This is a genomic window from Breznakibacter xylanolyticus (genome assembly GCF_003254275.1).
GTDB lineage: Bacteria > Bacteroidota > Bacteroidia > Bacteroidales > Marinilabiliaceae > Breznakibacter > Breznakibacter xylanolyticus.
In genome coordinates this window covers 887-88,971 of sequence record NZ_QKZK01000013.1, presented here as the reverse complement: position 1 = coordinate 88,971, position 88,085 = coordinate 887, and the positions used below count along the sequence as shown (strand labels likewise).

General features: G+C 48.4%; 68 protein-coding genes. 26 read left to right on the top strand and 42 right to left on the bottom strand.

Annotation, left to right across the window (positions count from 1 at the left end):
• Positions 1-373 precede the first annotated feature (373 nt).
• Together LX69_RS09435 and LX69_RS09430 are read right to left on the bottom strand one after the other, a co-directional pair.
• Positions 374-1,696 carry a DUF389 domain-containing protein gene (locus tag LX69_RS09435; protein WP_111445774.1) on the bottom strand — a complete coding sequence of 441 codons (1,323 nt, stop codon included), beginning with the start codon at positions 1,694-1,696 and terminating at the stop codon, positions 374-376.
• A gap of 137 nt (positions 1,697-1,833) precedes the next feature.
• A complete protein-coding gene (locus LX69_RS09430; protein ID WP_111445773.1) occupies positions 1,834-3,009 on the bottom strand; it encodes a PP2C family protein-serine/threonine phosphatase in 1,176 nt (391 codons plus the stop codon).
• A gap of 221 nt (positions 3,010-3,230) precedes the next feature.
• Here LX69_RS09430 and LX69_RS09425 point away from each other — a divergent pair, with 221 nt between their 5' ends.
• The 3 genes from LX69_RS09425 to ndk all read left to right on the top strand — a co-directional run bounded on the left by LX69_RS09425 (position 3,231) and on the right by ndk (position 5,556).
• Positions 3,231-4,421, top strand: a complete 1,191-nt coding sequence (locus LX69_RS09425; RefSeq protein ID WP_146260701.1) for a THUMP domain-containing class I SAM-dependent RNA methyltransferase — start codon at positions 3,231-3,233, stop codon at positions 4,419-4,421.
• 61 nt (positions 4,422-4,482) lie between these two features.
• Positions 4,483-4,947: a MaoC family dehydratase gene (locus tag LX69_RS09420; RefSeq protein ID WP_111445771.1), complete on the top strand. Its 465-nt coding sequence runs from the start codon at positions 4,483-4,485 to the stop codon at positions 4,945-4,947.
• A 192-nt stretch (positions 4,948-5,139) separates the two neighbouring features.
• Positions 5,140-5,556, top strand: a complete 417-nt coding sequence (ndk, locus tag LX69_RS09415; RefSeq protein ID WP_221621327.1) for a nucleoside-diphosphate kinase — start codon at positions 5,140-5,142, stop codon at positions 5,554-5,556.
• A 79-nt stretch (positions 5,557-5,635) separates the two neighbouring features.
• Here ndk and LX69_RS09410 read toward each other — a convergent pair whose 3' ends face one another.
• Both LX69_RS09410 and LX69_RS09405 read right to left on the bottom strand, forming a co-directional pair.
• Positions 5,636-6,124, bottom strand: a complete 489-nt coding sequence (locus LX69_RS09410) for a hypothetical protein (RefSeq protein WP_111445770.1) — start codon at positions 6,122-6,124, stop codon at positions 5,636-5,638.
• Between the two features lie 159 nt (positions 6,125-6,283).
• The gene (locus LX69_RS09405) at positions 6,284-6,838 is read right to left on the bottom strand and encodes a DJ-1 family glyoxalase III (RefSeq protein WP_111445769.1); all 555 of its coding nucleotides are present in this window, start codon (positions 6,836-6,838) and stop codon (positions 6,284-6,286) included.
• Positions 6,839-7,256: 418 nt separating this feature from the next.
• Between LX69_RS09405 and LX69_RS09400 the strand changes: the two genes are divergently transcribed.
• Entirely contained in the window at positions 7,257-7,529 is a 273-nt protein-coding gene (locus tag LX69_RS09400) for a hypothetical protein (protein ID WP_111445803.1), read from the top strand.
• A gap of 2 nt (positions 7,530-7,531) precedes the next feature.
• Here LX69_RS09400 and LX69_RS09395 read toward each other — a convergent pair whose 3' ends face one another.
• Positions 7,532-10,984 carry a two-component regulator propeller domain-containing protein gene (locus LX69_RS09395; protein WP_111445768.1) on the bottom strand — a complete coding sequence of 1,151 codons (3,453 nt, stop codon included), beginning with the start codon at positions 10,982-10,984 and terminating at the stop codon, positions 7,532-7,534.
• Positions 10,985-11,239: 255 nt separating this feature from the next.
• On the opposite strand from LX69_RS09395, the gene trpB reads away from it, so the two are divergent.
• The 3 genes from trpB (at position 11,240) to LX69_RS09380 (ending at position 15,369) form a co-directional block, all read left to right on the top strand.
• Complete coding sequence (trpB, locus tag LX69_RS09390) at positions 11,240-12,442, top strand: tryptophan synthase subunit beta (RefSeq protein WP_111445767.1); 1,203 nt, start codon at positions 11,240-11,242, stop codon at positions 12,440-12,442.
• A 559-nt stretch (positions 12,443-13,001) separates the two neighbouring features.
• Positions 13,002-13,583 carry a hypothetical protein gene (locus tag LX69_RS09385; protein ID WP_111445766.1) on the top strand — a complete coding sequence of 194 codons (582 nt, stop codon included), beginning with the start codon at positions 13,002-13,004 and terminating at the stop codon, positions 13,581-13,583.
• Positions 13,584-13,626: 43 nt separating this feature from the next.
• Positions 13,627-15,369 carry a methyl-accepting chemotaxis protein gene (locus LX69_RS09380; protein ID WP_111445765.1) on the top strand — a complete coding sequence of 581 codons (1,743 nt, stop codon included), beginning with the start codon at positions 13,627-13,629 and terminating at the stop codon, positions 15,367-15,369.
• A 217-nt stretch (positions 15,370-15,586) separates the two neighbouring features.
• Here the strand turns inward: LX69_RS09380 and LX69_RS09375 are convergent, their stop codons facing one another.
• Both LX69_RS09375 and mscL read right to left on the bottom strand, forming a co-directional pair.
• Complete coding sequence (locus tag LX69_RS09375; protein WP_245934989.1) at positions 15,587-18,112, bottom strand: AMP-binding protein; 2,526 nt, start codon at positions 18,110-18,112, stop codon at positions 15,587-15,589.
• Positions 18,113-18,390: 278 nt separating this feature from the next.
• Positions 18,391-18,822: a large-conductance mechanosensitive channel protein MscL gene (gene mscL, locus LX69_RS09370; protein WP_111445802.1), complete on the bottom strand. Its 432-nt coding sequence runs from the start codon at positions 18,820-18,822 to the stop codon at positions 18,391-18,393.
• Between the two features lie 498 nt (positions 18,823-19,320).
• Between mscL and LX69_RS09365 the strand changes: the two genes are divergently transcribed.
• Together LX69_RS09365 and LX69_RS09360 are read left to right on the top strand one after the other, a co-directional pair.
• The gene (locus LX69_RS09365; protein ID WP_111445763.1) at positions 19,321-20,619 is read left to right on the top strand and encodes a carboxypeptidase-like regulatory domain-containing protein; all 1,299 of its coding nucleotides are present in this window, start codon (positions 19,321-19,323) and stop codon (positions 20,617-20,619) included.
• Between the two features lie 313 nt (positions 20,620-20,932).
• On the top strand, positions 20,933-21,571 hold the full coding sequence (locus LX69_RS09360; RefSeq protein WP_111445762.1) for a cation diffusion facilitator family transporter: 639 nt from the start codon (positions 20,933-20,935) through the stop codon (positions 21,569-21,571).
• Positions 21,572-21,577: 6 nt separating this feature from the next.
• Here the strand turns inward: LX69_RS09360 and LX69_RS09355 are convergent, their stop codons facing one another.
• On the bottom strand, positions 21,578-22,843 hold the full coding sequence (locus LX69_RS09355; protein ID WP_170124317.1) for a DASH family cryptochrome: 1,266 nt from the start codon (positions 22,841-22,843) through the stop codon (positions 21,578-21,580).
• Between the two features lie 261 nt (positions 22,844-23,104).
• Between LX69_RS09355 and LX69_RS09350 the strand changes: the two genes are divergently transcribed.
• Entirely contained in the window at positions 23,105-24,232 is a 1,128-nt protein-coding gene (locus tag LX69_RS09350) for an AraC family transcriptional regulator (protein WP_111445760.1), read from the top strand.
• Here LX69_RS09350 and LX69_RS09345 read toward each other — a convergent pair.
• Positions 24,229-24,522 (bottom strand): DUF721 domain-containing protein, encoded by a 294-nt coding sequence (locus tag LX69_RS09345; RefSeq protein ID WP_111445759.1) that lies wholly within the window; start codon positions 24,520-24,522, stop codon positions 24,229-24,231. The genes LX69_RS09350 and LX69_RS09345 overlap by 4 nt on opposite strands.
• Positions 24,512-25,630, bottom strand: a complete 1,119-nt coding sequence (recF, locus tag LX69_RS09340) for a DNA replication/repair protein RecF (protein WP_111445758.1) — start codon at positions 25,628-25,630, stop codon at positions 24,512-24,514. The genes LX69_RS09345 and recF overlap by 11 nt, the downstream gene beginning before the upstream one ends.
• A gap of 161 nt (positions 25,631-25,791) precedes the next feature.
• On the opposite strand from recF, the gene LX69_RS09335 reads away from it, so the two are divergent.
• Together LX69_RS09335 and ribH are read left to right on the top strand one after the other, a co-directional pair.
• A complete protein-coding gene (locus tag LX69_RS09335; protein ID WP_111445757.1) occupies positions 25,792-26,487 on the top strand; it encodes a tetratricopeptide repeat protein in 696 nt (231 codons plus the stop codon).
• 81 nt (positions 26,488-26,568) lie between these two features.
• Positions 26,569-27,063 carry a 6,7-dimethyl-8-ribityllumazine synthase gene (gene ribH / locus LX69_RS09330; protein WP_111445801.1) on the top strand — a complete coding sequence of 165 codons (495 nt, stop codon included), beginning with the start codon at positions 26,569-26,571 and terminating at the stop codon, positions 27,061-27,063.
• An 85-nt stretch (positions 27,064-27,148) separates the two neighbouring features.
• Here the strand turns inward: ribH and LX69_RS09325 are convergent, their stop codons facing one another.
• Positions 27,149-29,356, bottom strand: coding sequence for a PAS domain-containing sensor histidine kinase (locus LX69_RS09325; RefSeq protein ID WP_111445756.1), 2,208 nt, complete (start codon positions 29,354-29,356; stop codon positions 27,149-27,151).
• Between the two features lie 54 nt (positions 29,357-29,410).
• Positions 29,411-30,178 carry a peroxide stress protein YaaA gene (yaaA, locus tag LX69_RS09320; RefSeq protein ID WP_146260700.1) on the bottom strand — a complete coding sequence of 256 codons (768 nt, stop codon included), beginning with the start codon at positions 30,176-30,178 and terminating at the stop codon, positions 29,411-29,413.
• 197 nt (positions 30,179-30,375) lie between these two features.
• Between yaaA and LX69_RS09315 the strand changes: the two genes are divergently transcribed.
• On the top strand, positions 30,376-32,457 hold the full coding sequence (locus LX69_RS09315; protein ID WP_111445800.1) for a beta-galactosidase: 2,082 nt from the start codon (positions 30,376-30,378) through the stop codon (positions 32,455-32,457).
• Between the two features lie 71 nt (positions 32,458-32,528).
• On the opposite strand, the gene LX69_RS09310 is transcribed toward LX69_RS09315, so the two are convergent.
• Both LX69_RS09310 and LX69_RS09305 read right to left on the bottom strand, forming a co-directional pair.
• Complete coding sequence (locus LX69_RS09310) at positions 32,529-33,731, bottom strand: glycoside hydrolase family 27 protein (protein ID WP_111445754.1); 1,203 nt, start codon at positions 33,729-33,731, stop codon at positions 32,529-32,531.
• 178 nt (positions 33,732-33,909) lie between these two features.
• Positions 33,910-35,886, bottom strand: coding sequence for a glycoside hydrolase family 97 protein (locus tag LX69_RS09305; RefSeq protein WP_111445753.1), 1,977 nt, complete (start codon positions 35,884-35,886; stop codon positions 33,910-33,912).
• A 348-nt stretch (positions 35,887-36,234) separates the two neighbouring features.
• On the opposite strand from LX69_RS09305, the gene LX69_RS09300 reads away from it, so the two are divergent.
• A complete protein-coding gene (locus tag LX69_RS09300) occupies positions 36,235-36,906 on the top strand; it encodes an OmpA family protein (RefSeq protein ID WP_111445752.1) in 672 nt (223 codons plus the stop codon).
• Between the two features lie 151 nt (positions 36,907-37,057).
• Positions 37,058-37,687 carry a porin family protein gene (locus LX69_RS09295; RefSeq protein WP_111445751.1) on the top strand — a complete coding sequence of 210 codons (630 nt, stop codon included), beginning with the start codon at positions 37,058-37,060 and terminating at the stop codon, positions 37,685-37,687.
• Between the two features lie 57 nt (positions 37,688-37,744).
• Here LX69_RS09295 and LX69_RS09290 read toward each other — a convergent pair whose 3' ends face one another.
• The 10 genes from LX69_RS09290 to LX69_RS09245 all read right to left on the bottom strand — a co-directional run bounded on the left by LX69_RS09290 (position 37,745) and on the right by LX69_RS09245 (position 61,124).
• The gene (locus tag LX69_RS09290; RefSeq protein WP_185741711.1) at positions 37,745-39,898 is read right to left on the bottom strand and encodes a glycoside hydrolase family 3 C-terminal domain-containing protein; all 2,154 of its coding nucleotides are present in this window, start codon (positions 39,896-39,898) and stop codon (positions 37,745-37,747) included.
• Between the two features lie 143 nt (positions 39,899-40,041).
• Complete coding sequence (locus tag LX69_RS09285; RefSeq protein ID WP_245934988.1) at positions 40,042-42,420, bottom strand: glycoside hydrolase family 31 protein; 2,379 nt, start codon at positions 42,418-42,420, stop codon at positions 40,042-40,044.
• Positions 42,421-42,737: 317 nt separating this feature from the next.
• Positions 42,738-44,936: a glycoside hydrolase family 3 C-terminal domain-containing protein gene (locus LX69_RS09280; protein WP_111445749.1), complete on the bottom strand. Its 2,199-nt coding sequence runs from the start codon at positions 44,934-44,936 to the stop codon at positions 42,738-42,740.
• A 602-nt stretch (positions 44,937-45,538) separates the two neighbouring features.
• Positions 45,539-48,406 carry a beta-galactosidase GalA gene (gene galA, locus LX69_RS09275; protein WP_111445748.1) on the bottom strand — a complete coding sequence of 956 codons (2,868 nt, stop codon included), beginning with the start codon at positions 48,404-48,406 and terminating at the stop codon, positions 45,539-45,541.
• 245 nt (positions 48,407-48,651) lie between these two features.
• Positions 48,652-51,063 (bottom strand): glycoside hydrolase family 95 protein, encoded by a 2,412-nt coding sequence (locus LX69_RS09270; protein ID WP_245934987.1) that lies wholly within the window; start codon positions 51,061-51,063, stop codon positions 48,652-48,654.
• A gap of 115 nt (positions 51,064-51,178) precedes the next feature.
• Positions 51,179-54,013, bottom strand: coding sequence for a glycoside hydrolase family 31 protein (locus LX69_RS09265; protein ID WP_111445747.1), 2,835 nt, complete (start codon positions 54,011-54,013; stop codon positions 51,179-51,181).
• 401 nt (positions 54,014-54,414) lie between these two features.
• Positions 54,415-55,722, bottom strand: a complete 1,308-nt coding sequence (gene creD, locus LX69_RS09260; RefSeq protein ID WP_170124316.1) for a cell envelope integrity protein CreD — start codon at positions 55,720-55,722, stop codon at positions 54,415-54,417.
• A 198-nt stretch (positions 55,723-55,920) separates the two neighbouring features.
• Positions 55,921-56,226, bottom strand: coding sequence for a winged helix-turn-helix domain-containing protein (locus LX69_RS09255; RefSeq protein WP_111445745.1), 306 nt, complete (start codon positions 56,224-56,226; stop codon positions 55,921-55,923).
• Between the two features lie 21 nt (positions 56,227-56,247).
• A complete protein-coding gene (locus LX69_RS09250) occupies positions 56,248-56,886 on the bottom strand; it encodes a hypothetical protein (protein ID WP_111445797.1) in 639 nt (212 codons plus the stop codon).
• A 152-nt stretch (positions 56,887-57,038) separates the two neighbouring features.
• Entirely contained in the window at positions 57,039-61,124 is a 4,086-nt protein-coding gene (locus LX69_RS09245; RefSeq protein WP_245934986.1) for a hybrid sensor histidine kinase/response regulator transcription factor, read from the bottom strand.
• Between the two features lie 208 nt (positions 61,125-61,332).
• Between LX69_RS09245 and folP the strand changes: the two genes are divergently transcribed.
• Genes folP through LX69_RS09230 form a run of 3 tightly spaced genes read left to right on the top strand, consistent with a single transcriptional unit; the run spans position 61,333 to position 63,830 of the window.
• Positions 61,333-62,193 carry a dihydropteroate synthase gene (gene folP / locus LX69_RS09240; RefSeq protein WP_111445743.1) on the top strand — a complete coding sequence of 287 codons (861 nt, stop codon included), beginning with the start codon at positions 61,333-61,335 and terminating at the stop codon, positions 62,191-62,193.
• Positions 62,194-62,195: 2 nt separating this feature from the next.
• Positions 62,196-62,936, top strand: coding sequence for a diadenylate cyclase CdaA (gene cdaA / locus LX69_RS09235; RefSeq protein ID WP_111445742.1), 741 nt, complete (start codon positions 62,196-62,198; stop codon positions 62,934-62,936).
• A gap of 6 nt (positions 62,937-62,942) precedes the next feature.
• Entirely contained in the window at positions 62,943-63,830 is an 888-nt protein-coding gene (locus LX69_RS09230) for a TIGR01777 family oxidoreductase (RefSeq protein ID WP_111445741.1), read from the top strand.
• A 10-nt stretch (positions 63,831-63,840) separates the two neighbouring features.
• Here the strand turns inward: LX69_RS09230 and LX69_RS09225 are convergent, their stop codons facing one another.
• The 8 genes from LX69_RS09225 to LX69_RS09190 all read right to left on the bottom strand — a co-directional run bounded on the left by LX69_RS09225 (position 63,841) and on the right by LX69_RS09190 (position 72,068).
• Entirely contained in the window at positions 63,841-65,862 is a 2,022-nt protein-coding gene (locus LX69_RS09225) for a M3 family metallopeptidase (protein ID WP_111445740.1), read from the bottom strand.
• Positions 65,863-65,885: 23 nt separating this feature from the next.
• Positions 65,886-66,404 (bottom strand): nitroreductase family protein, encoded by a 519-nt coding sequence (locus LX69_RS09220; protein WP_111445739.1) that lies wholly within the window; start codon positions 66,402-66,404, stop codon positions 65,886-65,888.
• A 67-nt stretch (positions 66,405-66,471) separates the two neighbouring features.
• A complete protein-coding gene (locus tag LX69_RS09215; protein WP_111445738.1) occupies positions 66,472-67,971 on the bottom strand; it encodes a phytoene desaturase family protein in 1,500 nt (499 codons plus the stop codon).
• Between the two features lie 108 nt (positions 67,972-68,079).
• Positions 68,080-68,679, bottom strand: a complete 600-nt coding sequence (locus tag LX69_RS09210; RefSeq protein WP_146260699.1) for a tetratricopeptide repeat protein — start codon at positions 68,677-68,679, stop codon at positions 68,080-68,082.
• Between the two features lie 107 nt (positions 68,680-68,786).
• Entirely contained in the window at positions 68,787-69,878 is a 1,092-nt protein-coding gene (locus LX69_RS09205; protein WP_170124315.1) for a glycosyltransferase family 2 protein, read from the bottom strand.
• Entirely contained in the window at positions 69,875-70,498 is a 624-nt protein-coding gene (locus LX69_RS09200; protein WP_111445735.1) for a lysophospholipid acyltransferase family protein, read from the bottom strand. The genes LX69_RS09205 and LX69_RS09200 overlap by 4 nt, the downstream gene beginning before the upstream one ends.
• Positions 70,495-71,166, bottom strand: coding sequence for a carotenoid biosynthesis protein (locus LX69_RS09195; RefSeq protein ID WP_111445734.1), 672 nt, complete (start codon positions 71,164-71,166; stop codon positions 70,495-70,497). Before LX69_RS09195 ends, LX69_RS09200 begins: the two co-directional genes overlap by 4 nt.
• Before the next feature lie 62 nt (positions 71,167-71,228).
• Complete coding sequence (locus LX69_RS09190) at positions 71,229-72,068, bottom strand: phytoene/squalene synthase family protein (RefSeq protein WP_111445733.1); 840 nt, start codon at positions 72,066-72,068, stop codon at positions 71,229-71,231.
• Between the two features lie 207 nt (positions 72,069-72,275).
• On the opposite strand from LX69_RS09190, the gene LX69_RS17770 reads away from it, so the two are divergent.
• Together LX69_RS17770 and LX69_RS09180 are read left to right on the top strand one after the other, a co-directional pair.
• The gene (locus tag LX69_RS17770) at positions 72,276-73,034 is read left to right on the top strand and encodes a YdcF family protein (protein ID WP_221621325.1); all 759 of its coding nucleotides are present in this window, start codon (positions 72,276-72,278) and stop codon (positions 73,032-73,034) included.
• A gap of 189 nt (positions 73,035-73,223) precedes the next feature.
• Positions 73,224-73,469 (top strand): hypothetical protein, encoded by a 246-nt coding sequence (locus tag LX69_RS09180; protein WP_111445731.1) that lies wholly within the window; start codon positions 73,224-73,226, stop codon positions 73,467-73,469.
• A gap of 163 nt (positions 73,470-73,632) precedes the next feature.
• On the opposite strand, the gene LX69_RS09175 is transcribed toward LX69_RS09180, so the two are convergent.
• A complete protein-coding gene (locus tag LX69_RS09175; protein WP_245934985.1) occupies positions 73,633-73,881 on the bottom strand; it encodes a hypothetical protein in 249 nt (82 codons plus the stop codon).
• Between the two features lie 86 nt (positions 73,882-73,967).
• Entirely contained in the window at positions 73,968-74,273 is a 306-nt protein-coding gene (gene trxA, locus LX69_RS09170) for a thioredoxin (protein ID WP_111445730.1), read from the bottom strand.
• A 462-nt stretch (positions 74,274-74,735) separates the two neighbouring features.
• On the opposite strand from trxA, the gene LX69_RS09160 reads away from it, so the two are divergent.
• Complete coding sequence (locus tag LX69_RS09160; protein WP_111445728.1) at positions 74,736-75,431, top strand: Crp/Fnr family transcriptional regulator; 696 nt, start codon at positions 74,736-74,738, stop codon at positions 75,429-75,431.
• Here LX69_RS09160 and LX69_RS09155 read toward each other — a convergent pair.
• A complete protein-coding gene (locus tag LX69_RS09155) occupies positions 75,428-75,967 on the bottom strand; it encodes a methylated-DNA--[protein]-cysteine S-methyltransferase (RefSeq protein WP_221621324.1) in 540 nt (179 codons plus the stop codon). The two genes, LX69_RS09160 and LX69_RS09155, sit on opposite strands and share 4 nt — an antisense overlap.
• 170 nt (positions 75,968-76,137) lie before the next feature.
• Here LX69_RS09155 and LX69_RS09150 point away from each other — a divergent pair, with 170 nt between their 5' ends.
• A complete protein-coding gene (locus tag LX69_RS09150) occupies positions 76,138-76,953 on the top strand; it encodes a hypothetical protein (RefSeq protein ID WP_146260697.1) in 816 nt (271 codons plus the stop codon).
• 19 nt (positions 76,954-76,972) lie between these two features.
• Complete coding sequence (locus LX69_RS09145) at positions 76,973-77,212, top strand: hypothetical protein (protein ID WP_146260696.1); 240 nt, start codon at positions 76,973-76,975, stop codon at positions 77,210-77,212.
• A gap of 46 nt (positions 77,213-77,258) precedes the next feature.
• Here the strand turns inward: LX69_RS09145 and LX69_RS09140 are convergent, their stop codons facing one another.
• From LX69_RS09140 to LX69_RS09130, 3 genes are all read right to left on the bottom strand, one after another.
• Positions 77,259-77,933: an SOS response-associated peptidase gene (locus LX69_RS09140; RefSeq protein WP_111445721.1), complete on the bottom strand. Its 675-nt coding sequence runs from the start codon at positions 77,931-77,933 to the stop codon at positions 77,259-77,261.
• Between the two features lie 137 nt (positions 77,934-78,070).
• Positions 78,071-79,330, bottom strand: a complete 1,260-nt coding sequence (locus LX69_RS09135; protein ID WP_111445719.1) for a Y-family DNA polymerase — start codon at positions 79,328-79,330, stop codon at positions 78,071-78,073.
• Positions 79,327-79,797, bottom strand: a complete 471-nt coding sequence (locus LX69_RS09130; protein ID WP_221621323.1) for a LexA family protein — start codon at positions 79,795-79,797, stop codon at positions 79,327-79,329. Before LX69_RS09130 ends, LX69_RS09135 begins: the two co-directional genes overlap by 4 nt.
• 243 nt (positions 79,798-80,040) lie before the next feature.
• On the opposite strand from LX69_RS09130, the gene LX69_RS09125 reads away from it, so the two are divergent.
• Positions 80,041-80,994 (top strand): calcium/sodium antiporter, encoded by a 954-nt coding sequence (locus LX69_RS09125; RefSeq protein WP_111445717.1) that lies wholly within the window; start codon positions 80,041-80,043, stop codon positions 80,992-80,994.
• Between the two features lie 33 nt (positions 80,995-81,027).
• On the opposite strand, the gene LX69_RS09120 is transcribed toward LX69_RS09125, so the two are convergent.
• From LX69_RS09120 to LX69_RS09105, 4 genes are all read right to left on the bottom strand, one after another.
• Positions 81,028-81,291, bottom strand: coding sequence for a hypothetical protein (locus LX69_RS09120; protein ID WP_111445715.1), 264 nt, complete (start codon positions 81,289-81,291; stop codon positions 81,028-81,030).
• 472 nt (positions 81,292-81,763) lie between these two features.
• On the bottom strand, positions 81,764-83,467 hold the full coding sequence (locus tag LX69_RS09115) for an RluA family pseudouridine synthase (protein WP_111445713.1): 1,704 nt from the start codon (positions 83,465-83,467) through the stop codon (positions 81,764-81,766).
• A gap of 114 nt (positions 83,468-83,581) precedes the next feature.
• The gene (locus tag LX69_RS09110) at positions 83,582-84,055 is read right to left on the bottom strand and encodes a hypothetical protein (RefSeq protein WP_111445711.1); all 474 of its coding nucleotides are present in this window, start codon (positions 84,053-84,055) and stop codon (positions 83,582-83,584) included.
• Positions 84,056-84,162: 107 nt separating this feature from the next.
• Positions 84,163-84,501 carry a hypothetical protein gene (locus LX69_RS09105; protein ID WP_111445709.1) on the bottom strand — a complete coding sequence of 113 codons (339 nt, stop codon included), beginning with the start codon at positions 84,499-84,501 and terminating at the stop codon, positions 84,163-84,165.
• 474 nt (positions 84,502-84,975) lie between these two features.
• Here LX69_RS09105 and LX69_RS09100 point away from each other — a divergent pair, with 474 nt between their 5' ends.
• Both LX69_RS09100 and LX69_RS17765 read left to right on the top strand, forming a co-directional pair.
• Positions 84,976-86,184: an IgGFc-binding protein gene (locus LX69_RS09100; RefSeq protein ID WP_111445708.1), complete on the top strand. Its 1,209-nt coding sequence runs from the start codon at positions 84,976-84,978 to the stop codon at positions 86,182-86,184.
• 51 nt (positions 86,185-86,235) lie between these two features.
• Positions 86,236-88,085, top strand: a 1,850-nt coding sequence (locus tag LX69_RS17765; protein WP_170124313.1) for a hypothetical protein, incomplete at its 3' end; no start/stop codon positions are given.

Genomic DNA, 88,085 nt, shown 5'->3' with positions numbered 1-88,085 from the left:
TCAAAATAAACGCAAAGGCGCGAAGGCGCTGAGTTGGTTTGAATATGTAGATTGCGTTTAAATATGAAAGCAGATAACTCAGTATTTAATCATCGTCCTCAACTTAACGAACTAAGAACTGACGCTGAGTTGCAGTGAGATAAGATGAGAACCAGTGAGGAGAAAAAGCCACAGTGCCACTCGGTAAAAGAGTTATATAGTAGGCTCTTAGAGGTACAGAGTTTTTTGAAGTTGTGTTTTGAGTTTGAGATACGATTAAGCCTGTATTCAAGTAAAAAAACAGATAACTCAAAAGAGTTATATAGAGGATTCACGGCTCACCCAAACAAATCTATCCAAGCATCAACAAAGATGGCATCACAATCAAACCACATCAGTCAAAAATGACACGAAGACGTTCATTTTGGAGGCGCGATTGAAGCCATTTTTTCACCTTATCCCGTTCCAATGCAGACAAGCCTTGATGGTTGACTTCAAAAATAACAAGCATCATGGGCTTTTCCCCCTCTTTATCTTTCCGGTAAAGCACCGACTCGGCAAAGGTACACCCCACAATGGCCGGATAAAGAGGATGTATCTCATTCAACAACATCTGACCGGTTTGTGGCCGTGCCACCAGGCTGTCGCAACGAGCCTCCATTTGATGAGCTGAATTTTTAGCATGCAGCAACTCCTCTTTCAGTCGACTAATTTCCAACACCTTTTCATCAACCCCCGTTAATGCAAAGCCCTGACGAATATCGATGGCCACATCGCTAAGGTTGAACTGCCCGGCCTTTTCAATAATCTCGGACTTTTGCCCCGATCCCAATGTCACCCCACCGTAGACCAGCGTGATGGTTCGCTGATTGGGATCGACCTCATGTTTGAGCAAATAATTGCCTTCAAACGAACTCACATTGGAGATGTAACGATTGGCATTTTCAACAAATCGTTCATTTTGCACCAGTCCGTACCCGAAGTAAATGCTGGGCAACAACACCCCGATCATCACCAAAGTAATCCATCGATTGACCTGTTTTTTACGGCCGGCATCGACCAGCGTTCGAATGGGAAAATTGAACACCTGCGAAATGATGACCGAAGCCAATGCAATAAAAACAGTATTGATGGTAAACAAATAAAACGCACCGAAAAAGAATTCGTACTGGCCGGTGGCCAAGCCATAGCCGGCCGTACACAAAGGAGGCATCAAAGCGGTAGCAATGGCCACACCGGGAATGACATTGCCCTTTTGGCGGCTGCTAATGGCCACAATACCGGCCAATCCGCCAAACAAAGCAATCATCACATCGTAAATAGAAGGAGACGTTCGAGCTAACAATTCCGAATGTGCCGTTGAAATGGGACTGATGGCAAAATAGGTTGTAGAAGCCACCAAACTGACAGCCACAGCGAAGGAGAAATTCTTAAGAGATTGACGAAACAGGTCAAAGTTATAAGTCGCGATGCTGTATCCCATCCCATTGATAGGGCCCATCAACGGAGATATTAACATGGCGCCAATGATCACCGCCGTTGAGTTCATGTTTAACCCAACCGAAGCAACCAGAATGGCAAAAAAGAGAATCCACAAGTTTGTTCCCTTAAAAACAATGCCTTTCCGAATTTCGTCGTGAATGGCATCGTGATCCTCCATTTCGCTCTCGATATTGAGATAATGCAACAGTTTACGCAAAAAGAGTAAAGTCTTCATAAACAAAAGAATAAGATAACAAATAAAGGAAACAATGGCGATACAAAAATATCAGAATATTCCACGCGATAAGAACTAAAACAAAGAAAGCAACGAAACAAGAAACCACGCATGGAGAATGAGTGCACACAGAAACCTCAAAGCCGCATTCCAATCAACAACACATCGTCAATTTGCTCACGATCTCCTTTCCATCGTTCAAAAAACTGCTCATAGATCTCTTTTTGGTGACTCATGGGCAATGCATAATTATCAAGAATCATTTGCCGAAAACCTTTCTGTTTAAGTTTTTTATCATTTTCGCCACCAAACTGACTTGCAAAACCATCGGAAAACAGGTACAGACAATCGCCATGCTGATAATTGACCACATGATTGGTAAATGCCTTGTCGACTTCACCAATGGAAACGGGCATGGTATCAGCATGAATGATTTGCAATTGTCCCTGATGAATCAAATAAGCAGGATTGAAGGCACCGGCATACTCAAACGAGCCATTTTGGGTATCCACACACACCACACTCATATCCATGCCGTCTTTTACCTCACTGGCTTGGGACTGTTGAAGCGCATCGATGATGACCTTACGCAACTCGTCCAAAATGCGAGACGGCGTAAGAATTTTATTGGTCTCGACAATTTGATGCAAATAGGCCACCCCAAACATGCTCATGATGGCGCCTGGAACGCCATGGCCGGTGCAATCGGCCGCCACCACAATGAGTTTATTGTCGCAACGTGACACCCAATAAAAATCGCCACTAACAATATCGCGAGGTTTGAGCAAGATAAAATGCTCGGGCATGATTTTTTTTAAGTACTCGGATTTGGGAAGGCTGGCCGTTTGAATTTTCAGGGCATAATTAATGCTATCGGTAAGCTTTGTGTTGATGTCTTCAATTTGACGAATCAACAACTCGTTTTCGTCGCGGGAACGTTTGATGGTCAGTTGGGTTTTAATGCGGGCGCGAAGCTCAGGAATATTGAAAGGCTTTCCAATGTAATCGACCCCACCGGCATCAAACCCTTTGATGATACTGTCAGAATCTGTTTGCCCCGTAATGAACACGACCGGAATATCGTGCGTTTCCTCCATTTTTTTCAAGGCTTGGCACACCTCATAACCATCCATACCCGGCATCACCACATCGAGCAGGATTAAATCGGGGCGCGGATCGCCCGTCGCTAAACGAATGGCATCCTGCCCATTATAAGCCCACAACAGATGATAACGCCGCAAAATATCTTTGAGAAGTTCGACATTCACGGGCGAATCATCAACCAACAACAGAGTAGGCACGGTTCGAATCATGGCTTAGAGGGATAATTCAACTCCCAATTTAAACAAAAAAGCAATGGAGCCAACGATGAACATCAACAATTATCGAAATCAAGATGGGTGAGGGCATTGCCCACATACGGCGAAATATTAAATTTGCAACCGCAAATACCGCAACGCCATCCATTTTCAAACATCCCCAATTGGGTTGAAAATGAAGCGCCAAACAATTGTCACAATCAGGAGGAACAGCATTGAAGTTAGTCGCAAAAACCTTTTACGGGCTCGAAACCGTTTTAGCCAAGGAATTGGCAGCCTTAGGGGCACAAGAAATCACCACACTCAAGCGAGCAGTGTCATTTGAAGCCGACATGGCGCTTCTGTACAAAAGCAACCTGCATTTGCGCACCGCCATCCGAATCCTGATGCCCATTGCCACCTTCAATGCCACCAGTGATATTGAACTCTACAAGAAGATTAAGGAGATGGATTGGTCAAAATATCTGCGCGCCGACCAGACACTGGCCGTGGATGCCATTACCTACTCAAAAATTTTCACGCACTCCAAGTACGTCTCGCTGAAAACCAAGGATGCCATTTGCGACCGTTTCAGAGACGAAACAGGCCAACGCCCATCGGTAGATATTGAATCACCAACAGTACTGATTAACATCCACATTGCCGAAGATCAGGTGACCGTCTCACTCGACAGCTCGGCCGAGCCGCTCAACCGACGCGGCTACCGAACCAACGAGCACGAAGCGCCCATCAACGAAGTATTGGCAGCCGGCATGGTGTTACTGAGCGAGTGGGATACCAAAAGCACGTTTATTGATCCCATGTGCGGATCGGGAACCATTGTAATGGAAGCCGCCATGATTGCAGCCAACATTGCCCCCAACATCAAACGAAAAGATTTTGGGTTCACCCGTTGGAACAACTTTGATGCCCCGTTGTGGGAAAAAATACGCCACGAAGCCATTGAGGCGCAAACCACACCCACGGCGCGCATCTGTGGCAGCGACATTTCGTTGCGAGCCATCGACACCGCACGTCAGTCGGCATTGGACTTTGGGTTGAAACAATTCATTGACTTTAGCTGCGCGCCACTCGAAGAAGTGAATCCAATCTCAAAAAAAGGAGTGGTGATCATGAACCCGCCTTATGGCGAACGCCTCAAGACCCGCGACATCGTACAGATGTACATTGGCATTGGCAACCACCTCAAGCGCAACTTTCAAGGGTTCGATGCCTGGGTAATCAGCTCGAACCTCGAAGCCATGAAACTCATCGGATTAAAGCCATCGGCAAAAATTACACTTTATAACGGAGCTTTAGAATGTCGATTTGAGAAATTCAGTCTTTACGAAGGTTCACATGCCGACATGGTACGCAAGCGTCGCATCATCCCCCGCGATGACAGCGCTCCCCGTCAGAAAATTTAAAACGGCACAGGATATAGACACATCAAAAAAAAGAAATCCAAATTAAACCCCATCAAAAAAAATGAGCAAAGTGATTATCAAGAGCTTTGAAGAGCTCGAGAAACTGATTGGACAAGAACTGGGAATCTCAGAATACCATGAATTTACACAGGCACAAATCAACCTGTTTGCCGACGCCACCCTGGATCACCAATGGATACACGTGGATGAGGCCAAGGCCAAAAGCGAATCGCCTTTTGGCAACACCATTGCCCATGGCTACCTCACCCTATCCATTCTTCCTCACTTGTGGGAACAAATCGTTGAAGTACAAAACCTCAAGCTCCAGGTAAACTATGGTATTGAGAAATTCAAATTCAACCAGCCGGTGTTGGTTAACAGCCGAGTGCGCCTCAAAGCCAAAGTTATCAACGCCGTAAACCTTCGCGGGGTCACCAAGGCCAATATTGGCGTGACCCTTGAAATTGAAGGCAACAAAAAGCCGGCTTACGAAGGCGAAATTGTATTTTTGTATCACTTTATTTGATACAGGCAAGTCAGGAATAGCAGCCTGATTCACACACACGCATAAAAATCCACCCCAAAAGGTGGAAACAACCGATAAAAAAAGAGGATCCCCATGCAGGGGCATCCTCTTTTTTTGTTACCATAATCAAGTTTTGCGCAAACGAGAACAAATATTAAATAATTGTGTAAATTGAAAACAAATTTTACAACTATGATTCAACAGACCTTAGCAATCATCAAGCCCGACTCGGTGCGCAATAATTATGCAGGAAAAATACTGTCGCTGATTGTCGATCACGGATTTTCAATTAAGGCCATCAAAGGCGTGCACATGGACACGCGCGATGCCCAACGCTTTTACGGCATCCACACGGGCAAACCCTTTTTTGACAAACTGGTGGACTTTATCACCTCCGGTCCCTGCATTGCCATGATATTGGAAAAAGAAAATGCAGTGGACGACTTCCGTAAATTGATGGGAGCCACCGATCCCAACGAAGCCGAGGGCGGTACCATCCGCAGCCTGTTTGCCGAAAACAAAACGGCCAACGCCATACACGGAAGCGACAGTTCCGATAATGCGTTTATTGAATGCAACTTCTTTTTCAGCATTCAGGAACGGTTTTAATCATATTTCATCAACAATAAAAAAGGCGGTCTGCTTGAATTCAATTCAAACAGACCGCCTTCACATTATGTACATTTTATCAGAAGCAGTAGCGGATACTCAAGGCAACATCCCAGTTGCCCAGTTCACTATTGCTGTTGACCACCCCAATATTGGGGCGGGCATCGATGCCAATTTGTAAAGGCACTTCGCTAAATTGGTACTCAATACCAATTTGACCGGCAATTGCAATCCACATGCCGTCATCGTCATTGCCATTGTAGTATTTATCGTCCCATGACCAGCTTCCGAATTGACCACCGACCCCGACAAACCATTGGAAACCACTCTCAATAGGAAACACCCATTGATGCACACCCGTCAGGCAAAAAGCATCGTAATATTTACTATTGCGCCAGCCCAAATCGGCCTCGAAACGTGTTTTACGCGACAATCCGTGCTGATAGCTAATTTCAGAACCACCGGCATCGCCACCGCCAAGGCGTAAACCCAACGCATGTGGATTAATTTGAGCTTCGGCAGCAAAGCCGATCATCAAAGCAAACAATAAAATTCCAAGTTTTTTCATGTGTCTATAATTAGTTTTAAATGGTCACATGGAACTCACCCAAAGTCATTGACTGCGTCGATCTTCGATTCTCAGGAGAGTCGAAGCAGTGGACATGGCTCGTTTCATGTGTTATAAAAATTGGTAAATAAAAAATTGACGTTATCAAAAATCAGGCCATCAATGGTTCACCACCATTCGGGCAGCCTGTTGAGCAGCCACATCGGCACCAAATAACAGAGTCACCAACTGCAAGGCGAAGTCCATTGCAGCCCCCACCCCCCGAGCCGTAATAAAAGGGAGAGACACTTCAACGGGATTAGAGGTAACGGTGGCGCCTGAGAGACGTTTTTCGTTGCCGGGATAACAAGTGGCAACATGCCCATTGAGCAACCCCATGTCGCCCAAAATGATGGGAGCCGCGCAAATGGCACCAACGGGCAAACCGGCCGCCACATGCTTCCGAATCATTTGCTTGAGCCCTTCATGGTCATTGAGATGATTGGTTCCGGGCATTCCGCCAGGTAAAACCATAATATCGGGCTGAGCCTGAGGCAAATGCTCAAACAGCACATCAGCTTTGATGGCAATCTCATGGGCACCGGTCACCATGAGATCACCCGTGATTGAGACCACCGTCACCGCAGCTCCGGCACGACGGAGCACATCGATGGGCGTGAGCGCCTCGATTTCCTCAAATCCTTGAGCCAAAAACAGCCATACCTGCTTTGTCATTTGTGTCATTTTAGGGATTCCTCTCTGAAATGTGCCCAATTTAAGGGCGTCGATGCAAATATACAGCTTTCAGTTTCTCAAAAAACAAATCGGTCAAATACCTTTACGGACAGAATTGGGATTGGAAAAAAAATATCACTCCCTTTCATGGTCATCAACACACAAAAAAACCAGCGGGGCACTTAGGGGCAGAAAACATGCATAAAAACTGTTCTCCCCCATTGAAAGCCATCATGGCAAATAAAAAAAGGTAGAATATGCATTTACGACCAGACCGACATGCAAAAAAAAAATTTCAAGCACCGAGCAAGCCGTCACGGCACACAAAAACGTTTTTCGAGGCTCAATTCAGCCCGGGAACGTCTACTGCCGCTCCAAAATATTGACACAAATGGTTAGTTTTGCAAAAAAACGAATCATGGAAACCGACACAACCGAAGAACGACTAACGCGCCTGTTAGAGAATCAGCAATGGCCATTGCGTTACATGTTCAAGTTTATTGTTCCCAATCGCGACGGGAATGTTGACAAAGTCAACCAGCTAATGCCGTCAAATGGCAAACTAAGTTACAAGCACACGCCCAATTTACAGTATGTCTCCATCACATGCGTGGCACAAATGCATTCGGCCGAAGAAATTGTAGGCATTACCTCACGCGTAGTGGCCATCCCGGGTGCCATGGCACTATAAATTCAATTTGCAGGATGATTTTTAAGAGGCAGTGCAAAATAAAAGGTGCTCCCCTTGTTGAGTTCCGACTCGAACCAAATACGTCCGCCCAACAACTCCACCAACCGCTTTGAAATAGAGAGCCCGATGCCGGTTCCGGGATGAAACCGCGACACATCCGAATCGATTTTCCGGAAGTGATTAAACAGTTTTTCTCGATCCTTTTCGTTGATTCCCAAGCCTGAATCGGCCACAAACACCACCACTTCATCGCCCTGCACGTGGTATCCCATGCGAATGAATCCGGCGGAGGTGAACTTAAACGAGTTAGTCAGCAAATTGGTCATCACCTGCCGCACCCGCAAGGCATCAGAATCGACTTCGAGCGTGGGGTGCGTTTCGGGAATAAAGAGGTCAAAGGCGAGCTTTTTATCGTTGGTATATGAGAAATAAAGAAAAAGTTCGTTCATGAGTTCATCGAGCCGAAACACCGAAAAATTAAGCACCAATTGATTGGATTCGAGCATCGACACATCCAGAATATCGTTGATGATATTGAGCAGGGCATCGCCATTGGCCTTAATCATCGACACATATTCGCGACGTTCGTCAACGGCCATCTCGTCATCGTCGAGCAGCGACGAAAAACCAATGATGGCATTCATGGGTGTACGGATTTCGTGGGACATATTGGCCAAAAAGGACGTCTTTAACCGATCGGCTTCTTCGGCCTTTTCCTTGGCCTGCCGCAACTCAATGGTGCGCTCGTCGACCAAATGCTCCAGGTTGTCACGATGCAGTTTCAACTCTTCGTTTTGGCTGGTGATTTCTTCCTGCCGCTCTTCAAGCAAAATGTTCATCTCGGAAAGTTCTTCGGTACGAAGTGCCACCATTTGGGTCAGCAAGTTTTTTTGTTTCTTTAAAGATCGCAACCGATATTGAAACACCCCCACAATCCCCACACCGATCAATATCAACACCAACAAGCGAAACGACAAGGTTTTCCACCAAGGCGGAATGACCACCACACGCAGCACAGCCGGTTCGATGCTCCACACCCCATCGCTGTTGGCAGCTTTCACCAAAAGCCGGTATTTACCGGGAGGCAAATTGGTATAAGTGGCCAGATGCAGATTGCCCACTTCATTCCAACGGCTATCGAACCCTTCCAAGAAATATGCATACCGGTTAAAGTCGGGAGAGCTGAAATGAAGGGCGGCAAACTCAAAACTCACCACCGATTCCTCGTGTGTCAACTCTAATTGAGGCAGATGCGACAAAGCCACCGGCAGAATGACACGATCATGGACACGTTCCCCTATTTGAACCTGCCGATTGAACAGCCGCACCCCATAGATGACCACCTTCGGAGGAACGGAATTACGCCCCAGCTCATTGGCATGAATGACCGTTAACCCATTGATGCTCCCCAAATACAATTCATGATCACGGGCATTGAACCAAACCGAATTGGCCATGTACTCGCGACTGCGGATATTGTAACGCAACTCTATCTTTTTAAACGTCTCATTAACGGGATTAAATCGACTGATTCCCTTATTGGTCGACACCCACACATAGCCCTGATCATCTTCACTCAGGGCACCAATTTGATTGGATATCAACCCGTGCTCCTCTTTAAACGACCGGAACGAGACAACATTGCCACCCGGCTCACGCACCACTTTGTTGAGACCACTAAGCGTGCCGGCCCAGATGGTTCCATCGCGGGTAACAATCACCGACATCACTTTATTGGAACTGATGGAGAGCGAGTCATTGGGGATAGACAAATAACTCCTCATCACTCCGGTAGAAGGGTCGTAACTGCAAAGCCCCATGTTTTCGGTTCCAATCCACAGCAAACCGTCATTATCCCTGGCAATGCTCCATACATTGGTACGGCGCAGGTCGGCTTGCAAGCGTTCGTCGGCCACATGAACCGGATGCGAACGCCCCGTTATCTTATCAAAATAGTAGAGCCCCCCACTGTAAGTCCCGACCCAAAACCCCTCATCGTGCTCCGTGCGACACAACGCCTGTACCTGGGTGTACTCCAATCCCTGCCGATAACGGGTAAAATGCCCGGAAGCCTCATCGAATCTGTTGAGCCCTTCGGTGGTTCCGACCCACAACACCCCATTCGCGTCTTTAATAAGCGCCCGCACATCATTGGAATTTAAAGTATGCACATCATTGGGCTGATGAAAAAAATGTTGAAAGCGACCGGTTTCACGATCCCACAGATTCAACCCATTGAGCGTCCCCACCCAAAAACGCTTGCCACGATGCTCGCAAATGGCGTAAACCACGTTATCGCTCAGGGTCGATTCGTTGAGCGGATTTTTGTACAAGTGATAGATGTGCGCATCACTGCGATCATATTTATTGACGCCGCGCCAATCGGTTCCCACCCAAACAATTCCGGCATAATCCTCAAAAAAAGAATAGATATTGTCCCCACTCATGCTATTGGCTCCCATGGCTTCGGACCGATAAACCTCCACAGGCAGCTTATTGTAAAGCTCCTGAAACGATACATCAGCGTCAAACAGATCGGCATTCACCACATAAGCCCCATCGCCCCATGTGCCAACCCACACATTATCATGTGAATCGCGAAACAGAGACATGACAAATTGATTGCCTACACTTTTGGAGACATCGACGGGGTGATCAATGATGATGTCCGTGGTTGGATTTAAAACCCTTAGCCCACCCCCCCAGGCAGCAATCCATATATTTCCCAAGGGGTCTTCGACAAGGCCACTGATGTTATTGATGCTTGCAGCCAAAGGATCAGAAATGGGATGTAAATAATGTTGCCAGATGCCGGTGTTCCCGATTCGACGAAACAGTCCCTGCGTGGTAGCCAGCCAAACATCGCCCGAGCGGGAATGAATGATGTCGGCCACTAAACGCACTTCTACCTGAGGCGAAACCTGAATGGTCAAAGGTTCAAACCAATAATTCATTGTTGACGGTGATTGCTGATGACGAATCATAAATGCGCCACCGCTCAAGGTTCCGCCATAAATCACACCAAGTGAATCGACCGAGAGACAAAACACCGAATTAGCCGGCAGCGAGCCTTGATGCCCGGGCTGATGATAATAGCGCACAAAGGTTTCGGATTCGGGGACATAGCGATTCAACCCGTCGTTAGTTCCCACCCAAATATTGCCTTGCCCATCCTGAGCAATGGTGCGCACAAAGTTGTTACTGATAGAAGAGGCGTCATCGGCATTGTGGATGAATTGCTTAAACTCATACCCGTCGTAGCGGTTCAAACCGGCATAGGTTCCAAACCACATATACCCCTGACGATCCTGAAACACGCACAACACCGAGTTTTGCGAAAGGCCATCGTCGGTATTCAACGACTCAAATCGCTTCACCCGTCCGTTTGACATGGCCATCATCCCACCCCACACGGCACTCAATAACAGGAACACGATCCATCGTCGACTCGACATAAGCTTTCAAATTATATCATCATAAAAATGAGAAGCTGAGAGAGATACCTTTTCACAAAGACACACGCTGAGACAAAAAAATATCAACCAATAATTTAAACATCACAACTTAGAAAAACAACATAAAAAACGCAGCCCCACAAACCATATACACGGACGTTAGAAAAAAAGAGATTCTGTGATTTTTTCATAAAAAAAATCTGACCGTTTCATAAAAAGAGTTGTAAATTCATCACACTAAAAAAATCACAAAAAATGGCAGATAACTATTTCAAAAAATATCCCGATAAGGACGGATTTTATGGGAATTACGGCGGTGCCTTTATTCCCCCGGTTTTAGAAGCCGAGATGAAAAAAATTAACGACGCGTATTATGCCGTCAGCAAATCACACAGTTTTATATCGGAGCTGCGCAGCATCCGCAAACACTATCAGGGTCGTCCCACGCCGGTGTATTATTGCAACCGCCTGTCGGAGAAATACGGCGGTCGCATTTACCTAAAACGCGAGGATTTGAACCACACCGGCGCGCACAAGCTAAACCACTGCATGGGCGAAGCACTGTTGGCCAAATATTTGGGCAAGAAGAAACTGATTGCCGAAACCGGTGCCGGTCAGCACGGAGTGGCACTGGCAACGGCTGCTGCTTACTTTGGGCTGGAATGTGAGATTCACATGGGCGAAGTTGACATTGCCAAAGAACACCCCAACGTGGTGCGCATGAAGATTTTGGGAGCCACCGTGGTGCCGGTTACGCACGGGTTAAAGACCCTCAAAGAAGCTGTTGACTCAGCCTTTGAAGCTTACTTGAAAGACCCCGTTAACTCGATTTATTGCATTGGTTCCGTGGTAGGGCCACACCCCTTTCCCATGATGGTGCGCGATTTTCAGCGCGTGGTGGGAATTGAAGCCCGCGAACAGTTTTTCGAGATGACAGGCGAACTGCCCGACAACGTGGTGGCCTGCGTGGGTGGTGGCAGCAATGCCATGGGCATGTTTAGTGCTTTTATTGAAGATGAAGAATGTGCATTGTACGGTATCGAGCCGGGCGGACGCTCGATGAACCTTGGCGACCATGCCGCGACCATGTCGCTTGGAACCCCGGGCATGATTCACGGCTTCAAGTGCTACGTATTGCAGGACGCACAAGGCAACCCCAGCCCTGTGTACTCAGTGGCCAGCGGGCTCGACTATCCCGGTGTGGGTCCCGAGCACAGCATGCTTAAAGACCTGAAACGCGTTAATTACGACGTCATCAACGACACCGAAGCCATCGACGCCTTTTACGAACTGAGCCGACTCGAAGGGATCATCCCTGCCCTTGAAAGCTCGCACGCAGTGGCCTACGCCCTGAAGCTGGCTAAAAAGAACCCACAACAATCCATTTTAGTAAACCTGAGCGGACGCGGTGACAAAGACATCGATTTCATCATTGAAAAATATGGATTGCCGAAATAATTAAGATTTGAGGTTTTTATTGTTAATGAGAATGATGAGGGGGTGCCATACGCGGTTACTCCCTCTTTTTTTTAGGAGATGAGTCGTCACGCCTAACTCTCGGAGGCGATCAATACTTTTTACAAAACATTAAGCTCCTGTCAATAATTCATACAAAAGAATCAGGTATTTTTGCAAATCTAAAAACCAAATTGCTATTCCCCTATATTGTGATGAGTTAAAAGGATTTTCCCACAAACTACACGAATTCCACGAATTGCTTTTCAATTCGACTAATAATTGTTAATCGATGAAGTCGCTTTGCGCAGCAAAGAATTCGTCGATTCATTCATTATCAAGGATTTCATTTCATGTGCGTCATCACAACATTCGGGTATAGCGTGAAAAACAAGCGTCCATCAAATCACGACATGAGGTATTCACACACATGCCGAGACGCCCCTTCCTTACCACCCCCATATTCATCTTGCAAAAAAACAAATTGACCAACGCCTCTTTGTAACCCTAAATTTGTTATCAAGTATAACCAACGTCGATAAAAAAAACAAACAGAGCACACATGAATATCAAATTATTGTCCATACTGGCGGGATGCCTCATCACATGGTCGTCGTGCCAACAAACACAAGGAGGATACGAGAAGGCCACCGGGCCACTGGGCGAGTTTCTGAACCACAGCAACCACCTTACCACCGTTCAACACCAGCTTGACCAACAAAACAGCCTGTACACCACCGCCGTTGGCAAAAACGATGAAGCAGCCAAAGAAAAAATTCTGGCGGACATTGCTCAACACCATGCCGCCATCATCAAAGAAATGGAGGCCAAATACCCTCTCGGGAGCATCGCCCTGCCTTACGAACAAACCAATGCCGATCTGGTATCCATCGACAAAGTGGTATTGGCCAAATATCAGTTTCCATGGAACACCGCCACACGCCTGTCGTACATCATCCGCTTTGAATGTGGCGTAAAACACGACAAACCACTGACAATGTTACGGTTCGAATTCATCGACAAAGACAAGGACATCTTTATGTCGTCGAACATGGCCGTATATCAGAGTGGCAGCTATGAATTTGAAATTCGCCCCGAAGTGGAGTTTTTTCACTTTGAGAAGATTCTCATTTCAGTGCTATAAGCGCCCCTAAGCCTTCATATATCAAAAACAAACGAACAACATCATGCGCAAATATATCCGCATCAAATTCACCCTGGCCACCAAATCCATCCTAGTTCTATCGTTTTTTCTAATGATGGCGCTGGCCGTGGTAATGGTGAGCCGTAACACCCTGAACGGGCTCTCCAGCGAAGTGGAAACCATGGCCACCATGAATTATTACGAGAGCTTTATCACCAATGCCCACATTGGTGAACTCAGTTTTATGGTCACGGGCATCACCTCCGACCAACCAAACCGTTGGTATCATCAGGAATTTGAGTTTCAAAACATGTTTGGCTATCACTGTTTGAAGGAACTCAAAAAAAGCACCACCAACAAAGCCTATGTGTTTGATCACCAAATGGCCTTTGACAACCAAATCAACTTCGATCGTCAGGGAAGCCGACTCATTGGCAGCGTGATCGCCGCCAACCATTACCGCACGCAATTTCAAAACAGCATCATCGCCATCATGGACAACCCCAAGGTGAGCCGAGACATGAAGAACCGCCTGTCGGAAGTGGTGACCATGGCCTACATCCTACAGACCAACAAACATGGCGATTCGTACCAACGCCTTGACAAGGCCATGAATCACTTTAGAGACGGAATACATCAGGTGTATTGGGAAGATCAAAAACAGTTTTGGGATTTGAGTGATCAATACTACCGTTGGCGCGAAATTGACGATCAACTCACCAGCAACATGTACGCCGTGCAGGAGAAATGGAACAACGCCCGCAACTACCCATCCGAAATGAAACGCGTGGTTCACAACACCATCAACCAAACGCGCGATCGCATCAACCTGTGGTTCAACTACCTCATCATTGGCCTGTTTGTGCTGGCCATCCTATTCTCATACTACTACATTCGCGACATTCGCAAGGGAATGAAGGCGAACCTGAAAGCCATGGAGGAGGTGAGCAACGGCAACCTCGAGGTACAATTTGAAGATCACATCATGAAGCGGGGTGATGAATTCCTGAGCCTGGCCAACGCTCAAACACAAATGACCCACAAACTGAAAGAAACCATACTACATCTGCGCAACAGCGTGAATGCCATATTCCAGAGCTCAGACAAATTGGAGGTCGTTTCCACCAACATTGCCAACTCGGCGTCGCATCAAGCCTCGTCGCTCGAAGAGATCTCAACATCCATGGAGGAGATGCTGTCCAACATTGAGCAAAACAGTGCCAACGCAGTGAACGTGCAAGAAGTATCGCGCCGCTCGGCCGAAGAGATTCAACGCGTGATGGAAACCTCACGCCAAAGCGTAGAGGCCATTGAAAAAATCATTGGCAAAATCAGCATCATCAACGACATTGCCCTGCAAACCAACCTGCTTTCGCTCAACGCAGCCGTAGAGGCAGCCCGTGCCGGCGAAGCCGGACGCGGCTTTGCCGTGGTGGCCGGCGAAGTGAAAAAACTAGCCGAACGCAGTCGCATGGCCGCCGCCGAAATCAGCTCACTATCGCAACACAGCGTGTCGGTGACCAACGAGTCGGCACAGCAGCTCAACCTGCTCATCCCCGACATACAACGCTCAAAAGAAATGATGGAAGAAGTGGCCGCCGCCAACAGGGAACTAACCACCGGTGCCCGACAGATTAACGACGCCATTGCCAACCTCAATCAACTGAGCCAACAAAGCGCCATCACATCGCAAAACCTCTCCGACGAATCGGAGGAACTCAAAGAAATGGCAGGCTCACTCAATCAACAGGTGGGATACTTTAAGATGAATGAAACTGAAGCTTGATAAACCTCGCAATGCAACAATCGCACAGGAGTGATAAGTGTACACCTCACAAAAGAAGTATAATCTCAGATTCATCTACCGCCTATTTGCGGAAACATTGCAAACATCCATCGCGATAAATTGAAGTAAAAAAGTCGGCAAACAGCACCTTAGGGTGATGATTTGCCGACTTTATTGAAATGCGCTTAAAGAACCGGTATAACCCACAATCATCAGCTCAGGCACGATTGGCGCGATTCATCTGTTGACGAATGCGTTCCTGCACCAGCTCGGCCAGCGAATCGTAAGTGTGATTGTCGGGATAAACGGGTTGCAAATACTCGATGGTAATTTTCTTGAATGGCCGAGGAAAATGACTTCCCTTAGGCAAAGCATCCACAGCACCATTAATGAGCACCGGCACAATGGGAATGTTGAGTTCGCGGCTCAGTATGGCAAAGGTCTTTTTAAAGTCGCCCAGGCTGCCGTTGACTGAACGTGTGCCCTCGGGAAAAATCACCAGTTTCTTTTTTCGGCGCAACACTTCGGCCATCTTTTGGATAGACTCTTTTAGATCCTTATTCAAATCCATGACAATGATATTGTTGCGGTTGGCAAAAAACTTCAACAAACGTCCTTTCACGTGCTTCTCCTTGGCATAAAAATAGGTCTGTCCCACCTGCCGAATGCCCAGGTTGGAGGTTACAAATAAGCCATCGAAAAAACTCTGGTGATTGGGGGCAATGATGCAAGCCCCTTCGGGCAGATGCTCCTGTCCCTTGCTGCGGTATTGAAAATAAACCGAAAAGAAAAACTTGGATAGTTTGGTAAACAGATGCGCCGTCACCCAGGTTTTGGGCATCGACAGATGCACCTTTTCGCGAATGATGGAGGGCCAGTCGACCTTTTCGGCCTTCATGCGACTGCGGTTTTCGGCCACATAGCGGCTCAACTCATCGATGGAAGCAAAGCGCACCAGCTCTTCGGGCTGAAGAGCCACGCCAAAAGTATTGTCGATGAACACCTGAAGGCCAATTTTATCGAGCGAATCGAGCCCCAAATCCATTTCGATGTGATGCGAAGGACGCACCACGCACTGTTTCTCGTCGGCCAAATATTTAGTAATGAGCTGGCACTCGGCACTCATTTGCGAGGGCTGCTGCTCGGTGATTTCATCAACAATTAGTTTCACCATCAGCTCGGGCAACTCAAAACGCTTGACCTTCCCCAGCTTTGTTTTGGGCAATTCGCCATCAATCAGGGTAAAATTGAGCACCCGCCTGTAAGGAGGCACCTGCAGGTTGTAGGGTTTAAACAGATGTTCTTTCAAATAAGCATGCACATCCTCCAAGCCTTGGGGCAGAGGAGCCGCATCGGGCACCACCACGGCATGCAGGGCATCGGCATGCTGAAACACACCCACCTCTTTGATGCCCGGCATTGCGGCCATCAGTTGATCCTCGATGACAGCAGGGTTGATGTTTTTTCCATTGGAGAGCACAATGATCTCCTTCTTGCGACCGGTCACAAACAAATAGTTACGCTCATCAACAAAACCCAGATCGCCGGTGTAAAGCCAGCCATCGCGCAGCACTTGTTGAGTTTCGTCAGGGCGGTTCCAATAGCCCTGCATCACATTGGGGCCTTTCACAGCAATTTCCCCATTTCGAATCTCCACCTGAGCAAAAGGCACCACCTGCCCGGGCGACCCCGGAACCAACTGCCGGGGACGAGTAAATGTAATCATGGGCGCAGCTTCGGTCATGCCATACCCCTCGAGCAAGTCGAAGCCCAGCGTGCGGAAATCGCCGGCCACATCGGCAGGTAACGCAGCGCCACCACTTACCAAAAAATGCAAATGGCCGCCAAATTTACGATGCACGGCACCAAAGACAACTTTTGAAAAACGAGGTTGGTTGATGCGCCGAGCCAGCCTAAACAACAAACGCGCCATGGCACTTTGATTGACTTTGTCCATCACCCCTTTGCGGATGGCAGCATACAGACGAGGCACCCCAATGATGACGGTGACTTTGCAGCGTTGCAGAGTGGCAATGATGTCGTCGCTCACCATCGACGGGGCAATGGCAATGGTGGCTCCCGAATAAAACGATGCGATAAGCGTGCCCAACAGCGGAAAGATGTGATGGAGCGGCAACAGCATCAGGATGGTTTGCTCACGGGTGAGGATGGGAATTTCGTCGACCACCGCGCGCAGATTGGTAAATATATTTCGGTACGACAGCATCACCCCTTTGGGACTGCCGGTGGTACCGGAGGTATAGATGAGCACCGCTGTTTGGTTAAGATCGGGGCGCAGGTCAATCCATTCAGAAGGAGCAGACTGAGCATCTGCCATGTCATCCATCATCAACACAGGAATTGTCCCCCCTGACAGCGCCAAGGCTTCATGGACCAAAGCAATGGATTGATCCGACGCAAATATCAGCGACGGACGACAATCAGTGAGCACATGCACCACATCGTGCGCCGATGACTGATAATCGACCGGCACGGCAATGCCACGGTGCATCCACACGGAATAAAAAGCATAAGCCCATGCGGGGCGGTTTTCGCCAATCACCACCACCCGCTCACCGGGCTGAAGCGAAAAACGCTGCGCCGTATGACGGATATTGGCATGTACCTGCGAATATGAAACATGAAGGTTGCCATGAATGATGGCCGTTTTCTCGGTTGCTGAAAGAATCAAATCCTGCATCACAAATCTCCTCTTCTTGAGCGGCAAATATACAAAGAGCATCTGCCAATGATACATTGTAACGGATAAAACTCAATGACGTTACATTTAGGTGAAAACTCCCATCGCAGAAACAAAACGAGGCGGAAAGATTCCCGCCTCGTAAAATTTGCTTCGCCAAACATACTCCAGAATCTCTGTGATCCCATCGTTTACAGTGGTTACACAGAGTCAAAATAAACGCTGAGGCGCAAAGGCGCTGAGTTAATTTTAACGCATTGTGTTTAAATAACAAAGCAGATAACTTAAAAGAGTTATATAGTAGCATCAATGGAGATGTATCATTTGTTTTTAAGAATGTCGCGAATCTCAGCCAGCAGCAATTCCTCTTTAGACGGAGCAGGAGGTGCGGGCGCAGGAGCAGGTGCAGCTTCCTCTGCTTTTTTCATCTTATTCATGCCCTTAATGATCATAAAAATAGCAAAGGCCACAATGATGAAATCGAAGGTGGTTTGAATAAAATTACCATAGGCCAACACCGGGGCACCGGCCTCGCGGGCTGCCGCAATGGACGCGTACGACTCCCCATTGAGCGCTACAAACAAATCGCTGAAGTTCACCTTGCCAATAAGCAATCCCAGGGGTGGCATAATGACATCATTCACCAGCGAGGTGACAATTTTTCCAAAGGCGGCACCAATGATGATACCCACGGCCATGTCGGTTACATTACCCCGCATGGCAAAACTCTTGAATTCTTTTAAAAGACTCATAATCATTAAGTTTTTTAAATCGACATCGTTTTTTTAAATCTCAATCAGAAGAGAGACAAAGAAGAGTTGAGGATTTCAGACAGATAAAAAAGACGAAAAGAACAGATCTAAAAAAATTTGTCATCATCTCATCATTTGTCTGGTCGTCTAACATCTTCCTTATCTAAACTAAAACGACATGGATTATTGATTGGTAAATATTTTCAAATATAAGACTTTCATCCATTTGCTACCTAAAACATTTTAGGACGATAGGGGTTTTTTAAAGAACAAATGTCTTCCTATCAAACAACCGCTTTTGAGCAGCCGCTTATCCGGATATGTGGCACCGCCCCAAAGCACAGCACACAAAATACTATGAACCAAGCTTTATAAAGCCACATTCAAACATGTGGAATTAAGTTGAAAAAAGTAAAGAGCAAATTCATCTCCAAAATGATTAACTAAACAAACCCAAAGTCCTCCGTCGGGGGATTGAGGGAGTTAAATAACAAAACCATGAAAGCAACAAATAACCACAACAGCAACATTGGACGTATGGTTTTCCTATTCGTCGCCATGATGTTTTTTACAGCAACAGCATCGGCCACCAAAAAAATAGGCAAGAGTGCGCAGGCCGACACCGTATCGTACGTGCAATACGCAGGCAGCGTGGTCGACAGCCAATCCAATGATCCACTGACCTTTGCCACCCTCACCATTCCCGGCACCAACATTGCCACCGTGTGTAACTCCGACGGAGAGTTTTTACTGAAAGTGCCCAAAGAGATGGCCGACAAATCGGTTGCGATCTCGTTCATCGGCTACAAGGCACAAACGTTACCATTGAGTGAGCTCAAGGAAACGAAAAACAAAATCGGGCTGGAGATGATTAACGTCTCATTGGCCGAAATCAACGTCTTCCCCAAAGACCCCAACTATCTCATTCGTGCCGTGATGAGCAAACGCGACGACAACTACATGAATGCTCCCGCCCTGATGACCGCCTTTTACCGCGAGACCATCAAAAAAGGTCGCACCTACGTGTCGCTCTCCGAAGCAGTGGTGGAAGTGCTCAAACAGCCATACACCAATTCACGCCCCGACATGGTACGCCTGTTTAAATCGCGTAAGAGTGCCGACTACAGCAAGCTGGACACCCTCACCTTCAAGCTCATGGGAGGCCCCTACACCACCCTGCTCATGGACGTAATGAAGAATCCCTACCTGGTGTTTACCGACGACATGATTGCATATTACGACTTCAGTTTGAATAACATCACCCGCATCGACAACCGCATTATTTACATTCTCGATTTCAAACAAAAGTCGTCGGCCAAAGAGCCCCTCTTTTTCGGCAAACTGTACATCGACAGCGAGAGCTTGGCCATCACCAGCGCTGCCTTTAGCCTGAATACCGACTACAAACAAGAGGTGTCGGAGATGTTCATCAAACGCAAACCCGCGGGTGCCGATGTTTATCCCACCGAAGCCACTTACCTGGTAAACTATCGCGAGAAAGACGGGAAATGGTTTTACGGTTACTCACGAGGTCAAATCAACTTTAAGGTGGACTGGACGAAAAAATGGTTCCACACCTACTACTCCACCACCATTGAGATGGCCGTGACCGACTGGAAAATGAGCGACGAAAAGAGCATCAAACCCTCAGACCGACTCAAAACGCAGGTCATCATGCAGGATGCTGCATCGGGCTTTGCCGACAAGAGTTTTTGGGGCGAATACAACGTCATCGAACCGGAACAATCGATCGAATCAGCCATTAAGAAAATTCAACGCAAACTCCCCAAAGAGTAATGGTTAAAAGCCCCCAAAGGCGCCGGTACACCAGCATCGAACAACTGCCCTACAGATAGATTTTGGATTTTGAATAATTGTAGATCACTCCCCGCCATTGAACAGAAATGGCGGGGAGTTGTTTTTATGATGACATGAACTGCATGATGTTCTGCCGCTTTAAAATTGCAACGAGGATTGCAAATCCCCAATCATGGCGATTGTATCGTCAGAAAGAATCAGATACTTTTGAAAAATCAAACACGCACACCAACATGCATGCAGGAGTCTATCATCTGATGGCATCAAGAGACACCATAATAATTCTCACTTCATGAATCATCACGAAACCTTTGAAAAGAAAACCCTTTACGTGGTGCTGCTGACGGCCGTCACCATGGTGGTTGAAATAATTTTTGGCCTCACCACGCGTTCCATGGCTCTGCTGGCCGATGGCATTCACATGGGTTCGCACGTGTTGGCCATTGGGCTGAGCTGGATTGCTTACGTGGCCGTTCGCCGATTGAGCCAAAGCCGTCAATACAGTGCCGACACTGAGCGGATACTGTCGCTATCGGGTTACACCAGCGGCCTGATGCTGCTGATTTTTGCTGTTTTCATCCTCATTGAAGCCGTGCAACGGTTGTTTCATCCCATGGACATTCACTTTAACGAAGCCATTGTCATTGCCATCATCGGTTTATTAATCAACCTGGTGAGCGCCGCCATTTTACATCACGAGCACGACCATGGCGACCACAACATCCGCGCAGCTTACATTCACGTGTTGGCCGATGCCCTCACCAGCATTGGTGCCATTGCCGGACTACTGGCCGCCAAATATTTCGGATGGTTGTTTGTCGATGCCCTGGCCGCCATTGCCAGTTCGGCAGTCATCATCAAATGGTCGATTGGGTTAATTAAACAATCGGGGCAGTCGCTCATCGGGTTAAAGAAAGAAACACAAAATTAAAGTGTATCAAACCCACTTGCTGACATACATGCGTTGCGCATCAAACTTGAGCATCTGCTTGTCGAGATTGAAACGGCGGTTGATGCGGCTGTCGGTGCCTGTACCCGACTGATAAGCCCAGTTGCCATAGTTGTTGCACACATCATAGTCGATAAGCTGCGACTCAAACCACTGCGCCCCCCAAAGCCAATTGACCTTCAACTCTTTTGACAGATAATAAGCGGCAATCATGCGTCCACGGTTGCTCATCCATCCGGTGGCGGCCAGTTCGTTCATCAGGGCATTGATGAGAGGATGGGTCGTGTGCCCATTACGCCACATCTCAAAAGCCTCTAAATCATCAAACATGGGCGGAACCACCTTGCGCAACCCCGTGCGCCGGAAAATGGTTTTGCCATAACGCAAAAACAACCATCGGTAATAGTCACGCCAAATGAGCTGCTCTGTGAGTTTACTGACCGACAGTTGCATCTCATCCCCCAATATGGGCTGAGCCGAAATCACGTTCAGCACCCGAATGGGCGACAAAGCCCCAATGGCCAGGTAGGGCGACAAAGCGGTAGAATGCCCTTGCCCCTCGAACCACTCACGCGTTTCGGCATAAGCGGCCATCCGCGGCGATGTGGCATAATGATCGAGCAACTGCAAGGCAGCCTCCTCTCCTACCGGGAAACGATCAATGGTAACAGGCCAACCGGACACGTCAGCACCGGACAGGGGCAAATTGTCGGCATCCACCGCGAGCCATCTCACGCTATCGGGCCATGGAGACTCCACAAAATTGCGCTTCATGGCAGTGACCTTGTTTTTAAAGGCGGTGTAATAAAAAGGCGAAGCCGCCACATCAAGAGGGATGGTGCCCGGAGCAAACAACATATTGCCCCAAACCAACTGCAAGGGCACCCATTGCGACAATCGCTGCTCGGCAACCAACTCATCGTGCGCATACTCATGATGAGCCACCACTGTAGCCCCCGAATAATAAGCCGACAAACGGGAAAGAACCTCCACTGGGTCACCCTCAAAAACATGCAACTCCCCTCCCCTGTCGCGCAACTGCCGGCGAAAAGCCAGTACCGAAGCTTTCAAAAAATTCAAACGATGCGCACCTGCACGGGTAAAGCCCAAAGCAGAGGGCTTCATCAGTTGGTCATCCAACACATAAACCGCTAACACAGGGCGTCCCAAAGCCATGGCAACCGCCAGAGCCGCGTTGTCGTGAAGCCGTAAGTCGTTACGGAACCAAAAAATGAGCGGTATGGAGGTGTTCATGACATGATTGTTTAATAAGTGATAACAACCTATCATAAAAATGGTTCGACCGAAAACAGAAATCGGCCAAGGCGATTGCTCACCTTGGCCGACTTGGGTCATCAACATTCTTCTTTAAAGAGGTATTAAAATCGATTAGAAATCGATTATCATGAAGGTCAAAAGGGAATTGAATTCAAGATTGCAAAGAAACGGTTTGCACAAATTTCTACCTTTGCAAATGGTAAAAAACAATGTGCAAAACGTACAAAACCACCCCGCGTGACACTCGACATCTTTCTTATTAACAGCATCATTCCCCTGATGCTGGCCTTTGTGCTATGGGTAAACAGCAGCAAAACCACCGTTGCCAAACGATTTTTAAGTTGGGCCATGGTCAATGCCGGGGTGTCGTTTTTCATCACCCATCAATACATGAACGGGAACTATGAATTGTACGTGATTTTACACCCACTGGGCGTTGCCACCATCCTGTTCATCTACCCGTCGTTCTATCAATATGTGAGCCATCTCACCGGAGCCCACCAGCTAAAACGCCGGCTGTTTGTACCAGGCATGGTGTTCGGGTTGGTTTCGTTGGTGGTATTTTTGGGGTTATTGAGCCATGAAGAACAAATATATTTTCTGAGTGATTACCGCACCCAACCGGGTACCGATCATTGGCGCTTACAGGTCAATCAATGGTTTCGCTTGCTGAACGTGGCGCTCATTTTCTTCCAAATCGGATGGTTTTTCTTTAAGACGAACGCGTTACTCAAAAAGTACCATGCCGAAATTGCCAACGTGTTTTCGGATGTGAGTCAGCTAAAACTCAGTCGCGTAAAAATTCTCAACACCAGTTTTATTGTCGCGGCCATCGCCTGCATTTCGTTTTACGTCATCAACCCGGTGAAAGTGTTCGGCACCACACAGGCCTTAGAGTACCCGTTTTTTTTGCTGGCGTTGATATTATCGATGCTCGGAGCCATCGGGGTATCGCAAAACGAAGCGCCCGACCTCATCCTTCAACCTCAACCAGCACCCTCAAGCAGTGAAGCAACCAGCGAAACAACCGTCGATGACTTTTTCGCAAAAATTGACCTTTACATGAACCGGGAACGCCCTTATCTCGAACCGGCATTCAACATCGTGCAAATGGCAGCAGCCATAGGGAGCAACCGCACTTACATCTCTAACTGTATCAACCGCAACAAAGGGATGAATTTTTCGCAATATGTCAATGCTTATCGGTTGGCACAGGCCAAACAACTGCTCATCGAAAAACGCCAATTGCCCGTTGCAGACATAGCGCTGCATTCGGGTTTCGGCTCTGTTTCGGCCTTTTCGAGATGTTTTAAAGAGAGTGAAAAAATGACGCCCACCGAATACCGCGACCAAGGAAAATCTTAGCGCAACACAATTTCCTTCACCACATCGCTGCCCACCGATTGGTTGAGAGACTTCACAATGCGATCGCGCAACATCATCAGCTCGTTGCGCACCACGCTCGAATTGAGCTCCACAAACAACTTTCCCTCATACAAATACACCCGTCGGGTGGCACGTGCCACCGAAGGTCCTAATACCTGCGCCCAGTTTTGCACCACACGGGCTTCGAGCAGGCCACTCGACAGTCGGGTGTCGGCGCCAATAATTTCCTGAATCACATCGCGGATGTTCTGAACGTTTTTACGACGCATGATGGTTTTGATTATCGAGTTTTATTTCACCGTTAGCCACATCAAAAAAAAGCACCTCTTTGCCGATACCCGACAAAATGGCCTCCAGATGGTCACGGTTGGTGTGACTCACAAATATCTGACTAAAATGATCCTCTCCCACCAACTCTAACAGCCGTTTACTTCTCAAGCTGTCAAGTTTATCGAAAATATCATCGAGCAACAACAAGGGTTTCACTCCCTGATGACGGGTGAGAAAATCGAACTGAGCCAAACGCAAGGCAATGGCAAAGGTCTTTTTTTGGCCTTGCGAGCCCTCTTTTTTAAGAGGATGACCGCCCAGGGTAAACTCCAAATCGTCACGATGAATCCCCCGATGGGTATATCCCGACTGCGCATCGCGCTGACGGGAGGCAAAAAGCTGCAACTCAAAATCCTCGCCCGAGAGATGCGATCGATAATGAATGTCAATCACCTCAGCCCCACCGGAGATATTAGAGAAGTGATGATTAAAAACCGGCAACAACTCATTGATGAAAGCCTTGCGCTTTTCATATATCATCGCTCCCCACATGGCCAACTGACCATCGTACACATCGAGCATGTCGGCAGGCGGATTACCATCGGCATCCTTCAATATTTGATTGCGCTGCGCCAACACCCGCGAATAGCGAATGAGCGTATCGAGATATCCTTTGTCGTATTGCGAAATCACGCTATCGAGAAACCGCCGCCGCCACTCACTCCCCTCCATGATGAGCATCTCGTCGGCAGGCGAAATCATCACCAACGGGATCAACCCAATGTGGTCGGAAAGTTTGGGATACTCCTTTTTATTGCGCTTGAATTGTTTCTTTTGATTTTGACGCAATCCGCAATAAATCTCATCCACCGAGTCACCATTGAGGTATTGACCTTGAATGACAAAGAAATCGCTGTGGTGACGCACATTTTGCGAATCGATGACATTGATAAAGCTTTTACAGAACGACAAATAATAAATGGCATCGAGAAAATTGGTTTTCCCTGCGCCGTTGTCCCCCACAAAACAGTTAATGCCCGGGCAGAATTGCAAATCGGCCTGGGCAATGTTACGATAATTGATGACGAAAATTTTGTGAAGAATCATGCCAACGGTTTGGCACAAAAATAGTCATTCGCCACCGATGCACGACACCACAAAGCGAGGTTTTATCCCCAAAAACCAAACGCACCATTTTTTAACAATGTATTTTGATTTAATCCGAAAAAGGTTACATTTGCGCATCCATATCTTAAAAAAACAAGAAAATGTCGAATACGAATACCACCAACGCAGAAGATAACTTGGCTCAAGTAGAGAGCGCTTTGACCAAAACAGAACATTTTATTGAAAACAACCAAAAACTGATTATCGGAATCGTTTTGGGCTTATTAGTCTTGGTTGGCGGATACTGGGGCATCAAAAAACTCATTATTCAACCCCGCAACCTCACAGCACAAACCAAATTATTTGAAGCACAACGCTATTTTGAGCAAGATAGTTTCAAACTGGCGCTGAACATCGACAAAGATGTAAACGCTTATGGCTTTTTGGATTTGATTGAAGAATATGGTTCAACCAAAGCCGGCAACCTGGCTCAGTGTTATGCCGGATTGAGCTACCTGAAACTGGGTGAATACGAAAACGCCATTAAGCACCTGAAAGCATTCTCGGCCGATGATGAATTTTTGAAATACATTGCCAAAGGCGCCATGGGTGATGCTTACTACGAACTGGGGCAAAAAGACAAAGCCTTGGACGCCTACAAAGATGCTGCAGAAGGCAACAACGAACTCACAGCACCTTCCTACCTGATGAAAATCGGTTACCTGCAGGAAGAAAACGGGAAATTCGACAAAGCCGTTGAAGCATACACCACCATCAAAGAGAAATACAAAAACTCGATGGAAGCTCGCTCAATTGACAAATACATCACCCGTGCCGAACTCAAATTGAATAAATAATCGAACAGATATCTTCAAAAAAGGTTGTCGGATATTGCATCCGACAACCTTTTTTGTATTCACACCATAGAATTAAACAACATGGCAACAAGCTTAAAAAACCTTTCAGATTACGATCCGGCCAAAGTTCCATCGGCCGAAGATATGCGCATCGCCGTTGTGGTGTCGGAGTGGAACGAACAAATCACCAACGCCCTGGCACAAGGAGCCGTAGACACACTCATACGCCACGGCATAAAAGAAGAAAACATATTACTGAAATATGTACCCGGCAGCTTTGAACTCACCGCCGGCGGCCGCATGATTGCCGACCACTGTCCGGATATTGATGCCGTGATCTGCCTGGGATGTGTCATCAAAGGCGACACCCCCCATTTCGACTACGTGTGCCAGGGTGTCACGCAAGGCATCACCGAGTTGAACCTGCAATACGACATTCCCTTCATTTTTGGAGTGCTCACCACCGACAACCTGCAGCAGTCATTGGATCGTGCAGGTGGCATCCATGGCAACAAAGGCGATGAAGCGGCCATCACGGCCATTAAAATGGTGCAATTCAACATGGACTTGCAATAACACAACAAGTAGCGACATCCACACAAAAGCACGAATAGGAATTCACCTGTTCGTGCTTTTTTTAATTTCACTTAAAAAGAATACACTAAGCCACCGGCAATTCAATCAAGAAGGTGGTTCCCTTCCCTACTTCGCTAACCACCGACAGGTTACCGCCATTTTTTTCGACCATCTCCTTGGAGAGCGACAATCCCAGTCCGGTTCCTTTTTCATTGGCGGTTCCGGTGGTCGACAAAAAGGCAGAAATATCGAACAAGACGCCCAATTTCTCAGGGCGTATGCCAATGCCGTTGTCACACACCGCAATCGCCACACGACCATCGGTATTGGCCGATTGAGCACGACATTCAACCGTTCCGTGGGTATTGGTAAACTTGATGCCGTTGTGAATGAGGTTTCGCAACACAAACTTAAGCATATCAGTATCGGCCATCACACAAAGGTCGTCGGGCAATGCGTTAACCAGTTGAATCGACTTGTTTTGAGCTAAAATGGTATAATAATGAAAAATCTCATCGACCATGGCACGGGGCGAATTGCTCACCACCTTCATAGAGAGTTTGCCCAATTGTGAGCGCCCCCATGTGAGCAAGTCTTCGAGCAGTTTGTAAGTATTTTCGCCGGCCTCGAGAATCTTTTCGATGAAAACACGAATTTCGTCTTTCGAAAAATCATCTAACTGGGCATGAAGCAGAGACGCAAATCCCAAAATGGCGTTGAAGGGATTTTTAATGTCGTGAGCGATGATGGAAAAAAGTTTATCCTTGGTGGCGTTAAGTGCTTTAAGTTTCTTCTCGTCCTCAATCAGGCGCATTTCAAACTGTTTTTTCAGGTCGATATCGGCCACCAGGGCAACCACTTCGCGGATTTCACCGCCGGCATCGCGCACGGGCGACAAATAAAGCGAGCCCCAAAACACCGTCCCGTCCTTGCGCACATATTCGCGCTCGGCAGTGAAACTATCGCGCTCGTGGTTGAGCATATCGGTAAAACGTCGGCGAATGCCATTTTCGTCGTCAACCAAAGTAATGTGAGGGTTTTGCATGCGATAAAATTCTTCTTCGGCATACAAAAACATCTCGACCATGCGCGAGTTCACAAACACAATTTCGTTTCGCACATTCACCACCATGACACCAATCAGACTGTTATTGACGATTGAATTGAGCATGTTGCGATTTTCGGCCAACGCCTGTTCAGCCATCTTGAAATCGGTAAAATCGACGCCAACGGCCTGGTAATCGAAAATCTTACCTTCGGCATCAAACAAAGCGCGCACCACCCATTTGAGCCACCTCACCTGATTGTTGACCGGCATCTGCACCTCAAAATCGACCGTGGTTACATGCCCCTTAATATGAGAGAGTTTTTTTTGAATAATACGAACAGAAGCCTCATCAAAAAATGAATAAAACGACTGTCCGATGATATCATCCAGCTTTCGGTTAATGAGTGAAAACTTATTAACGTATGTAATATTGGCCTGATTATCGAACCGACAAATCAATGCCGGAGTATCTTCAACCAACGATGAATAACGTTCTTCGCTCTCCTGCAAGGCAGCAATGGTGCGTTTGTAGTCGGTCACATCATAAAAGAGGGCACAAAACCGGCCATTAGGCAACGGAAACGTCCTAAACGACAAATGCTTAGCCAATTCGGGCACATACACCTCCAGAGCTTGTTTTTCAGAAGTAATGGAGTCGAGCTGCACGAAATAGTTGGCAAACGAAGGCATTAGGACTCTAAAACGCATGCCGGTCAGTCCCAGACGGTTAAAAATAACGCCGGCCACCGGATTGGCCTTCAGCACAATGATGTCGTCCACCTGTCCGTTGACCATTAAGGGCTGGGCAATGGTGATGGCCACCGGGGAGTTGGCCACCAGCTCATTGAGCAGGAATTGTTCTTCCTGAATCTGCTGCTCCAAAATGCGTTTGGTGGTAATATTATCACTAACCGCAATAAAGCCGGTCAACTGCCTGCGCTGGTTGTGAATGGGCGAAATTTTGGTATGTTCCCACACTTCGCGTTTATCGCGGGTGTGGTTTAAAAAATCACCCTCCCAAGTTTCACCATTGGTAATGGTATCCCACAAATCGCGGTAAAAATCTTTGGTATGATGTCCACTTTTAAGGATAGATGTTTTCGCCCCCACCACTTCATCACGCCGATAACCATAAGTGGTTTCAAAAGCTTTGTTCACGTATGTAATCACGCCATCGAGGGAGGTCATCACCACAATATTATCGGTTGAATCGAGGGCAAACAACAGTTCGTTGTGAGAAATCATGAACAAATGGTTGGTTAAAAAATGGCGAAAAGGAACGGTTTTAAAGATACGATTTTATCTGAGGAAAACCCAACGATGTTGCGAAGAATGGTGCTGGCTAAAAGAATACCCCTCGCTGTCGAATGCCTTCAGATGCTCCACGCATTGAATATTGTGAACCACCATAAAACGGGCCATCAAGCCTCTTGCCCGCTTGGCATAAACGGTGATATTTTTGAGCGAACCATTGACCTCTTGCTTGAACTCAATGTCAATCACGGGAAAAGGCAGTTTTTTTTGATCAATGACTTTGGCATATTCGGCCGAAGCCAAATTCACCAATGCCTTATCACCCGACGATGCTTCTACGGCATCGACAATGGCCTTCGTCACCCGTTCCCGCCATAAAGGATAAAGGGCACGATGGCCATCGAAATCAATTTTCGTTCCCATTTCCAGCCGGTATGCCTGAATGCCATCAAGAGGCGACAACACGCCATACAAACCGGAAAGAATGCGCAATGCTTTGTCGGCTTTCGTAAGCTGCGCTGTGGTCAACGAACGGGCATCGAGCCCACGATACACCTCCCCGTTAAAGGCCGTTACGGCAGGTCGCAAGGCATCGGCTGCGGGTTGTTGGAGCCAATGCGCCCATCGCCCGTAATTAAGATCAGCAATAGAGCGATTCACATGGTATAAATCAACCAGTTGCTCAATCGAGTAGTTTTTGAGATGACCGGCCAAGCGATTGGCTTGCTCTGAAAACAGGGGGACAGACAACGGCAGCTCGACAAATGAGGGGGTGAAATCAATATTTTTTGCAGGAGAGAGAATGGCAATCATGATAATGGTCTTATCGCGGTGTGACAATTTTGAAGCATCAAAGTTCGTATTTGTGCGTCAATAACCATGACACCATTTGTAAAAAAAAGGCATTCCGGTTTCAAAAACACAATTCATCTACCAATTAACAACAAATGGCACTCCGACAAGGGGTGCCGATGATTATTTTTGTTGAAGACATACTAAAAAACTGCTTCATGAATCGAATCGTACTCCTTTTGGCCACCTTGTTATGGGGCAATCTCCTGATAGCCCAAAACAACAACACTTTTTTCCCAAAAAAGGATTTAATGACCATTGGCGTTTATTATTATCCCGAACATTGGAATGAATCGCAATGGGAGCGCGACATTCAAAATATTGCCGACATGGGTTTCGAGTTCATTCACCTGGGCGAATTCGCATGGATAGACATGGAGCCCGAAGAAGGACATTTTCAGTTCGAGTGGCTCGACCGGGTCATCGACCTGGCTCAGAAGCATCAGTTAAAGGTGATTCTTTGCACACCTTCCATCACCCCCCCGGTGTGGCTGGGTGAAAAACATCCGGAAATCTACCTAATGAATGCCAACTACATTCGGCAGGAACACGGTACACGAGCCATGAACTCACTCACGAACGACATTTACCGCCAATACTGCGCCACCATCGTCACCCAACTGGCACAACGCTATGGGCAGCACAAAGCCGTTATCGGCTGGCAAATAGACAACGAACCCGAGGCCAAGCACGACTTCAGCCCATCGGCGCAGGCCGCTTTTAGAACTTGGCTTGAAAAACAATATGGCACCATCGACAAACTCAACGCGGCCTGGGGCACGGCATTTTGGAGCCAGCGCTACAGCCGCTTCGACCAGGTGAAGATTCCCAATGCCCAAATGGTGGGCTGGTGGGGAACCAACCCGCACGCGCTGCTCGACTTTCAGCGCTTCTCGGCCGATGTGCAGGGCGAATTCCTCGACATTCAGGCCGAAATTTTACGGGGTCACATTGCCCCTACTCAGTTTGTCACAACCAATTATCTTGGCACAGGTACGGGCGCCGACCCACGGCGGGCTTCCAAGCTTGACCTTGCAGCATTCACGGCCTATCCCAATTATGGCAGCACCAACTTGGGGGAACAAGGCTTTCGAATGGGAGACCCGCTCACACTCTCGTTTGCCAACGACTATTATCGCTCGGTGAAAGGCATCACCGGGGTGATGGAACTGCAACCCGGTCAGGTGAACTGGGCCAACATCAACGCCCAACTGCTTCCGGGCACCACCCGTATGTGGCTTTACCATTGCTTTGGTGCGGGGGCTTCGTTTGCGTGCACCTACCGCTATCGACAAATCAATTACAGCGCCGAGCAGTACCACTCGGGCATAGTGAAAACCGATGGCATCACACCATCGCTGGGCGGGCGGGAATTTGAACAAGCCATAAAGGAGATGAAAACGTTGCGCAAACTGGCGCGCACCAACACACCGCTCCCCAAGCAGCTGCAAGCCCGAAAAACAGCCATGCTTTGGAACAACGACAACATTTGGAGCATGCAACGCCAAAGCCAGTCGGTGCAATGGAATGCCATGTCTCACTTCCAAAAATATCACGAGATGGCCAAATCGCTGGGCGCCCCCACAGACATCGTCTCAGAAAACGACGACTGGTCGGCTTACCGAGTCATGATTGCCCCAGCCTATGAGCTACTGGACACAATGTTGGTGGAAAAATGGAGACATTATGTGCACAATGGCGGTCATTTGGTTCTCACCCCACGTACCGGCGTTAAGAACCGCCATGGACACATTTGGGAAAGCGACTGGGCGGCTCCCATCTACCCGCTCATCAATGCCAAGATTGATTTTTTTGATCAGATGCACCCCTCGGGCAAAGGAGAAATAAACATGGCAAACCGTTCATATACATGGAACAACTGGGCCGACGTGCTCACCCCAAACCATCCACAATCGGTTGTGGCATCATACAGCAACCAGTTTTATGCCGACAAAGCAGCCGTGGTGACGCACACCATCGGCAAAGGCACCATAACCTACATTGGCGTGGACACAGACGATAATCAACTGGAACGTGAAGTGGTTAAGCAAGTGTACCAAAGGGCAGGTGCCACCACCGAGGAATATCCGGCAGGCGTTTACGTACAATGGCGCGACGGGCTTTGGACGGCCGTGAACTACAGCTCCGAAACACAGCTCATAGACATTCCCCAAAATGCGAAAATTGTGATCGGAGAAAGCAACCTTGCTCCGGCGGGAGTAGTGGTGTGGATGGAGTAAAAAACTTTAGCCTATAAAAAAAGCACGGAATCTTCATCCCGTGCTTTTTTTATTGACATCATTCAACGTCATTATTTCGAAAGCTTCACCATCAACACATCGTGCGAGGGAATGGTGGCCTTGAGCGTTTTTTGGGTATTGCCGAGTGATTTCTTGGTCCAAACATCTTTGATGTTGTATTGCTGAGAGGCACCGTTGAGTTCACGCTTGGCAAACTCATCCTTCACCACTTTGGTTTTCCAGTCGTAGGAAATGGTTTTGGGTTCAGCGCTACGATTGAGAAAGCAAATCGCCCACTCGCCATTGCTTAGCGGTTTTACCCAAGTTTCGAGGCCATCAACAGCATCTACTTTCAGTCCTTGAACACCAATGGGATCCTGATTAATGGCAATGGCATCAGCATTGGTGAGAATCGAGAGCGTTTCGGCATTCATATTGCGCAAATCGTTACCGGCAATGAGAGGCGCAGCGAGCATACACCACATCGAGAAGTGGGCACGCGCTTCGTTCAGCGACAAGCCACCGTTACCGACCTCCAACATGTCGGGATCGTTCCAATGCCCCGGGCCGGCATACTCACGCAATCCGTCCTGCATGTCGAGAATGCGCATCACGCCCCAGTTCGACCAGGTACCGTGATTCTTTTCACAGTCGAAACAGTCGTAAATATCGCCGGTGGTACGCCACAAGTGGCCGATTTCCTTGCCCCAATTCCAGGGCTTATTGTCACCCCACTCACACAAACTAAACACAATGGGACGTCCGGCCTCTTTGAGTTTTTGACTCATCAAACGATACGACTCCACAGCATTTTGCCCGTCGGTTTTGCACCAATCGAACTTCAGGTAATCCACGCCCCATTGGGCGTACATATAAGCATCCTGAAACTCGTGGCCGCGGCTTCCAGGACGTCCGCCACAGGTTTCGGTGCCGGCACATGAATAAATGCCAAATTTCAATCCCTTGCTGTGCACATAATCAGCCAGCGCCTTGATGCCCGACGGGAATCTCACCGGATCAGCCACAATAAAGCCCATGCTATCGCGTCCCACCTGCCAACAATCGTCAATCACCACGTACTCATACCCGGCAGCCTTCATTCCGCTGGCAGCCATGGCATCGGCGGTTTCCATAATCAGTTGCTCACTCACGTCGCAAGCGAACTTGTTCCAGCTGTTCCACCCCATGGGCGGAGTCATGGCCAGATTTTCGAACTTTTGTGCCGAAGCCCCCATCACGCAGAGGGTCATGGCAAGAAGAATGGTTTTTTTCATGTATGTGTTTTAAGCCCCTCCCAACCTCCCCCAAAGAGAGGCGAAAGAGAAAAATGAGATATATAAATTAGCAGAATGAATTAACGATAATCCACATCAAAATCAATGATTTAAATAATGACAACACCCACCATGCAAAGCATCAAAGCACAAAGAGAACTTGCAACGATGCATCGCCTTATTTTTTAATCACCGCCACCCAACCGCCGCCGGGTGCCATTTGAATGTCGAGTTTTTGAGACCTGCTGACCGTGATGACTTCGCGCTTGTAGTCACTCCCTTCACGGTCGGCATTGATGCCATCGCGAAACACCTCAGCCTTAAATTCACCATCGCCCAAAAACGAAAGGTCGAGGGTCATGGTTCGGGCATCCCAGTTGGTCAAAGCCCCCACATACCAGGTATCGCCTTTGCGCCGGGCAATGACCACCGATTCGCCCACGTTGCCGCCAAGAGCCACCGTCTCATCAAACACAGTGGGGATGGAGGCCATCAGAGCCACGCTTTCCGGTTCTTTTTTATATACCGAAGGATTGTCGCACAGCATCGACAAAGGAGACTCGTACACCACATACATGGCCAATTGATGGCAACGCGTTCCCTGACTCATGGGCGTGGAGTGAATGGGACGGAAATTGCCCTTATTGGCATTGCGCATGGCACCGGGCGTGTAGTCCATAGGGCCGGCCAGCATGCGGATGTATGGGATGGAAACATCGTAAAACGGATAATCGTCGTTGTACCACTTTTGATTTTCGAGGCCTTTCACGCCCTCATTAGTCATGCAATTGGGCCAGGTTCGCTGCAAACCGGTAGGTTTGTATGCCCCATGAAAGTCGAGCATCAATTTGTATTTGGCTGCCAGTTCGGCCGAACGATAATAAAAGTTAACCACCTGCTGATCGTCACGATCCATAAAGTCAATTTTAAAACCTTTGACGCCCATCTGCGAATAGGTGCGGAACACGTTTTCCATATCCTGATCGAGCGGCAGCCATCCTGCCCACAGAATGATGCCCACGCCTTTTTGTTGGGCATGAGCCAAAATGGCTTTCAGATCAATTGACGGAACAATGTTCATCAGGTTATCGCTATAGGCCCACCCTTCGTCCATAATCACGTACTCGATGCCACTCTGTGCCGCAAAGTCGATGTAATAGTTGTAAGTTTCGGTGTTGACGCCTGCACGAAAATCGACGCCCGAGATGTTCCAATCATTCCACCAATCCCAGGCCACCTTACCGGGCTTAATCCACGACACGTCGGCAATGCGCGAAGGAGCAGCCAACAAATACACCAGATCATTATTGAGCAACTCGGCATCATTTTCACTAATGGCCACCACGCGCCAGGGATAAGTGCGCGTCCCCTTGGTTTTGGCGATATAGCTACCTCGTTTATTGACCAAGAGTTGCAGATTATTATAGCCCCCCCGCTCCTGTTCAACAGGTACAGTGGCATATTCGCCATTAAAACCATCTTTGTTATTATTGATGGTCAAAAACATACCGGGATAATCCTCCAGGTCAGCTTCGGTAATGACTGCTTTTTGCCCCAGCCCCAAATCAACCAGCATGGGGGTGATGATGAGGCTGTCGGGCTTCACATCCGACAACGGAATGTGATGATAAAGGCTCTCGAACGAAGTGGCATATCTGTCGAACTTGGTGTCGATGTATGGCACAAAAGCTTTTTGATGCGTAGGAAACACAAAAGAAGCCTGTTCATTGAGCACCGTCACGGGTTTTTTGAACGAGGTTACAAAACGATATGCCACGCCGGTATTGAAAGCCCGAAACTCAATGGCATAGTTACCGGCAAACCGAACGGTCATTTGGTTGTACAAATTATCGACCGTACTTTTCTTATAGACGGGTGATACAATTTTCTCATTCATCGAAAACCGTTCCACCCCTTTGATGACAGCATCTTTACCCAAAATGCCTTCTTTTTCGAGCGATAAAGCCAAGGGAGCCTTCGCCATGATGATGCGATTTTGAAGGCTCATCTGCCAGGTCACATCAGGAGCCACATCCACCATCACCGACAAACGGCCGTCGGGCGATGTGAGCTCCAATGGCTGAGGCGATTTCGCACTCAGGGACACGCAGCCAACCACTGCCATCCACAAACAAACGAATAGTCTCTTTTTCATACTTATCAATTAAAGCCCATGCATCCCCCAAAGGTGTCATTGGACATTTAGTTACTTAATTCACGGACGAGTTGCCCACCAAAAGCAGCACAATACCCACCAGTTGTCAATACAAAATTATCACTTTCTCCACCCAATCATTGCGCTTTTTTTGACATTCTTACATGCTATTTTAATTTTCGCAACAGTTTTAACACAATAATAAAGCGAACAATCCATTAAAAAAGTAAAATCAGCATTTCAAAAGAACATTCAAGCACGAAAATTGTTAATTTCGATTTGGTTTATAATTCATCCTCATTGATTTTTAAAGCTTACCAAGATAAATCAATAAAAAACAGAACATTCATGAAAACAAGAAGAATTCTATTGAGCGCAGCTGTTGCCACAGGCATGCTGTTGGCCGGATGTCAATCAATGACCAGAACACAAAAAGGAGCGATCATCGGCACAGGAGCCGGCGCAGCGGCAGGTGCCATCATTGGCCGTGCAGCGGGTAACACAGCCATGGGCGCCGTTATTGGAGGTGCTGTAGGAGGTGCCACAGGTGCCATTATTGGCAAAAAAATGGACAAACAGGCAGCCGAAATGCAAAAGCAAATCCCCAATGCCACAGTTGAGCGCGTGGGCGAAGGCATTGTCATTGAGCTGAGCGACAAAATATTGTTTGCCACCAACAGTTCCGACCTATCGGCACAAGCCAAACAAAACCTCGACAAGATGATTACGGTATTCAACAACTATCCCGACACCAACATTGAGATACAGGGACATACCGACAGCACCGGTTCGGACAACTACAACCAAACCCTGTCGGAGAAACGTGCCAATGCCGTATCGAGTTACCTACGCTCAAAAGGGATTTCATCATCGCGTCTCACCACGGTGGGTTATGGCGAAACAGCGCCCAAATACAGCAACGACACCGCCGATGGCCGCAGCCAAAACCGCCGCGTGGAGTTCCTGGTGTCGGCCAACGAAAAAATGAAAGCCGATGCAGCCAAAGAGGCCGGAAAATGAAAGAAAGTGACAGAGGAGCTGAGTGCCTAAGGAACAAACTTTGAGGAAAAATGACCTCATTCGTTATCTCGCAGTACAGCATTCAACACCTCTGATAACGACAATAACGCATACCAAACCATCAATAAAAATCACTAAAAACAATAAAAGAATGAAGAAACTGATTTTTACTGCAGCGGTTGCCATGATGGCTTTCGCGGCTCAAGCTCAAACCTCGTTTGGAGTAACCGGGGGAATTAACTTTCAAAACCTGAATGGAGAAGAAGCGGGTGAAGACACAGACAACAAACTCAAAACTGGCTTTCTACTGGGCGTTAACGCTGAAATCGCAGTTGCCGATGATTTCTATTTCCAACCAGGATTGCAATTTGCCGTTAAAGGGGCAAAAGGGGACAATGACACAAAAATAAACCTCAACTATCTTGAAGTCCCCTTAAACTTCCTCTACAAACCTCTGTTTGGGGATGGTCATTTAATTCTAGGCTTTGGCCCTTACCTGGCCTATGGAATCGGAGGCAAGGTTAAAAATGACAGCGGTGAAATGGATATCGAGTTCAAAAGTGATGTAAAAGAGAGCGACGACGACAACAAAATGTATGTTGCACCCTTCGATGCAGGAGCTAACATCTTTTTCGGATACGAATTCAGCAACAGACTATCATTTCAACTAAACACACAATTGGGCTTCATTAACATCGTACCTAAGTATGATGGAGAGAAACCCAAAGACACCTCCATGAAAAACACCGGCTTTGGCTTCTCGGTCGGCTATCGTTTTTAATCGTCCATAAGACATATCAAATACACAGCCCCTCCAACAACCGGAGGGGCTGTTTTGTTATCGGGCAGTCAACCATCGGGTCAGCTTCACATCATCGGACGAAGCACCAAGAGTCAGGGATATCTTACCGGACTCAAGAACGAAAGCTTGTCGGGACACATCCCAAACCATCAACTCAAAGGCTGAAAGAGGGATGCGCACCTGGCGCGATTCACCCTGCGCCAGGCTCACGCGGGCAAACCCCACCAACTTCTTCACGGGGCGATCGACCTTCGAGTCGGGAAAGGTAGCATACAGCTGCACCACCTCATCACCGCTCATGGAGCCGGTATTGGTAAGCCGCAGCGACACTTCAACAGAATCACCAGCAGCAATTAGACGCTGCGAAAATGCCATGTCCGACCATTTAAACTTGGTATAACTCAACCCATAGCCAAACGGGAACAAGGGTTTATGACGAACGTACTGATAAGTGCGTCCCTTGCGAATGTCATAATCCATCATTTCGGGCAAATGGTCAATGGAAGCCGGCCAGGTTTGTGTGAGTTTGCCCCCTGGAGAGACGTCGCCCCAGAGCACATCGGCCAGGGCATTGCCCAACTCCTGACTGCTGTGCGTGAGATGTACTATGGCAGGGACGTTTTGCACCGTCCAGTTGATGGCATAAGGAAAACTGCTGATGAGCACCACCACAGTATTGGGATTGACCTCCAACACTTGTCGGATGAGCTGCTCCTGCTCCAGGGTGAGCGACTTGCGGTCGACAGCTTCTTTACCGTCACTGGGCAACGGACACTCTTTCCAGCCGCCATTGCCGGTGGGGTTGTTGCCAACACAAACAATGGCCACCTCGGATGCCCGAGCCAAATCAACCGCCCGGTTGTAATCGTTATCACGAGCCAGTGCCACTTTCCCCGGTAATCGGGAGGCCATGCCCGCATAAGGGGTCACGGTGTAAGGGGGCGTCCCGCTGTACCAGTCGAGCATCACCGTATCGGCCAGCAAGCCAATCATGGCCACGGATTTCACTTTACCCTGCTGAAGAGGCAGCAGTCCTTTATCGTTCTTAAGCAGCACCACCGACTGACGGGTTACCTCACGAGCCAACTCACGATGCGCAGGCAAAGTCCATGGATCAATGGAGTCCTTCACCCCAATGGATGCATAGGGAACCATGCGGGGATCATCAAGCAGCCCCAGACGGATCATGACCCGATAATTGCCACGCAACACCGCATCGATGTCATCGACAAACAACAGGCCATTGGCCAAAGCGCCATACACTCCCTCGCGGTAATCGTCGAGAAATTGATTGATGCCTGCTTTCACACAAGCAGCAGCGGCACTATTGAGGTCACTAAAAGCATGGTGCGAGTTTATCAACATGCGATAAGCCCCGCCATCAGTGCAAATGATGCCATTGACGCCCCACTCGCGCATGGTGATGTCGCGCAACATGGGATGCACCGTGGCCGGCGTGCCATTGATGGCGTTATAAGCAGCCATATAGCAGTTGGCACCGCCATGGGTGATGGCCTTATAAAAGGGCATGGCATAATATTCGCGCCACAACCGCTCATCAAAATCCGACGAAGAGCTATCGCGGCGATCCTCGTTACTATTGGCCAAAAAATGCTTGAGTAACGAAGCCGTGATCCAGTATCGCGGGTCGTTGCCCTGCAATCCCTTACTGAAAGCGGCAGCCAAGGTTCCGGTCAGGAACGGGTCTTCGCCATAGCACTCCTCGGTGCGCCCCCAACGAGGATCACGCCCAAGATCGGCATTGGGAGCCCGCACCACCAAGGCACCCTGACGATACTTGGGACTTTGAAACAAGTAACGCGCCTCGTAAGCCTGCAAGGCCGCAATCTTCTCAATCAAGGCCGGATTCCAGGTTGCCCCCAATCCATAAGCCTGAGGGAACTGAGTGGTGGTCACTGGCGCTTCCTTACGCCCCCATCCTGCCGGGCCACCCATGGCCACGCCGTGCAGTCCCTCGATGTGTCCGCAACCCTTCACCCCCAATCGAGGCACCGAAGGGTTGGTACTCAGAGCCGACACCTTTTCGTCGAGCGTCATCAACGACAACAAGTTGTTGATACGTTCTTCAACAGGTAAATCGCGATTTTGAAAGGGATAAACATGCTGAGCCGACACTGTCAACACCAAACAATAACCCAACATCACAAATGAAGCCTTTATCCATTGCATGATTCATAAAACATTAAAGGTGAAAAAAAACCGGGCACAACCCTAATCATTGTGCCCGGTCAAACAAAAACAAACCCTACAAAAAAACTCTTGAAAAAACTGAATATTAATTCAAAGCGCTATCAAAAAAAATGAAAACAACCTTACTTTTTCACGACCGAAAACTCAACAGACCCGCCAAACGGATTGTTGGACACCGATTTGAAATCGGGAGCAACCGACACACGTTTGAGGACATTGTCCATGGGCAGACAAACCAACGCATCCGAAGGTTTTGCAGAAGCGGCATAAACCATGAGCTGCAATTTGGTCCAGTCCATGTCGCGGGTATTTTGCGCCAGCTTGATGTGAGGAATCACAGCCCCGTCACGCACCAGCATTACCACCGGAATCTCTCCGGCTGCGATATGATGCCAACCGCCATCGTACACTTTCCCGGTTTGGTAATCGATCCATTTGCCTTTGGGCAGATAAACATCGCGAGAGGTAGATCCCTGGTCGAACAAAGGTGCCACCAATATGTCGCTGCCAAAAAGGTACTCGTTATCGATGAGCCATGCGCCGGGATCGTCGGGGAATTCCACAAAAAGGGCACGCATCATGGGCAAACCCTTTTCACTGCTTTCCTTGGCCTGGGCATAGATATAAGGCATGAGCTTGTATTTCAATTCCACCGACTTGCGGAATTTATCGGTAAAAGCCTTGCCATATTCCCAAGGCTCTTTGGGCGGCATGCCATGGCAACGGCTGTGCGACGTGAGCATCCCAAAAGGCATCCAACGGAGATAGAGTTCTTCAGGCGTCTTCAGCACAAAGCCGCCAATGTCGTGGCTCCAGAAGGAAAAGCCACTCAACCCGAGAGACAGACCACCCCGTAACTGAGCCTGCATGGCATTATCGGTATTGGCCGCATCGCCACCCCAGTGCAGAGGGTAACGTTGACTGCCGGCCCAGGCACTACGCGCCCACATGATGTTTTCGTTGTTGGTTTTTTTGGTGATTTCGGCCACCGCCTTATTGTATCGCAAGGGGAAAAGATTGTGCTCGTAAAAACCTGTGCGACCATTGTGGTAAATGCCATTGGCCGGGGCAGCCTCGCCAAAGTCGACCTTAATGGCACTCACGCCCATCTCGAGCAGTCCGGCAATTTTTTGCTGATACCACTCAACCATTGCCGGATTGGAGAAATCGAGCACCGCATCTTCGTAAGGGATGCCGCCACGGGCATCTTTCACGTACAGACCTTTGGAAACAATCTCATCAAACAACGTATTTTTGGGTACAAAATAAGGCAACTGCCACAAGCATACATGAAGACCCTGCTTTTTCAAGTCCTCCATCATCTTACGGGCATCCTTGAAACGTGATGATGAAAACTGGTAGTCGCAACGCCAATCGGTCTCAAACCAGCCGGTGTCGAAATGGATGACATCCGACGGAATTTTATTCTCACGCAGTTTGTCGGCCACATTGCGCCCATCGGCCTCGGAGAAATAAGTGATGCGGCTCATCCACAAGCCAAACGACCAGAGCGGAGGCATAGATGCCTTGCCGGTAAGGTTGGTGTACTGATCGAGAATATCTTTGGGAGAACCTAAGAAGATGAACATATCGAGCTGATCATCACCAATCATCAACTGTGAAGCCTCGGTGTAATATTTGCCAAAATCGCAGGTAATGGGCGACGAGGTGTGCATGAACACGCCGTATCCCTTACTGCTCATATAAAAAGGAATGGGCTTGTACATGGTTTCGTTTTCGATGCCGTTGGCATCATCGGTCCAGAGCACCACCTTTTGCCCGCGTTTATCGAGACGGGTAAAAGATTCGCCACAACCAAAAATCTTTTCGTCGGGCGAGAGAGTGAAACAGGCATTGAAGCTGCGCGAGTAATCCGACGCACGGCGAACATACGAGAAGGGCAATACAGGCGTGTAAGTCGATTCCTTCACGTCATCAAAATGCACGGTGGAGGTCAACAGTTTGCCTTTGCCATCGTAAATGGCCACGTGAAACGGATAAGTGTTGATGACCACCTTGCCATGGGCATTGCTATACTCATGGCCTATGGCAGTTTGGGTATATTTCCAGGCGCTGCGTAGCGAAGGGGCTTTGCCATCAACCAACATCAACGAGGCTTCACGCTCTGAGGCATTGAAACCCGATGCCGCCTTGATGCGAACCGTCTTCTCGGACACAAAATCAATCTCGATGGGCAATGAGGGCGACACGGCATATTCGCCCGTGGGGAACTCGTTGGGAAGCACGGGACGCAACACTCCCAGCATGTTATTAAATGCCATGCGAGTGGAATACTCATGACGACGATACACCAAAGCCCCCTTGCCCGTTGACGGGTCGAAACCGGCCAAACTGTCGGCCAGATAATAGGTATTGGTGAAATTGTAAAAATCACGGCTGATGTCAACCGGCTCATTCTGGAGCCCCATCTGTTGAATCTGAGCGTTCAGAGCACCCGGCAAACACATCATGCCAAAGAGACCGCCCAGGGCTGTCCGCATGAGACATTTTTTAACATTCGACTTCTTCATCATATCTAAATATCAGAACCCGCGCAAAAAACACCGGGTGTTGTAAAAAAGAATTAACAGGTGTAAAAATAGTGTGTCACACTTACACTCAGCAGTCCTTTTTGTCGCTAAAAAGGGTGTAAAATGTATTTACACATCACACACGCCACCTTGGCATTCAAACAGATAACAAAACCAACCCCAATAAAAAACCTCCGGATTTACCTCCGGAGGTTCTATCAAACATCGAAACATTTTACCATTATAAAGGAAGTAATGAGACATCCTTTCATGCTGAGTGGAAAGAACTACTTCACCACCAACGCCACATTTTTACGAATATCGCGAGAGGAACTGCCAACCGAGAATGTATAATTACCAGGCTCCACCAACCAGGCACGCGAAGCTTCATCGTAGTAAGCCAAATCAGCAACAGGCAGAGAGAGCTCAACACGCTTACTTTCGCCGGGTTGAAGAAATACTTTCTCAAAAGCCTTAAGCTCCTTAGCAGCACGTTCCACTTTTGAGGTTTCGATGCCGGCGTAGAGCTGCACCACCTCGGCACCTGCACGTGAACCGGTGTTGGTAAGCGTCAGAGCCACTTGCACCACATCACTGCTTTTGGCCGACGATTGGTTCACAACCACATCGCCATACTCAAAAGTGGTATATGAAAGACCATGCCCGAAACAAAACTGGGGATCAACCTGCTTGGTGTCGAACCAGCGATATCCCACCAAAATATCCTCGAGGTATTCCACCTTCACGTCGTCGCCGGGGAAAGCATTGAGAGCATGCACACCCATATCGGCCAGTTTGGCAGGGAAGGTAAAGGGCAGCTTACCCGACGGATTCACAGTGCCAATAATGACATCGGCCAGCGCATTACCGGCCTCCGAACCATTGAACCACGCCCACAGAATGGTGGGTGCCACGGCATCCAAATCGCCCAACTCGTAGGCCGCACCGCCAATAAGCACCACAATGGTGCGTGGGTTGACGGCCATCACGGCCTTAATCAAATCCATTTGCGCAAAAGGCAAACGGATGTCCTTGCGATCGACCGACTCAGATTCCACACTTCGGTTCGACCCGGCAAAAATCACCGCCACATCGCTGTTTTTGGCCTTCTCGACCGCTTCGGCGATGAGCTTGGGATTGGGCGTGTAGTCGATGTCGCGACCATAGCCGTGACCATCGTTGGCGCCCTTGAGGTAAGTATCTTCGTAACCACGGGCGTAACGCAACTCCACGCGGTCGCTAATGCGATTGACCAAACCTTGCAGCGGCGACACCTCATAACGGGCTTTCACGCCGGCACCAAAACCGCCCTGTGCATGCACGCGCGCGGCATTGTCGCCAATCACAGCCATGCTTTTAATGGTGGATGCATCTACCGGCAAGAGGTTGACCTGGTTTTTCATCAACACAATGGCTTCGGCCGCCACATCGTACACAATTTTGGAATGCCCGGGTGTGTTAATGGCACCTGCAGGGCGATTTTTAGATGTCGTTTGCAAATTGAACATCACCCGAAGGATGCGACGCACTTTTTCGTCGATGAATTTCACGTCCACCTGGCCGGCATTCACCGCATCCACCAAGGGCTGAGCCATGAAAAAGGAATCGAAGGGAGCTACCGTCCCCATCTCGATGTCCAAACCATTTTTGGCAGCCTTGACGGTGTTGTGCACGGCGGCCCAGTCGGATATCACGATGCCTTTAAATCCCCATTCGTTACGCAGCACCTGGTTGAGCATGTAGTCGTTTTCGCAAAGGAACTCTCCCCTGAAACGGTTGTATGCCCCCATCACCGAAAACGCCTGTCCCTGCTGCACAGTGGCTTTAAAGGCCGGCAGGTAAATCTCGCGAATGGCGCGTTCGCTGGCCTGAACGTCAATAGATCCGCGGTTGGTTTCCTGGTTGTTGATGGCATAATGCTTCACGCAGGCGGCCACATTTTGCTCCTGCACCCCAATGACGTAAGGTGTGGCCATTTGTGCAATCAAATAAGGATCTTCGCTAAAATACTCGTAGTTGCGACCACACAAAGGAGTCCGCATAATGTTGATGGCCGGCGCCAGCAGGATGTCCTTTTTGCGGGCGCGGGCTTCGGCAGCAATGGCCTGCCCGTATTGATGCGCCAATTTCACGTTCCAGGTCGCCCCCAGTGCTGTGCCGGCGGGAAAGAAGGTGGCCGAGTCGTTGGTCCACCCGATGGGGTTCCACGAGTCTCGCTCAATCTCTTCGCGAATGCCCAACGGGCCATCGGCATATTGCAGTTCGGGAATGCCCAGGCGCTCAATACCGCCCGACCAAAACATGCCACTGCCATGCAACAGCTTCACTTTTTCGTCGAGCGTGAGCACGCCCACAATGCTGTCGATTTTGGCATCGTATTGATTGGAGATGGCCACCACCCCGGGCGCATCCGTTTGGGGCTGCACCTGGCAAGCCGCCATGATGGCCGCACATCCGGCCACGAGAAGTAGATTGTTTGTTTTCATCTGTTTATGAAAGTATTAAGACATGAGTAGAATTAAACGCTGAGGCGCAAAGGCGCTAAGTTAATCTGTAACATTTTGCGTTTATATAAGAAAGCAGATAACTCAAAAGAGTTAAATAGTAGTATCAAGACACAAGACTATGAATTTCATCAATCATTCGAATCAAGGATTGATGTACAACCGTGAAACGACTATTTGAGTTATCGGATTTCAATGTCATTTAATCAAGATAAAAAGATACCAGATAAATAAACCGATGATGAGAAGTAAACAGATGTTTAGATCCGTACTGTTCGTCTCTTCGGTCTAATCTGCCTGTCTTTTGTCTAGTCATCTTCTTATCTCTTCGACACATCGGACTCACTTAACGACATTGGATCTGATTTGACAAAATGCAAAGCATGAGAAATGAACTACCTCTGCGTTTATTCTCTTCGTTTACAAAAAGCCCGAGAGCTTTTCCTCAAAAGGCGGCGGGCTTTTACCCAATTCACCGCGGTGAATTTTAAATTCACCGCGGTGAATTTAAAATCGACCGCGGTGAATTTACCATCTCCCCGTCAGCTCTTCATATAAAGCACCGCACAAAAGAACGGAAGGGGTTACAGACTGGGGCGAACCTTAGCCGGAAGAGACTTTATCACCAGCGAACCACTTTTAAGCCCTTTCGATGTTGCTGTCAGCACAATATCGCCGGGTTGCCGGGTGCTTTGAATGATGATTTGCGCCAGTCCGTTAAAGGTTTTGCGTTGCCACTGAGCAGGGGGCAGCACCACCTGCACGTCGCCGGGATGCACATTCACATTGTCCCAGGCATGCTTCTTCACAAAGGGTTCGGCCACAATGGCCACCACGTTGTTCCCTGGCTTGAGCCAATCAGCGCTCAGGGCAAACTCGTGACGTGCCACATCGTCGCTCAAACCATCAGCCAGCAGACGACCATTGACATACACCTTTTGGTGGCGGCCAATGCTGCGAAACATCCAGTTGATTTGTCCTTTGAGTTCGGTTTCTGCAACCTGTATTGTGCCTCGATACACGGTGGTTTGGGGCACACTGCCGGGAGCCAACCCGCCACCGGGGAAAGCATCGTGCCATGTGGCATCATCAAAAGCAGGCTGCACGGCGGCATTCACATCGAGCGACTGAGCGGCATATTCCTTCCAGCCGGAAGTAGACAACACCTTGACGGACTCGACAAAACGGTCGGCCTCGTGCGAAGTGGGATCGCCGTTGCCCACGCCAATGATTCGACCGGGACCGGTAATCTCGAACATCACCTCGTGGTTGGCATCGGGCACCACAGCGCCCTTTTTATCGACCACCTGCACGGTCACCACCGAAATATCTTCACGATCGGCCTTCACGCTGGCGCGGTCGGGCACCAGAGCCACGGCAGCCGGGGTTCCGGTGGTGCTCACCAGTTTGTTCATAAAACGCTTGCCGTTTTTGTAGCCAATGGCCTCAACGGTACCGGGAGCATAAGGCACCTTCCACGACAGATGGCCGTTGCGCTGCATGGTTTGACGTCCGAGGCTTTTTTTATTGACGATGAGTTCTACCTCATCCATGTTGCTATACACCCACACATCTATTTCCTGACCTTCGCGTCCCGGCCAGTTCCAGTGTGGCAAGATGTGCAGCACCGGCTCGTTGCCCCACCACGAACGGAGATAATAAACGTTGTCCTTGGGGAATCCGCACTGATCGAGCATCCCAAAATAGGAACCCACCGAGGGGAAACTGTAGGGCGTCGACTCGCCACGATAGTCAAACCCGGTCCAGATGAACATGCCGGCCAGGTAATCGCGCTCGGCATAATGTTTCCATCCTTGCTGAATGCTCACAAACCCGTTGGTGGGTCGGTCGTAGGCCGAGAGATATTGTTTTTCGGGGTCATCAAAGTAGATGCCACGAGTGGTATTGGTCGAACCTTCTTCGGTGCCCATGGATGGTTGCCAGGGGTGGTTGGCATGATGCACATCGGTATTGCCATGACGCAGGTAATTGAACCCCATCACATCAATGGCAGTGCCGATGCCGGTTTCCCAAGCACCGCTCACGGCGGCATTGACATAACGGGTCGAGTCGATGGTTTTGACAAAGGCCTGCATCACCCGCACAATATCGGCACCGCGCTCGTAGGTTTCGATGGCCCACTCTTCGTTGCCAATGCTCCAGGCAATGATACTGGGGTGGTTGCGGTCGCGCACAATCAGTCGTTCGCACTGATGCAGGTCGTGATCGGTGATGCCCATCAGGCGGTTCTCGTCGATGACCAGCATGCCCAAACGGTCGCACACATCGAGCAGCTCGGGCGTGGGCGGGTTGTGCGAACAGCGATAAGCATTGCTGCCCATGACCTTGAGCTGACGAATGCGATACTCCTGCAACCCATCGGGCATGGCCACCCCCACGCCGGCATGATCCTGATGGTTGTTGGTGCCCTTCAGTTTCACATGCTCGCCATTGAGGAAAAATCCTTTATTGGCATCGAAACGAATGGTGCGGATGCCGAAATTGGTATGATATTCATCCACCACCTTGCCATCGCGGGTAAGGGTGGTGTGCAATTGATACAGATGTGGGTCGTTGAGCGACCACAGACGGGCATTGGGCACTGCAAACTCAGTAACAAACTCATCTTTCCCAAACGACTTGAGCGACTTGCCACGTTCCAAAGCTTCGGCAACAGTGGCACCCAGGGCATCCACCACCCGATGATGCACATCAAAGGAAACGGCGGAGAGGTGTTTGTTCATCACCTTCACCCGTGCGGTCACCTTTGCATTATTGCCATCGACCTGAGAAGTGACAAAAGTGCCGTACTGAGGCACGTGCAGCGGGTCGGTTTTGGTCAGCCACACATGGCGATAAATGCCGGCACCCTCGTAGTACCAGCCCTCTTCGGTGGTGACATCGGCACGCACGGCAATGACGTTGCTGCCGCCATAATTGAGATATTCACTCACATCGAACGAAAAGCTGTTGTAACCACTGGGCTCGTTGCCACAATAAAAACCATTGACCCACACCCTGGCATCGCGGCTCACACCATCAAACTCCAAAAAGATGCGTTTGCCCTTATCGGCCGCCGGCATGGTAAACGTCTTGCGATACCACCCCACGCTGGTTTCGGGAAAACCGGGTCCCACCGCTTTGTAGCCATGACTGTGACTGGCGCGCCCCTCAAAAGGCGCTTCAACCGCCCAGTCGTGGGGCACGTCGAGCGAGCGCCAGGTGCGATCATCGAACCCGGCTGCTGCGGCACCATCGCCATAACCGGCCTTGGCCATGTAGGAGAAATAACTGGTTCCTGTATTAAAATCGCGGGACTTATCGAATGGATGGCCAAAGGCAAACTTCCATCCAAAGTCCATCAACAAACGCTCCCGAGCGGAAGCAGTCATCAGCATCCCGATGCAAAACAGCAGAATAAGGGTGCTTGTGGTTCGTTTGTGTAAAGTCATAATTAATGGTGTTATGATATTAGTCAAATTACCAAGTCATTTATTGATTTGAACAGATAAGGCACAGATCACTGCTGGCGCGGATTTGCAATCCGTGCCTTCAAATTAATTTATTTGAACAAATAAGGCACAGATCACATATCTGCGCCAGCAAAGGATAATATCAGTATCATGTTTCATTTTTAAAATAAGTGCAGCGTTTACAAATGAGCTATTTGAAAGATTCACACATCCGCACAATCCATTCAATACTTCACCACCACTTTCAGGGTTTTTCCGGCCAACAAACCCAGCGACAGAAGACGATCGGAACGCCGGCGCACGGTTTTGGCGTCAGTGGTGAATGCCGTCATGGCACGAGGCAGTTCCACGGTCACCGTTTGGTCGACGGGAGATGTCAGGGTCACTTCGAGCCCGGCTGGCGTCCACGCCAAGCGATTCATCACCACCTGTCCGCGCAGCGCCATGCCATCAACGGCACCCTGCTTCCAATCGGCGGGCAGAGCAGGCAATAGCTTCACCTTACCGGGTTCGGAATAAGCCAGGGCACGAAGAATCACCGCCGGAAAGCCGCCGCTCATGTCCATATTGAACAGGTTACCCGAATTGTGATAGGTGGCCAACGATGGTGCCCAATAATATTTCGACATCCATTGGATGATTTCGCCGGTAATTTGAGCATCGCCCAGATTGGCGGCCACCATGCCCATCTGAGCCAGACCAAATACCATCTCGCCGCCATTCTCGCGCCGACGGTGAACCATGCGCTTCTCCACGGCCACGCGTGCGGCTTCCATCAACGAGGGACTGGCCACGAAATCGGGGTCGATGCGCTCGTACAAGGCGTAAAGGTGCGACACATGGCGGTGGTGATAATTGTCCTGCATGTGGGCAGGCAGCCACTCGGCCAGGGCACCTTCATCATTAATACGATAATTGGGCATGGCCGCCAGCATGTCGTTCCACTTCTTTAGTTGTGCCTTGCTCTCCCCCACCACTTTGCCGGCTTCAATGCAATTGCGCAATAGCTCTTTGGCAATCATCACATCCATGGTGGCATTGATGCACGCTTGCGAAGGATCATTGGCGGGATTGTTTTCGGGTGAATAAGAGGGCGAAAAGGCCCACTTGCCGTCGTTGCCCTTAAACAGAAAGTCTTCGTAAAACCAGGCACTCTCCTTCATAAAGGGATAGATGTGCCCAGCCAAATATTGTTTGTCGCCTGTGTAGAGATAATGATCGTAGAGAATGCCGGCCGTCCATCCGGCGCCGCCCGTCCAAAAGGAGAGACACCACACATCGCTAAAGTGGATGTTCCATCCGTGCGAACTGGAGTGCGCAGGAACATAGATGCCCCGGGCATTGTAAAGTTTACGGGCATTGTCGCGATAATGGGGCATCATGCGCTCGTGATAAGCCATGTAGGCCTTCAGCAGGTCGGGCGTGTTGCTGCTAAGCAGGTGCGACACGGCCACTTCCACATTGCCATCGTGGGTAAATCCCGACGACCAGGGAGGCGTCCAGGTACCACTCCAGATGCCTTGCAACGTGGGCGGGTTGGTGCCCACCGACGAAAGGATGTTGTAACGAGCCGCATCAAACTGCTTTTCGATGATGGCCGGCGACACCTGTTGGCGCGCCCTGAGCACCAGCGCTTCAGACTGCAAAGCACCATCGGCGCCACCTCCCAGGTCGAGCTTCACGCGCGAAAACAAATCGCCGTGCACCTGCACATGCGAGGTCAGCAATTGCTGATAAGAAGATGACTTGCGATCGACACGCTCTTTCAACACCGGCAGCAACGACTTATGGTAGTGATAATTGGGCTCAATGGCCATGGTGAGCAACACCTCATCGGCATTGGCGATCACCATTTGCGACCCATCAACAGTAACTGAGCCTCCCACGGCCTTTACCCGGGCAACGCCTTCAAATCCTTGCGGGTTGCCCTCCCATTGATGCACAAATTCGGTACGATAACTCAGGTATTTTTCATCGGCTTCTGCAGCCACGCTCTTGATGGCATTGTTGATGTAATTCCACTGATCCCAGTTGACCTGATGACGCGCCAGAGAAAGCGAAGCATTGATTTTTCCGGTAGAACGGATGTGCAACACCACCACGCTGTCGGGGCGCGACACAAACAGGCAGCGCTGAAACAACTGCCCGTTCTGTTCCCATTCGACCTTGGCCTCGCCGGTGGCAAAATCGACCATCCGCCGATAGTTAGAGATGTTACCCGCTGCCATCGACACCTTCAGGTTCGCGAATGGCACCAACGGGTCAATCCAGTGCTGTTCACCAAACCCCTCAAGCATGCTCTGCTCAACAGGAATACGTGCAGCCTCCTGATTTTTGCCATCGGCAAGCAATTGGCGTATCTCATCGAGGCGCGAAGCCTGATCAAGTGCCTGTTTGGGGATGCGATTGGGCAAAAAACATTGGGCGTGATTGAGAATGATGGTTTCGTCGTGCGGCTTGCCAAATACCATGGCGCCCATGGTTCCGTTGCCGCTCAGCAGGGCATCTTCCCACACCGGAGCGGGCATCCAGCTGGAGAACCCACACCGGGGCGTATCAAAGGGGACTACCTGAGCCATCGACGACAAAGCAGCGGTCATCATCCATGCCAAAAGGAAAGATTTGAATCTCATCATGACAAATGATTGCATCCAACGGACAACCTCATAAAAAAGGCGCACGCCGTTGGCCATGCGCCTTCTCTCAAATGTATAGAAATAAAGCTTTTAAAAAATCAACTATCCCAACACCTTAAGGGCGCTGCTCATTCTTAAGCGTCAACACAGCCCCGCTGTAATCGACCACTTTCGAAACAGATGATTTTTTGATGGCATTGGCTTTATCCATCCAAACGATGCGAAACTGACGATTTTGCTTCATGCCTTCGAAAGAACCCTTACGGTCTCCGATGGTGAGCGTTTTGGTGGCCTCGTTGTACGACACGGGGATGACCGCATAGGCACCTTTCTCGTAATTGTAGTTCACATCTTCATCTTCGTAAATATCAAACGAAGCATCTTTACCGGTATACACATACAGTGTCACAGGTTCATCGGTGGGTTGCGAGGCATACTGAATGTCGCCACCCATGGGCACAATGGAGCCCTCTTTCACAAACATCGGCATCTGAGTGAGCGGAGCATCCGCCTGAACATTTTGACCACCATCGTAGAACACGCCGGTGTAGAAGTCATACCAACCGCATCCTTTAGGCAGGTACACATTGCGCGTGCGGGCTTTATACTCATACACAGGCGCCACCAGCAACGAAGGACCAAACATGTACTGATCGCCAATGTTCAACACCTGCTTATCAGAAGCAAAGTCCATCACCATGGCACGCATAATGGTGTAATCGTTAAAATAAGTACGGGCAGCCAGCGTGTAGATATAAGGCATCAGGCGGTAACGCAACTTGGTATAATACACCATGCTTTGGTAAGCAGGATGCTGCTCGGGTGCCAGGTTGTAAATCTCACGATAAGGAAACTGACCATGAGCACGATACAACGGGCAAAACGCACCATACTGATACCAACGGGTATTGAGCTCGCGCCACTCATCCAAATCAGCCGACCCTTCCTTGGCCGTTTCGTAACGTTTCTCAACACAGAAACCACCAATATCCATTGTCCAGTAAGGTATGCCCGACATGGCAAAGTTCAAACCGGCAGAGATTTGTGCTTTCATATCTTCCCAACGGGTTCCGATGTCACCACTCCAGGTGGCTGTTGAATAACGTTGCAGACCGGCAAAGCCCGAACGGGTAAGCAGGAACACACGAGTATTGGGATTCACGGCACGCTGACCATCGTAAATGGCCATGGCATTCATCAAAGCATAGGTGTTGAAATATTCGGTAGACGACCCCAGTGCAGTGGGCGTGCTCAAAGCTTTGCGGTATTCCATGCTGGCATTCGAGAGGATGTCAGGCTCCGAGGCATCCATCCACCAGGCATCAATGCCCTTGCTGTAGAGCTCGTCGTTCATTTGTTGCCAAAACAACTTGCGGGCGCCTTCGCTATAGGCATCGTAAAACGAACCGATGTACCCCGGTGCAATCCAGTCACGAATGCTGTCCTCCACGGCACGACGGTACATCCATCCATTGTTGTCAAAAGCTTTATAGTTGTCGGTGGTGTGATAAAATTTAGGCCACACCGAAATCATAATTTTTGCATTCATGGCATGCACGCTGTCGATCATCGCTTTGGGATCGGGAAAACGAGTCTCGTCAAACTTATGACTGCCCCAATCATCCACTTTCCAGTACGACCAGTCCTGCACGATGTTATCGAGGGGGATCCCGCGACGACGGTACTCATTCACCACCTGTAGCAACTCCTCCTGGGTTTTGTAACGCTCGCGGCTTTGCCAGAATCCCATGGCCCACTTGGGCATGATGGGTGCTTTGCCGGTGATGTGACGATATCCGCTAATGACTTCATCCATGTTGTCGCCGGCAATAAAATAATAATCCATTTGACGGCCGGCTTCCGACCACAATGCCAGTTGGTTTTGCTGAGCCGGGTCAACAGGGCTGAGTGCCTTAAGACTCACATACGACACCCCGCCGTCGGGCTGCCACTCCAGCTTCACGGGCACCCGCTTGCCGGCTTCGAGGTTCACTTTGAATTTATACGTATTGGGATTCCAGGCGGTGCGCCAACGCTCGGGAACCACCAGTTCGTTGTTGACATACACTTTAGTGTAGCCGGCATAATAGAGTTTAAAATGATACATCCCACTTTCGGAAGGTTCAATTTCACCTTCCCAGGTAATGGTGGCATGGTTAAAGGGGAAGTTCTCGGGAAACTTGGCCACAGTGGTCAGGTTCTCATAGTCGATGGAGCTTTCGCTGCGTTGTACAAACACGTTCTTGGGATCCGAATCGACCAGATAAGTCGCCGTCAGGCCACCTTCTTTGCCGTCCACACCATAGAGTTTAAACTGATCCAAGTCGGCATAAGGACGCTTGTCACCAAAGCGCGTCAAAGAATAATTGTCCCACAACAAACCATAGTTTTTGTTCGACACCACAAAAGGCACCGACACTTTGGTATTGTATTGATACAACTCCTCGTTGCGACCCTTGTAGTTAAACTCATCGCTCTGGTGCTGCCCCAACCCGTAAAAAGCTTCATCGTCCGACGATTCAAACACCTGCTGAATCTCGTACAAGCCCTTTTCGGTGGCCGATGGCACAAACGACTTACCGCCGCCCTGCTTCTCGATCAAAATGGGCGTCCCATCGGGACGAGTGAACTTCACTTCACCGCTTTTCAAATCCACACTCGCGTGCACAAATTCGGTTTTGAGCACTGCCAAACCATTGGCCTGCTCCATCTCCCAATTGCCGCTTTTCTTGAGCGTATCAGGAACCACCAGGCTCTTACGATCAGAAAATTGCGCATCGGCCGTGGCCGACACATGTATGATGTGCGGATTCACCACATCTAACTTCACCATTTTGGCGTTGTCGCCCGACAAACGCACCAGCATTCCCGTCTCGGTCTTCTCAACCTGCTTTTGACAGGCTGCCAAAGCCAGCAACGGCAACATCCAAAGAAATAATTTTCGAGTCATATTTATCATGGTTTACTTATTTTATGGATTGATGTACAATTGCAAAGATATTTTAACACCACAAGCCATTCCGCCCGAAATGTTTCTGATCGATGCCTGAATTGTTCAAACCCTACACCCGATTGTCTTCCCAAGGGGTGACATTTGTCCTCAAAAATCCATCACACAACACACATCCAATCACTTACACACCCAATCCACAACCGAACATTTCCGCAAAAAAGAAAACATGAAATTAACATTTATTAATCACCAACACCTGTACAAATCAATCAGAAACTGATACAAACCATAAAACAACATCATTATCCATCTCATAATCTGCACATCACACCATCCCCAAAACAAAAAAATCCCCACAGCTTACACCGCAGAGATTTTTCAATCACACGCCACACCCATCACTCCTCTTCACCTTTGAGCTTCAGCGAGGCCTTCATCACAATGCCCAACACCACAATCAGGCCAATATTACCTGCCAGAAAGGCAAAATCGTTGAGCTGCAACAACACAAACAAAAAGCCGTACAGCACCACCAGCAAACCCACCACCCATCCGGCAAGCACCCGATCGTGCAGAATGCCAAACGAGTAAAATCCAATCATCCCCACAATGGCCGCAGCCGCCACCCAATAAGCCACATTAAATCCCACATGCTCACTCAACGCCGTGAGCACCGAAAAAAACAGAACCAACGCCAGGCCCACCAGCAGATACTGAAAAAGGTGGACCCGTTTCTTTTTAGTGAGTTCCATAAACAGAAACACCAACATGGTAAGCGAAATAAACAAAATGCCATACTTAGCCGAACGAAATGATTTTTGATAATGATTTACCGGTAAAAACAAACTCACACCCAACTGATGTTCACCCACATCAAACTTGCGCCCCGTCCAGTATTGCGGAAAATTGCGATTGAGATGCGTCAACGTCCACTGAGCCTTAAAGCCCTTTTCACTAATTTCGCGCCGCTGAGGCAACAGCGACCCTGTAAAACTGGGATCGGTCCACGTCGAAGCTATTTCAATGCTCGTGTTTTGCCCCAGCGGCAACACCGACAACCCCTGCGAGCCACTCAGCTCCATCTCAATGCGAAACGCCATCCGCTTGCCCACGCAATCCTTACACGCCGGCAATCTCACACTAAACCCGCTCGAAGCAATGTCATTACTCACCAATCCCGACTGCGTGGGCAGCTTTACCCCGTCCCACAAAACGGTCACTTCACCCCGAATGCCCCGATTGTCGCCCACTCCAAACGTCAGGTAAGCCTTCCCCCAATCTATCTCACCCGGCACCCCCGTCATATCGTCGGGAAGCACAAACGCACCCTCGGTTACCGATGTCGAATTGTACACCGCCGTCTTGTAAATGCCACGGTAACGCACCTCCGGCTCCAATTGCACGGCCACCTTCAGCTCCTCGGGCATCACGTGCAGCCACGTATGGCTCACCTCTATCTGACCGTTTTGTAACACCCCCCGCACCTCCACCGGGAAGTTCAACACCGGCCCCACCAGCGTTTGGGCATTGCCCCACTGCGCCGACACCTCATTCTCCGTGCGCTGCGACGTCTCCTCCCGCTCACCAATCACCCGCTTTATCATCGCCAACGGAATCAACAGCAACAATGCCATCACCGTCACCAATCCCATCTTAAAAGTCATCCCCTCAGTCCAATGACCACTTCCATTCATTTGATTTTCCATTTTCTCCATTTTTTAAAATTAAGACATAAAAGTACTTTGCATTTCAAAGCGTAAACATCAAAAAAAAGCGCTCTCACAAACGCTGTCAATCCATCATCATTAGGGCGTGCCCCTACGGGTCGGGCTATCCGCTCCAAGTCCTCGCTGTGCTGCGGGCTTTCCACTCCTATCCCTCACGCGCGCACATCCCGAAGCCCTTCACTTACCACCCGAAGCCCTCAGCAACTTCTCTAAAGCCGCCAGATGCGCCTCAAACTGACGCCGTCCCTCATCCGTCATCACAAACGACGTGTTGGGTTTACGACCCACAAACTGTTTCACCACACTCACCAAACCTGCAGCCTCCAAAGCCTTGACATGGCTGGCCAAATTGCCGTCCGTCACCCCCAACAACTCCTTCAACACGTTAAACTCAAGGCTGTCGTTCACCATCAGGGCACTCATCATCCCCAATCGCACCCGATTGTCGAAATGCTTGTTTAACCCATCAATTAAATTCACCATACTCAGCCATCTTTATTCACCTTAAGCCGACACCCGATCGTACTTCCAATACATCACCACACCATATACCACATGCACCAAACCAAATCCCACTGTCCATAACAGCAACCCATAATTCAATAGCACAGCCGCCAAAAGCCCCAGGCTAATTTCCACATAAGCCAGCGAAGCAATATCGTGCTTCGAATATTTAGATGCATGCAACAACGCCAAGCCATAAAATATCAACATCGATGCGGCAACCAACTTGAAGTAGCCTTGAAATAACATAATGAGACAAAACATCCCCCCGGTGCCCAACACAACCATCAAACTCACAACCATTCGTCGGGCCGACGGCGTCCAAAATGCCAATCCTAACTTCCGAGCTTTGCGGTAACTCAGGTACCATGCCGATACCAAAGCCGCTACCAACACCACCAACGCATCGGCCACCAAAGCCCATCGCACCGATGCGCCACGCCCCAACGTGTTGAGATACTCATCGTAATGCACTTGTCCGCCATCGAGCAAAACCCAATGTGCAACCAGGGCGCCTGCCATCGCGCACAGCCCAACGGCCATGCCCGACAGGCCGCTCAACGAAATAAACTTCGACGAAGCCTCCATCATCTCGCGGATACGCTTCAACTCTTCGGTAGGTGATATGGTTTGATTCATTCTAAAAGAACTTTGAATCACAAAGTAAAATCTTTTCTCCCAATCATGCAACATCTTCAACACAAAAAAACATCAAAAAATATTCAACCTTATAAAAATAACCCCCGAAGGTTATAAAACCTTCGGGGGTTGAAATATCCGCATCCATCCCATCAAACATCATTGTTCGTCTCTGCGGCGCCTTTCCCCATCATCTTTTTAGCATATTCCGAGGGAGACATTCCAAATTCATCTTTAAAATACTTTGAGAAATATTTGGGATCGTTGAAACCTACTTCATAAGCGATTTCGGCCACCGTCATCTGGCTCTTGGCCAACAACTGAGCAGCACGTTTCAATCGCATGATACGGATAAACTCGATGGGCGTTTTGCCCGTCAACGCCATGGTTTTATTGTACAGATGTCCGCGGCTCACCCCCATTTCGCGACTCATCTTCTCGACCGAAAAATCGGTGTTCGAGATGTTCTTTTCCACCAGATCGAGCGCCCGCTGAATGAACTTTTCATCCATGGATGTGATGCCAATTTCCCCCGGTTTGATTTCGTATTGCAGGTTAAGCGTTTTGTGCAGCTCCTGACGACTGGCTATAAGTTTCTTGATCTTGAGCTCCAAAATCTCGTAACTGAATGGCTTGGTCAAATAGTCGTCAGCTCCGGTCTCCAAGCCTTCAATCTTTTGCTCGTGGGTGTTGCGTGCCGTAAGAATAATCACAGGAATGTGCGATGTTTGGGCATCCTGCTTCATTTTACGCGAGAGCTCCAAGCCATCCATCACGGGCATCATCACGTCCGTGACGACCAGCGTGGGCTGCAATGCCTGCACTTTTTGCCAGCCATCCATCCCGTCGGCGGCTTCTACAATGCGATACTGCATCCGAAGATTCTCCTTGAGGTAAAAACGCAAATCTTCATTATCTTCGACAATCAGCACCAAAGGCTTGTCTTCATTTTCTGCATTCCCCGCATTATCAGACACTTGGCCGGGCAATGCATCAACCTGTTTATTATCAACCGTCACAACCCCATCAACATCAACAGGCTTATGAGTGGCATCCCCCACAACTGGAATTTGAACAATGAATGAACTCCCCAAATCCACCTCACTTTCGACCGAGACAACGCCTTTGTGCAAGCGCACAAACTCCTGCGTTAGCGCCAAACCAATGCCACTGCCCTGATTGGTGAGCGCCCCGTTACCCTCGTTCTGAAAGAACCGATCGAACACCCTCTCAAGCTTATCAGGGGCAATGCCAATACCGGTATCGCTCACCCGCAACTCTACACAATCAGCACCTACTACAGCAACACCTCTTCCATCACCCGCAATGACATTGAGCGACACAGTAATAGCACCACCAGAGGGAGTAAACTTAAAAGCGTTCGACATCAGGTTAAACAGCACTTTCTCCATTTTATCGTGGTCGAACCACATGAAAAACGAATCGACATTGCTCCTAAATTGATAAGAGATGTTTTTTGACTCCGAGAGGTCGTTAAACGAATCGGCCGTATCCTTCATAAAACGCACAATGTTACCGTACGAGGGATTCAACGCAATGCTCTGCACCTCCATTTTACGAAAATCGAGCAACTGATTTACCAAATTCAGCAGACGCTTGCCATTGCGCTGAATCATTTGCAACTGCACCCGCATCTCCTCGGTAGGTGCCAACTGCATCAGCTTATCCAAAGGCGTGAGAATGAGCGTCAACGGCGTGCGAAATTCATGGCTCACGTTGGTAAAGAAACGTATTTTCATGGCATCCAGCTCATGCATCCGCTGATGCTCAACACGTTCCTGCTTACGCAAATACTTGAGGTGCTCACGACGACGAATGATGGTGGCCCACAACACAATCATTCCCAATAGCAACAGAAAATAAATAACAAACGCAACCTTAGTCGCATAAAACGGAGGAATGATGAGAATGCGAAGTTCAAAAGCCTCCCCCCAGCGACCATCATTGCCAGCTGCGGCGACACGCAACACATATTCGCCGGGATTGAGGTTGGTATAAGTCGCAATTCGGTTATGAGCGTCGGTCATGATCCAATGCTCATTAAATCCCTCCAACTGATATCGATAAGTAACTTTGTCGGGATAAAGATGGTTGAGAGCCGAGAACTCAAAAGAAAAGACGTTTTGAAAATGCTTTAAATGTATTTCGCTCATGGAGCCAATGGCAGAAGTGAGCACCACTCGCCCGTCAACGGCTTCGCCGACCCTGACACTACGGTTCTGAAGTTTAAAGTCAGTTAGAATCACCGAGGTGGGATCGTCCACATCGACAATATGTGATGGCACAAACAGGTTAAACCCATTGACACCCCCAAACAACAACTCCCCCCGATGTGTTTTATACGATGCATGTTCATTAAACTCCATCCCCTGAAGGCCATCCATCAAATCGTAAGTCTTAATGACATATTCAAAGGTCAACGGCGAGGTCGCGTTCACCATCCGCACACAGGCCAGCCCATTGAGGGTGCTCATCCAGATGTTACCCTGGTCATCTTCCTGCAACGAAATAATGCTATTGTCGGGCAAGCCATCATCGGTGCGCAGCACACGAAAATTACCACTCTCCTTGTCATAACAGTTCAAGCCGCTTCGGGTTCCCACCCAGATCCAGCCACGCTTGTCACACAACACACTTAACACCAGATTATTGCTCAATGTTCCGGGTCGATCGACATCATTGGCAAAATGATTAAAGCGGCCACCTTTAAAATCCAGCACATCGAGCCCCGACGAGGTTCCCACCCACAGTTTACCCCCGGGTTCTTCGGCCAATGCCAGCACAAAATCGGATGAAATCGAATTTAAGTCACCGCTTCGATAATGCAGAAACCTGTTTTCACGCACATCATACATATCCAAACCACCACCAAGGGTTCCAAACCACATGCGCTTTTGCGAATCCTCAATGATTTGCCAGATGCGATCATCGGCAATGGTACGGGGATCGGAGGGATCGTGTCGAAACACATTAAACCGTTTGCCATCATACATATTTACCCCCCCCAAATAAGTGCCTGCCCACAAGCGCCCCTGATGATCGGCACTCATGCACACAATGACATCATTACTCAAGCCTTGGGGATCGGAAGGATTGTGACGAAACGTGCGATAAGTACCCGACTGACGATCGTGGTAAATTAATCCGTTGCCGTTGGTTCCAATCCACAGGTTACCGGCGGGATCTTCGGCAAAGCAATCAATATCATTCGAAGGCAAACCAGCAGGTTTAAAAGGATTATATTGAAACAAGCCAAACTGAAACAAGCCAGGATGATAGTAACACACGCCGTTTTTATAAGTTCCCACCCAGATGGCACCCGTACGATCCTGAAAAAGGTTTTTTACGCTATTTTGTGACAAGCTGTAAGGGTCGCCCGGCTCGTTGCGAAGCACACGCACCGAAAAATCGCGTTTATTCATCAAATTGATGCCACCATGGTCGGTTCCCACCCAAATCATGCCATGCTTATCCTGCACCACGCCGGCAATAAAATTACTACTTAGCCGTCCTGTCACCGATTGCAAATGAAACGCATATTGCTTACGCTCCTGAAGGCTATAATGAAACAACCCCAACGCATTGTTGTCGGAATATACCCAAAAGTCGTCATCACTATCAATGAACATTTGATACCATTGCTCTTCCTCGGATGTCACAGGAATCACCAACTGAATGCGATCAACAACCTTAAGTGTGCGACGGTCAATTTTTTCGAGCAAAGCATCACGGTTGAGTGTCCACAAAAATCCTTTTGAATCTAAAGCCATGTGCACAATGCGATCGGTACGCAGAGTAGATGCGTCTCCTTCGCGATGCACCAGATGGTCGACCTTGCCATTGCGCGGATTGTAACGATACACCCCAAACTGTAGATTACTGATCCACTGCATTGAATCGCCATCCAACAACAGTTCTGAGATGTAGTTTTTCGACACCGGCTCAGCTTGACGAAAAACTTCATCATCCAAACCAAAAGTCTCACGGTGAGGATTATAAATGGCCAATTCGTTATTGAAACTAAACGTCCACAAATACCCCTTATAATCCTCATAAATTCGGGTAACTGAATGATAGGGAATACTCAGCGAATCGTCGGGATTATGACGAAACACCTTCACGTTGTAACCATCAAAACGGTTCAATCCCGACACCGACGAAAACCACGCAAAGCCGCGGCTATCGACAAATACGTTCTGGATTTGGTTATTCGACAAACCCCGCGATGTGTCTAAACGCCGAAATTTATAATGGGTGGTTTGGGACCAAACTCCCGATGACATCAAAATCAATGATATCGCAAGATGTAACAGCCTCATATCTCTCTTTAACAAATTTTTTCAAATATACACAATCAACATCGAAAGCCAATCATTCAGGGAAATTTTAAGAATTTCATTAATTTCGAAAGGTTAAAATTACGTCATGACGCAAACACAACACATCCCCCCCATATCCACCCTCAATGCCGGCGGTACTTTGCTCGATTTATCAACGCCATTGGTGATGGGAATCGTCAACATTACCCCCGACTCGTTTCATGCCCCCAGCCGGGTGAATCAACAACACGACATCGTGGAGCGGGTCCGGGAGATGCTCCATCAGGGTGCCGACATCATTGACGTGGGGGCATACTCATCACGCCCGGGTGCCGATGACATCACCGTCGAAGAAGAAATAGCCCGCCTCGACACAGCCCTGTCGGTCATTCGCGAGAACTTCCCCGATTGCATCATTTCTATTGACACCTTCCGTAGCGCAGTGGCCACATACGCCATCGACCGTTACGGCGTTAACATTATCAACGACATTTCGGGCGGGATGGCCGATGAAGCCATGATTTCGGCCATTGCCCATCAAAACGTGGCTTACGTGCTCATGCACATGCAGGGAAGCCCTCAAACCATGCAACAACACACCACTTACGTAGATTTGATGAACGACATCATGCTCTTTTTTGCCCGCCAGCTCGAAAAACTCACCTATGCCGGCATTGGAGACATTATCATTGACCCCGGTTTCGGGTTCTCGAAAAACACAGAACAAAACTTTGAACTACTAAACCGACTGGATGAATTCTGCCGATTGGGTTATCCCGTGCTGGCCGGATTATCACGTAAAAGCATGATATGGAAAACCCTGGACATCACTCCGGCCGATGCCCTCAACGGCACCACGGCGCTTAACAGCGTGGCGTTACTCAAAGGAGCAAAAATTCTCAGGGTGCACGACGTGGCCGAAGCCCGCCAATGCATCACCCTGATGCAACAACTAGAAAAACGCTGACCATGGGATTTCTCGAATTTCGGCTCATTGACCTCATCGACATTCTCCTGGTGGCCTTTCTCCTATACAAGACCTACCGCATGGTGCAGGGAACCATTGCCCTGAACATTTTCATCGGCATGTTTGGCTTTCTCATCTTATGGGTCACCATCAAGGCTTTAAAAATGCAGCTCTCATCAAGTATCCTCGACAACTTTGTCAACGTGGGAGTGCTGGCGCTGATTGTCGTTTTTCAGCAAGAGATCAGACGTTTTTTTCTCCATATTGGCACAAAATACAAGTTTACTTACAGCGAAGGGGGTAAAACCCGAAACACGATGGTTGACCCCATCGTGAAAGCTTGCGAGGACATGTCGCGCAGCTACACCGGGGCTCTCATCGTAATTACCCGGAAAGCCATCCTGCAGGACTACATTGACACAGGCGAAAAAATGCAAGCCACCCCCTCGGCTCGTCTCATTGAATGCCTGTTTTTTAAAAACAACCCACTACACGACGGCGCCATCATCATCAGTCACAACCAAATACAGGCAGCTGCATGCATTCTGCCCGTTTCGCAAAATCCAAACTTGCCCACGCAAATGGGATTGCGCCACCGGGCCGCCATGGGCATCACCGAATCGACCGATGCCCTGGCCATTGTGGTATCGGAAGAAAAAGGAACCATCTCGCTGTTCGATAAAACCAATTACAAAACACATCTGACCATCGAACAATTGGAAGAAGAACTCCTGAAAATGTAACCAACCATGACAGCAACACCCCCTCCCCAAAAAACTATTGCCATTACCGGAGCCACCGGATTTATCGGTCAATCGCTCAGTGCCTTTTTCATACAAAACGGCTACCGGGTTGTTGCCATCACCCGTAAAGACATCAAGGCAGGCGCCAAACATGTGGCCGAAAAAATGGAATCGGTACAGGCTATTTTCAATCTGGCAGGTGCCACCATTCAAAAACGATGGACACCGACTTACAAACAGGAAATCGTTAACAGCCGGATTCTCACTACGCGCACCCTCTCACAAGCCATCGCCCTAATGACACAAAAGCCCGAAGTGTTCATATCCACTTCGGCAGTAGGCATCTACAACCACATCGACATACACGACGAATTTTCGGAGCAATACGACCATTCCTTTTTGGCCGAAGTGTGCCAGCAATGGGAAGCAGAGGCCATGACTGTACTGACTCACACACAAGTCAGGTTAGTCATCTTCAGACTGGGGGTGGTTTTAGGGCGTCAAGGAGGGGCATTCCCAAAAATGAGGCGACCCTTTTGTTTCTTCCTGGGAGGTCGGATGGCTTCGGGCGAACAGTGGTTTCCGTTTGTACACATCAAAGATGTGCTCAGCGCATTTTGGTTTGCGTGCAACAACACAAAGGCAGGTGGAATTTACAACCTCACCGCCCCGCAAAACATCACCAACCGCAAATTTGCGCAAGTATTGGGCAAAACCTTGCATCGCCCGTCGTGGCTCCCCGTGCCGCAATGGATGCTGAAGCTGTTGATGGGCGAAGCAGCCATACTTATCACCCAAGGTCAATACGTAAAAGCGCACCGCCTTCCCCACGACGGATTCATGTTTGAATATCCGACCATCGAGAAGGCGATGAAAGAACTGGTTGGGAAATAAAAACGATGGGTTATTTCGTCAACCCACTACGCTTCAACAATGCAGCAATAGAAGGCTCATGTCCCCTAAAGGCTCGGTACAAATCCATGGGGTGAGCCGACCCACCTTTTTCGAGGATGTTGGTTCGGAACGAAACGGCCACTTCGGCATTAAAGATGCCTTTTTCGAGAAACAGCTCAAAAGCATCAGCATCAAGTACCTCAGCCCACTTATAGCCATAATATCCGGCTGCGTAACCACCATTAAAGATATGACTAAAAGCAGTGCTGATGCAGATTCCATCTACCGGAGGAAAAAGCTCCGTAGGCGCCAGTGCATCTGCTTCAAACAACACCACCGACGAATCAGATTGCACTGGTAATGAATGCCAGGCCATGTCGAGCATTCCGAAACTCAACTGACGGATCGTGGCATATCCGCTTTGAAAGTTCGAGGCAGCCACAATTTTATCAATCCACTCATCCGAAAGTACTTCCCCGGTTAGATAATGACGGGCAACGCCACGTAGCCAGGCTTTTTCGTTGCCCCAGTTTTCCATAATTTGTGAAGGCAACTCTACAAAATCACGCATCACCGAAGTGCCCGATTGGGACACGTAAGCCACCTGACTTAGCATTCCGTGCAGGGCGTGACCAAACTCATGCAGGAAAGTGCGCACCTCATTAAAGGTCAGTAGCGAAGGTGTATTTACACCGGGGCGTGAAAAATTCATCACCAACGATACCACGGGACGAGTTTCACCCACCTGCTCACGAAACGAAGTCATCCAGGCACCGCCTTGCTTTGACGGACGTGGGAAATAATCAAGATAAAGCACCGACAGAAAATTACCCTTTTCGTCGGTCACCTCATAGGCTTTCACATCGGGGTGATAAACCGGGATATCGCCATTTTCGACAAACGAAAGTCCAAACAAGGTACCAGCCAGTGCAAACACCGATGCTTCGACCTTATCGAGGGCAAAATAGGGACGCAAAGCCTCCTCGTTGATATCATAACGTTCCGATTTCAACTTCTCGGAATAATAGGTAAAATCCCAGCGTTGCACAGGTTCTGTAAAACCATCCCGACGTGCTAACTCATTGACATCGGCCACATCCTGAAGGGCAAAAGGCTTTGAGGCAGTCAACAATTCATCGAGAAACCGTGTCACACGCTCAACAGACTGTGCCATACGATCATCGAGCACATAATCGGCATAAGTGCGAAAACCCAACAATTGAGCTTTTTCGATGCGCAACTGCACAATGCGCGAGAGCACCTGCTTGTTATCGCGCTCGTTGCCCTGATTGCCTCGAGCCGAGTAAGCCCGAAACATTTGCTCACGCAATGACCGATTTTGAGCATACTTCATAAACGGCACGTAACTTGGAAAATGCAGCGTGAAAACCCATCCATCCAACTGGCGCGCCCCGGCATCGGCTTTAGCTTGCTCAATGAGCGATGCGGGTAACCCGGCAAGGTCGTTTTCGTCGGTTACATGCAAAAAATAATCGTTGGTTTCGGCCAGCAAGTTCTCGCCAAAACGAAGAGACAACTCCGAAAGTTCGGTGGTGATTTTTCGGTAACGCTCCTTCTCATCGCCCGAAAGCAAAGCCCCTTTGCGCACAAAGGCCTTATAAGTATCATTCAACAACTTCACCTGATCGGGACGCAAAACTGCCCGCTCATCCGAATCGTGGACACGTTTGACCCGCTCAAACAACGCCTCGTTAAGCCAGATGTCGTTGGAATAGGCAGTTAACAGGGGCGACACCTCGCGGGCAATCTGCTGAATGGTATCGTTGGTATGCGCATGATTAAGATTAAAAAAAATGTTGCTAATCAGCGACAACTGCCAGCCGCTTTTATCAAGTGCCTCAATGGTATTGGCAAAAGTAGCCGACTGATCATTGTCGATGATGGCTGCAATTTCGGCACGCCCATCATCCATGGCTGCCACAAATGCAGGAAGATAATGATGCGTCTCAATGAGGTGAAACGGCGGCGTTGCATATAAAGTCGCAAAAGGGTGCAAAAGAGGATTATTCATACAGAATGGAGTTAACGAGAAAATCACTTAAATGAATTACGGAAAACCACTTCATCAAAAGGTTTACGTTTTTTGACGGGCTGCCCATCCACGTCCGGGTAACCGATGGGCAACAACACCATGGCTTCCCAAGCAGCAGGCAACGAAAGAGCGTCATGGACCAATTGTGCGTTGAAATGACACACCCAGCAGGTTCCCAACCCTAAATCGGCAGCCATTAACGTCATGTGATCCACGGCAATGGCCACATCAATGTCGCAATGATCCTTACCGTCGTATGAACGACGCCACGACTGGTCATGGTTGCCACACACGGCAATCACCTGACGTGTTTTGGCAAACCACTCGCGCGGATAAGCAGCGTGTATTTTCGCCAACACCTCCGGCGCATCAATCACCACAAAAGCCCAGGGCTGATTGTTACAAGCCGAAGGCGCCAACCTGCCGGCCTCCAGAACCTGATGCAATAACACATCGGGCACCATGGCCGGTTTAAACGAACGAACCGAAAAACGCTCGGTCACCAATTGTTGAAAATTCATATCTCTATCCTATCAATTTCGATCCCAAATCATAACCAACACGCCCTATTCGAGGAACAAAGTTCATTCACCTCACTTTATCAGCAGCAAATTTTCGTCGTAAAGCCACCACGCGCTGCGTGACCAATTTAGAACTAATCACAGCCATTGGCAAGCCGGCGCCCGGCACGGTTGATGCCCCGACATAAAATAGGTTTTTGAACTTTTCGTCAACATTATGGGGTCTGAAAGCCCCAATCTGCATCAGGTTATGCGCCAACCCCAGGCCACTGCCACGATACAAATTAAAGTGTTTTTCCCATTCCTGTGGAGTAAAAACAGTACGAGAAACAATTTCAGGCTTAATATCAACCCCTACCCGCTGTGAAAAATCATCAATAATGCTATCCACAATGGCATCACGGTCGCTCCAATCGGCCTTGTAACGCAAGTCGGGCACAGGGCACACAAAGAACAAGCTTTCACAGCCTTGCGGGGCACAATCAGGGTTGTGCTTTGACAAAACATTCACATAATAATAGGGCTTTTGCAACGTCCCGGGATTCTTATAAATATCACGAGCATAATCGTAAAAATTATCGCCCAAATAATAGTTGTGATGATGCACATTGGGTAATTGACGCTTGATGCCCAGGTAAATGGTGAGATAGCCCATGGTCCACTGCATTATATCGAGCTTACGGGGCGAGAAAGCCTTGCGTTCCAACACCTTTCCTCGAAAAAATGCGGCATCGGCATTGACCACAAACATATCGGCACGCCAAAAATGGTTGTGCAGATCGACCAGTGCGGTCACTTTGCCATCGCGCGATTCAACAGCAGAAATCTCAGTATTATAGTTGATGGAAACGCCGCGTCGTGCCAATTCGTCCACCAATCCCTCTACAATTTTGTACATTCCACCTTCCACATTGTAATAACCATCGTGACGGAATTCGGTGTACGACAATAGCGTGTAGACCGCAGAGGTATCAAAAGGAGTTCGCCCCAGGAAAAAAGCCACCAGGGAAATGATTTGTCGGGCACGCTCCGAATCGAAATAGCGATTCACCTGGTCATGAAACTTACGGAATAACACCGGCAAATGGCGAGGGTTGACACGAGCCAGCGTAGTGAGATAATGAACCAGCGAATTAAAATTCTGTTTGATCACCAAATCAACGGTGTCGTGAAACAAGCCACCGCATTTGGCCAAATAACGCTCCATTTTGGCTTCGAAATCAGGCTCCTCCTGTTCGAACTGCTCAGCCAAACGAGCAATATCCTTGTATAAAAAATACGTTTGGTCACTGCCCCTGAAATTGACAGAATACAAGGGATCAAGTTCGCGAAATGAAAATGGCAACTGCAAATTACATTCACGGGCAAACTCATGAAATTCATACGACATACTAAAAAAGCTCGGACCGGTATCAAACGTGAAACCATCCTTTTGAATGCGATTCAAACGTCCGCCAGCCTGATAAAACTTCTCAACAATTTGAACTTTATAGCCCAGTGTTGACAGTCGAAGAGCAGTGGCCAGACCGCCCATTCCGGCGCCAACAATAATTACAGAAGGATTCATTGGTTAAAATTATTTCGATAAATGACTTACAAACATTTAATACAAATAGATAAGCAGATGACCACAACGTCATCATCAAATAAAAACACATCATAAAAAAATACCAACTCACTGAGGTGCAATCCTTTTCAACAATTCAGGATAGAGCTTTTCTTTCACCCACCAGAATTGCGGCTCCACGAACATGGCTTTCTCGTAATAACGACGCGCCTGTGCCAAATTGTTCATCTCGTCATACACCCGTCCGATGGTGACCAACAAATTGAGGTAATTCCAATCGCCGGCAATAAAGTCATTCGATTCGTAAATCTGCTCAGAACGAACATACAGGGAAAGCGCCTGAGTTTTGGAGCCCCCAAAAATCTCGGGCATATAATACAACACATGGGCATACTGCATGGTTGCAAACCAATTCAGACTGTCCATCGCAAGAGCCTTTTTGACCGATGTAATGCTTCGGGGGCCATAAAAAGGAGCCTTATAGTTGCTTAAACCAATGGCAAAGCCATAAAAAGCCGACCGATAAGCCGATGTCATCGAAGGGTAGACATTTTGCGCCTCTAACTTTTCGAGTAACTCCCAGGCATCGTCCAGATATTGAGAAGCCTCATCGGTGCGCATTTTCCCAATGGCCCAGCCAATATAACCATAATAATAGTTGAGCAACTCCATTTTATCATCGATCGACAGAGAAGACGACGCTGCCATCCGAACCATTGTTTGTTGCCACATAACCATATCGTTACGAACATACGCACGATAAATGATCTCTTTATGACTGCCCGATAAGAGCAGAGGAAACCACCAAATCAAGATCAAGCATATACATTTCGACCTTTCCATAACAATTGTTTTTTGACCCGATTGCGTAACGCATGCCACATGATGATGACCATGGCCATTTGCTGCGAAGTCATCCAACGCGGATGCATCACCACCATTTGACGGCTCCCCAATGCAACTCCGGCACGCGTTAACCACCACACCATAAAATAACTAGCGGTAAGAATCAAACTTCCCTGAATGGCAATAAAAGCAAACCCAAAGGTTGTCAACACGCAATAAAGTAAAGCCGGCAATAACAAACCACCAAAAAACTCAAAAATATTTTTTGAAAACCCCTCCTTAGCGTCCTTCCAACCACCATACATACGGCACATTACGCGGGCATCGCCCATAAGACAAGCAACGCTCACGCCCAATGATTTATAATAACGGGCAATGGCAATGTCCTCCACCCGATGATGCCGAACAGTGCGGTGAGGCTGCAGATATGCATAAACCCGAGCATCGAAAAACATCAGCTGACCATTGGCTGCTGCCAAAGCCGAAAACCCGGAACGGCGCACCAATGGCAAGGGCAACAAAGTCAACAAGATGATATACATCAAAGGCACCGCAATTTTCTCACCCCGGGTTCGCATCACCTGATGAGGAAACAGGGAAACCAATCCCAATTCATGTCGGGAAGCATAACCAACCAAACTGCCAATAATGTTGCCCGTGAGCACCACGTCGGCATCGAGAAACAACAACCAACGGCCGCTTGCCTGGGTTGAAAGTTGATGACAGGCATGATTCTTTCCCATCCACCCTTCCGGTAAATGATCCCCGGGGAGCAATCTCACACGCTTGTCGCGTCGCTCATACGATTGCACAATGGCAGCAGTGGCATCAGTGCTTTGGTCATCATACACCAACACCTCGATGTTTGCTTGGCGGAGTCGCAACAAGGAATCCAGCAACCGTCCGATATTGGCCTGTTCATTACGAGCCGGAATCAACACCGACACCAGTTCATCGGTCATCACCGGCGCCCCCAAGCGTGCGCCAAACAACACGTTCACCCAAGCAACAAGCATCAATAACATCATCAAAGCCAAAATAATCAAGGATAGTATGGTCATGATGGTTGACAATTGATTTGACGTGTAAGACATTCATCATAAAAGCAGCGATAATCCGACTCAATATGGTCAATGCAATTCATTTGAAGGGCATAATTTTTCACATAAATGGTCAACAGCGGCTTGGGAGAATCGGCATAATCAAACAAATTCACCACAAAAAGCATCTGCACAGGTTCTGACAAATGCCTGATGATTTGCGCCAACCCTTTTTGAAACCTGATATGAGCATCGTAACTGCTCCGCATTTGCCCCTGCGGGAAAACCAACACCATGTTGCCATGATTGGAAAGCAAAGAAGCAGCATAACGCAGCGTCTCAATCACGCGACGATGTCCGGGATTGACCGAAAAACCACCCGCGAACCGAAAAAACCAAAACCGACGCAACTGACGTTCGAGCATCATAAAATGGAACCGACGTCCATAATTGTGTAAATTCAAATAGTTAATCCAAAATCCGTCCCACCACCCCACATGATTAGCAACCACTAACAAAGGCAAACCGCTATCGTGCGATTCGCCGACAATGCGCACCGAATAAAAATGACGCTTAACCTGCCAGCAGGTGTAGAAATCGAAAAAAGGTTTGATGAGCCAATGATGGCGAGCCGTTATCATGATAATCCAATGATTTGAGCGATCCACAACCCGAAGAAAAACAGCATTTGAGACAACAACACCACCCGTGCCAACGGATGGAAACGCACCATTCGCATGCCATGCACCAACGCTTGAAAAAATAATGCAATGCCAAACCAGGCCACATAATTTTGCAGGGGGATGGCGTCGTTATGCCAAACCCACATATCGAGCAACGGTGCTGAAGGCTCCAATAACACATCGTAAAATAACATGCCCAGCGCTGCCAAAAACACCTTCACAAAAATGGGGATTCGAAAAGACTGCAAAACCGCGGACCAACAAAATGTGAGCATCAACCAGTTAAGGCCAATCATTAACGGAGTGCCCCACAACTTGAGACCCAAGGCAGGGCCGTAAACGTAACTGCCAAACACCAATCCGGTGTTGACACCAACCATTTCAACGGCAAAACCGGCCAGCATTATCACAACATACACCAGGCCATGGCGCGCAGTAAACCCATCGCCATAAAAACGAACCAGCAATAAAACATTAAAGAGCAACGCCCAACGTGTCAACCATAAAAACAAGGAATGGCTAAAAGGCATTAAAAAACCGATGAGACCAACCAGATAAAATATAAACAAGAAACGCTTGACCTCATCCACACGAAAAGAAAGAAGCCACGACACCAAACGTTGCATAAATACAATTGATTAAAATCCGATAAACGACGACACACGTAAAATCCAAACGAAGCAAATGGCTATACCCAGCCCAGGCGACATCCCACATAAGCCTGCACAAACAAAGCCAGCTTGCGGTGATCGCTCACGCGCACACGTTGCCGGGCAATGCGCGGTGCCGGCGTCCGTTTAAGTTTACCCAACAACTGCTTAAAGTAGAGATAAGCTACAAACACAGCCACCCTCGCGGATCCCGGAAGGTGACGAATTCCGGCGCGAGCCTCACGAAAATCAGCCTCCATATCGGCTATCAACTGTTGCTTAATTGTCTCCGAAAACTGTTGATCTCTCAACTCAGGGAAATAACAACGTTGCAATTGTTCGCTGTCCGCTTTCAGGTCGCGCAAAAAATTCACCTTTTGAAAGGCAGCCCCCAGTTTTCGAGCCGGTTGCTCCAGCGACTCATAAAGATGATCGTCGCCATTGACAAACACCCGCAAGCACATGAGTCCCACTACTTCAGCCGAACCATAGATGTAATCGGAGGTTTCGGACTGTGTGTGGTAAACTTTTTTAACCAAATCGGCACGCATGCTTTGCATAAAAGCACGAATGTGAGCATCGGGAATGCGATAACGATCAACGGTTTGCACAAAAGCATGAATGACAGGGTTGATGCTCATGCCCATGTGGCGAGCTTCGCTTAAATCACGCTCCAACAACGCAAAAAGGTGCTCCTGGTCACAATCGTGAAACGAATCGACAATTTCATCAGCCAGGCGCACAAAGCCATAAATGGCATGAACAGCCTGACGCATAGACGGAGCCAACATACGAACGGCGACAGAAAAAGAAGTGGAGTAAGCACGGGTCACACTTTCACTGACCCGAAACGAAAGAGATTGGTAAAGAGCATCCATAAAAAACGGTTTAGGTTATCGCACAGAAAAATAAGCATATTTATCACAAGAAACAACACGTTCCCAACAATCGCAACATCCATGTCACAAAGCCTGCATGCAAAGATTCACTCACTGCAACAACCATTCGAAAGCAATTGTTGCCACACATTCAAACAAAAGAAAAGCATTATCTTCACCCATATTCATTCACACAAACGGACGTTTATGTTTTTTATCCTCTCAAAACTACTTGCATTTCTTATTTCGCCGTTCAACCTGTCCACCATTTTCATCATTACAAGCCTGATATTCAAACAATATCGAAAGACAATAATGACCTATGGGCTATCAATTCTAATGTTATTCAGCAATCCATTTCTATTTCGCTGCGCCATTCAAGCATGGGAAGAAGCCCCTCAACCCCTTCCAACCGACTTACAGACTTGCCGCAATGTGGTGGTGCTGGGAGGCATGAGTTCACACCACGCCCCAAGCAACCGCATCCGCTTTGCGCAAAGTGCCGACCGGCTGATGCAGGCCATTGAAATGGTAAAAACCAACCAAAGCCAACACCTCATCATCACAGGCGGTTCGGCTAACATCATGTTAAAACAGCGACCCGAGGCTGCTGCCTTATACGATTTCTTAAAAAATAATTGGCTTGCAGACAGCTTAATACTCATCGACACCCTTTCGCGCAACACACACGAAAATGCCCTCCACACGTCACACCTGTTTGACGATTTAAAACTTAAAAAAGAGATCGTACTGGTCACCTCGGCCTGGCACATGCCGCGCGCCAAGAGGTGTTTCGAAAAAGAAGGATTTCGGGTCGTACCGGTGGGAGCCGACTTCCTCAGCCCACTCGAAAAAGTCACGCCGGGCGACATCCTAATTCCCTCGGCCGGCATCCTCCAAAACTGGGATTTACTCATGAAAGAATGGTTGGGAATGGCCGTTTACAAACTAAAAGGCTACATCTGAAGTCGAGCAAACGCACACAACGGTTCGCAAATCCCAAACACGGAAAAGATTAGTTTAAACACTCATTATCAACCCAAAGAAAATTAAATATTAACTTTTTTTAAGAAACCATTTCACCAAAATGCAAGCTATTTGTTTAATTTCGCAACCCAAATAATCAAACAAAAACAAACGACCTACACCCATAAGATGGAAACTACTTGCAAAAACTACGAAAAATGCCCCATCTACAATGGCATTTTAAAAGACAAAGCCACCACAGCATCCAACTATAGACGCAAATATTGCGATGCCGGTCATGAAGGATGGAACAGCTGCAAACGCTATTTGGTAAAAGAGAAAACCGGCTTTTGCCCTCCGGACATCCTCCCCAACACCTTTCGATCGATTGACGAAATCATTCACGAAATGGAAATGATGCAAAAACTTTCGTAATGGATCAAAAAAAAGACGCAAAGCAACCCAATCAAGGTTCACATTGCGTCTTTTTATATTTGAAAAGCATCAAATACTGACTCATAAGAAGATTATTCAGTATTAAAACAGAGATCGCGCCAAATAAAATCGCTCATATTTAACCACTTCACCCAATAGATACTCATCCACAGCGCCCTGATGTACACGGACTGTTGACAATGAAATAACCAAACAATCCACCACCAATAACCGACGCATAGGGATTGGACGTTAGCGGGCAACTACCGCCCGCACAACCTACAAAATAATAATACAAATAACCAGCCACAGCGCCGACCACCACGCCAATAAAGGGGCGCAAGAAATAACGGGATTGAATAAAGGCTTTAAATGTCTTTGGTTTAGGAGGCAAATTACATTGATTATCCATGATATACTTTATTTACAAACATCTATTAAAACGTTGATTTATACATTAACAACATCAGTGCACAGCGGCAATGAGGTGCAAATCATTTACGATGCCATCACTCGCTGCAGCACCCCTTTAAGCTGAGGTTTGGAGTGCACGCCCGATTGCTGATAACGCACCTGCCCACTTTGAAAAACCATCAAAGTAGGCACTCCCTGAACCCGATAACGGGATGCCAGATCGGGATTTTGATCCACATCAATTTTGATAATGCGCACCTGCTCGCCCATTTCAGAAGCCAACTCGTTCAATATTGGCGCTTGTGCTTTGCAAGGGCCACACCATGTGGCAAAAAAATCGACCACTACAGGCCGTGTATCATTGATAATATTTTGAAAATTCCCTTTCATGATTCATTCATTTTTATGGTTGTTCTGACATTTATTATCCAACCATGAAGTCATGGTTGAGATATGTGCAAAAATAACCCCGGAGTCATTCCCAATCAACACATAAGCCATCGACGACAACAAGAAAAAAATTGAGATTGCACAACCGATCCATAGGGATTCATCAACCCACTGACACCACAACACCGTGTAATGCCCCGAAATAGATTCCCACATGCACCACGAGACATCAAAAAAAACAGTAAAATTGTGATGCAAACCACATCAATTATCGACCAGTACCAATCATCTAAAGCCCTGCTTGGGGGGATGAGGGAATAAAATCATAAAAAACAAGAAACGAGCCATGAATAAGCCTTACTCACACAGAAGGATGATTATTGGCAAGTTCCACCATATCAACAAGAAGGACAAAACCATCAAGTCCCCCTTTGGGGGATTAGGGGGCTTAATTATAATCACATGAAAACCATCACCGCCGACCAACCGGAATTTATTTGCAACATCAGCGCCCCCTGCTTTCAAATGCTCACCCCCGAGGAGATGGAACTGGTAAAAGCCAGCAAAACACAGGTACTGTTTCGAAAGGGTGACACACTGACCAAACAAGGCGCCTTTGCCTCGTACATTTTATTCATCGTGGATGGCCTGTCGCGCCAATACATCGAGGGCGAGAGTGGGCGCACGCTCAACTTACGAATTATCCAGCCCGGCGAATTCATTGGTCTCTCGCATGTTTTTGCAGCCCCGGTGTACAATTACTCATCGATGGCCATTACCGAGTGCCGTGCATTTTTAATCGACAAGGCAGCCATCGCCAATGTTTCCCAACAAAACGGGACGTTTGCCTTTCACATCATCAAACGCTATTGTCTTCAAAATGCCAATTTATACCACACCTTGCAGCAATCGGCTTTTAAACAGATGAACGGACGCATGGCCGACACCCTGCTTTACATCGACACCCTCAAAACAACCCACCCGGACATCTTCCAGTATTTTTCGAGAAAAGACATTGCTGATTTTACGGGCATCACCACCGAAAGCGCCGTTAAACTACTCAAGAGTTTTGAAAAAGACGGCCTTATCATCCTCAATGAAAAGGACATCATCCTCACCAATCGGCCAATGCTGGAAGAAATCAGCAAACGAGGTTAAAGGCTCAACCAAATTCCCGGATGGAGGTTTTGTTTTTCAACCTCCAACAGCTGTTTTTTACGCTCCTGCCCCCAACGATAATTACCCACACCGCCCAATTGGGGCACCACTCGATGGCAGGGAACAAACAACGCCAAGGGATTAGCCCCCACGGCAGTTCCCACCGCTCTGACAGCTTTGGGATGCCCCACACGGACAGCAATTTCACCATAAGTAACCACTTTCCCCGAGGGAATATCCAACAATGCCTTCCAAACCGCAAACTGAAAGGGCGTCGCAGTAACCTCTAATCGCAAATCCACAAGTGATCCCTTCGAATGAAAACACAACAAAGCCAAATGCAAAACAGGATTGTATTGCTCCACCAAAGAACATCCGGGAAAACGACTGAATAAATTATCCATGGCAAGGCCATCGTCAAATGCGGCATAACAAAGGCCGGTAGGAGAAGCCGCCAACAATAAACGCCCCAGTCCAGTCGATTGCCAGCAAAAAACCAGCTCTTTATTTACAAACGAGACATTAAATAGCTGCATCATCAATCAATTGAAATCACACATCACAAACGCATTATGAATATCAAACACGTCACAAAGAAAACCACAACCAACAATAAGTGTAAATTACACAAATAAAGCATTACCATTTCAAAAAAAATCCATAATTTAAGCACTCTAAAGAAGAAGCATAAAAGAAAAACCTAACTATGTTACCACCAATGATTACTTCAAAAAATTTGGGATGGACAGCGGCAATTCTCATCCCCCTTAACCTACTCCTTTTTTTAATACTGCCCGATGGAAGCCTCAGCATGAGGTACGTGAGCGACTTTATGCCAATATTAACATCATTGATAGCATGTTACTGTCTGTTCCTTGCCTTTAAAAGCTTTAAGACATTCGATCACACCAAGCTATCGTGGATGCTCATTCTCATCGGCACCATCCTGAATATGCTGGCAGAAAGCACCTATGCCTTTCTCGAGATTTATGCGCACATCGACATGAGTGAGTCGTTCCCCACACTGGCAGATGTTTTTTGGTGCAATGCTTATTTGCCCCTTGTATCGGGCATGTGGGTGCTTTACTGGGCCTACAAAAAAAGTGGCTTCCCCATGGGTAACACCAAGCTATACTGGCTCTTTGCAACCCTTTTCTCTATTGTAATCAGTTGCGTCATCCTATATCTGCTGATTCCGGTAATGCAAGACGATGAAACAACGCTTATTGCCAAAATCTTCTATCTGTTTTATCCCGTGGCCGATTTGTTCTTGGTTATCCCCGCCGTTATTCTCATGTACATCACCTCCCTGTTTGGAACAGCCATCCTGTCAAAACCCCTTCGGTTTCTCACCATCGGATTTATTTTTATGACGGTGGCCGATTTAATCTATTCAGTTCTCGACTGGCAAGACCTTTATTCAAACGGGAACTATACAGACCTGTTATGGAATGCAGGTTATTTGGCGATTGGCATCGCGGCTTTACGCCAAAAGGAGTTAATCGAATCGTTTAAGATTTAAATTGAGAAGAACTACAACCATGAGACAATATAAAAACCCCTTGGCACAAAAAATACACGAAATCATGCTTCCCCTGGTTGGGGAATTCATGGCCGGCGGCGTGCTAAAAACCCAGTCGAAAAACATCGGCATCAGTGAAGATGACATCAAACCTGAACACATTCCATCGCTGGCCGAAGCCATCAAAAAAGGACTCACCCTGTTTTTAGGGTCCGATGTGGCCAACAAAGTGTGCGATCAGATAAAGATGATTAAATAGCATTAAAACACACAATTAAAAGCAAACCACACCTTCATCCGAAGCATCAAAACAACGACTGCATACCCCCATCCCACCGTTTTGACAAATCGGGCGAAGGATGTTGAGGACGAAAGGGCTTTACAGGCCAAGCTTCTAAAAGAGCATCATCGAGAGGATTGGTGAGTTCAACAATATCGGAATCAGATATGTCAGGGGCCAGCCATTTCTGCTCCATGGCTAAGGGGAGTATCACCGGCATCCGTTTTTGGGTGTTGTGAATACCTGCCATAGTATCATTCGCATCGGTGGTGAGAATGGCAAACGACGCCAACACCTGCCCTGAAGAGTCATCCTGCCACACATCATAAATACCTGCAAACGAGAAGTCATGAGCATTACGCAACCGGACAAACCAGGGTTGTTTGGTACTGCCGACATGCTGCCACTCAAAAAAACCGGTAGCAGGCACCAGGCAATGTTGCGTAACCATGGCATGACGAAAAGCCGGTTTCTCGTGAGCCGTTTCGCGCCGGGCGTTGAGATGTGATGTCGACAAATCGAACTGCGGCGATGCTGCCGGCACCAATCCCCAATGCATCATCACAGCACCATCGCGCCTGACCACCGGCAGCAAGGGATGACGAAACCCATTCACCAAATCGACGATGCCCATCAAAGGCTCTTTTGCCCGAGCAGCATGACGCTGCGCCAAATGACTCAGTTGATAATAAAAACACATTTCAACATCGTTTTATAAAGAATGGGAATTAAGGGTTGGGAATTTTATTCACAACATAAGGCAAATAAACAATCATCTGCAAGCAAAAACGCGCATCATGCGAAACACATAGAAACACACTTCAAACGAAAATGCCTCTATTTACCTATGTCCAATAAGTCCCCCCAATCGGTGGTGTACTTTTTACTGATGCGCTCCTGCTTGAGTTTCCAACTGCGTCCAGTGCCTTGTGCCGCCAACTTTACCGTACCTGTGCCATAGCTGTTATTGAGCTTATCCACCACTTCAAACAGACGATTTCCTTTGACGATATCTAACGGATCGAATAAATTGAGCTGTACCTGGTTTTGAGGAACCAACTGTAATACCACCACCCCTGCCTTTTTGTACTGATACCCATCGCGAAAAATTGACTCAAGCAATGCAGCGGCATACTTGGCTAACACCGAACTATTGTTCGTAGGCGTGGGTAAATCGACAACCTTGTTACGCATGTATTGCGGCAAATCAGTACGAAAGCCGTTGGTATGAATAAAAACCATCAACTGCATCGCGCACGACCTTTGTCGGCGTAACTTGGCAGCACAACTCACAGCATGATTGACCACAGCCTCTTTCACATCATCGAGCGAGGTGAGCATGGTTCCAAAACTACGGGTGGTGGCAATGCTTTTTTTAGCAGGGGGCAGCCCTTCAAAAGTAAAACAACGTTGCCCCTCGAGCTCGTTCTTGATGCGCAACCCCACCACCGTGAAATGCTTGCGCACGTATGCATCGCTTAAATTCACAAAATCCCAGGCTTTAAACACCTGCATTTGAGCCATCCGCTTGGAGTACTGTCGCCCTAATCCCCACACATCCTCAATGGGCAGCCATCGAAGCACTTTTTCACGCTGCTGCTCGTTTTCGATGACAAAAACGTTATTGAGTTGCGGGAATTTTTTGGCAATTCGGTTAGCCGCCTTGGCCAATGTTTTGGTCGGAGCAAAACCAATGCTGACAGGGATGCCCACCCACTTCATCACCGTTTGTCGAATCTGAAGACCAAGCTCTTCGGGTGAAGAGGTCACACCATCGAAACAAAGAAACGCTTCGTCGATGGAGTAAATTTCCATATCGGGCGCAAACTGTGACAACACATTCATGACGCGGCTGCTGATATCTCCATAAAGGGTATAGTTGGATGAAAACACCTGCACGTCGTGCTCGCGAATCAGCTTGATGCACTCATGCGCCGGCGCTCCCATGGGAATGCCCAACGCCTTGGACTCATTGGAACGGGCAATCACACACCCGTCGTTATTTGACAACACCACGATGGGTTTCGTCTTGAGATCGGGACGGAAAAGACGTTCACAGCTGGCATAAAAGTTATTGCAATCGACCAGAGCGATCATACCTTTTTGATAACGTAACTAACAATTCCCCACACAATAAAATCATTATCTGCAGTCACGCGGATGGGTTCAAAATCATCATTGGCAGGCAGCAACCAGCACACATCCTTTTCAATACGGATGCGCTTGACGGTAAATTCACCATCGACATAACACACGGCAATTTTACCGGAGACAGGTTCGAGGCTACGATCAATGACCAGCACATCACCTTCATCGAGGCCGGCGTGTATCATAGATTTGCCCCGCACACGGGCATAAAAAGTGGCATCGGGATTTCGAACCAGTTCACGATTCAAATCTAACCGAAGCTCCATATAATCGCCTGCCGGCGATGGAAATCCGGCTCTAACCTCCCCCAGCAGCGGCACGTTGAGATCGGACTCCTCCTCGGGCATAAAAAACTCGAGATTGGGAGTCAGAACAATGCGTTTGTAAATCCCCAATGGGAAGTCGGGAGTGTTCATAATCGAGGGGGTATTATTTTCATCACAAAAATACGAAATAATCGGCGCGAAGGCGAAAGCACTTTTGCCTGTCAATCTAAAGATGGGAAAAGTGCTGGAGACAGAAAGAGCATACAAAACCTAATAGCTCCAAAAGTAAAGTCGCCAAGCAACATCGACCCAACACAAAAAAAAGAAAAAAACAAAATGCAGACCTTGCATCTCAATAGAAGGATTTATATTTGCCGAAAACGTCAAAAAAAAATGCTTTACACCCTTTTGCTCATTGCCGGATTTGCGGCTCTGATATATGGCGCCCACCTGATGATTGAAAGCGCCTCGTCGCTGGCTCGACGCATGAACATCCCCAACATAGTCATCGGACTAACGATTGTGGCCTTTGGCACATCGGCACCCGAATTGATTGTCAACGTCTTCGCGGCTGTCAACAAAAATCCTGAAATGGTCATGGGCAACGTCACCGGGAGCAACATCTTTAACATACTTGCCATACTGGGCATCGCAGCCTTATACAACCCATTGATGGTGAACCGTCAAACCACCTGGATTGAGATTCCATTGGCACTATTGGCGGCAGTGGTGATGCTGGTGATGGCCAGTGATGTATTTCTCGACCAAAGTGCCACAATGGTCATATCACGCTCCGAAGGCATTGTTTTACTGATGTTTTTTATGATATTTCTGGCTTACAACATTTCACTGTCCGTCAAAGGGGGCAACGAAGACGAAGTGCCATCAAAAGATTATACCATTGCCAAAGCGCTGATGTTTTTGGCGCTGGGATTAGGATTGCTCATTGCCGGAGGACGCGCCATTGTGTACTCCGCCGTTGAGCTGGCACGTCTGGCGGGAATGTCGGAACGGGTCATCGCCATCACCATCGTTTCCATAGGAACTTCACTACCCGAGCTGGCCGCCTCGGTGGTGGCTGCACGAAAGGGGAATGTGGATTTGGCCATTGGCAACGTAGTGGGATCGTGCATTTTCAACACATTCCTGATCTTGGGAGCATCGGCCACCATTTTTCCGGTATCGATCACACCAGCAGCGAACCTCGACCTGATGATAAACATTGTGGCATCCATCCTTCTGTTCGCATTTCTATTTACCGGCAAGGGTCGACAAATTGATCGATGGGAAGGGCTGGTTTTCCTGTCGTTGTATGTGGGATACATCAGCTGGCTGTTGATGGCATAACCGGAGCACGAGAGCAGACGGCAAACCATCCACTCATTTAGAAGCCGGTTTGTCGGGCACATGCGAATATTTCCACATGAGCATGTCGTGGGCATGCGCACGCAACTCTTTGGCCATTTCCATCAAGGCAGTGTTGTGGGTAATTTCAGCTTCCTGTTCAAGGAATTCACAATATTTCTTGAGGGTCAACGAGGCGAATTTATCCTGAGCTCGCAGTAAAAAAACGGGTTCATCGTCAGGAATTTTTCCATCGACATCAATAATCCTTCGGTTATAATCTTCGCGGGTAAATTTCATTTTTTTAGTTTTATGAGCCCATCCCGGAGGGTAAACTTTTATTGCAGCCCCCTAAATCCCCCCAAGGGAGCCTTTTAATGACACGCCTGTACTCTTGCTCTTTCATGCTTAGCAACCCTCCTGCGTTTCCACTTTCGTTGCTCGGTAAAGCGACGTTGTCGATTCGTCAGTATGTTTCTTACTCAGACACATTTGCACTTCTTCACTCAAGCCCTTTGCAACGTTGCTACCATTCATCCTAAAAAAACATTTGCACAACGGAGCCATTCGTCCTTAAATTCATGTCAACCATAATACCAATCGCCATGGGACGAATCAGATCAACCGCCATCATTTTTATCATGACCACGTCACTCTCGCTCGTCATAGTGCAATGTGCCAAGGAATCAAAAGCGACAAAAACAGAAAGCCAGCCAACGGCTTTGCCACATGAGAGCCTCACGTTCACGCCAACCACATACTTGAATAGACATTAAAAATCGGGCGGGGCAAAAAACTTCATTGCACTACCGCTGACCGGATGCACCAACTCGAGTGTTTCGGCGTGTAAATGAAGCCGATTGGCCGGCTGACCATACAAATCGTCACCCACAATGGGACAATTGAGCCCCAGGGAATGAGCCGCGTGCATGCGCAACTGATGGGTGCGGCCGGTTAGCGGAAAAAAATGTACCCGGGTGGTTTTCTCCCCGCGCCCGATAACGCGCCAATGGGTGACCGATGGTTTGCCATGTTCAAAACAAACCAGCTGCCGCGGACGATCATCCAAATCGACCCGCAAGGGCAGTTGCACCACGCCACGTTCTTCCGGCACCACGCCATCGAGCAGCGCCACGTACCGTTTTCGGATCAGATGGTTCTGAAACTGGTTTTGCAAATGATGATAGGCCTGCATGTTTTTAGCGATAACGATGAGCCCTGAAGTGGACATATCGAGCCGATGCACCATCAATGGTCCATCGGCTTGAGGGTACCGATTACGCACAAATGTGAACACCGATGGCGCCTCTGTCTTGCCGGGAACAGACAGATATTCGGCCGGTTTGTTGACCACAGCCATCACATCATCGTCATAAATTATCTGCGGTTCAACACCCACAAGTGCCGTTGCCAGCACCGGATTAGGATCGACCGACAACCCTTGCAGCATGTGCCCCAAAATGGGTTTACACTTGCTGTTGCACGAAGGATAAAAATGGCCGTGACGCCGAACTTCGGAAGCCGGAGATTGCCCCCACCAGAATTCAGCCATGGTCACCGGCTGTAATCCATGTAAATACGCATATTGCAATAACTTAGGGGCAGCACAGTCACCGGCACCCGCCGGCGGCACCTGCAATTCGGTGGCACTGAAGATATCGCGCAAATTGCGACGCTGCCCCCTTGCATCGAGAAAAGCATAGCAGTCGAACATTTGCTGCTGAAGCGCAGCCGAGCGGGTCTTTCGTTCGTCCTTTAAGTCCTGTATTTTATTAAGATAAGCATCGAGAAGTTGACGGTTTTGATCGACTTGCTCGTCACGCCGTCTGAGCATCACCTTAAGGTCATATTGCCATTTCAAGCTTTCGTTCTTCAAACGGGCTTTGAGATCATCCAAAGATTCCGATGAACAGTTGCCCTGAGCCACTTCGCGTTGAGCGTCGCGTAACTTCTTAGCTTGTTTCATTGCCTGCCGGTAATCAGCCAATTGGGCATCCAACTGTAAAACCAATTGTTGGTGCTGCTCTTTCAAGCGCGCAAGGTCGAAGGAGGATTCCAGACATTTGATTTGATGGTTTATCTCAGAAATCAACGCCTCCCCCCGGCGATAAAATCCGGTTTCGTCGAGCAAGTCGACCACAGGAGGCACAAAACCCGGCAAATGGTTGGTTCCAGCCAATTTGCCTGAAAAAGCGGCCAGATATCCCAAATCTCCATGCCGGTCGCGCACCACCAACACGCCAAACATCTTTCCAATATTGGAGCCATTAACGCGCTGATGAATGCCAAAATCATGCACCCAAGAGGATTGTAAAAGAAGGTGCTGCTGGACTTCATCGGCAGCCATCACCGCCAACGAATGAGGCACATAATGAAAGGGATAGTTGAAACGATCAGGTAGCGCAATCTCATTCACATCTGCTTTAAAACGATGCAAATAACCTTCCTGTTCAAATAACGATGCCTGATTAACCATATATTTTCACCGGCCAGCAAATGAAATGACCGCACCGCAAAAGTACAAAAAAAGAGCCATGGCTCTCGCGTCCCAAGGGAAACGACAACCATGGCTTACTCAATCCCACCATCATCAAGCCGTGTGATCAGCCTTAATACAAGGCAACAACTGCGCCTTGAGGGTTTGTGCCTTGCCAACAGCTTCGGCTCCGGAATTTAACCCATCGGTGTAGGCATGAAAAAGTTGCAGACGCCACTCACGACCACGAGATAAAAGCACCAGCTCCAATTCACCAACAGACGAATCGGATTGCGACATTTTCTTTTCAACCACTTTAATCTGTTCGAACGCCTCAAGCGCGATAGCCTCCATGGTCATCGCCCCCTCGCGCCAGTTGCCCACCAGCAGGGTGTGCCGAAGGGCATCAACCGCCACCGCCAAACGGGTTGAAAACACAAGCACCTCAGATGCCATAAACCCTTTGACTATGGCACTATCGGTCAGTTGTTGCACCATTTTGCGCTGACCACCTTTTGCACTTCGAAGCATAAAATAGATTGGCAGCCCAATTAACAGAACCACCACGAGAATATTAATCAATGTCATTGTTTCAATCTTTTTTAGATAAATGAATTACGCGTAAAAACACGGATGACACCAAGCGCACCATCCGAAAAGCAAACAACCCAGGTCGTTTGACGAAACAATCATCATCACCAAAAAGAATGAAAAGGAAACAACAATCTGAAATGGGCTTGCATCAACACCCATGACAAACGGGGAAACATAGCGTCCTTAAAAGTTACGCCGATGCGCCACCCATCATATTGAAGCATGGCGCAAAAAACCCAAAACAGGGGAACAACCGATGCAGAAGGCACCACAAGACGCACCGATGTACCGGGTTCACCCGACAATGCCAACCACCCGGAAGGTGTTTCAATGGACTGCGTCTCGGATGTGGCCATGATCTCCCGCTGATGCACATCAGCTCCGGCACTTGTCATCAACAAGAACCACCCGACACACAAAAAACGAAACAACATTAACATACCGACTTTATTTCCGGGCGCAAAGATAATCATTCCACACCGCCGCATACCATCAAACGACAGAGAACACACAACCAAGCCACCCCTCATCTTCAGCCAGGATGGAAATAGCAATCATTGCCAATAGAAAGAAGAAATTCTCAATTGCAGGCATTTCAAATTAGATCACATCAACAGAATAATCCACTTAACCTTTCAACCATTATTCTGTAAATTTTACAAAGAAAAACGAAACCCATCTGCGCCTCAATATAAAAAAGAGCCCACTTTATTTTTTTTGACGAAACGTCATTTTTCTTACACCAACAGACAACCAACGTTTTGCACTAAACACATATTAACATAAATACATTCATAAGATAATGCAGGAAATCGAAAGTGAAACCTCACCCAAAAGCTACCGTTAAAGATATTTAACCTCACGAGCAATCTGCCATCCGAACCTTGCCCTCCAACTGAAAAACCAACTGCACCATGTCAGCCAGTCATCCACTCTCCCGTTGGACTCGCCTTCTATACAAAGCCATTTGCATTATCGCCCTCCTCACCGGGTTAAACCAACATGTGGCACAATCGCAAACCGACACCGAATTTTGGTTTGTGGCACCCGACATTTCATCATCGGTGGGTGATGAACCCATCGCATTGCGTTTTACAGCCTTCGATGAACCTGCCACCGTCACCATCAGCATGCCGGCACAAGCAGGATTCACACCATTCACAGTCAACATTCCCGCCAACACCCAATTAACTGTCCGCTCAGACGACCCGGCCTATTCAGCTTTATTCAACACAGCAAAAGTTGAAAACAAACCAATCAACACAATTAATAACAAAGGGCTTCTGATCACCGCTACATCACCCATCACCACCTATTACGAAGCCCTAAACCCCGGCAACCCTGAAGCCTTTATTCTTAAAGGAGACAATGCGTTGGGAACCCGATTCATTGTGCCATCACAGGACGAATTCAACAACGATGACACCGTGGGCAACCCCAAACCCTACGAGCAGGTCAATATTGTGGCCACTGAAGACAACACCACCGTCACTATCACCGTCCCTGCCAACAAAAGCCTGGCAGGACATGCGGCAGGCTCCACCATCACACTCACCCTCAACAAAGGTGAGACTTACAGCGTGCAATCGACCAGTCAGGACGATGCCATCAACCTGGCCGGCATCGAAATCAATGCAGACAAGGACATTGCAGTGACCATCTCAGACGACTCCATCAAACAATCGGGAGGTGCAGCCAAAGTGCAGCCACGCGACCTCATTGGCGACCAACTTATCCCGGTCACCACACTGGGAACCGAATATATTGCCATACGCACCGGAACATCGCCCCCCGATTTCGACCGCATCTTTATTGTCACCACCGAAGACGACACGGAATTTGAGATTTTCGGACAATACAAAGGATTGCTGGGCACCAACCAGCAATTCTCGTTCCCGGTTACCAACCAAACAGGTGACATTTACATCAAAACAAACAAGCCTATTTACGTCTACCAAATATCGGGTCTCCAACAACAAAACAGGAATGATTTCGGGAGTGCCATACTGCCACACATTGCCTGTACCGGCTCCCGAACCATCAGCTTCACCCGCAATTTCTCGAGCACCTTTAACCTGCAACTGATGGTGAAAGGCAAAGACCGAGACAACTTCACCCTATAAGACAAAAACGGCGCCACCATCAACTTTACAACAGGCATCACATGGCGTGAAGTGCCGACCGGCATCACCGTTCCGTTAGAGAAATGGTACGTGGCCAGCATCGACATGTCGGCCATCCTGTCGCAATATCAGGTCTACACCATGACCAACAGCACCGGACTGTTTCACATGAGCGTGGTCAACCTCACGGAATGGTCGCACGACAAGCAACACACCGGACTCAACTTTGGGTATTTTTCGTCGTACAGCAATGTCAAAATTGTTGGCCCCACCCTGGAATGCAATGGCAACATGATTCACTTGGAGACCAAGAGCCCACAACTCTCCTACATCTGGCGATCGCAATCAACAGGTGATGAAATCCTCTCCACACAGCCCTACATCGACATCAACCGCACTGATCGTTTCTATCTGACCTCATTAACACCCAATGGCTGTTCTGCGACCGACTCTATTGATGTGGAATTTATACTGCCTGAAATCAACTTTCCCGAGAGCATCAACCTCTGCCCGGGTGAATTGTACACCCTACAGGCACCCACCACACATGCCGATTACCAATGGAGCACCGGCGCCACAGGCACCTCACTTGATTTAAGCGGCATTGCCGACTCGCAGTCACAAATATGGCTCGAGGTTACCGATGATCTGGGCTGCACCAACCGCGACACTGTCGATATCATTGGTTATCCGGGCGCCGAGGTCAACCTGACCATCGGCTCAGAACCATTGATTCCCGGCACGGCCATCAATGTATGCATGGGCGACACCATTTTCAACACCACCCCCATGGCTCATTACCGATGGGAGCTTGACGGACAGGTTATTCAATCGGACGCCAACTATCTGATCCCCCAACAAGGTGGCATCTACAAGCTAACCGCTTGGAGTCCCGACAGCTGCAACACCACCATCGACATCAACATCACCGTCAGCCCATTGCCTGAATTCGACATCCCTGACATCATAGGATGTCCTAACACATCACAGGTCATACAGGGACCGGCCAATGCCGTTTCATTTTTGTGGCAAGATGGAAGTACCACATCCAGCTACAACGCCACACAACCCGATACTTACTGGCTGAAAATCACGGACGACAAAGGATGCTCAGCCATGGACACCATTATCTATTCATGGCATCCACAATCAATCATTGACATCACTTACGACACCGGCATATTTGGTACAGCCAATCCTGACAGCATCTATTTCTGTCCTGAAAACCCCATCATCCTCAACGCCCAGGATACATACAACAATTACCTATGGAGTACCGGAGAAACCAACACCAGTACTATTTCGGTTTTGGTGCCCTCCAATCAAACACAGATCGTATGGGTGCAAGCAAATGACCAGAACAATTGCATCATCACTGACACGGTCACATTAATCACGTATGAAAGCCCGATGATCGACCTGAGCAACGCGCCATCATCCATCTGCCTGGGCGACACCATATTTAACACCACCAACAACGCCAAAACTCAATGGGAAATTGTAGGACAACCCATTGATCCCACCCAAACCAACAACTACTTCATTCCAACAAACACAGGCACTTACGACATCCGACTAACCGTATGGAACACCGAAAATTGCGGGACAATCCAAACAAAAACCATTACCGTCAACCCATTACCCGACATTAACTTATCAAACAGCACCATTTGCGCCAACACACCAACCAACATCATCGCTCCGGCAGGAATGGCTAACTATTTATGGCATGATGGGACAACAAACCAACAATACACAGCCACCGAAGAAGGCGAAGCATGGGTATCCATCACCGACATCAACGGATGTATCAATTCAGACACAGCTACCATTTCGTGGTTTCCCCAGCCGGTAGTCGATTTAAGCATCTACTCACCCATTGTGGGAGCAGACATTCAGCC

Excerpts from the sequence above, each read along its gene's own strand:
- LX69_RS09230 (WP_111445741.1), top strand. The coding sequence starts at position 62,943 with ATGACAGCAACACCCCCTCCCCAAAAAACTATTGCCATTACCGGAGCC.
- ndk (WP_221621327.1), top strand. The coding sequence starts at position 5,140 with ATGATTCAACAGACCTTAGCAATCATCAAGCCCGACTCGGTGCGCAAT.
- LX69_RS09305 (WP_111445753.1), bottom strand. The coding sequence starts at position 35,886 with ATGAAAAAGAGACTATTCGTTTGTTTGTGGATGGCAGTGGTTGGCTGC.
- LX69_RS09105 (WP_111445709.1), bottom strand. The coding sequence starts at position 84,501 with ATGTTAATGTTGTTTCGTTTTTTGTGTGTCGGGTGGTTCTTGTTGATG.
- LX69_RS17770 (WP_221621325.1), top strand. The coding sequence starts at position 72,276 with ATGTTTTTTATCCTCTCAAAACTACTTGCATTTCTTATTTCGCCGTTC.
- LX69_RS09380 (WP_111445765.1), top strand. The coding sequence starts at position 13,627 with ATGCGCAAATATATCCGCATCAAATTCACCCTGGCCACCAAATCCATC.
- LX69_RS09125 (WP_111445717.1), top strand. The coding sequence starts at position 80,041 with ATGCTTTACACCCTTTTGCTCATTGCCGGATTTGCGGCTCTGATATAT.
- LX69_RS09435 (WP_111445774.1), bottom strand. The coding sequence starts at position 1,696 with ATGAAGACTTTACTCTTTTTGCGTAAACTGTTGCATTATCTCAATATC.
- LX69_RS09325 (WP_111445756.1), bottom strand. The coding sequence starts at position 29,356 with ATGATTTCTCACAACGAACTGTTGTTTGCCCTCGATTCAACCGATAAT.
- LX69_RS09175 (WP_245934985.1), bottom strand. The coding sequence starts at position 73,881 with ATGGATAATCAATGTAATTTGCCTCCTAAACCAAAGACATTTAAAGCC.
- LX69_RS09100 (WP_111445708.1), top strand. The coding sequence starts at position 84,976 with ATGTCAGCCAGTCATCCACTCTCCCGTTGGACTCGCCTTCTATACAAA.
- LX69_RS09200 (WP_111445735.1), bottom strand. The coding sequence starts at position 70,498 with ATGATAACGGCTCGCCATCATTGGCTCATCAAACCTTTTTTCGATTTC.
- LX69_RS09130 (WP_221621323.1), bottom strand. The coding sequence starts at position 79,797 with ATGAACACTCCCGACTTCCCATTGGGGATTTACAAACGCATTGTTCTG.
- LX69_RS09310 (WP_111445754.1), bottom strand. The coding sequence starts at position 33,731 with ATGAAAAAAACCATTCTTCTTGCCATGACCCTCTGCGTGATGGGGGCT.
- LX69_RS09115 (WP_111445713.1), bottom strand. The coding sequence starts at position 83,467 with ATGGTTAATCAGGCATCGTTATTTGAACAGGAAGGTTATTTGCATCGT.
- LX69_RS09255 (WP_111445745.1), bottom strand. The coding sequence starts at position 56,226 with ATGGTGAATTTAATTGATGGGTTAAACAAGCATTTCGACAATCGGGTG.
- LX69_RS09285 (WP_245934988.1), bottom strand. The coding sequence starts at position 42,420 with ATGCGGACAGCCCTGGGCGGTCTCTTTGGCATGATGTGTTTGCCGGGT.
- LX69_RS09290 (WP_185741711.1), bottom strand. The coding sequence starts at position 39,898 with ATGCAATGGATAAAGGCTTCATTTGTGATGTTGGGTTATTGTTTGGTG.
- LX69_RS09280 (WP_111445749.1), bottom strand. The coding sequence starts at position 44,936 with ATGAAAACAAACAATCTACTTCTCGTGGCCGGATGTGCGGCCATCATG.
- LX69_RS09345 (WP_111445759.1), bottom strand. The coding sequence starts at position 24,522 with ATGCGTCGTAAAAACGTTCAGAACATCCGCGATGTGATTCAGGAAATT.
- LX69_RS09205 (WP_170124315.1), bottom strand. The coding sequence starts at position 69,878 with ATGACCATACTATCCTTGATTATTTTGGCTTTGATGATGTTATTGATG.
- LX69_RS09395 (WP_111445768.1), bottom strand. The coding sequence starts at position 10,984 with ATGTCGAGTCGACGATGGATCGTGTTCCTGTTATTGAGTGCCGTGTGG.
- LX69_RS09155 (WP_221621324.1), bottom strand. The coding sequence starts at position 75,967 with ATGCAGCTATTTAATGTCTCGTTTGTAAATAAAGAGCTGGTTTTTTGC.
- LX69_RS09215 (WP_111445738.1), bottom strand. The coding sequence starts at position 67,971 with ATGAATCCTTCTGTAATTATTGTTGGCGCCGGAATGGGCGGTCTGGCC.
- LX69_RS09360 (WP_111445762.1), top strand. The coding sequence starts at position 20,933 with ATGAATCATCACGAAACCTTTGAAAAGAAAACCCTTTACGTGGTGCTG.
- LX69_RS09375 (WP_245934989.1), bottom strand. The coding sequence starts at position 18,112 with ATGCTCTTTGTATATTTGCCGCTCAAGAAGAGGAGATTTGTGATGCAG.
- LX69_RS09250 (WP_111445797.1), bottom strand. The coding sequence starts at position 56,886 with ATGAATCAAACCATATCACCTACCGAAGAGTTGAAGCGTATCCGCGAG.
- LX69_RS09405 (WP_111445769.1), bottom strand. The coding sequence starts at position 6,838 with ATGACAAAGCAGGTATGGCTGTTTTTGGCTCAAGGATTTGAGGAAATC.
- LX69_RS09355 (WP_170124317.1), bottom strand. The coding sequence starts at position 22,843 with ATGAACACCTCCATACCGCTCATTTTTTGGTTCCGTAACGACTTACGG.
- LX69_RS09385 (WP_111445766.1), top strand. The coding sequence starts at position 13,002 with ATGAATATCAAATTATTGTCCATACTGGCGGGATGCCTCATCACATGG.
- galA (WP_111445748.1), bottom strand. The coding sequence starts at position 48,406 with ATGACTTTACACAAACGAACCACAAGCACCCTTATTCTGCTGTTTTGC.
- LX69_RS09365 (WP_111445763.1), top strand. The coding sequence starts at position 19,321 with ATGAAAGCAACAAATAACCACAACAGCAACATTGGACGTATGGTTTTC.
- LX69_RS09135 (WP_111445719.1), bottom strand. The coding sequence starts at position 79,330 with ATGATCGCTCTGGTCGATTGCAATAACTTTTATGCCAGCTGTGAACGT.
- LX69_RS09295 (WP_111445751.1), top strand. The coding sequence starts at position 37,058 with ATGAAGAAACTGATTTTTACTGCAGCGGTTGCCATGATGGCTTTCGCG.
- LX69_RS09400 (WP_111445803.1), top strand. The coding sequence starts at position 7,257 with ATGGAAACCGACACAACCGAAGAACGACTAACGCGCCTGTTAGAGAAT.
- mscL (WP_111445802.1), bottom strand. The coding sequence starts at position 18,822 with ATGAGTCTTTTAAAAGAATTCAAGAGTTTTGCCATGCGGGGTAATGTA.
- folP (WP_111445743.1), top strand. The coding sequence starts at position 61,333 with ATGACGCAAACACAACACATCCCCCCCATATCCACCCTCAATGCCGGC.
- LX69_RS09420 (WP_111445771.1), top strand. The coding sequence starts at position 4,483 with ATGAGCAAAGTGATTATCAAGAGCTTTGAAGAGCTCGAGAAACTGATT.
- LX69_RS09265 (WP_111445747.1), bottom strand. The coding sequence starts at position 54,013 with ATGACTCGAAAATTATTTCTTTGGATGTTGCCGTTGCTGGCTTTGGCA.
- LX69_RS09270 (WP_245934987.1), bottom strand. The coding sequence starts at position 51,063 with ATGATGAGATTCAAATCTTTCCTTTTGGCATGGATGATGACCGCTGCT.
- LX69_RS09120 (WP_111445715.1), bottom strand. The coding sequence starts at position 81,291 with ATGAAATTTACCCGCGAAGATTATAACCGAAGGATTATTGATGTCGAT.
- LX69_RS09160 (WP_111445728.1), top strand. The coding sequence starts at position 74,736 with ATGAAAACCATCACCGCCGACCAACCGGAATTTATTTGCAACATCAGC.
- recF (WP_111445758.1), bottom strand. The coding sequence starts at position 25,630 with ATGATTCTTCACAAAATTTTCGTCATCAATTATCGTAACATTGCCCAG.
- LX69_RS09335 (WP_111445757.1), top strand. The coding sequence starts at position 25,792 with ATGTCGAATACGAATACCACCAACGCAGAAGATAACTTGGCTCAAGTA.
- LX69_RS09300 (WP_111445752.1), top strand. The coding sequence starts at position 36,235 with ATGAAAACAAGAAGAATTCTATTGAGCGCAGCTGTTGCCACAGGCATG.
- LX69_RS09190 (WP_111445733.1), bottom strand. The coding sequence starts at position 72,068 with ATGGATGCTCTTTACCAATCTCTTTCGTTTCGGGTCAGTGAAAGTGTG.
- LX69_RS09140 (WP_111445721.1), bottom strand. The coding sequence starts at position 77,933 with ATGTGTTTTTATTATCAACTGAGTCATTTGGCGCAGCGTCATGCTGCT.
- yaaA (WP_146260700.1), bottom strand. The coding sequence starts at position 30,178 with ATGATTGCCATTCTCTCTCCTGCAAAAAATATTGATTTCACCCCCTCA.
- ribH (WP_111445801.1), top strand. The coding sequence starts at position 26,569 with ATGGCAACAAGCTTAAAAAACCTTTCAGATTACGATCCGGCCAAAGTT.
- creD (WP_170124316.1), bottom strand. The coding sequence starts at position 55,722 with ATGGAAAATCAAATGAATGGAAGTGGTCATTGGACTGAGGGGATGACT.
- LX69_RS09315 (WP_111445800.1), top strand. The coding sequence starts at position 30,376 with ATGAATCGAATCGTACTCCTTTTGGCCACCTTGTTATGGGGCAATCTC.
- LX69_RS09220 (WP_111445739.1), bottom strand. The coding sequence starts at position 66,404 with ATGAATTTTCAACAATTGGTGACCGAGCGTTTTTCGGTTCGTTCGTTT.
- LX69_RS09180 (WP_111445731.1), top strand. The coding sequence starts at position 73,224 with ATGGAAACTACTTGCAAAAACTACGAAAAATGCCCCATCTACAATGGC.
- LX69_RS09430 (WP_111445773.1), bottom strand. The coding sequence starts at position 3,009 with ATGATTCGAACCGTGCCTACTCTGTTGTTGGTTGATGATTCGCCCGTG.
- cdaA (WP_111445742.1), top strand. The coding sequence starts at position 62,196 with ATGGGATTTCTCGAATTTCGGCTCATTGACCTCATCGACATTCTCCTG.
- trxA (WP_111445730.1), bottom strand. The coding sequence starts at position 74,273 with ATGAAAGGGAATTTTCAAAATATTATCAATGATACACGGCCTGTAGTG.
- LX69_RS09110 (WP_111445711.1), bottom strand. The coding sequence starts at position 84,055 with ATGACATTGATTAATATTCTCGTGGTGGTTCTGTTAATTGGGCTGCCA.
- LX69_RS09195 (WP_111445734.1), bottom strand. The coding sequence starts at position 71,166 with ATGCAACGTTTGGTGTCGTGGCTTCTTTCTTTTCGTGTGGATGAGGTC.
- trpB (WP_111445767.1), top strand. The coding sequence starts at position 11,240 with ATGGCAGATAACTATTTCAAAAAATATCCCGATAAGGACGGATTTTAT.
- LX69_RS09225 (WP_111445740.1), bottom strand. The coding sequence starts at position 65,862 with ATGAATAATCCTCTTTTGCACCCTTTTGCGACTTTATATGCAACGCCG.
- LX69_RS09410 (WP_111445770.1), bottom strand. The coding sequence starts at position 6,124 with ATGAAAAAACTTGGAATTTTATTGTTTGCTTTGATGATCGGCTTTGCT.
- LX69_RS09210 (WP_146260699.1), bottom strand. The coding sequence starts at position 68,679 with ATGGCAGCGTCGTCTTCTCTGTCGATCGATGATAAAATGGAGTTGCTC.
- LX69_RS09145 (WP_146260696.1), top strand. The coding sequence starts at position 76,973 with ATGAGACAATATAAAAACCCCTTGGCACAAAAAATACACGAAATCATG.
- LX69_RS09150 (WP_146260697.1), top strand. The coding sequence starts at position 76,138 with ATGTTACCACCAATGATTACTTCAAAAAATTTGGGATGGACAGCGGCA.